Below are 113968 nucleotides of genomic sequence, written 5' to 3'. Positions count from 1 at the left end.
GAATTCGGCCTGATTCAGTGACTGAACCCATCGAAGCGTACTCGATTGACTGAGGATTGCGCCGCCTGCGCGGTGGCGTGATCCGGGAGCTTTCCATGGTTATACAACGCATTTTCGCCGTCGTGCTGCTGCTGGTCTGTATCGGCCTCGCCATGATGGCATGGCCTTATCAGGCGCCGTTTTCCTACGAACCCGTTGGCCCCCGCGCTTTCCCGCTGCTGATGCTGGCGCTGATGGGCATCTCGCTGCTGTACATGGCGATCCGTCCGACCCCGATCGTGCACTCCGAAGAAGAGCCGGCGCTGGACCGTCCGACGCTGATCAAAATCGGCATCTGCACCCTGCTGTTGCTGGTATTCGCCGGGTTGTTCGAGCCGCTGGGCTTCGTGCTGAGCAGCATTCTGATCGGCATCCCCATGGCGCGCCTGTACGGTGGCCGCTGGCTGCCAAGCGTCGTGATCATCACCTTCATGAGCATCGCGTTATACGTGCTGTTCGACAAAGTGATGGATGTGCCCCTGCCCCTCGGCCTGCTCGACGTTCTGGAGAACTGATATGGACACTCTCGGCTATCTCGGCCAGGGCTTCGGCGTCGCGCTGACCCCTTACAACCTGATTACCGCCCTTTCCGGCACGCTGATCGGCACCGTCGTCGGCCTGCTGCCTGGCCTGGGTCCGATCAATGGCGTGGCGCTGTTGATCCCGATCGCATTTGCGTTGGGCCTGCCGCCGGAATCGGCGTTAATCCTGCTGGCAGCGGTGTACCTGGGCTGCGAATACGGCGGCCGCATCAGCTCCATTCTGCTGAACATTCCGGGCGAAGCATCGACCGTGATGACCGCGCTGGACGGCTACCCGATGGCACGTCAGGGCATGGCCGGCGTGGCGTTGTCGCTGTCGGCGTGGAGTTCGTTCATCGGCGCGTTCATCGCCACCTGCGGCATGGTCATGTTCGCGCCGCTGCTGGCGAAATGGGCAATTGCCTTCGGGCCGGCGGAGTACTTCGTGCTGATGGTGTTCGCCATCGTCTGCCTGGGCGGCATGGCCGGCGATCGACCGCTGAAAACCTTTGTCGCGGCGTTGATCGGGCTGTTTCTGTCGAGCATCGGTATCGACGCCAACAGCGGCGTGTACCGCTTCACCGGTGACAACATCCATCTGGCGGACGGCATTCAATTCGTCGTGCTGGTGCTGGGCCTGTTCTCGATCAGCGAAATCCTGTTGTTGCTGGAGAAAACCCATCGCGGCCAGGAAGCGGTGAAAGCCACCGGGCGCATGATGTTCAACTTCAAGGAAGCCAGTTCGGTGTTCTGGGTGAACATCCGTTGCGGTCTGATGGGCTTCATCATGGGCGTGCTGCCGGGTGCCGGGGCAACGCTGGCCAGCGCCGTGACCTACATGTCCGAGAAACGTATCGCCGGCGCGAGCGGTAAATTCGGACAGGGCGACATGCGCGGTCTGGCCGCGCCGGAAACCGCCATTGGCGCAACGGCGTGCGGCGCGCTGGTACCGATGCTGACGCTGGGCGTGCCGGGTTCGGGCACCACGGCGGTGATGATCGGCGCCCTGTCGCTGTACAACATCACGCCGGGGCCACTGCTGTTTCAACAGCAACCGGACATCGTCTGGGGCCTGATCGCGTCGTTGTTCGTCGCCAACATCATGCTGGTGATCCTCAACATCCCGATGATCCGCATCTTCACCCGCATCCTGTCGGTGCCGAACTGGGCACTGGTGCCAGTGATCGCGATCATCACCGGGATCGGCGTCTACGCGGTGCATGCCACCACCTTCGACTTGTTCCTGATGGTCGGCATCGGCATCTTCGGCTACATCCTGCGCAAGCTGGATTTCCCGCTGTCGCCGATTCTGCTGGGGTTCATCCTCGGCGGGCTGATGGAGCAAAACCTGCGTCGCGCGCTGTCGATTTCCAACGGCGGCCTGGAGATTCTGTGGTCGAGCCCGATCACCCTGGGCATGTGGGTAGTGACGGCGTTCATGCTGGTGTTCCCGCTGATCCGCATCTGGCGCAAGCGCTCCAGGCAGCGTCGCGCGCTGGCCGATGTCTGACCGGCCATTCAGCACGTGGTGGGGCACACCGCTGGTCGGCCTGCTGGGGGGATTTCTCGCCAGTCAGGTCGGCTGGCCACTGCCCTGGATGGTCGGCTCGTTACTGGCGATCATTCTGGTCCGATGCCTCACGCCCTGGCAGCTGGCTGAAATTCCCGGCGGCCGCAAATGCGGCCAATGGGTGGTCGGGATCGGCATCGGCCTGCACTTCACCCCCGTGGTCATCGAACAAGTCCTTTCCCATTTCGGCCTGATTTTCATCGGCGCGCTGGTCACCAGCGTCTCCAGCGTGGTGGGCGTGTGGCTGATGCTGCGCACCGGCGAGGACCGCGCGACGGCGTTCTTTTCCAGCATGCCCGGCGGCTCGGGCGAAATGGTCAACCTTGGCGCACGCAACGGCGCGATTCTCAGCAACGTCGCCGCCGGGCAGAGTCTGCGGGTGCTGGCGGTGGTGCTGTGCGTGCCGGCGATCTTCAAATATCTGATGGGCGACGGCGGCGCGCCGTCCCACGCGACGGTGGTGGACTGGCGGTGGCTGATGCTGCTGTTTCCGCTGGGCGCGCTGGTGGCCTGGGGCTGGCAGCGGTTGAAACAGCCCAATCCGTGGCTGTTTGGGCCTTTACTGATCAGTGCGGTGATCAGCGTCAGTTTCGATTTGCACATTGGCCTGCCTCAGGGCGGCAGTCAGCTGGGGCAATGGCTGATCGGCAGCGGCCTGGGTTGCCACTTCAACCGCGCGTTCTTCCGCCGCGCGCCGTCATTCATCGGCCGCACGTTGCTGGGGACGGCGCTGACGATGAGCATCGCGGCGTTGTGCGCACTGGGGCTGAGCGCGTTGACTCATCTGGACTTGCGCTCGTTGACGCTGGGGATGATGCCCGGCGGGATTGCAGAAATGAGCCTGACGGCGGAGGTGCTGCAACTGTCGGTGCCGCTGGTGACGGCGATGCAGGTGATGCGGTTGTTGTTCGTGTTGTTTCTGGCCGAGCCGTTGTTTCGGTATTGGAATCGCAAGGCCTGCGCAGGCAAAAAATTGTAGGAGCGTGGCTTGTCCCGCGATCTGGCGCGCAGCGGCAGCACACCAGTCATCGATTTCTTCCCTGATCCACCCCATGCACCCATTCCACGACCGGTTCCCGGCCGATCGCGGGACAAGCCACGCTCCTACATCGGGATCTGCGGCCGGCGCAGATGTTGGGCGCGCTCCTAGAAAATTCGCGGCGCACGAAGCATTTGCGTCAGACGCTGGCTGGCAATCGCCACTCGATCGGCGCCAGGCCGTTCTGCTCCAGAAACTTGTTTGCCAGACCAAAATGCCCGCAGCCCAGAAACCCTTTGTACGCTGACAGTGGCGATGGGTGCACGGCGGTCAGAATCAGGTGTTTGGATGCATCGATCAGTTTTTTCTTGCTCTGCGCGTGTGCGCCCCACAGCAGGAACACCAGGTGCGGCTGATGGGCGCTGACGGTTTCGATGATCTTGTCGGTGAAGTGCTGCCAGCCCTTGCCGGCATGGGAGGCGGCGTTGGCGCGTTCGACGGTGAGCGTGGTGTTGAGCATCAGCACGCCCTGCTCGGCCCACGACTGCAAATAGCCGTGGTTGGGGATGTCGATGTTCAAGTCGCGCTTGAGCTCTTTGTAGATGTTGACCAGCGAAGGCGGCGCCGGCACGCCCGGCTGCACCGAGAAGCACAGGCCGTGGGCCTGATTGGGGCCGTGATACGGGTCCTGACCGAGGATGACCACCTTCACGTTATCCAGCGGCGTCGAGTTCAGCGCATTAAAGATCAACGGTCCCGGCGGGTAGATTTCCTTGCCCGCCGCATGCTCCTGACGCAGGAATTCGCGCAGCTCGCCCATGTAAGGCTTCTCGAATTCGTCGCGCAGGGCCTGCTTCCAGCTGGCCTCCAGTTTGATGCGGTCGTCGTTTGTCATGGTGTAATCCGGCAGAAACAATGCGCAACTTTAGGGACTGTGGCTGATTATTTCCAGCGCAGCGCACCGTGGGCTTTCCTACACTCGTTCACAGCCGCCGGTTTGCAACTTCCGGGCGTCGAGAGGACTCACAAGCCTCGAGAGATCCCCGTACCACTGATAAGAGGTCACGATGAATCTGCAATTTGAAGAGCTCACCGCCACGGACGGTGCCCGCCTGGGCATCGCCACGCTGGATGCGGAAAAATCCCTGAATGCCCTGTCGCTGCCGATGATTCTTGCGCTGCAGGACCGACTGAACGACTGGGCGAGCGACCCGCAAATTGTCTGCGTGTTGCTGCGCGGCAATGGCGAGAAAGCCTTCTGCGCCGGCGGTGACGTGCGCGCGCTGGTCGAGGCCGGGAGCGGTCAGCCCGGTACGGTTCCGCCGCTGGCTGCGCAGTTTTTCGCGGCGGAGTATCGACTGGATCACACGCTGCACACCTACCCCAAACCGCTGATCTGCTGGGGCCACGGTTATGTATTGGGCGGCGGGATGGGCTTGCTGCAAGGGGCGAACATTCGTGTCGTCACACCAAGCAGCCGGCTGGCGATGCCGGAAGTCAGCATCGGCCTGTTTCCTGACGTCGGCGCCAGTTGGTTCCTGTCGCGACTGCCGGGGAAACTGGGGCTGTTCCTTGGATTGACCGGGGCGCACATCAACGGCCGTGACGCGTTGGATCTAGGGCTCGCCGATCGCTTTCTGCTGGACGATCAGCAGGAGGAGATGATCGACCGGCTGTTGCAGCTCAATTGGCAGGAGCAGACGAAGGTGCAACTGACCAGCCTGTTCAGGGCCCTGCAGCTGGAGGCCGTGGATCAGATGCCTGCCGCGCAATGGCTGCCTCGTCGCGAGACCGTAGATGAGCTGCTGGATGTGGCCGACGCGCCGAGCGCCTGGCATGCGTTGAAGCATCATTTGAATGCCGATGACCTTTTACTGGCCAAGGCGGCGAAGACCCTGACGGATGGCTGCCCGATGACGGCGCACCTTGTGTGGGAGCAGATCGAACGGGCGCGGCATCTGTCGTTGGCCGAGGTGTTTCAGATGGAATACACCATGGCTCTGAATTGCTGCCGACATCCCGAGTTCGCCGAGGGGGTGCGCGCGCGGCTGATCGACAAGGATCAAACGCCCCACTGGCACTGGCAGGACATTTCTACCATTCCTCTGGCGGTGGTGGACGCGCACTTCGAAAAAGCCTGGGAAGGCCGACACCCGCTGGCGGATTTGTCGGAGTATTGAGGCGTTGGTTCATGCCTGCATGGAGGGTGTTCTAACGGGCCTCTTCCCGGCTGAAGCCGGTCCTACTCAGACCGTGTGAAAACCAGCTACTCAGCAGCTAACCAAAAAAAATGCCCCGATCAACTCGGGGCATTTTCCATTTATACAGAGAAGAAAAAGACCTTCCTCAGGCCAGTAACTCCATCATTCGGCGCACACCCAGCACGTTGATCGCTCTTTTCAGGTTGTAGGCGTTCACCGCCAGCGCCATTTCCGTTCGCGCACCTTTGAGCTGGCGAAGCAGGAACCGGCCATTGCCGTAAATCCATTGTTTGAGGTTGCCAAACGGGTGCTCAACGATGCTTCGTCGAGCCTCGACGATTTCCGGGTGGGCCTGCATTCGCAGCGCCATTCGCTCAAATGCATCTTCATAGGCATGACGTGTGATCGAGCGGTATTTGGTCTTGGTGCATTGGTTTTTAAGGGCGCAGGATCCACAAGCGCCAGCGCTGGCGCGGTAGAAACGCTTTCCCTTGTTCAACTGAACCAGCGTCAGCAAATGGCCGGTCGGGCATTGATAACGATCATTTTCACGATCATAGGTGAAGTCTTCCCGACGGAAAAACGAGGGCTCTTCGACCTTGCTGTTGATGGTTCGATTGATCGGTACATACGCTGTGATGCCCGCGTCGTCGCAGGCTTGGAAGTGCTTGCCGCTGGAGTATCCAGCATCAGCCGTGACGGTCAGATTCGGCTGTTCCAGCACTTCCTGAGTCGCTTTTGCCATCGGCTCCAGTTGCTTTCGATCGTCGCTATCCTGAGTGACTTCGTGGTGCACGATCAGGCTGTTTTCAGCGTCGACTGCGGTCTGCACGTTGTAGGCAACGGCCATGCCCTGCGGGGCTCGCATCATCCGCGCATCGCTTTCGGTGCTGATGAATTGCGTAATTTGCAGCTCGTCCATCAGTGCCTGGCAGGTCAGGTTGTCGTCCCGCTTGGCGGTCAGTTTTGCCAGTACCGTTTTAACAGCGCTTCGATCCACCACCTCTTCATTTTCGTCGCGATCCGCGCTGTCCAGATCCTCCAGATATTTCGCTATCCGGCGATCAAGTTTTTCCTGATCGCGCTTGAGGTGCTTGGTGCTGATGTGACGACGGGCCGAGGCTACGGCCTTGAATTTGCTGCCATCAATAGCAACCAGATCACCTTTTACCAGGCCTGCCGAACGGCAGAACTGAACAAACGCGCGGCACGTTGCGGAGAACGCAGTGGCGTTATCTTTGCGGAAGTCGGCGATGGTTTTGAAGTCCGGCGCGAGGCGGTTGAGCAGCCACATGACTTCGATGTTGCGTTGGCACTCAGCCTCAAGCCGGCGCGAAGACCGTATGCGCTGGAAGTAGCCGTAGATGTAGAGTTTGAGCAGGTCGGCGGGGTTGTAGGGCGGACGTCCGTTGCCCTTGGGAATAGCTTTATCGAACCCCAGAACCCTGAGATCCAGGCGCGAAACATAGGCATCAATGACTCGGACAAGATGGTCTTCGGGAATGACCTCATCTATTGAAACCGGAAACAGGCTGGTCTGGTTGCGCGATTCGCCCTGGATGTACGCCATAAGAAAATGCCCCGCATCTTTCGATGCGGGGCATTTTCTTAGATCTGAGGCAGGTTGGCTAGGTTTTCACACAGTCTGTACTACTGGAATGCGTACCCCCTGTATATTAAAAGGACTATTAAAAGGGGTCTGATTTATTTGATTTTCAGAAGACGGGGACAGATTAATTTACGGTGAAGCGTTGTAAATAAATCAGTCCCCTTTAACACCCTTTAACAGGACTGGCTTTAGCCGGGGAAGCGTCAGGTGGTACACCTCAACCGTGAGATTCATCCCATAAAAAACGGCGCTCCTCGGAGCGCCGTTTTGTTGTGACTCAGCGATTGCCGCCACCCGGTCCGCCGTGGCCGCCACGGCCGAAACCGCCGTCTCCTCGGTGGCCGCCTCCCCCGGGGCCAAAGCCGGGACGCGGGCCGCCGCCACCACCGCCGCCGCCAGGATTGCCATGCCAACCGCCGCCTGGGCCGGGGCCATTGCCGCCGCCGGGTCTCGGACCTGGGGGCGGTGGACGATAGCCGTTGCCGCCACCGTTATAGCCACCCCCGCCATGGTACCCACCCCCTCCACCGTTCCAATTGCCACCGCCATAACCGGGACGCCCCCCGTATCCGGGACGACCACCTCCGTATCCAGGCCCGTAATAACGGGGTGGAGGCGCGTAATAACGCGGTGGCGGCGCATAGTAGCGGGGCGCCGAGTAGTAACGCGGCGAGGAGTAATACACCGCTCCGCCTGAATACACCGGAGCGACCGGGCGATAACTGTCGTACACGTAACCGCTGCTGTAGCCACTGCTATAGATGGGCTGCGTGTAGCTCTCTGATTCGTAATAACCTCCGTAACAACCTGCAAGGGACAGCGTCATCAAAGCGGTAAGCAATCGTCGATACATGGCGGCCTCCCGGACCGCGGTAGAGCTCGAACCAGCGGCGCTGGTCGGCGTTCCCGAAACTGCCGAGAACGTTAACTGAGACTGCGAATTGCGGACCTAGTGCCCCAACGCGGCACCCAGGCGCCAGACGGCGCCCTGCTTCAGTGCACGTCTCGACCGTCCTGAAACGACCTGCGCCTGCCCGACTCAGGCGCCACAAGGGTTTGCGGGACTTGGCACAACTCTCGCTTTAATGATCGGGTGCAGGAGTCATCTCAGGTTCACGGCACCACAATTTGCAATAGCCGACTAGGGTTCCGGCTCGCCTTCCAGCGAGTGGCTGGTCCGAGAGTTGGCGACCTCCAGTAGAGGTTACACGGCGGGATAAAAGCCCGGGAGACAGGACACCAGTGGTGTCGCCGTGCTCCTGACCGTCCCTTTTCGCTACTGGAGACACCCATGCAAAAGTCCCGTCTGTTCAGTCTGCTCACCGCAGGCGTCTTCGCAGCATTGAGCCTCTCGGCCACCGCCGCCCCGAAAAAAGATTTCGACGTCTGCTGGACCATTTACGCCGGCTGGATGCCATGGGAATACGCAGGGACTCAAGGCATCGTCGACAAGTGGGCCAAGAAGTACGGCATCCACATCAAAGTCACCCAGCTCAACGACTACGTCGAATCCATCAACCAGTACACCGCCGGCCAGTTCGATGGCTGCACCATGACCAACATGGACGCCCTCACCATTCCCGCCGCCGGTGGCGTTGAAAGCACGGCGCTGGTGGTCAGCGACTTCTCCAACGGCAACGACGGCATCGTCATCAAGGGCGACGGCAAGAAAGTCACCGACCTCAAGGGCATGGACGTCAATCTGGTCGAGCTGTCGGTGTCCCACTATCTGCTTGCCCGCGCGCTGGATTCGGCGAACCTGACCGAGAAAGACCTGAAAGTCGTCAACACCTCTGACGCCGACATCGCCGCCGCTTTCAACACCAGCGAGGTCAAGGCCGTGACCACCTGGAACCCGATGCTCTCGGAGATCAAGGCCAAGCCCGGCGTCACCGAAGTGTTCGACTCCAGCAAGATCCCCGGCGAGATCATGGACATGATGGTGGTCAACACCCAGACCCTGAAAGACAACCCGGCACTGGGCAAAGCCCTGACCGGCGCGTGGTTTGAAGTGGTGGCGCTGATGAACGCCAAATCCGCTGAATCGAAAGCCGCGCTGGAGCACATGGCCCAGGCGTCGGGCACCGATCTGGCCGGGTTCCAGTCGCAACTGGACACCACCAAGCTGTTCGCCACGCCCAAGGAAGCGCTTGAATTCGCCACCAGCAAGCAACTGCCGGCGACCATGCGCAGGGTCGCTGACTTCTCCTTCGAACACGGTTTGCTTGGCGAAGGCGCCAGAGACGCCAGCGCGGTCGGCATGACCTTCGCAGGCGGCGTGACCGAAGGCGACAAGGCCAACCTCAAGCTGCACTTCGACCCGAGCTACGTGCAGATGGCTGCCGACGGCACGTTGTAAACACCAAAGGTCTTTGCCATGCGTTTGATAAACCGCCGCCCGGATCGCGCCAGTCGATTGATCCTGGTGCTCCTGCCGTTCGCCCTGTTGCTGTTCGCCTATTTCACGGGCTCGGCGACGCGGCTGACGGAAAACCCCAACGACAAGCTGCTGCCCAGCGCCGTGCAGATGACCGATGCGATCAAACGGGTGGCGTTCGTGCCCGACCAACGCACCGGCGAATACCTGCTCTGGCAGGACACCGGCGCCAGTCTGCAGCGCCTCGCGATCGGCCTGGCGATCAGCGCCATTGTCGGGTTGTGCCTGGGCATTGCGTCGGGCGTGCTGCCGTTATTCAGCGCGCCGCTGTCGCCGTTACTGACCTTGCTCTCGATGGTGCCGCCGCTGGCGATTCTGCCGATCCTGTTCATCGTCTTCGGTCTGGGCGAGCTGTCGAAGGTGATGCTCATCGTCATCGGCATCACGCCGGTGCTGGCCCGTGATCTGGAGCAGCGCGCCCGGGAGATTCCGGTCGAACTGCTGATCAAGGCGCAGACCCTGGGAGCCTCGACCTGGACGCTGATCCTGCGGGTGGTACTGCCGCAGTTGCTGCCGCGCCTGTTGATCTCGCTGCGGCTGGTGCTGGGGTCGGCGTGGCTGTTTCTGATCGCGGCCGAAGCCATCGCCTCCACGGACGGTCTGGGTTACCGGATCTTTCTGGTGCGGCGCTATCTGGCGATGGACATGATTCTGCCCTACGTGGTGTGGATCACCCTCCTCGCCTGGCTGATGGACTGGGGCCTGAAAGCGCTCACACGCAAGGCATTCCCGTGGTACGAGGGCGCGCGCCCATGAGCTTCATTTCGGTCAAAAACGTCTGGCAGCAATACGGCGATCAGGTGGTGCTCGAAGGCCTGAACCTGAGCATCGCCGAAGGCGAGTTCTGCACGCTGGTGGGCGCGTCGGGCTGCGGTAAATCGACGTTCCTGCGCCTGCTGCTGGGCCAGGAAGTCGCCAGCAAAGGCACGATCCTGCTGGATGGCCAACCGCTGGCGAAGGAACCGGATTCGACCCGTGGCGTGGTGTTTCAGCGCTATTCGGTGTTCCCGCACTTGTCGGTGCTGGACAACGTCGCGCTGGGCCTTGAATTGCCGCGCTCGGCGTTGCTCGGGCGGCTGTTCGGTACCGCCAAGCGCGACGCCCGCGACCAGGCGGCGGCGCTGTTGCACAAGGTCGGCCTCGATCACGCGCTGGACAAGTACCCGACGCAATTGTCGGGCGGCATGCAGCAGCGTCTGGCCATCGCCCAGGCGCTGATCATGAAGCCTCGGGTGCTGCTGCTCGACGAGCCTTTCGGCGCCCTTGATCCCGGCATCCGCAAGGACATGCACGCGCTGCTGCTGGAGCTGTGGCGCGAAACCAAGCTGACGGTGTTCATGGTCACCCACGACCTGTCCGAAGGCTTCAACCTCGGCACCCGACTGCTGGTGTTCGACAAGGTGCGCCTCGACCCCCACGCCCCCGGCGCCTATGGCGCGCGCATCACTTACGACATTCCCCTGAACAGCGATCGTCGCGCCGCCCGGGTGGCGCTCGATTCGCTGAAAACGGCTTGAAGGACATTGCCCATGACTGACTCAACCACACTGTTTCCCGTCTTCGCCGAAGAGCTGCTGCCCGGCGGCGGCCACCTGTCGTTCGTGCTCAAACGCGGCGAACTGCTGCGGCTGACTGACCTGAACGGCAACGCCAACGTCAGCCTGACGATGTTCAACGCCCATGAAAAAACCGAGCGCCTGAACCTGCCCGACAGCCTCAAGTGCCAACACACCGCCAAGCTCACCAGCGGCCACTGCCTGTATTCGGACATGGGCCGCGTGCTGGCGGCGATCACCGCCGACACCTGCGGCTGGAGCGACAGCATCGGCGGCGTGCTGTGCGCCGAAGAGGTCACCGAAAAATACGGCCAGGGCCGCTATCAGGAACTGCGCAACGGCTTCTTCCGCAACGGCGCGGACAACCTGCTGGTGGAAATGGGCAAGTGGGGCCTGGGGCTTTCCGACCTGTTGATGACGCTGAACCTGTTCAGCCGGGTCAACGTCGACGCTCACGGCGCCCTGACCTTCGTTCCTGGCAACTCCAGAGCGGGCGACAGCATCGAGCTGTACGCGCCGATGGACACGCTGGTGGTCATGACCGCCCTGCAACACCCGATGGACCCCAACCCCGAGTACGCACCGCAGCCGGTCCAGCTGAGCTGGATGAAGGCCGACCCCAGCGTCGCCGAACACTGCCGCACGTCCCGCGAAGAAAACGTGCGCGGTTTCATCAACACCGATCGCCTGTTCGCCTGAGGAGGCTTGCCATGAGCACTGCACACTCTCATCACCACACGAACGCCCCCGTTTCCATCACCCACATCCCGGCCGGCGAGCCATCACTGACCGAACTCAAGGCCGGGCAAACCCTGCGCCTGCTCGATCTCGAAGGCAATCAGGCGGTCGACACGCTGTTCTACAGCCTTGCCAACCCCCGCGAACGCTACGACGTGCAACGGACGCTGCGCCGGCAGAACAACGTTTACCTGAGCAAGGGCAGCGTCCTTTATTCGAACCTGGGCAAGCCGATGCTGACCATCGTCGAAGACACCTGCGGACGCCACGATACCCTCGGCGGCGCCTGCGCCCAGGAGAGCAATACCGTGCGTTACGCGCTGGAAAAAAAGCACATGCACAGCTGCCGCGACAGCTACCTGCGGGCCTGCATCCATGACGGTCGGCTGGGCAAGCGCGACATCGGCCCGAACATCAACTTCTTCATGAACGTGCCGGTCACGGCGGACGGCGGGCTGACCTTCGAAGACGGCATTTCCGGCGCCGGCAAGTACGTCGAACTGCGCGCCGAGATGGACGTGATCGTGCTGATATCCAATTGCCCGCAGCTCAACAACCCGTGCAACGGCTACAACCCTACCCCGGCGGAACTGCTCGTCTGGGACTGATCGCTGACCACAGTTTCAAGGCTTCAAGGCTTCGGCGCGAGGGACGGCCTTCGTGCAACGCGTACCACAGCGGGACGGCCCGCTACCCAGTGGGGGACTGATCGCTATCAGTCCCCGGGGTCTATGCCATGTTCGACAAACTGCTGATTGCCAACCGCGGCGCCATTGCCTGCCGCATCCTGCGCACCCTTCGCGACCTGCAGGTCGAGGGCGTCGCGGTGTACGCCGAAGCGGACGCTGCCAGCCTGCACATCCTGCAAGCCGACGAAGCCCACAGCTTGGGCGACGGTGGTGCTGCTGGCACGTACCTGGCCGTGGACAAGATTCTGGCCATCGCTCAATCCACCGGCGCCAAAGCGATTCACCCGGGTTACGGTTTCCTGTCAGAGAACGCGGCCTTCGCCCAGGCCTGTGAAGACGCTGGCATCGCCTTCGTCGGCCCGACGCCTGAGCAGCTGCGGGTTTTCGGCCTCAAGCATACCGCCCGCGCCCTCGCGAAACAGCACGGCGTGCCGATGCTCGAAGGCACCGAGCTGCTGGACAGCGTTGACGCTGCATTGAGCGCTGCTGAAACCATCGGCTACCCAGTGATGCTGAAAAGCACGGCGGGCGGCGGCGGCATCGGTATGCGGGTGTGCCGCAGCGCCAGTGAACTGAGCGAGTCGTTCGAGGCCGTCAAGCGCCTGGGCCAGAACAACTTCAGCGACGCCGGCGTGTTCATCGAGAAGTACATCCAGCGTGCCCGCCATCTGGAAGTGCAGGTGTTCGGCGACGGTTGTGGCGAGGTGATCGCCCTCGGCGTGCGCGATTGCTCGGTGCAGCGTCGCAATCAGAAAGTCCTCGAAGAAACCCCTGCGCCGAACCTCCCTGCCGGCATGGCCGATGAGCTGTGCGCCGCGGCGATCAAGCTGGCGAAAGCGGTGAACTATCGCAGCGCCGGCACCGTGGAGTTCGTCTTCGACAGCGACGATCAGCGCTTTTATTTTCTGGAAGTGAACACCCGATTGCAGGTCGAGCACGGCGTGACCGAGCAGGTCTGGGGCGTGGACCTGGTGAGCTGGATGATTCAGCTCGCGGCCGGTGATCTGCCGCCGCTCGTTGAATTGCGCGCGGGTCTACAGCCCGTCGGCCATGCAATTCAGGCGCGTTTGTACGCCGAAGACCCGGGCCGGGATTTCCAGCCGAGCCCGGGCTTGCTGACCTCGGTGCACTTCCCCGCCGCCGACGGCCAACACCTGCGCATCGACACGTGGGTCGAGGCCGGGTGTGAGATTCCGCCGTTTTTCGATCCGATGATCGCCAAGGTCATCAGCTGGGCGCCGGACAGAGCCTCCGCCAGCGACGGTCTGGCTCAGGCATTGAGCGAGACGCGGCTGTACGGGATCGAGACCAACCGCGACTACTTGCGTCAGATCATCGCGGACGTGCCATTCGCCAGCGGCCAGCCGTGGACGCGGTGCCTTGAAGGGCTGAGCTATCGCGCGGACACCTTCGAAGTGCTGAGCGGCGGCACCCAGACCAGCGTTCAGGATTATCCGGGGCGCCTGGGTTACTGGGCGGTGGGCGTACCGCCTTCCGGTCCGATGGACAGCCGTTCGTTGCGTCTGGGCAATGGTCTGGTGGGTAACGCTGAAGGCTGCGCCGCGCTGGAAATCACCATGAGCGGTCCGACGCTGCGCTTCAATACCGATGCGGTCATCGCCGTGACGGGCGCGGTCATTCCGCTCTCGCTGGACGGCGTCGCGAAGCCGATGAATCAGTCGTTGCTTGTGCCTGCCGGATCGACTTTAGCGTTCGGGACCATTTCGGGCGCCGGTGCCCGCAGTTATCTGTGCGTGCGGGGCGGTTTGGATGTGCCGGATTATCTGGGCAGCAAAAGCACATTCACCCTGGGCCAGTTTGGCGGGCATGGCGGGCGAGCGTTGCGTGCAGGGGACGTGCTGCATGTCGCGCCGTTGTCGGACCGCAGCGCAGGCGAACGGCTTGACCCGACGCAAGTCGCCGAGCTACCGGAGGTGCGAGATATCCGGGTGATCTATGGCCCCCACGCGGCTCCCGAATATTTCACCGAGCGCTACATCGAGACCTTCTTCGCCACCGACTGGGAAGTGCATTTCAACTCCAGCCGTACCGGCGTGCGCCTGATCGGGCCGAAACCGGAATGGGTGCGTGCCGACGGCGGCGAAGCGGGCCTGCACCCGTCGAACATCCATGACAATCCGTATGCCATCGGCGCAGTGGATTTCACCGGGGACATGCCGGTGATTCTTGGGCCAGATGGGCCGAGTCTGGGCGGGTTTGTCTGCCCGGTGACGATCATCGAGGCGGATCTGTGGCAGTTGGGGCAGCTCAAAGCCGGGGATAAGGTGCGGTTTTATCCGGTCAGCGTCGAAGCCGCCCGCTGGCTGAAACTGAACACTGATCTGTGTGGGAAGGAGCTTGCTCGCGAAGAGATCGGTACATCCCATGAGTCTATGGCGGCTGGGCCATCGCATTCGTGGGCAAGCGCGCTCCTACAGTCACCCATCGTTCTTGATATAGGTGAAAACGACACCCGCCTGGTTGCCCGGCTTTCCGGCGACACCCATCTGTTGCTGGAAATCGGCGCGCCGGAGCTGGATCTGGTGCTGCGCTTCCGGGGCCATGCGCTGATGCAGGCGCTGGAAAGCAAACAGCTGACCGGGGTGATTGACCTGACGCCAGGCATTCGTTCGCTACAGGTGCATTACCAGCCCGAGCAACTGCCGCTGAAGACGCTGCTCGATGTGGTCGCCGGCGAGTGGGACGGGGTCTGCGCCAGCAAGAATCTGGAAGTGCCGTCACGCATCGTTCATTTGCCGTTGTCGTGGGACGACCCGGCCTGTCAGTTGGCCATCGAGAAGTACATGACCACCGTGCGCAAGGACGCGCCGTGGTGCCCGAGCAACCTGGAATTCATCCGCCGCATCAACGACCTGCCAAACCTCGACGAAGTGCACCGCACCGTCTTCGAGGCCAGCTACCTGGTGATGGGGCTGGGCGACGTCTACCTCGGTGCGCCGGTCGCCACGCCACTGGATCCCCGACATCGGCTGGTCACCACCAAATACAACCCGGCGCGGACCTGGACCGCCGAGAACTCCGTCGGCATCGGCGGCGCGTACATGTGCGTCTACGGCATGGAAGGTCCCGGCGGTTATCAGTTCGTGGGCCGCACGTTGCAGATGTGGAACCGTTATCGCGCCGTGGCGGCGTTCGATGGCAAACCGTGGCTGCTGCGGTTTTTCGATCAGATCCGTTTTTATCCGGTCAGCGCCGACGAGCTGCTGACCATCCGCCGCGATTTCCCCCTCGGTCGATACCCGCTGCAGATCGAGCACAGCACGCTCAATCTGACCGAGTACCAAGCCTTTCTGGCCGATGAAGCGCAGAGCATTGCGGCATTCCGCACTCAGCAGCAAAGCGCGTTCAACGCCGAACGCGAGCGCTGGATCGCCAACGGCCAGGCCTCGTTCGAAAGCGACGAAGCGGTGGCCGAATCCACGGAAGAAGCCCCGTTGCAAAACGGGCAGACCAGTATCGACAGCCACATTGCCGGCAATCTCTGGCAAGTGCAGGTCAGCGTCGGTCAGCGCGTCGAAGCGGGCGAAACCCTGGTGATTCTGGAGTCGATGAAGATGGAGATCCCGTTGCTGGCACCCCATGCCGGTGTCGTCAGTGACGTCCGCGTGCAACCCGGCTCGGCGGTCCGCGCTGGGCAACGGGTGGTCGTGCTGGACGTTGGCTGACTGGCACTGTTGCGGCTTGCGGCTTGCGGCTTGCGGCTTTCATACAGGCATAAAACGCGGTGGCATACGCAATACATAGTTACCGCCATTGCAACCCGGCATCGCGCCATAGTGGGCACCTTTCCACGTGGCGCGATTTTTCATGAACGACCGCAGCAGCGCTCATTCCGCGAGCGGCCTTGATCTCATTTCCAACGACACCCTGCCCCATGGCGGGGATTTCAGCGTTTCGCCGTTCGTCGAGCCTTTGAGTCCGGTTGAATCCCTGGAGACCGCCGCCGTCGCGCCCGCTGAACCTCACTCGCTCAACCACAAACGTTTGATGCGCCAGGCCGTCAGCCCGGTCGCCGAATTGTTGTACGGATCATTCTGGGTCCTTAAAGCCTGGCAACTCGATCTGGCGTTTCCGCACTCAATCGTCCGCCATCTGGACCAGAGGCTGGAGGAAACGCTGCAGGTCCGATTCGCCACGGCAATCGACATCGATGAGCTGCACGTCAGTTTTGACACTGCGCTGGAGCCAGCCGTGGAGGTCGACGGCCGGGAGCGTTTCGAGCTGCGCCTGACGCTACGCGAGCTGGGCCGGGAGACGCTGAACCCGCTCGCACTCCTCGCCCTTCAACGCTGCGCCGAGGCTGATCGCCCGCTGTCGGCCTCGACGCCCTCGCTGACCGTCTCCGTGTTTTTCGAGCTGCTCATTGAAGCCCGATGGACACTGGAATATGAGCAGATGCAGCGTCAGTTCTGGGAGCAGCACGGCGACACATGGGAGATGCTCGCCAGGCTGGCGTTTCTCGATGGCCTGACCCGCTTGCATTCGCGCAAGCGCATCGATAACGAAGGCCATCTGCTAGCGCTCGATGCACTGGCGCTCAGCCGTTTCCCGCAACAGCTTCAGGACCTGCAGCCGATCAGGCCACCGGCACGCTCGACCGTGCGCGGGTTGGCGCTGAACGGCGAGATCATCCCCGGTATCTTCCATGTACGATCCAACACCACGGGGCATTGCTATGTCCATGTGCTGGGCAGCGCGCCCCACTGCCATGAGTACATCAGCGATGACGCGCCCTGGAAGGCGGACAAGGTGCTGGAGGCGATCAACGCATCGGCCTGGCATCGGCTGAATCTTTCCCTGGACGGCACGCGCACGGCCCTCACGCTGGGGGATCCTTCGGACGACGTGTTCGCTCAACTGCGTGTTGCCCAGCAACGCTTTTGGGCTGCGCGACTGACCGGCGGAGACACGGTTGAATCGCCCGACGCTCTCATCGACGACGACCACGCGGCGCTCATGCCCATCGAGCCAGCGCTGGCCCTGGTCAGCGCCCTCGATCACTGGCACCACCATGAGCCATTGCTGGCGCGAATCCCGACGCCCCTCGGGGTTGCAAACCGGCTCATGGGCCAGTGGCTCAGGCAGATGTCTCCCCGGCTCAAACCGGTCCCGTTGAATCAAACGCACACTTTGATCACAGACCCGCAGCAGGTGTTCATCCGCTACCTGCCCGGCACGTCGAGGACGCCTTGGGGCCACCCGCGAATCGCGGCGGCCAACGTCATCGTTGCGCCAGATGAAACGCCCGTCACGCTGAGTCAGGCACTGCTGAGCCGTTTCAGGGCGCTTCAACCTCAGGGGTACGATGACGAAGGCGGGCGCTGGGTCGTGTATGCCGACCCCAGCGGCAAAGGGACGTGGTCGGCGGAAGCGGAGCTTAATATCAGCGCAACCAGCGTCGAGGCCTACATTCAGGGCATCGATTTTCTCGGGCTCATGCAGCACCAACTCGGCCGGTTCTGGCAGCAGCAACGCGCCGACGTCGAGCGTTCACTCTGGTCGACGTTCATCGGCCAGGCGCTGCTGGCCCTGAAGAACGGCGATCTTCCAAGGGACAGCTTCCACAGGGTCACCGATGCTGTAGAGCAGGCTCAGCAGGTGCATCTGCCGGACACGCCACTTTTCGGGACAGCACTCATACGCTGGAGCGCTGCGGGCTTTTACGTGGGCAACGGCCTGCCACTCGGTGCCGACTGCCCTCCTTGCGTCGGCTTGCTGATGATCAGGGCTCCAGGCCAGGAAGGCGGCGTGCTTTATCAAGCCGGTCAGTCCAGGCCCTTCGTGCCTTTCAGCGGTCGTCAGGCGCTCATCGACCATCTGACTGCCGCCGCCGCCGACCCTGCCTGGCGCGAGACAGTGCTCAGCTACATGCCGCGCCGTCTTCACGTCAGGCTTGGTTATATCCTCGAGCTGTGGGGCGGGGTTCGTGCGCCGGCCGAACCGGTTTCGATCCTGCGTCCCTGGACCGAGCCGCTTTACAGCCCGGACACCCATGCCGCTCGGCAACATCAATGGGACGAGCAGAAACTGTCCGGCTCGCCCATGGGCTTCATCTGTGAGGGCCTGCGTCTTAACAGCCAGTACGACGCCGAGGACCGCATCGTCACCGACCGAGAGCAGGCACTCGGCAGCTGGCTTCAACACCTCAATCGCCTGCAACTGCTGCTGGCACCGATGGCGCTCTTGCTGCCGGCGGCCTCGGTTGCGGCGCTGACAGCCAGCGCGGCAAGTGTCGCGCTCGGCATTCAGGCCGCCAACCTCCCCGGCGACCGTCAGGAAGAGCGGCGCCAGGTGATGTTCGCCATTCTGTCTCTGGGACTGTTACACATGGCGCCGGCCACACCACGGCTGCTCCAGGCGTTCCGCAAACTGGCAGCGCCGACTAAAGCCCTGAGCCGAGGGCTTGGGCGGGGGCTTGGACAGGGGCTTACGCGAGGCCAGTCCGCTCCACCTGCCCATCGTTTCGGGGACTGGCTGCGGCGCTCGACCCATGCACGCAAAACGCTGATCAAGCCGTTTTTCAATGGCACTGCGCTGATGAAGACATGGCGCGTGGCGGGCAGCGCAGAATTCGGTACGTCAGCGGTTCAGGTGTGGAAACTGGGGCGCAAGTTTCTGTTGTGGACCTCGCACCGGAGCCAGGCCCGCACGCTGGTCGTCAGCAGCCATGGCTACTACCTGCCCTGGACACGCACGACAGCAATCCCCAACGGCACGGAGCTCAGAACCTTCGCGCCCCACGGCCATGAACTGGTGGACCCGATACTGCACCGGATTGCCAGCCAGTCCGTACGGCCCTACGCAATGCTGAACAGTACACAGACGCTGCCCGGCCCGGGCGTCGGGCCGTTTCATGACATGCTGGCGCGGGACACGCTGATGGCCGGCACCTTGCTGCCGGGGCGCATCAAGAACTACACCCTGGCGAAATTTCAGAGCGAGCACTATGAGAGTTATCGGGACATCAGCCAGATCGTGCGCAACAGTCATCAGCCGCCGCTGCCCAGTCCACTGCCGAAAACGCCCATGGATGTGCTGACCGTGCGCAACCGGTTCGGCATGACCAACCCGACCCTGCAGGACCTGTTCGGGGCGTTGCATCGGCAAGGAATTCATTACGACAACATCCTGCTGGTGCATTGCCGATGCCCTGCCGTGGGATCATTGCTGGGGCGCTCCCCCTCTTTTGTAGCCCCCCCGGGCCCATCGCCGATTACCCCGTAGGCGCATCGGCCGAGATCACATGCTCATGGCGCAAGACAGGGCGGCGCGCTAGCATTGGCGGCATTCAAAGGCGGCGCCCTACATGGACACTCACATCATCGACACGAGCATCTGTCCGGTTTGCGGCGCCGGTAACCGCTGCACCTTGGCTGATCCGCGCACAGTGGACCAGGCCTGCTGGTGTTTCACCGCCGAGATCGACCCGGCGGTATTGGCAGCCCTGCCCGAAGAGGTCCGTGGACTGGCATGCCTCTGCCCGCGATGTGCCGGCCTTGAAGCGGCGAGCCGCGATGCGTCTTGACCGTTTCCTCAGCAACCTGCCGCGCTTCAGCCGCAAGGACGTGCGCCTGGTGCTGATCGCAGGCCGTGTGCAGGTCGACGGGGTGCCGGTCAAAAACCCGCTGCATGAGGTGCGCGAATTCAGTCAGGTGCGGATCGATGACCAAGTCCTTCAGCTCGGCAAACCCGCCCGCTACTTCATGCTGAACAAGCCCCAGGGTTGCGTCAGCGCGACCGTCGATCCGCAGCACCCCACCGTGCTCGATCTGCTCGATGAACCGGACAAGGACGATCTGCACATCGCCGGCCGCCTGGATTTCAACACGTCCGGGCTGATGCTGATCACCAACGATGGCCAGTGGTCGCGACGCCTGACGCAGCCAACCACCAAATTGGCGAAGGTCTATTACGTCGAGACCGAAGACGAAATCGGCGCGCATTACATCGAGAAATTCGCTGAAGGGTTTTATTTCGCGTTCGAGGACCTGACGACACAGCCCGCCGCGCTGACGATTCTTGCCAGTCATCGCGCCCGGTTGAGCATCGTCGAAGGGCGTTACCATCAGGTCAAGCGCATGTTCGGCCACTTCGACAACAAGGTGACCCGGCTGCACCGCGAAAGCATGGGCCCCTTGATGCTCGACCCCACGCTGAAGCCCGGACAGTACAGAACGCTGAGTGCCGATGAAATCGCGTTGATCTGAAACCTGAGTCCTATTGCCTACCTGTCACGAAATCCGTGCAACGTGTCTGCGCGCACCCCGTTTTTTCGTCAGGAGACATGGAGATGAAAGCAGAAATCGCTGTGCTGGATATACAGGGCCAGTTCCGGGTGTATACGGAGCTGTACCGCGCGGGCGCCGCCGAGCAGACCATCATTCTGGTCAATGGCTCGCTTGCAACGACCACCTCCTTCGCTCAGACCGTGCGCAACCTTCACCCGCAATTCAACGTCGTGCTGTACGATCCGCCCTACGCCGGTAAATCAAAACCCCACAATGCCCATGAACGGCCGCTCACCAAAGAGATTGAAGGCCAGCTGCTTCTGGAGCTGATCGACCATTTCAACGCCGAACTCCTGATGTCGTTCTCATGGGGCGGCGCGGCGGCACTGGTCGCTCTGGCGCACCGGCCCAAACGAATCGAAAAGGCAGTCATCAGCTCGTTCTCTCCCGTCATCAGCGACCCGCTACGCGACTATCTTGAGCGCGGCCGGCAATACTTCGGCACTTACAATCGTCACGGGGTCGGGGAGTTGCTCAACAGCACCCTGGGCAAACACCTGCCCTCGCTGTTCAAACGCTACAACCACAAGCACGTCAGCTCTCTGGATTTGCATGAGTACGCGCAGATGCACCACCACATCGATCATGTGTTGGACCCGAGCAATCATCCTCAGATGAAAGCGGCGAAGCGCATCAATGTGCCGGTGCTGTTCATGAACGGCGCGTGGGACGAATACACCTCGGCTGCCGACGCCCGGCACTTCGCTCACTACATCCGCGACTGCCACTTCAGCACCCTTCAGGATGCCGGGCACTTTCTGGACATGGAGAACAAGGCGGCATGCCTGGCATCGAAAAATGCACTGCATGGGTTTCTGACGCCCGCGCCTGAACCCCGCCGCGTTCATTACAGAACGGGGCAGTTGCAACAGGCGTTTGCGGTGTGATTGGACTGGGAGATGCAAGAGCAGAAGACGGGGAAGGAATGGTCTGCTGCAGAACCTGATGAGCGCGATTGGACAGCGAATCAGGGGTCGACGAGGTGGCATTTGGTCGGTGCGGCATATAACGCTTCAATTAACACGCAGCATCTGGTACAAAGTCAGCCGCGCCAAAGGCGTCGATTTAAAAGCGGGTATAGTTTAGTGGTAAAACGAAAGCTTCCCAAGCTTTAGTTGAGGGTTCTTACTGGACAACCGCTTTTGTGAGCGAGCTTCACTAGCAAGACATGCGGGTATAGTTGAATGGTACAACTATTGCTTCCCAAGCAATCGGTGAGGGTTCGATTCCCTCTACCCGCTCCACATTCCGTGATCTAGGGCACGTTCAGGTTTTCTGCCTCGTACTCTGAATCCCCCGAAAGCCCCCCTTACCTCCAACCACAAATCCCGAAACGACCTCACTCACAAACGTGATGACTAGTTACCCATGCCCATTCGATACCGCACAACGCTACGAGCCGCCGCCTGAACTTCTGAGTTAGCTCAACCCGCACGCAGCGATAAGCCCAGCCTCTCCACGAGAAGTCGACTTTCCAGACAATTGGATGGTGTTGAATCGAAAAGGGCCCGCCATACATTGCTTAAGGCCAGTTGAACTCTGCGCTGATGACCCGAAAGCTAAGTGACATTCCGCTGCCCCTCCCCTGATACCCCTGCCCTGCGACACGCACTTGGCCAGACCGCTACGCCCGATGATCTGCAAGCCAAAATTCCTGCCTCTGCAAGAGAGGCGCTGGCACTACGAGCAAGACGTCACCCACAAAGTCGTCAATCCACGACAGAAGTTCGCCAGTGACGATGACATAGCCCTTGTTGCTGCTGCATAGAGAGGCTTGAGCGCTATCCGGGGGCCGAGCTGCTACGGTCAGTAGGCGCTGGAAAGCGGAGTAATGGTTACAATCCTTGAGGACTGCCCCACCGAAAGCTTCGAGTTCTTCGTGGTCTTCCCCTCAGCGAAGTACCTGCCAGAGCGTGTCATGGCCTTGGCCGACTACCTGAAACATCAGCTGAGCCAGCAGTCGGAGCTACAGCTAATCGACGCTTGAATGAAAGTCAGCCGGTCATCTGAGTGATCGTTGAGAACCTATGGAAAACGCTACCAAGCGCCGATTTTTGACGGTTTCATTGTGATAGTGCCGTAGCCAGAAGTATTTTCTGAGGATTCCCCTATTGACCCTCTTGAGGTCGTTATCTTCATAATGCTCACGGTAAGCAGCCCAATATTCCCGAATCGACTCGACAACGAAGATTTGCTGAGCCTTGAGGTATTGTGCGCACTGCATACGCGTCGCTAGGACAGATGGGCGGGTCGCAGGGTGGAACATCGCCCTGCTAACAGCGGGTGACCTTAGATCTTGACCCGCCAGCATCAAGTCGAGCGAATTCACCCAGGTGATACCGTTTTCCGCCACCAAGAACTCTGAATCACCATACATTCGGCTGAAGAGCTGCCGAACTCTACCCATTAGCGCCTCGTTTTGGACTACATCGTCTGCCAAGGCAATGCGAGCAAACTTAGCCTTGCCTTCAGTCTCACTCGCGGCGCTAAGGCCTGCGCCCACAGCAAAGCTGTCGCGAATGTCGCAAAATTGAGTAGAGATGCCGCCTCGGAAGGTGATTTTTTGTTCCAGCAGACATTTGTGCATCAGCATGCACAACCGAAAAATGAGTAGCATCAGGGCGTTGGCAGAGTGCGTTAGCACCTGATCAGCATCCGTCTCTTCCTCCATTTCTTTCGGCTTGAACGTCACGACCACCGAGTCAGAGATGCAGGTACTTTTGACGTCATACCAATCGTAGGGGTTGTGTCCGCCAGTCTTCCTGTACCCCTCAGCGAGCGCCTGCTCATGACCGGTCAAAACATCCCGATTGCTGATCATAAACTCCAATAGGTCTTGCGCCTGCTGGTCGGTGGTGACCACCGTGTTCAGCTTCTTGAAGCCCAGCATGTCGATAAACACTGTCCACTGCACTGCTTTCATTGCGTCGAAATCGCTTCTCAGAGAGGGTCGGTCAGGGTGGCTGGTCAGGATGGTACGTGAAACACGGGTACGGTGATGATTAGCTCGCGATTCGAGTCGTCCGGCTGGTGGAAGACTAGCGGAAGACTAGCGGAAGCCACTTTCGTGCCGGTACGCCGCTTTGCGCTTGAAGCTCGCACGCGCCTGGACAGTAGCATCGATGCCAGCCAGCACCTTGCTGGTATCAACGCCCTTGTTGAAGACCAAAATCGCCGTCTTGCTATCTCGCCAGGTCGTGAAGCCGAGCAACTGATCGATGGCCTCTCCGAAGGCCTTGGGCCCCTTCCAGAACTTGCACTTGGCGATGAAAACGTTGCTATCACCCCTCGCGCAGCAGGATGACGGTCTTACCGCTCATGTTGAAAGTCTCGCCTGAGGCTTTGCCCTCAAACTGGGCGTTGAGCTGTACCAGGAAATGTTGCCGTAACCCCTCCTCGTCCATGGACTTGAAAGCGGCAGGACTGCGCTCCACGACCAATGCCATGTCCTGCATGATTTTCAGCACGCGCTCGTACTGATCCATCGCCCAGGTAGGTTCCGACTCGAAAGGCTGGGATGTAGCCGGTGGCAGGGTGGGTACGGACTCGCGGCGAGCGGTGGGTACAGCGTAGGTTTTCGGTGAATCTGAACACTGTCGAACAGGGATACCCAGGTCTGCCGTGCGCTGAGACTTGGCCAGCAAGCGCTTCTTGCGATCGTTCACCACCTGCGCGGCCAGATGATGAGCGACGCATTGTGCGCGTTGATCTGGTATTCCTGCCATCCGGGGCATTGCTCAATATCCATCAGCAACCGGTCAATCTCCGGACGTGTCTCACGCGGAGAGTCTGAAGGAGACTGGAACTCAAGGATCAGCTCACCGCCAGCCACTTTGGCGCGCGGAAGGTGGGTCGACCACTGCTTCGATTGGCAAAAGAAGAAAAGCTCACGGCCATCGAACGGCACATGAACCGTCACACACTCCCCAGGCACGAGCGCAGGCCGCCTCATGTCACGTATAAACCTACGGGAATCGCCCCGGACGCTGAAGTTAAACGAAGAGGAAAACACATTCAGCCGAGTGCGGTCATTGAAAGCCCACAATGACGTCGCCAATGTAAATAAACTATTATAATAATAGTACCAATAGTTTATTTCAATTGATAAACTCGAAAAAGATTAAGATCATAAGCTATACCAATTGTATATCACATGAATTATAGCGAGTCAATATATGATTAAGCCGACTTTAAGCGAACGTGACCAAGCGGCGATTGGATCAGGTCGAAAGGTTGAATGGGTTGATCAGCAAAGCACTCGCAAAGGCAACTTGAAAAATGTCCTTCTGGTGCATACCGAGCCGCCGCGCCTCTACGAAACGGCAACCGGGCAACCGGTGCCCTCATTTAACGCCTACTCCCGAGGCATCCACAGACAGCTGGGAACGAAAAGCTCACGGGCGAGAAATGAGCAATACACCTACCGCAATGCGGGCTTCATTGACTACCTGTATGAGTCCAGAGCGCTCGGCGCCGGCCAGATCGATCCGGAAGCGCTCGGCGAAACGATCAATTCCTACTTCATCTTTTTGACCCAAGGAGTCAACAGCACCGACTTCGTGGTCAGGACGGTGGCTAAACGGCTGGGTCGGACGCCAATCAGCGTTGTCTCGGCCCTTGCCTATAAAGCTGCCGCCAACCATTTTCTGCGGCTTCACGCAGCTCTCCTGAGGGACTCATTGGCCATGGCCAACTTCCTCAACCCGGGAATCCTGATCGAGGCCCCAAACGAACTCGATGCTTTGGCAGATCGACGTCGGAGCAAAATCGAGATCGAACAGATGCGTTCGAAGCTCATGGAGTTCAAGGAAAAACCTGCTGAGGTCTATCAGACCGCGCAGGGAGGCCTAGAGGGCGGAAGGGCTCCCAAAAGCAAGCCCCCAAAGGAGTTTCCATCACGTCGAATTTTGAGCCTGATCGAGAATCTGCCGCCCTTAGAGAAGGTAGTTGCCTTGCTCCAAGCTGGCGGTGGTCTCCGACAGTCCGAAGCCTGGGCCATGAGAAACGATGAAATCAACTTGAAGGAACGCTCCCTTCGCATAGAAGACCCTAACCACTGGCGCGACCCTTCCGCTAAAGATTTGCCCTTCAAAGGAAGGACGACAGCAAGAATCTACATGTTCGAACCCTTTGAAACCCTCTTCTATGATGCTTTGGCTGAATACAAGGCAATACGCCCCACCTCAGATAGCGAGTTCCTTTTCATATCAGACAACCGCAATAACTATGGTGAGCCATTGGTCGATGCTGTCAAACCGAACTCGCTTAACCGCAGGATTAATCGCGCACTCGCAAAAGCTCAACAAAAAGCAGGGATAACTGAGAGCACACCTACGAAGTTATATACTTCCCATAGTCTTCGTCACTTCTACGGCTATTGGGCCAGGAATTTTGTCTACATCCCTGGGCGCCGTGGAGTTGGATTAACCCTAGGTGAGATTCAGGTGCTAATGGGGCACGCAAATATCGCATCCACTATTATTTACGCCAAGCTCGACCAAGAGGTGCTCATGGCCGAAATTCACGCTTCGCAGCAAATGGCGGCTATCTGGAATGAAACCAGCAGTATCGACAGCCTGCGTGCGGATGCGTATGAAGCCTTGGCACAAGATCTGCGCGGACGCTTGGCAGCATGATTAACGTATCGAAAGAAATTCGGTTAATCGCGCCCGAGAAGTTGCACGCTGCTTCAAAAGTGATTTTCAGTAAAATGACCGAGCCATTAACGTCCAAGCGGGTGAACCTAAACGAATACTCAAGCGACAGGCAGTACCACAAACGTCACGCCATCGTAAAGTTCTGCCGATTAAGATCCGCTCGACAGACGTCCGAGAGTGATCTGAACAATATTTTCAAAATTACCCTGCTGGAAGGTGATGGTGGCCCTCCGGCGTCAACGCTGTATCACCAACTGACAGGTATACGTCCCGACCGACCAGAGGACGTGACGGGCTTAGTAGTTCCATTTAAGGCGCTGCTCTGCCTGCTCTGGGCAGAGAAGATAGTAACCTTGCCATTCACATTCGAGTTGAGCTCTGCATGGAAAAAGAATCCAGAGTTGGAAAAACACACCTGTGGGTTTATTTTCGAGGTAGCAAAGGGCTCAAACAACATTGAAAGAGCCTCCAGAAGGTGGCAGTACCGCACGTCATGGCAATCTAAAGATGATGTGAATTTTGACGAAATCTGGGCCGCCATACCTGAGATAGTGAGTCTTAAACTTGATAAAGGAAATAAACACTTCTCTTTCATACCTTGGCTCAAGAAGTTCTCGGCCATGTTCAGCGAAATCGTGTCTCCTGAACAGTGCTTCTACCTTGAGCGATATCAAATGTACCTTATATCAAAACGCGCCCACAACGAAAGTATTGCTCAAAATATTAAGGATTATGATGAGTATGTAAAATATTATGTTATGACACCTGAGGAAGCGTCAAACATACCCACGCACGACCGAAAACTTCGTCGCTACAAGATCAGAAACATTAACAGAGAGTATGCTCGCTCTTCTCCGACAGCTAAGCTTAAAAGAAAAGAGCGAACGATCATAGAAAGACAGATGGCTCGAATAGAAAAGGCGCAGCGCGTCGCAGACGAAAGCGAAGCTTTGTATAACGAGCTTCACTCTTCGATATCCGCCGAGGACTACCTGCTTTTACTATCTCTACCTCCGCGAAAGCCTGACTTCAATTGGGTGACAAACGATTTCTATCCCGGTCGCTCACACATCGAAATCGAGAAGACCTACCGTCAGTGGGTAACGATGGCGGAGATATTTGTTGCCAAACTTATCAATCCTAACAACCCTAAAAACTCCAGAAGCTATATAGACAACCAGATCCAACATATCAAATTCTTATTTGACTACATCTTTTTTTACCTACCTATGTGGAAAGAGCTGCATCCTACTTCCACACTTCGGCTGCCAGAAACCATCATTGACTTCGAGCGAGTGGTATTTTGGTGCGACGATCTAATTGACCATGAAACCGTACAATCGATTTATCGAGATCATGACATTTCCGGCAAACTTGAGATGCCACTGACCGGATTGAAACTTCGCACGTTGATGTTCACGGAGAAATCTACTAAACCCTTTGTTAATTCAGTGCATCTCTTCTTTGAGCTAGTAAGAACCTATGGCGCACCTCATGGGTTTGTAGATGGTGGGTATGCCAATCCCGTCAACCGCTCCATGGATTCGACTGGAAGTGGCGGACGATCGAAGTCTGACAAGAAGCCATTCCCTCGGGACATTTCAATTATCGCAAAAGCCTACATGAGCGCGCTTGACGCCATTGGCATCAACATCAGAAACTCCATATTAGATGGTCGCATTGCTCCTGAAACAATTGCAGAAATCAAATCAAGCGATTGGATTGATCTCACGAAAATCCACCTCGGCACCACGGTAACTTTACGCAGTTCGAAGCGTCCACTGGAGACCTATCAGATACCCATTACAATCATACCCAACATCTACAACTGGTGGTATGGCGATTACCACTCAACCAACGCAGCCACCATTGTTACGGCATACTTGCCCTGGCTTTCAACACTCAGGATGCTGGCTATCGGACTATTTGGAGGCCAAAGAATACAAAATGGCCAATGGCTGGATCTCAGAACGTTCGACAATTTTTATCACGAAAAATACGTTGACGCTTTCAATCTCTGCACGCTGCATGTCAACACAGACAAATCTGGGAAATCGAGGGATGTTGTGATCGATGGCGATGTCATGAAGAGTCTCATCGATGAGCGATATTTTCAAACGGAGGTTTACACCAGAGCTCCTGGCCTTGTTTATTACGAGAATGACCCGAGGGATCCTAACAAATACGGCATGATTTGCCCATTGTTTAGAAGTCCTTGGGGAGACCACGACCTCCCTTTTTCGGACGGGACATACTCTGACGAATGGATACATTTTTGCAGGGGCTTGGAGCAGGTATATAACTCCATTGTAAGTCCCGACTCGCATCACAGCTTCATAACCATAAGCGCTTCTGGCAACGAACTGGCGGTGCATGTCCCACACTCTCTTCGGGTGGCGTGGATTTCTCACATGCGATTGTACGGGCACCTCGATGTCACCTATACCGCTCAGCAAGCTGGTCACAAAATAAATGATCAGATTGCTGTGACAACCGACTACTATACAGTGGTTACTCCCGAAGATATGTTAGAGAACATAGGCCGTGCTAATAGCATCGTCACAGACAGTGCCTATGAAGCGCTGATGGGCAAGATTAATCAGCCGAGCTCGCCGGGCAGCGCCATTGTTAAAGGGTGGCACGAAAACAAGGCGCAGCTCGTCAAAGATCAAAAATTCAGAAGCCAACAATTTTATCTCATCGATAGCCAAGAATCAGGCACAGATTTGATAGCCACAACCAAAGCCCCGCCGGGATTTTACACTCATTGTATCTGCATGCGTGATGGCGACTGCCCCAAGAAACTTGTGGAGTTCACAGGACGTTCGAGAGTTTGTAGCCTTTGCGATGCAGCAGTATGGGGCATCGATCATTTGCCAGGCATGAACGTAAAGATGCGACAGGCTCAAATCAACAGTCTTCAACTCGTGGATAAAATCAGTCAGCTGGCTGACGCAGCCATTTCACAAGCTGAGATGGAGCCATACCATCACGAACTGACAATCGCTCGCTACGAGATCGCATCATATAAACATTTGGCCGATCACCTTAATGAAGTATTGGATTCGGACAATAAAAATCCAGGGTATATTTCCCGCTACCGTGACCTCGTTGGTGCTAAGCGACATGCTGTAGACATGTCAAACCCTCTCCACCGGGTTATTGCGGGAATTATTGATTCTGAAGCCTATCCGCACTTAACTTCGGCCAATTACCCCTACATGGTTGAGCGGCTAGCCAAGAACCCAGACCTTCTAAAATTAGAACTAAGCGATCCTACGTCTAAGCAGCTTATCGCCTGCCAGATAGCCACCATCCTCAGAAGCTCAGACTTCACTTTTGAAGAGGTGATTACGCTTGTTTCAGATCCTTACCTGGCCCTGGAGCGTGAAAAAATTGAATAATCATCGTTCTGACCAGCTGACGCTTCAGGATAAAAATAAGCATGATTGGAAGCAGGAGCAACTCAATAGAACTTTGGCAAAGACCAAGGCTACTTTAGAGTCATTGATCAAAAAAAATGTGCCGCCCTACAAAAATTTTTCAAACTTGGCCAGGGATGTGGCTCTCATTGTTGGCGTGGATCCTTCACTTTATAGAAAATCAAATACACCTCAAAAGAGACTTTTTGATAGCTATGCTGTGAAACTCTGCACAAAGATCCCCCGAGTACTTGCAGAATCCTTGATTCCAGAAGAAACGCTTCAAATCAAACTTAGCGAAGCGAAACATAGAATTCTGGTTCTGGAAAATATATTGAGTGATCTATCAAAAAAATCGAAACCAAAAATAACCATGATTAAAACTGACAGTTTCCTGCACGCTTTCGAAACGACCTGCAAGCTAATCGAAATCATATTGAAAGAAGATCAGTTCCTATATTTTGAAAAAGGTCGCTTGATGACCCGCGCAACGATGACAGCAGTTCCCGCATCACTCTCTGATGCAAAAACTTGCAAACCCTTCTTGGACTGGCGCCATGCAAAAAACACTAATCTTGGATCGCTTAGCACAGCTGAACTTGAAGAATCGCTTCGCTCTTCGACTGAAAGAGGAAATGGCGAAACTGATTGAGGTAGACGCCTTTATGCCCATGAGGAAAGGCAGCATTGATCTTACATGGTTGGCAGCCAGGATTGGCGCCACTCGACAAATATTTTATGCCCGCCGAGGCAACCCCGAAGTGCATATACTCCTAGCGATGCTGAATGAATTCCTGGAAAGCTCGATCGCCACTCTTCCCGGAGGCGCGCCTCTAAATATTGAAAATTCCAGATTGCAAACCGAATTGACCCTGATCAAGCAGGAAAATTCGACGCTGAAGCAACAACTTCGATCGGCGCGTCATGTGCTAAACATGATCCACGCAGGCGGCATCGTACTGAGCGATCGCCCATGAAGAAGTACCTCATCAAGCGGCTAATCCATCGGCTAGATGGCATCAGCCAAATCACCTGCGTCCACTCAGGGAACGGTAGAATCGCCTCATTGCGCTTTCGCACTGATGCATTCGATTTTCCGCTGCTTGCCGGGCGCATGTACATGCTGCGAACCGCTGCACGTAGCCATGGAGTCAACCTGGTAGCTGCTCTGGAATGTGGCCTAGACATCTCGGCCTGGGTCACGCTCATTGAACACAACTTTTTCCTCGCCGATATTCAGCTCAAACCTGCTGCAAAACGACTGCTCACCTCCCTGGACGCAGCTCAACGCGAGAGGCTTCTAGCCAGTCTCGTCCAGAATGACCTGAAACCCTGGCAAGGAGTACTCCCAGCGCCGCAATGCACTCTGCTAGGGGTAGCGTTCCAAGAGTCTCAGCAACGGTTCCAGCACGTTAAAGGACTCATGGCCTGGGGGCTTCCTCAAACGCGCGCAGAAGCCTGCTATGACACGTTTGGTTCCGATGCATGCGCCGTTCCGCTTGCCAGGCTCAAGGCCCTCTTGTCGTTCGGCACATCGCAGTTGATTCAATCAGTCCTGTCCTCACAAACGAGTTTGGACGCCAGCCAACGTGCGGCGCTTGAGCTACTGACCTGGTTCAGAGATCAAGGCTCGAAGGGACGCACGATCTTTCACAAGACGGAGCTGCCCAAGTCCTCCGGAAAGGCCCTCGAACTCTGCACCGACCGGGGCTGGACAATTGTTGATGGGGAGTACTGCCAACTCAAATCCCACGCTATGCTTCAGGTCGCCGTGCGCAGACAGCTCGAACGCCTATCGAGCAGTTTTTTCCCCATCTATACGCCTCAGGAAGTCCAGTATAGTTATTCCAGATACAGCCAAGTCATCGCATCCTATGACCACCATAATTACCAAGACGAAATCATCGTAGCCATCAACTCAAGGCTGTCGGTGATCAGTGCCCGTGCTCTACTAAGCGTTTGTGAGTTCACGAGCCAGCTGTCCGGCACCCTGCAGATCTTGTACGCGCCGGCTCCTCAGCTCGTCGTGTATTCGAGCTCCATGCTGCCTATCTATGATGCCTGTACTGAGAACGTTGCAGTTCCTTTCCACGAACTCCCACCTGACCTCGCTGAGTACGGCACCGTCATCATCACCGACTGCCATCTACTGACGCTCAGTGACTTCTTGGTGGCCCTCCAGGGAGTCCCTGCCTCCACGCGGGTGGTGCTATTCGATGCCCGGCCAGCTATGGCTGAGCAACCAGCACATTTCCTGGACGTTCTCAAAGCCTACTACCCCACCATCGCCCTGCACGCTGCGAGTCACCCCGTATCAGCGATCCAAGCGCCGAACCTTGAGCTCAACGGCGAAGACCAGGTGTTCAATGTCCACTGGGCCGAGCAATGGCACCAAGCGTCAAAGGGTGAAATTTTTGTCAGTGACTCTCCCCCGCTGATCGCAACGATCAATCAGCGTCTGGGTCGAGTGCGAGCACCGGTAGTGCTTCAAACCCAGGAGACAAGTTTCAGAAAGCATGATCTGATCAGAGTGCGGCCAGCCCATGCCAACAAGTGGGATCCTTTCATCTGCCGGATTCATTCCGTCAGAGGGAAGGGGCTGTTTGTGGAAGCGGAAGGCAGGTACTCCACCTTATCACCTGAGTTCGTTGACGAGGCGAATGTGTCACTTGGCTTCGCCATGTCTCCAGAGGCAGCCGTACAGGCAGGTGCACGATCGGTCGTGCTGATCGCAGCGAAGGCATCGAGGCATGCTTGGATTGATTATCTCAAAGCCTATCGAATTGAGGTCAAGCAGGTGTATGTGCATGATCAACCTATGACGGCGAAGACAATACCGATCTCTCACCAACGGCTGACCCCACTGGTTGAGTAGGGCCTTGAGCCCCCTCGCGGGCTTGTCCTGTGGGTCATCCAAAAATCCAGTACTAGCCCTGCCGAAATCTTTACTACATTCAACGCCAGGACACAGCGTTGATATGATAGTCACCCTCGAATAGTCTTCCGCGAAGGTCTGAACTCTAACGGCTTTGCTCAAGGAAGCGCGTCATGCCCATTGATCTATTCACACATCAGGTCGATGCCGAGACCCAGCATGCGATTTTTAAAATGATGAACGAGGCGCCCTACGGGCCCGAGCGCGCAGTTTTGGCTAAATGGGCCGAGGGCTTCGAAGATCGTGACGGTAAGTTTGTCAGAGAGCTGCAAACGACTTTCGAGTCCTCATTCTGGGAGCTCTACCTGTTTGCTGCGCTCAAGGAATTGGGTCTACCAATCAACCTTCGTCATCATGCCCCTGACTTCGTGGTGGAGGGGGGCGTGCCATTCTGCCTGGAAGCGACGATTGCAAGACCGCCGGTTGGCGGAGAACCTGCATTTGGCTTTCCCATGGCCGCACCTCCTAAGGACTTCACCGATTTCAACATCGAATCGACCCTGCGGATTTGCAACAGTTTCGATGCCAAGATTAAGAAGTACCGCAAAAGCTACCTCAACCATGCGCACGTTGAAGGCAAACCCTTCGTAATTGGCATCGCATCGTTCGACAGGCCGCACTCACATTTCGCATCTGGGCGCCCAATCCTTGCAGCATTGTATGGGCTTTACCACGACGAGGCGGCGACCAAACCGGGGGACACCCACGTCGTATCGTACAACGTCACTGCAGCCCCTAAAAATGCCAATACCAACATTGAGGTCGGACTGTTTTGTGACGACTCACATGCGGAAGTATCAGCGGTTGTTTATAGCTGCCTCGCCACTTGGGGGAAGCTGAGGGCTCTGGCTGATAGTCCTGAGGCACCGTCCGTGTACACCACCTTGCACCCTAATCAAGGGAGCCTGATTCCAGTGGTGCGGAATACCTGGAAACGAGACTACACAGAGCACCTCATGGACGGACTCTATGTGCTTCACAATCCGTTTGCTCGGCATCCCCTGCCTCCTGGACTGCTCAGCCATCCCCGGCTATGCGAGGTAAGGGTCGCTGATGATGGGGAGCTCATCTTGGATGCCCCGGATGATTTTCTGCTCTTAAGGATGCTGCAAAGCATCAAGATCACTTGAAGGCCCGACCAGCCACATACGGCTGGTCGCTTCGAATGTGTGCCCTTCTGACCCACTGTATCCTGCCAAACCAGATGAAGCGGGCCTCAACCGCAGTTGTTAAACGCAATCCAGATGTCCGTCAGATTCATACTTTTCGACGCGTTCGGCACCTTACTTCGAATCCCGCAGGGCAGACACCCCTATCGCATGATTTTGAAAGATGGCATCCGACAAGGGCGTCTCCCGCAGCCGAACAATCTGCACCAGGTCATGACCCGCAGCCTGAGCCTGGCGGAAGCGGCTGAGCTTTTCGAAATCAGCGTACGACCCGATCTCATGGTCGAAATTCAAGGCGCACTGGACGCTGATCTAGATAGCATCGAACCGTTTGATGATGGAATGCGAGCAGTGGAAATGCTGCAGGCCGAAGGCATCAAGATTGCCATTGCCTCCAGTCTCGCTGCACCATATGGAGAACCCGTACGCCGACTGTACAGCGCAGTCGTGAGATTGCGAGCAACTCCCTTCCATGAACACTCCTGTGCCACATGAAAAACTGGATCTTGGACATCACGAAAATGCCATCAGCAATGGCAATACTCCCCTATACAACACGATGAGAGCTCTCCGGCGGCCTGAACACCCGCATGAATTCAGCGCCTTGAGATTGCCGGCCATCCCGTGAGAGGCCCGGAAACTCTGCTCACCTCACCTTTGGAAGCGAACAGCCAGTTTTTCCAATTGCCCCGATGGCCACTTTAGCGACGACGCAGTCACCGACAGCTAAATTAACTAAATATTGGTAATCCCACAATCTTAGTTACGAAAACTCAGTTATCAATTTAAGGCAAAATCAATGTTATACCCGCAACCAATACACCAGCTCTAAATAATAGCTTGACACTACCGCCGCCATCATCTTTAGTTAGCAAGTCGCTCAGAACTCAACGTGATCACCATGACCTATATCCACTGCAAATTGTATGCCCGTGAGGAAATAACAAGAAATGCCGGCAGTTTGCAATCCAACGTAAAAACGCCATTCGTGAACTTAAACATTGCACAAGCATGAGAATGCTTATCAAAATTTACCAAATGATTGAGTACCACTTACACGTTAAACCCGGTCACTTAATTTAATGCGAAGCACAATAGGAGAATATTAGCATGCCCGAATCACCGTATATTACTCACCGCGACATCTTTCTAACAGGAATGTATGGTACTGCTTACCTCCTGCAGGACTTTATCCTATACCAGTACAATCCAAGAAAGTTCTTCTCCGACATAGACCAACGTTGTGGCGGATTCGACCGCCGTCATCAACAAATCTATGAAGACCTTAAAGCTTGGTTCTCTGACCACGGTGCTGCTTCGCCAGGGTTTAGGCAGATCGCTGAACACCTTCAATCACAAAGAATAGCCCGGGCCCAGTCCGTTTTTGAAGAGCTTTGTCGGCTGCGAGAGATGTTTCCCGCTGACTATCCCAGCGAGCCCGGAGCGAACCCGTCGGAGGAGCATGGAAATGCGCTGCGGAACCATGAGTGGTACCACGAACAAAACGTGTCCAAAGGCTACATCTCAAGATGAACTCTGCAGCCAGGCCGACCCGGTTCTTACCTGCTGCCGAAGTCGATTCATGGCTGCCAAACCGAGAGAACTTCTTAAACAAGCCATTCTGAATTCGACCAGGGACTTTGATACGTATGCTGAAACAAGACCAGATCCTCGCCTGCGGTATGACAATGCTGAATCCAACCCAGTGCGAATTATCGCTGAGGGAGGCCTTCCCTGATCAAATCGAACGGCAGCAGCGTGTGATGCTTGCATTGAATTTTTACGACGCGTACCTCGCCATTATCGACGCGCCCATTGATAATGCACTCAATCCCATGACAATGGTGGGATTCAAAGGGTTCCTAGCAACTGAGCTCGAAATGTCTAAGGCGGAGTTAACTGCCACGGTTTGGGCCGTTAGTGACCTGCTGGCGCTGTATGGTCTGATCAGAGAGGGCGATGTTCAATTTGCCCTGAGCCAAGATGAGGCTTTCGATCGATGCACCTACCAAGGGCTGAACCGCTTACAGGATAGAATTTCCTACTACGCCAGTTGGTTTGCTATCCAGAGTGGACAAGGCGTCTACGTCGATTTCACGATTCTGGATCCCCATCTGAGCCGCTCATCGCAGCAGTTCCTTCGTAATCACCTTGGTATGTACATGATCGATAAGGATGCCGATCGGGCAGAGATGGATGCCAGGTTCATTACCAGCATTATTCAAGGGTACGTTACGAGATGGCCACATCGTGATCTGAGCCGGGCGCTCTCCGTGAAGGAGACCCGTTCATTCATTGCTGAGATCAATGCTGAGTCGGACAATCAGATGGCCCGCGCAGGCTTTACGGCCCGAGACGCCCGCATAAATCGTGGGTATCTGGCAAATGTCATTCAGGGTTTTTTCATACCTGCGGACATTTTTACTACAGCAGTGTTGTGACGACGCCCTAACCAAGCCGAAAGAACGCTTCTCGGGTAAAAGCCCACTATCGATGCTTACCAGCACCGTTGGAACTCGCCAGGTTGAAGAGATGCTGTTCCAGCTAGCTGAGGGGTTTTCTTTTTGAGGGGGCAAGCGCACTTGATCTGCTGGTCGTGGCTGATTCAGAAGAGACTGATCTCACTGAAAAGCACGGGCAGTTTTGGCGGATTCGTTGAATCCAGCGCGATACGCCAATATCCAACATCACGCCAAGCGCCATGCTTGAATCCTACTTCTGGATACGTACCAATGTGAGCGAAGCCAAGTGCTTCGTGTAGTCCCACGCTGCCATCATTGGGCAGAGCGATCCCGGCATAGGCTGCGTGAAAACCTTGCTTCTTCAATGTTGGCAGCAACACGTCATACAGTGCCCGACCGACGCCACTACGGTGCGCTTCTGGCGATATATAAACGGTGACGTCGACCGACCAGCGATAGGCCTCACGAGCCCGGTGCTGACTGGCATATGCATAGCCGATGACCTGGCCGTCTCGCACCGCAACCAGGTACGGGTAAGTTAGCAGAGTCGACTCAATCCGCATGGCCATCTCTTCGACTGAAGGCGGCTCAAGCTCGAACGAAATCGTAGTGCTCTCAACCATTGGTGCATAGATTGCCTGGATGGCTTGAGCGTCCGAAACCTGCGCAATCCTTACTGTCGTCTTGCTCATCCTCTATCCCCTTGGTGGCTCAAATCGATCTTTGATTGACTCGTTTCGAGAGCGACTCGGCGCTTTCCTTTCGCTCCGAGTAGCGATCTACCAGATACGTTTCCCGGCCCCGAACCATCAGCGTGAACTTCATTAGTTCCTCCATCACGTCGACCACACGGTCGTAGTAGGCAGATGGCTTCATACGGCCTGCGTCGTCGAACTCCAGGAAGGCCTTGGGTACTGACGACTGGTTTGGGATGGTGATCATCCGCATCCAGCGCCCGAGAATTCGCAGCTGATTTACCGTGTTGAACGACTGTGATCCACCGCAGACCTGCATGACGGCCAGGGTCTTGCCCTGGCTGGGCCGGACAGCGCCCATCGTGAGCGGAATCCAATCGATTTGGGCTTTGAATACAGCAGACATCGCGCCGTGACGCTCCGGCGAACACCAAACCTGTCCCTCTGACCACAGAACCAGATCCCGCAGCTCTTTAACCTTTGGATGGTCTTCCGGAGCGTCATCAGGGAGAGGCAAGCCCGAGGGATCAAAAATAACTGCCTCGGCTCCCATTAGGGTCAGGATGCGCGCGGCCTCTTGGGTCAGTAGCCTGCTGAAAGAGCGCTCACGGGTTGAGCCATACAGCAACAAGATGCGCGGCTTGTGAGTCGGTTGCTCGTTGCCTTGCAGACGATCCAGTGTGGCGACGTCAATCAGCGCCTGATCCAGATTGGGTAGATCCGGACTGCTCTCCGAGGAAAATTCGTCCATCACAGCTCACCTATACGATCTAGCTGGCGCTTCAGTTCCTGCGGTGTAAGCGTCGAATGATCCAAGCTGAAGAATGCCTCGAAACGCTTTTTAATCTGGACGACGGTTGCGTCAAATGCGGCCTGGATTTCGCTGTCTGTTCCTTCCACATCGGAAGGATCGGCAAGCCCCCAGTGGCTTTTGACAGCAGGCCCAAAATAGACCGGGCATGTTTCGCCTCCAGCCTTGTCACACACGGTTATCACAACATTCGGTGGTGAGTCCGAAAAGACCTCTGAGCCTTTGCTGTAAAGTCCCGAGGTATCGATACCCAGCGCTTGCAGCGTACTCACGGCGCGTGAATTCAGTTTCCCGCTAGGGAAGCTGCCAGAACTGACGGCAGTAAAGCCGCTCGGGGCCAGATGGTTGAACAACCCCTCCGAGAGAACGCTCCGGCAGCTGTTTGCCGTACACATAAATAACACTTTCATGGGTTTCTCCTAGACAGGGATGCTCAGCCGCAACGCCAGTGCCACTAGCGTTACCAGCAAGATAGGAAGAGTGAGGATGCTGCCGACTTTGAAGTAGTAGCCCCAGGTGATGCGGATGTTTTTCTGTGCCAGAACATGCAGCCACAGCAACGTGGCCAGGCTTCCGATGGGCGTGATCTTTGGGCCGAGATCGCAACCGATGACATTGGCGTAGATCATGGCCTCACGCACCAGTCCCGTAGCGTCGCTGCCCTGAATGGACAGAGCGCCGATAAGCACACTCGGCATGTTGTTCATCATCGAGGACAACAGCGCAGCGGTGATACCGGTGCCCAAGGTAGCGGCCCATAGGCCATGCTCAGCAAATATGTTCAACAGCGCCGAGAGCGAGTCGGTTAGCCCGGCATTACGCAGGCCATAGACCACCAGATACATGCCCAGCGAAAACACGACAATTTGCCAAGGCGCGTGCTTGATGACCTTTCGCGTGGAGATGATGTGGCCTTTTCCAGCAATGATCAGCAGGATCACCGCACACGCAGCAGCAACGGCGCTGATGGGGATGCCCAGCGGCTCCAGTGCGAACAGGCCAAGCAGCAGCAGGCCAAGTACCCACCAGCCAGCAATGAATGTCGCCCGGTCACGAATCACTGCATCTGGGGCTTCAAGCTGATTAGCGTCGTACTGGGTTGGAATGTCCTTGCGATAGAACATCCAGAGCATGAACAGCGTCGCGGCCACCGCTACCAGGTTCACTGGCCACATCACCGAGGCGTACTCACCAAAACCCACGCTGAAAAAGTCAGCCGAAACGATGTTGACCAGATTCGACACGACCATGGGCAGACTGGCGGTATCCGCGATGAAGCCTGCGGCCATCACGAATGCCAGAGTGGATGCCGGACTGAAACGAAGCGCCGTCAGCATCGCGATGACGATTGGGGTCAGAATCAGTGCGGCTCCATCATTGGCGAACAGTGCCGAGACGGCTGCACCGAGCAGGATCATCAGCGCAAACAGGCGTCCACCTTTGCCCTGACCCCAGCGAGCCACATGCAACGCCGCCCACTGAAAGAATCCCGCTTCATCAAGCAGCAAACTGATAATGATCACTGCAATGAAGGTCGCGGTAGCGTTCCAGACGATGCGCCACACAACCGGCACATCCCCCAGACTCACGACGCCAGTCAGCAATGCCAGGACGGCACCCACTGCCGCGCTCCAGCCGACACCTAACCCCCTGGGTTGCCAGATAACAAAGACAAGCGTAACTACGAAAATTGACGCAGCGATGAGCATGGGTATGTTCCGAATCAGAAGGTCAGCAGCAGGAGGCTTGGCGCACGGGTCTGTCTTCCATGGAAGCCAGCCTTCCTTGATTGTCGTTAACCCAGGACTGGTGCGCCTGCGTAGTGACGTTCAGAACATCCAGTGCCCACTGTTCAAGCTCGGGATGCAGCCGGTAGTAAACCCACTGACCCTGCCTCCGATCTGCGAGTAACCCGCAAGCCCGCAGTTGGGCAAGATGCCTGGAGACCTTCGACTGGCTATCGGCCAGTGCCCAGATCAACTCGCACACGCACAACTCACCCTCAGCCGAAAGCATGAGCATGATCCGAGCGCGAGTTTCGTCCCCCAGGCACTTGAAGAAGGTGTGTGGTGCAAGGCTCATAAGCGACCGCCCAATACATGTGGATAACCGAATATGCAGATGTAACCACATTCAAACCGCATGCACAAACACCTAGCGAATTTTAACGACCTCAGCTACCTCCAGCGCACTCTCCTTGGGAGGGGGCCGCTGCGTTCGTATAGCTCACACACTATGAGCATCGCTGTCCCACGCTGGCAGGCTGATCTTAAAGGCCGTATAACCTCCCCCGGAGACACATCTAACGGTGCCGCCATGAACGTCAACCAGTGATTTGACGATTGCCAAACCTAACCCCGCGTTTGTGGTGCTGCCCTCTCTGCGAGCAGGATCGACTCTGTAAAAACGATCAAACAGCCGGGGTAAATGTTGTGCTGCTATCTCCTCTCCAGGGTTTTGCACTGACAAGCTGATCATGTCGCCATCAGGTTCGATTCTGATGGAGATCACGGAGCCTGGTGGTGTGTACCGGAGCGCATTGGACAGCAGATTAGAGATCATCCGATCCAACATAGTGTCGTCGCCGTACACTGCGCCATGCCCGGAAAGCTGTAGCGTCACCCCAGTGTCGTCTGCCAGCAACTGGTAATACTCGAAGAGCTTTTCGACGACCGAACGCAACTCGATTTTTTCTTTGGTTGGTAGAATCAGACCGTTATCCGATTTGGCCAAAAAAAGCATGCCATCAATAATGCTTGAGAGGCGGTTCAGATCCTCAAGGTTGGAATAGAGATTCTCTTCATAGATTTCGGGCGCACGTTTCTTTGCGAGGATGACTTCGGTATGTGTCCGCAGATTGCTGATAGGAGTGCGCAGCTCGTGCGCGATATCAGCCGAAAAGTTGGACAGCCGAACAAAAGACTCATCAAGGCGAGCAAGCATGGCGTTGAACGAGGAGACTAGGCTTTCAAGCTCACGAGGCACCGAGTCCATCGGGATACGCTCTTTGAGCGATCCCGCTGACATCGAGGCTGCGACCCGCGTCACCTGTGCGACCGGCTTCAACCCACTACGCGCCACCAACCACCCTAAAGCTGCGCTGACCAAGACACTAATCGTCAGTCCGATCACCAGCCACCACCGCAAGGTTTCAACGAAATGCAGATGGCTAGTGATATCTAGACTCAACCACGCGTTCAGCGGCTCGGCTTCGTTTACTAATCGAACCTGGGCCTGCATGCCACGGTACATATGGCCGCCAACAGTCCACTCCCACATGTCTTCTCCAGGATCGCCCGAGAGTGAAGGAGGATGTTCAACTGCATTCGGTGTGGCGAAGATCGTCCTCCCTTCCTTGGTGGTAATCGAGGCGGAGAGTTCCTGATGTGCACCAAGCAAAGCCTGTAGTTGCAGCACGACTTCTGATGAGTCTGCGGAGCCAGCTTCGCCATCCATGATTTGGCGGATGGATTCGAGCTTTTCCGTCATGGCTTGACGGTCAAGAACCTTGAAGTGATGTTGGCTAAACGCATCGAAAGTAAAGCCCGCCACTACCAGCACGGCGACCACGGCACAGACAAACATCATGCTCAAACGGAGGGTAAGGGAAGCGCGCTTCATTCTGTTTCGGGAGCGTCTAGCATGTAGCCCATTCCCCTCATGGTCTGGATCAGCTTGGTGTCGAAATCATCATCGACTTTGGCTCGGAGGCGGCGAATAGCGACTTCGATTACGTTGGTATCGCTGTCGAAATTCATATCCCAGACCTGCGATGCGATCAGGGATTTTGGCAAGACTTCCCCCCGACGGCGCATCAGCAATTCAAGTAGCGAAAACTCCTTAGCCGTGAGGTCTATCCGGCGACCAGAGCGCATGGCGCGGCGCTTCAGAAGATCGACTTCCAGATCCCCGATCTTGATTGGTGTCTGGTTGGGCGCGGCGGAACCACGGCGAAGCAAGCTTCTTACGCGAGCAAGCAACTCGGAAAAGGCGAATGGCTTAACCAGATAATCGTCAGCTCCTAGCTCTAACCCTTTGACCCGATCATCAACTCCGTCTCTGGCCGTCAGAAACAGCACAGGAACTGCGCGCCCAGCTGCGCGAACGCTTCGGACGACATCCCAGCCGTCGATGCCCGGCATCATCACGTCCAGAATTAGGAGATCGTAGGTCTCACTCAGTGCTTGATGCAGTGCTTCCGTACCGGTCACAACCCGATCAACACTGAACCCGGCCTCTACTAGACCTTGCTGTAGATACATGCCTGTTTTAGGTTCGTCTTCTGCTACCAAGAGTTTCATGCTTGGGCTCCGGTTGTGCGGCGTTCAATTGTGCTACCAAATTGGCCGCTATGCGCAAGCTGACGCAAATGTAATCGGCAATCTGATTCTTTGCGCTTAACCTACGTTGTAACCGGTAAGTAAGCGCCACTCGCGGCCTAGGCCAAGGGCGCCTAAAGCAACCGCAGACTAACCTTGATGAGGTGCATGGAATGTTCAAACGAAAGCTATCGCTGGCTGTGGCGTTGATGATTTGTGGTGCCGCCCAGGCGGCAGCGCCGCTCACAATAGATGTACACCGCGACGCGAACTGCGGCTGCTGCAAGGAGTGGGTCAAACACCTTGAGTCGAGTGGATTCAAAGTGGTCGACCATGTAGAAAGCAATATGAGCGCTATCAAGCAGAAACTGGGTGTTCCACAGGAACTCGCCTCATGCCATACGGCTGTGATTGGCGGCAAATTCGTAGAAGGTCATGTACCAGCCGACGAAATCAAGAAGCTGAGCGGCCGCTCCGATCTCGTAGGGATTGCAGTGCCAGGCATGCCAGCAGGTTCTCCAGGCATGGAATACGGTCAAAATTATCAGCCGTATAAAGTCATGGGAGTCACCAAGGCAGGTGCGCAAGAAGTGGTGGCTACCTACCCACTCAGCCAATAGTGTTGGCTGGATCTGGGCCCCTCTTGGAGCCGCCCAGATCTGGCATCGAGCTTACCCTTGAGCCATGTCGATTGATGGGCTTAATGTCCCCAGCCAAGCCACCAGGACGACGATGACCACGGCACAGGTGGATTCGAGCACCACGCTTTTTCTCAAAGCAGTCACTGCCAGAGAGTAATCACCGGCCTGCGCAGACCGCTCAAGGGCAGGACTCAGGTAGAAACGATTCAGGGTAGCAAGTCCGATCATGCCGGCGAACAGCACGATTTTCACGAGTAGAAGAACGCCATAGGCGCCTGATATGACATTGGCCACTGTCGGCCCAACGATGAAGAGGTAATTGGCGACACCGGTCACTATGACCGTGCCAACGATCAGAGCACCGGCTGTTTCGAATCCGCTGAGTGCTCGTGAAAGTACTCGGACAAGTAGCTCAGGATCAGACCCTTTTATCCTCAACATCAAACCAAACGCCGCGAGGGCACCGATCCACCCGCCAGCGGCAAGTAAATGCAGGATATCAGCGGCAAAGTGCCAGAACCGCTTAGCACCTTCATCCATGGCTCCATGACCTGTCCACGCGAGCGTCGCGAGGGCGATGCTGCCCGCCAAGGTAGCAACCCATAGACTCTCTGTTGGCCATCGCTTGCTTTGGCTTGCGACAACAATGACCACCGCTAGCGAGATCATGCGCGTCACCCAGCTATAGCCGATCTCAGTCTCGTACAGCATCATTTCTATGTGAGGCCGCAGCTCGACCCAATCGGAGGCGCCGCTCATATTGCTTGTCATAACCACGAAAGCTGCTATGGACAACAGCATGCCTATAGCAGCGGTGCCGGGCAGTATCCACCCAAAATGAAGCACCGCTCCGGATACGCGCTCTTTACCTCGAAAGCTGTACAGCCCAAACACCGCTAGGCCGAACAAGAGCATCAAATCCAGATAAAGTGCTATGCGCAGCACCACATTCAGGGGGTCGCTCATGCTTACTTCACTTTGAACGTAACGTTGCCGATAATCGGGTGGGTATCAGAGGAGACCGCCCGCCACTCCACTTTGTAGGTGCCAGCAGTGAGAGGTGCTGCCGGAGTCAAGATCATGGTTTTAGGATCGCTACTTCCAGCCACGCTGGCCTTCATGGGCATAGGGGAATGTGCCATGCCAGGCATTTCCGTCATGACCAACTTGGCCCCGGAAAACTGGGTAACCAGGTTTTCGGAAAAATGCAGTTCTATCTTCGCAGGAGCTGGGCCGCTCTCGCCTTCAGCCGGAGTCGAAGACAGCAGCTTCGGGTGAGCCTGGGCAACTGCGCTGAGCAGAAGGCTGGAAGAAAGAGCAACGGCCACAACACAGGATTTAAATACAGACATGCAAGGCTCCTCACAGCGCAAAGCTGTTGTTATGAGGTTAGATAATTATTTGGTGCTTCTAACTTTGATTTAGAACCACACTCGGACGCCAAGCACGAGGCGTGCTTCGTTACTGTCTTCGCCTTCGTCGCGGGCGTAATCAGCGGTCTTTCCATAAGCCCGATTCCAGGTCACACCTACGTAAGGTGCGAATTCTGGCCTGATTTCGTACCGAAGACGCAAACCGACCTCACTCTCTGACAGCCCTGAACCAATGCCCCGCTGGGGATCGTTTTTACCGTAGAAATTGAATTCCGCCGTCGGTTGCAAAATGAGCTTGTTGGTCAGGAGGATGTCGTAATCCCCTTCCAGCCGAGCTGCGGTCTGGCCACCTTCAGCCAGATAAGCAGTGGCCTGGGCTTCGAAATTGTAGAGCGCCAAGCCCTGGATACCGAAAGCCGCCCACGTTTGAGGGTCGCCTGGTTTGAAGTCTTGACGAACCCCGCCGACCAGATCCCACCAAGGGCTGATGGAATGGCCCCAAAGAGCTTGAACCTCAGCTTCTTCGGTCTTTCCGTTGGTGCGCTCGCCTTCGGAGCGCAGCCATAGACGATCAACATCTCCCCCTATCCAACCTTGGGCTTCCCAGTTAAGCGCGCTCCCATCGTCAGCATCCTGCCATTCCAGCTTCTCAAATATAAAAAAAGAGTTGAGGGCAGTGTCGTGGACTTCGTGACCACCAGGAGCGTTATAGACTGCGGCTCTATCCGCATCGGTTAGAGCCGGTATCGGTGTCCGGCTTTGGGTCTGGGTCTGCTGCTTGGGAGGCTGCATACCCTGCATCTGGCTATGATCCATACCCTGCATTTTGCTGTGATCCATGCCCTGCATCTGGCTGTGATCCATACCCTGCATCTGCCCGTCTTTCGTGCCCTGGCCCGGTTCAGCGGCTACAGGCAAGATAAAAGCAGCGGTTAAAGCAACCGTGAATACAGCTGAGTGCATGCGAGTCTCGCAAAAGAAATTGCTCATAGTCGGCTCCTTATTCCTCTACACGCACTTCACGGAACATGCCCATTTCCATGTGGTACAGGAGATGGCAGTGGTAGGCCCAGCGTCCTAGCGCATCGGCGGTCACTCGGTAGCTGCGCTTTGATCCTGGCGGCATATCGATGGTGTGTTTGCGGACGAGGAATCGCCCGTTTTCATCTTCAAGGTCACTCCACATGCCATGCAAGTGGATGGGATGCGTCATCATCGTGTCGTTCACGAGAACGATGCGGACTCGCTCGCCATATTTCAGTTTTAAAGGCTCGGCGTCCGAAAACTTCACGCCGTTGAAAGACCAGGAAAACTTCTCCATATGACCGGTCAAGTGCAATTCGATGGTGCGACTTGGCTCACGGCCATCTGGATCTTCAAACGTGCTTTTTAGATCAGAGTACGTCAGTACCTTTCGGCCATTCTCGCGAAGGCCCATACCGGGATCATCAAGCTTTGGCGACGTCGACATGGCCTGCATATCGACGAGAGGGTTGTTGGACTCTGAGGCCGGGTGCTGCTGCATTTCTTCCATGCCACCCATAGACATCTTGCTGTGATCCATTGCAGCCATGCTGTCCATGCCAGAAATGTCTTGCGTAGCGCCATGATTCATACCCTTCATGTCGCCGCCGTCCATTCCCGACATACCCTGCATTGAGTTGTCTTGCGCACCGGCCATCTTGCTGTGATCCATTCCAGCCATATCGCCCATACCAGACATTGAGCCATGATCCATCCCGGCCATACCCATGTCGGCCATGGTGACGAGAGGACGAGGGTCAAGCTCAGGTACTGGGGCAGCGAGACCAGGCCGGACGGCCAAGGTGCCTCTGGCGTACCCCGTTCGATCCATCGACTGCGCAAACAGTGTGTAGGCGTCCTGAGTTGGTTCGACGATCACGTCGAAGGTCTCAGCTGTGGCGATCCTGAATTCATCCACGGTCACAGGCTTCACATACAGGCCATCGGCGGCTACAACGGTCATCTTCAAGCCCGGAATACGGACATCAAAGTAGGACATGGCCGAACCATTGATGAACCTCAACCTAAGCTTTTCGCCAGGTTTGAAAGTGCCTGTCCAGTTCGAGTCCGGGGCGTGGCCGTTCATTAAATAGGTGTATGTCGCGCCACTGACGTCTGCAATGTCAGTAGGATTCATCTTCATCTCGGCCCACATCTTGCGATCAGCGACAGTCGCTGACCAACCGCTATCCGCTACGTCCTTAATGAAGTCACCGACTGTTCGCTTGTGGTTGTTGTAGTAGTCCGCCTGCTTCTTGAGCGTCTTCATTAGCGCAGTCGGATCTTCATCCGTCCAGTCAGTGAGCATCACCACGTGGTCACGGTCATACTCAAAAGGCTCTGGCTCTTTTGCTTCAATTACCAGCGGGCCGTATACACCTACCTGCTCTTGGAAGCCGGAGTGACTGTGATACCAGTACGTTCCGTTCTGCTTGACCTTGAATTGGTAAACGTACGTTCCATCAGGCTCGATCCCACCGAAGCTAAGGCCCGGCACACCGTCCATATTCGCGGGAAGAATAATCCCGTGCCAATGGATGGAGGTCATGTCCTTGAGGCGGTTCTTGACCCGTAAGGTGACGGTGTCCCCTTCACGCCAGCGCAGCAGAGGCCCTGGGATACCACCATTTATGGTCAAGGCAGTCCGGGGGCTTCCGGTGATATTTACCGGCGTTTCTCCAATGAAAAGGTCGAACTCTGTGCCCGACAGGACATTGGTCTCGCCAAAGCTGGTGGCCGCCCAAAGAGGCGTACGCCAGAGCCCTAAGCCACCGAGAATCGCGCCAGCGGTCAGCCCTTTTACGAAGGTGCGCCGAGAAGTTTTGGATTGCATACCGATTCATGTCCTGTCAGTCAGGTGCACGCACAGCACTGTATTCCCGAGGGTTCGCCCTTTTGGATAGCGAGTGCGTTTGATACATCGAAGATGCCATAAGCCAACAAATGGCGTGATTACATTTCCGTAAGCTGGTCGACTTAGCAGTGATGCTTCTGCTTTTCAGCCGCAGGCTTTTCTTGCGCAACATCTTCTTGCGCTTCAGAGATTGGTTTGCGGTTCTCCAGTGCAGCCACACGAGCTTTTTCCATGCGCTCATAGGTGCGATCACCGCCGCCTTCGGCAAAGGCCAGTGACGACATAGCCAAACTGATTGCAATAACCACAACGTTGATAGCTTTCATGATACATCTCCTCAAAGGAACTGACTCTCGATGAATCTGGAGCGTTTGAGCGTCGGCTCGATGAGGATGATGAGGGGAGGCACCTGTCAGTATGCTTAGGCAGCGATTACACTTTTGACAGGAACCTCATAAGAAGCGGGGATATTTTTTTAGCGCTGCCAGCAAGTAACATCGGGGGAACAACTCGCACCAGCCGCTATGTGAGTGGATGTTTTGCCATGGGAATGATGCCCCCGAGTGAGGCTTTTCCGTCAGTACGCTAAGCGTAGCGACTAGATCGGGTCTCGAAACTGATGGCGTCACAATATAAAGACGGCAGGCTTCGCACTGATTCAACGCTAGGCTTTTGGTCTGATAACGCAGATAGCTGGTCAACTTGAATGCAACTGGGTGGTCAGTGGGAATGCAATCTACTGGTCAACAGGAATGGAAATGGGTGGTCAGATCCTAGGTAATTTTCCAATCGGCGCGCTGCCGGAGGCGAAAGCTGCCTTCACTTGGTTAATCCACCGCCTACGCGAGCATGGCCCACACGTGTGTTACACCCTGGACGGTCAACTCGCTAGCGGTGCTCACAAGCTAAACCTACCTGGCTACAAGCATTCGCCGCCTATGGCTGGAAACGATGCCGCAGCTCAGTTGCAGCATGGTATCTATGGCGACATCTTTGAGACGACTAAGAACTTCGTCAATGCAGGCAATGTTTTGGATTACCCAAGCGCAGAAATCCTGTCCTCACTGGCAGAGCAGTGCGCAGATGGCTGGATGCGAAGGGACTCTGGGATCTGGGAACTGCCAGAGCTAGAGCATTACACCATGTCCAAGATCAGTTGCTGGCAAGCCTTGAGTTGCCAAGCTGAAAGTCAGATACAGATCAGTTGGAAGCTAGATACCTGTCACCTTGCGCAGTCACTTCAGGGATCGGGCGGCCATCATGAAGTTAGTGCTGAGCCAGGCTGGCAATGACCCCAAAGCAGCACCGATCATATAGACGGTATTCACCGGCAAACTCTATGCACGTCGCCCAGCGCCCAGACTCGGCGCGTACAACCTAATCGTAGCCAGGCATACGTAACGAACAACGCTGCTGGCGCCCTCGATCTCAGTTGCCAGAAACCTGCAATGCTGCTCTCCATCAACTGACCGAGCTGAATTTGAGGTTATGGTCTATTACCAGTTCGGCGAACTGCAGGAGGTCATTGATCGACCCTCGACCCGTACGATCTAAGTGAAGGCCCATTATCCCGACCGACCTCGGGCCATCTTGATCACATCGTTTAGAGTCTCCAGTCATGACAACCCCACCTTTTCTCTCGTCCAGATAATGACCCGGCTCTATCCCCATGTGAGCGCAAACCGCTTGGTAGATAGCGGGATTAGGTTTCATCAGACCTAGCTCATAGCTGTATGCATAGCCATGCAGTTTTGGGAATAACCGCCTGACGACCGGCCCGTAAGGGCTGGCTAGATTTGAACAGACGCCCACTTTCAGCCCTGCATCCAGCAGGCGGGGGATGGCCTCCAAGGCGTCAGAAAAAGGTCTGATAGACGAGAGCTCCAACTCTAATGCTTGGCTCATTTTCTCCCTTTGCAATGGCGTTAGCGCTATGCCTAGAAATGAAGCCATCTCGTCGATCGCCAGGTTTTTCGTCATGACAAGGCCAAGGCTTTCTGAACCTGAAGCGATGCCCTGCCGACGCCCCTCCCTGATGAGCTCCCTATAGGGGTTTGTTGGGTGATCGATTCGAAGAATTGTTCCGAATGCATCGAGCACCACGGCATTAATCATTCAGCTAGCCTCATGTCGGTAACCGTGGACAGAGTCATTACCCATGACCTCCCATACCTTTCAAAACAACCGCACTGCAGCGGAAAGGGTCATGGATGTTCGACGTCCACGCCCAAGCAACACGTAGATTTTGTTCTCAGTCAGGAAAAACATTCCGTCAGTAAAATCAACCAAAGGCGTCGTACGAAACCATTGCGACTTAGCCGACGTCGAGCTGTCGTACAGCGTGTCGAAGACCAGCAACATCATCGGTTTTTTTCCTTCGGCGTTTAGCTCTTCAACAACGAGATCGGGGGCTTCTAGGTCGAGCCATACCCATTCGCCCGGTATACAAAAGCTACGGCCTGGGAATTTCTGGTGAGTAACTCGAATTGCCTCATCAAGCTCGATTTGACTTGCTGTCATGACTGAGCTCGGGCCGATCATTTGCCGGATATCAAAGTCCTGCATGGTTGCTCCTTCTTCATTAAATCCGTCCGAAGCGTGGTTTACCTGACCTGTCGGAAGCCGTCCCACGACAAAGATTGCTCATGTCTGGGGCCTTAGAGTCGATCACGTACCGACCGACCACGGACGCACAGCTGACTCAATGCAAATTGCTAACAGCGTCACCAGGGTTCGACCGAAAAAGCCTGGTCTGTCCCAGAAAGGGATTTTCCCCTTCATGAACCAGTAAGTAGTAACTGCCCGAAAACGTGATGGCTATCGTCCAGCCCCGCTCTTCCTGCAGTCGTATGATCTGTGACGTACGGATCATACGTCCGTCCTGAAATCTACTACTCAGATCCATAAACACCCGACCGACCAGACACGGGAATTCAACCTCCGGCATCCACAAGAATGCACCTACTGGCGTGGTGAATTTCAAGGCAGCTGCAGCCAGAACCTGTGGCGGCCAATCTACGACGGTCGCCATTAGTCACACCCCGGGGTAACGTGCTCCGAGGCTATGACGTAATGATCTTGAGCATCGATGGTTTGGAGCAGCGCGAAGCCCCCTTTCTTCGAAATTTCCCGTACCGGGGGAGTCGCCACAGTCGCCCCATCGGGCGAGCCCGACTGATCACAATAGACGGTAGCTGCGTAACGATTGCCGACGCGTGCAGCATCCACGAGATACGCATCTACAAAGACGCCCCATTCCTGAGATTTCGCCTGAGCAACCTCGCTCGGCGGCGAATGCCCCTGCGCTCCGCTACGATGGGACTCGCAGCCTGTGAGACGAATAACGTTTGATTTCAAAGCACATGCGCTCCTCAGATTTCAATCTCAAAAAAGGGATCAAAGCCCGTTGATTCATTGGGGTAGCCACGAGGATTTGAAACAACTCGGCAACCCGCCAACTCCACGTCGACAAATTCGTGGGTGTGCCCAAAGATCCAGAGATCAGCCTCCTGAATTAAATCGGGCCAGTCGTTTGTATAGGCGGCATTGAGATTCCCCTCGTGCTTGCCTCCGACTACTGCCGAGGACGGGGAATGGTGAGTGACCACGATAGTCTTCCCCTGAAACGGCTTCGCGAGCTCCTGCGCCAACCAGGCTCTGGCCATGTGATTTCGGACGATTAGATCAGCCGGCCTCAAACGTCGATACCCTGCATCGATGCGGATATAGTTGAAGTCGTTCATACGCTCCCAAGCCATCGCTGTCGCTGCAACTTGACTGCCAGTAGAGCTGAAATCAGTCCATCCGGTCGTGCCCAAGATCCGAATGTCATTGAGGATGACGAGGTCATTTTCGAGCACATGGACGTGAGGCTCGGCAGCGTCTCTCATCTTCTGCAGCGTGCGGTCGATATGCCCGTCATAGAACTCATGGTTACCGCAGACATACGCGACTTGGCAACTGAATGTCTCATTGGCCCATTTCACACCCCTTGCCTTTTTATCGATATCACCGCCAAGGATGACCAAGTCGACAGCGGGATCAAAGGCTGGCGGATGGAAGAGATGAAATTCGTTGTGAAGGTCTGAGACGACATACAGTCGCATGCGGCTAAACTCGATTTAGGTGATTATTGATATTTCATAGCGAAACCATGCACCCGCGAAGGGCTCAGCGCTTTCAGCGACCGGACGGCAGAAACCATCGACAAGGCAATACCCGTGCCCGGAATGGGCAATATAGACCGTAGTTCCGGGCAGTGCAACATGGCTACATCCTCACTTTTGAGGAAACCCAATGTCGAATCGCGCAGGCTTGGCTGCCGCTCTCAGAGCAGTCAGGGCCATACGAGGACTCGCGCAGAGCGATCTTGGGGAAGCTGCTGATCGGAAGTTTGTCTATCGCATCGAGCAAGGCAAGTCGGACGTTACGCTCGGCAAGCTTGATGAGATCGCTCAAGCCGTCGGAATACACCCCATCACTCTCATGGTGCTCGGAGCTGTTTCGAGTTCTGATCAAGCCGCCTCCAATATCTTGCAGGTTGTGCAATCTGAGCTGGACGCTTTTGAAGTGGCGGGTGGTTTTGATGCATTGGATCGCCAGGTCAAAAACGGAGCGATGGTCAGCCGAGTTCACGAGCGCCAGAAGCGGCTTGAGGCCGTCCAGGAGTGCAAAGCTGCAGGCATGACCCAGCGTGAAGCGGCTCAGAGGCTGAAGCTCGCAAAATCGACCGTCGCAGATCTTTGGAATTTATAAATTAGTCAGGCAAGCTCGCTTGATCGGCTGATGGGCGGACAGGCCATACCATGATGGATGAGTGCATTCATCTTTTGCGCTTGATCCCATTAGAACGTAGGACGATCTGTTTGCCGTTGAGGGCTCATGGGCGAAGGCTGAATGCTCTCCTGGGTAATTCGACCAAAGTCATGACCATCTTCCCCACCTATCGAGAACCGGTTAATCTAGGCGCCATCTTTTGGCCACTATTACCTAGCCAGGACGGCAGCTGTGACATCGCGAACCGTAATAGAACTGAGGCCGACACATTTCGAAGCCTCCCCTCGTTATCTGTATTCTGAATCAGCCTCACGCGCCGTGAAGGCCTCAGCACTCGTTCAGTGCGATTTGAAGATCGTGGCCATCACCAGCGCTCCGCTGGCCGTACGCTCAGCGACTACGCGCGATTGTTTTCAAGTTTTTTATGAAATAGTCAATTCTTGTTACCAACGCCAGATCAAGCCTATATCGGATGGCACCGCCCCCAACGATATTCATCGGTGTTTTAAATGAAATTACATGAAGTAGCCACCCGAGAGCAATCAGGTAGGGACACGATTAATCGTTTTCGCGCTCAGTTCAGGGCTGCTACAATTGAAAGCCTGGCCTTACTAGAGAACAAAGACATTGAGAGAATTTACTGCGACTACCATGAAGACTATGTCGTAAAATACGTCACAGACTCAAAGGCACAGTACCGATTCGTCCAAGTCAAAACAAAATCCCAACTTAATTATCGCTACACCATACTCGAAGTATTTGGCTTAAAAAAACGACCCAAGAAAAACCCGGAGCATGCATTGCCCGACAGCTTTGCAGGAAAACTTCTGCTGCATATCGAAAACTTTGGGGATAGCTGTCACTCTATCGAGATCAGGACAAATATAAACTTCGATGATGAAGTAGAAGCCATCATCGCCGAAATCGAACAAAAAGGCACCATCGGAGACCACACATCTGCTCTCATCGCAGAGACTAAGAAGCTAATATTAAGTTTAGACGGCAAGGATCAGCAAGACGTTATTGAGTTTTTATCACATTTGAAGATAGAGCCTAGACACAGCATCCTAGACGAAGATGACGAGCTCTTTGTGTCACTAGCTTCTAGTAAGATATTCCGATACAGCGAAATAAACCTCACGCCTGACGAAGTAAAAAAGATCATCATTCAACTTTTGTCCCGCATTGAAGAAAAATCATCTGGCGTACTCAACTCCAACATTCAAGAAAAGGATTTGGACAGCTTCGCGAGCATTTGCATAGATGACGTGCTTAATACGCTTTCTATCACAAAGTCTACCTACGAGATGCTGCGAGCTGGTGGGGATGAGAAAGCACTAAAATCCGCATCTATTCTTCAAAAAATGCTTTTGAGGTCAGGGTTTTCAGCAAACACCGTCGACACATTTGCTGGATACAAATGCCAATGGGAAAGCTGGCATCGTATACATCGCCACGAGCTTCCTGACTTTCTCATGACAGTAGCCACTGAAATGATAATTGAATCTGCTCGAAAACTGGCATGGGGCACAATAAAAATGCCAGACCTTACACTTGAAGTAAGAACCCTCAATGCCGCACTCAAAGTACAGCTTTGCCGTGAGGACATCACTCTCGAACTAACCTTTGGGGCAGTGTTATCCGAGTTGGTTAGAGGAGAGGTCTCATGAGCATATTAGAAGCTATTAATATCGCCAGCGAAGAGGCAGATGGATTCATTACACACAGTGCGCCACGTTCTCGGAAAGACGCTTTACAAAATGAAAGCTTGTTTCACATCCCTTTGATTGCGCTGACGATCATGCTACTCGGCAAAGGCAGTTCGAAGCCTAGGGCCGATGAGATAGGCATGTTTGTTGGCATGTGTTTCGAGCAGAGCCTGTCGACTTTCAAGGGTTCTAGTCAAGAGTTGGGGTGGTCAGCAAACCTAAGAATCCGGACGGTGCGCGCGCTCACCTTTCTGGAGACCGCCGAGTTTGTAAAGGTTAACAAAAACACCTACAGAGTTGAGACCACCACCTCTGGACGTAAAATCCTAGACAAGCTTACAGAAGAGAACACGAAACTATGTTTATTTCTGCTGACCGCTCAGCGGGCTTATCGGAACATTTGGAAGGAAAACGCAGAAGAGGCGAAGCTTCATGAGATTTGAAACTCTTGAAATTATACCTAATGGCCCATCAGGTTGGGGTTCGGGTGAGCTAAGGTTTGGCGAAGTTATCACTCAACTTTATGCAATCAACGAAAGCGGTAAAACTCCGCTTATAATGTCGATCCTCTTTTGCTTAGGCCTCGACATAAAGTTTAGGGCGGACATTACCCAAAACTGCCGACTCGCTAGACTAACCATCAATATAGGCACAAAGCTGTTTTCATTTGAGCGCGTCATCGCCGAAAAATTCGATGTCACCATCAGAGAAAATGAGAAAACGGTTGACCGCTTTTACAATGATGAAGATCTTTCTAGTTTTATTTTTAAAGAGCTAGGTATAAAAACAGACCGCTTGATTACATCTAGCGGAACTCCCACACCCCCCTATTTCACTGGACTGATACCCCTATTCTATTTAGACCAAGACAAGGGGTACTCTGACTTTTATTCGCCACGACAAAATTTTATCAAAGACCAATATACAGAAATGGTACGTTTGATCAACAAACTGCCAGCTTTGAATATTTACGACAAAAAACGAAAATCAATTGACGTCCGCAAAGAAATTGACCACCTGCACACCAGCGTTGTCGCGAGTCGTAAACTGCTTGAGAGACTCCAGCAAGACCTACCACTTCCCAAAAGAAACATAGAAAGTGTTGACAAGCTTATAACCGCCGCCAAAGAGCGCATGCAGAGTCTAAAAAACTCCAAAAATATAAAAAGTGAGGCCATCTCCAGCTTAGATGAAATTTTTCTCGAACGTCAAAATCAACTCAGACAGCTTCTACAGCAGCAAAATCTTTTGGAATCCAAGATTTCTGGATTCAACACCATTAAGCAAGAAATTGAAAGTGAGATCGAGACACTCAGTTTAAACGAAGATGCAAGACGGGCATTTGTCCTCTTCTCCGAGTTATGCAGCACCCCAAACTGCGGCATGTTCATGGCCAGTGCTGAGTCCTATGGCAAAAGCCTTCTCTATCTCAAAGACCAGATTAAAGATTTAGAAATATCTACGGCAGCGAATATGCAGCTAGCTGAAGCCGTCCATACCGCCAGGACTACTGTGGAAAAGCAGATTGAAGACTTGACTCACCAGAGAACGCTTGCTGAGCGAGAATCGGGGGTAGAGGCCTTCATCGAAGCAATCAGTCGTACCACGACTGATCTTTTCGAACTGCAACAGGAAAAAGAAAAGTACAAAAAAGTCGATGACCAGAATGCCCAGCATGCAAAACTCATCGAACGTCGTGATCGAGCCCTTACCCTCTATGAATCCCTGCAACGAACGCAAGAGCAGTCATCTGAGATTGTACGACTGCGGCTGCGCCTTTCCGAAGGCATGACGAAATGGCTCGGCATTCTGCATGCGAGAACCATACCTCAGTTGGTGACCGTTGATTCCTATCTGAAGCCAACCATGGGAGAGGAAAAGCTGGACATCTTCAAGGGCAGTTCAAAAACCAGGACTGTCCTGGCCTACCATGCTGCGCTGTTTGAAATTTGCCTCATCGACCCACTGTCACCGTTCAGAGTACTCATTCTAGACACGCCTAAACAGCAGGATATTCCAAATGAGCACCTTGACTCGTACGTCCAGGAATTGCGGACTGTCGCAGCGAAACACAATGGCCAGGTGATATTTTCGACCTCCAGTTATCGATACACGCCCAATGAGGAAACAGATGAAGAATGGTTGCCGGGCTTCGTCACTTCTGGTGAACCGATGTATTTGGGGCCACCAAAAGCACTAGAATAGGTGCCTCCGGAGTCAGTCTGATCGATCCTAAGAAATCGAATCCCGCGCACCAATCGGTGCGCGATCAAGCTCGGTTAATGGAACACTCGACCAGCTCTCACCCTCTCCGCAAAGCCATCCCCACATCCCGCGCCGTCGGTGACCTATTGCCCCCTTTTTTGGGCCGCAGTCGCCACCATCGAAACAGAATGGTAGGTAGGTGGCGCCTGAAGAGGCGGTGCATTCAGGGTGCAGGCGAATTGGCCTTTATCCGAGTCCCTTACTCACATGTGAGCCGACACCCGAGCCAGGCTGTAGCGATAGTCAATTTGAAGGAGGCCCTGGAAATAGCCTACCTCATATACACATATACACGCTAATGTTCCATTCCAAGATGTAGGTATGGCTACACACATACACAGTTTCCTAAAGTCTTGTCCTATAAGAGTTCGATTCCCTCTACCCGCTCCATCTCCCCCAGTGTTTCCGGGCCTTTCAGCCCTCCTTCTCTCAGAATCAACCTCGCCTCTTGCCCTCGCCTTCTAAAAGTCCGAGACAGGCCGCCCCCTCTCACGCATCGACTTCGCTACCGCTGATCCCCTGCTGAAAATCCGCAGCAAAGTTTTCACCGACGCTGCCGATACAGAGAAACCAGTCGCTCGAAATCCACAGATCGACCGACCAAATCTCAAGGCAGTGACGATCATGCAACACATTCCCCTGGCAACCTTCGAATCCATTGGCTGCGCTGAATGCCGAAACCTTGAAGGGCTGGGATTCGACTTCACCATGGCTTTTCAGCCTATTTTCAACGTCACCACGGGCGCGCCCTTCGCTTACGAGGCGCTGGTACGAGGTGTCAACGGCGAGTCCGCTGCGTTCATTCTGGGTCAGGTCAACGACGGTAACCGGTACCGGTTCGATCAGGCATGCCGGGTGCGGGCCATCGAGCTCGCTACCCAGTTGGGCCTTCCCGCGATTCCAGACTGCAAGCTGAGTATCAACTTCCTGCCCAAAGCGGTGTATCGGGCGGAAACCTGCATTCGCGCAACCCTTGAAGCGTCTCGGACGTTCGACTTCCCGGTGGATCGGCTCATGTTCGAGGTCACCGAAGGCGAGCGCGTCGAAGACCCGAACCATCTCAAGTCGATTTTTGAAGAGTACGCGCGGCAAGGTTTCACCACCGCTATCGATGACTTCGGATCAGGATATTCCGGCCTCAACATGCTGGCGATGTTTCAGCCACAGGTGCTGAAAATCGACATGGCGCTCACCCGTGATATCGACCGGGACGGTGTACGTCAGGCGATTGTTGAAGGGATTGTGCTGGTTTCGAAGCGTCTGGGTATCACCGTGGTCGCCGAAGGCATCGAGACCTGCGAAGAGCGCGACGCCTTGCTGGGCCTGGGCGTCGAACTGATGCAGGGCTACCTGTTTGCCAAGCCCATGGTGGGGCAATTGCAGCCGATGCCGTCGCATCTGATAAGCGGCTCGGACGTTGTCGAAGTCGCTTGATTCCCACAGCAATCGTTGACGATCCTGGGGTTAGGGGTCAGTTATGAAGGCGACACATCACTCCGCCGCGTGAGTGGCTGCCTGTTCGATCAACGCGGCCACTTCCTGCGGACGGGACTGGTACACCGAGTGACTGGCGCCTTTGATCTCGATGGTGTGGCTGTTGGCCCGCTTGGCGTACATGCGTTCAAGGTCCGGGTTGATGATCCGGTCCGCCCCGGCCACTGCGTACCAGCTAGGTTTGGTTTTCCACGCAGGCACCCCAGCGGGCGTGGTGAATACCGACGCAGCGGTCGGCTTCTGGGAAATGGCTTCGAACTCAGCCTGAGCCTTGGGCAGGTCAGCCGCGAAATCCGCCGGGTAGAACGCCGGGTCAAGGGACAGGAAACCGTCAGCGGTTTGCTTCACCGCCTTGGTGGCGTTAGGAAATAATTTGCCGTTCTGCGCTTCGGTTTCACCCTGATCCAGCGCGTGAGCGGCGATGTACACCAAGCCCACGACGTGCGCGTCATTGCCGACGTCCGTGATGATCGCGCCGCCATAACTGTGACCGACCAGAATCGTCGGGCCATCCTGCTGGTCAACGATGCGCTTGACCGCCGTCACGTCATCGGCGAACGACATCAATGGGTGTTCAGCGATCAAGACGTTGTACCCGTCCTTGCGCAGGATCTCGTAGACCGGCTTCCATCCCGAGCCGTTCACAAAGGCGCCGTGGACCAACACGATGTTCTTCACCGGGGCAGCCTGCGCCGCACTGGCAACGCCCAGCGCCAGGGCGCCCGCCGTAAAAACGCTTAGCAGCAATGACGCGTTGATTCTGTTCATGGGGTGTTTCCTCAGTGTGCATTCATGGTCGGCGATCTGCCCGGGATAGCCAAAGCCTGGCGCCGCCCTTCGTTGTGAATCATTGAATGCGCTGCACGTATCTGCAGTGTGTCGCTGAGGGGGGAGCTTTCAGTCAGCACGTATCGGCAAGGGGTCTGGATACACGGGTATACAAAGCTGGCGCTTTTTTTGTGGGACTGGCTTTAGCCGGGAAGAGGCAAGTGTGTTCGTCATCAGTTCTGCAGCGTGTCGGCTGACGCTTTCCCGGCTAAAGCCGGTCCTACAATGAGGTCCACCGCCAGTCCCACTGAATGCACGCAATTGAAATGTGGGACTGGCTTTAGCCGGGAATAGGCAAGTATGTTCGTCATCAGTTCTGCAGCGTGTCGGCTGACGCTTTCCCGGCTAAAGCCAGCCCTACAATGGGCTAGCCGCCAGTACCGCTGAACGCATGCAATTCAAATGTAGGACCGGCTTCAGCCGGGAACAGGTCGGTTGCCCATCCGCCCCATTGAAAGTGCTGCAGCAGGCTTGAGCGGAACCAGGATGCTGGGCAGATCCCGACCTGGCCTATAGGCACAACCAGTCACCCACAAAAAAGCCCGGAAATTCCGGGCTTGTTCGTGCCGTCAACGCTTACGCCGCAAGGCTCGGCGACGACAGTGACTTCTTGTATTCAGCCTTCATCGCTTCCATCTGCGCACCAAGCTCTTCCAGCTTCTTCTTGCCCAGCAACTTTTCAGCTTGCGGGAACATCTCTTCCTCTTCTTCCTCGATGTGGTGCTCCAGCAGCTCTTTGACCACTTTCACACGACCGGAGAACTCCGGGGTGGCAGGGTCAGTTTGCTTGAGGTCCGGCAGCACAAGGGCATCGACAGTGCGGTGCTCTTCCTTGGCTTCGTAGTACATGATGTCCTGCTCTTTACCGCCCGCCTCTTTGAAAGCCGGATAAAGAATTTCTTCTTCGATCTTGGTGTGGATGGTGATTTCCATTTCCAGCTTGGCCAGCAAGTCCGTGCGCTTTTTAACACCGCGCTCAGTGGACTCACTCAGTTGGGTCAAGATGGCCTTTACGCGTTCATGGTCGGCTTTCAACAGTTCGATGGCGTTCATATAGATTTCCTCTAGATCACGGTAGGCGGGTCGATCTAAGTGCCGACCCTGCTGGTTCGTGATGAGTATTGCATCGAGCGTGCCGAAAAAGCGGAGTATCAAAAAGCGCAACGAATCAGACAGTTAGCAAAAGACGTGAAATACGGAATCGTGCAGCCTGCATGAAACTTCGCGAACGGATAGTGCAGTTCACGAGTTGCCATCCGCCTGATTGAGCTCCGGCAAAGCCAGAGCTCAACTAGCGATAAATAGCGTTATTAGTGCGATTTAGTCGCAGGCGCCAACGCCGTCCGCTCTTGATAAGCCGGCAGGGAAGCCGCGAACGCCATGGCTTCTTCGCGAGTGGAGAACGAGCCTAGTCGGTCGTGATGGGTGCAGACCCGCCAAGGACCGTTGTTCACGTTGATCACATCGTAGCCGTTGAAATGCGTCTTGCTGAGCATTGCGGTATGCATGGCGATCTCCCCTCATTCAAGAGAGTGTTGTGGGTTGTCGGATAAAACCTTACACCCGCCATTCACTCTATAGACGTTACCGAGACCAGCGGTGCCCTGCCAAGAATGCTCGAAGCCGGGATGCTGCGTTGACAACGCCGACCTGGGTTTCTATAAGTCCCCTCCGTTCTGGCGTCCGGTCAGTACCTGCTCACCTGAAAGCGAAGCGAGATGATGGAATTCACGGATTTTGATGCCGAACTGGCCGACTGGAACACCCTGCAAGCCGCCACTCCCTGCTCGGGACTGCTGCTGGGCAACGGCGCCAGTCTTGCCGTATGGAAGAACTTCGCCTATGACTCGCTGTTCGAGCTCGCGCAGACCACGCGCAACAAACCCCTGAGCGCCACCGAGCTGGCGCTGTTCAAATCCATGGAAACGGAAAATTTCGAGCCGGTGCTCAGCGGCTTGAAAGTCGCCATGCGCGTCAATGCGGCGCTGACGATTGGTTCGTCATCGCCACGCAACCGCTATTTTGCGATCAAGGAAGCCCTGATTCACGGCATCCGCTCGGCGCATATCCCGTGGCGGCTGATGGAAGCGGCCACCATCGCCAGGATCAGCGACGCCCTGAGCCGCTACCAGACGGTGTATTCCACCAACTACGACCTGCTGGCGTACTGGGCGGCGATGCATGGCGCGCAGCCATTCGATGATCTGTTCGACGACGATGCGATGTTCAACCTGCACCGCACCGACAGCCACGCCACCCGCGTCTTGTATCTGCACGGCGGCATGCACCTGGTGAAGAATTTCGACGGTACGGCGCGCAAGCTGATGTCCTCGGAAAGCACGCTGCTGGGCAGTTTCGCGATCAACGCGCTGGAGGATGTGCCGCTGTTTGTCTGCGAGGGCCGCAGCGACGAAAAGATGAAGATCATTCGCGGCTCGGACTATCTGTCGTTTTGCCACGCCCAACTGGCGCAGCATCAGGGCGCGCTGTGCGTCTTCGGCCACTCGCTGGGCAAGCAGGATCGACACATCCTGAACGCCATTCTCCAGGCCCGCCCCAAATCCATCGCCATCTCGGTGCTGCCGCGCAGTGACGCCTTCATCCAGCACCAGAAACGCCGCTACAGCGAACTGTTTGAAGGGCAGAACATCGAGCTGACATTTTTCAACGCCACCACCCACCCGCTGGGCGATCCGACACTGGCCGTGCCGGTGGCGCGATTGAAGGAAGCGCTGGAGTTGAAGAAGAGCTGAGGGTTAGCGCGGTGAATGCTCATATTCCCAACCCCGACAGGCCAAAGCTACGTGCTTGGGGATAAGTGCAGCACCGCTGCTATAAGCAGTAATGGTTCGACGCGTAAAGCCCAGCTCGATGGCCGCTGCCGAGAGAGAAAGGTTGTTCTTCTCCATCCATTGTTTGAAGTCTCGCGTCGGCATGACTTCACCGGCCTGCTCCAACGCCAGCCGGTGAAGCGTCGACGCAGCCAGCTCGATGTCATTGCCCCACGAGACGTCAAACCCCCAGTCACCCAAAGTCACTTGGCCGAATAGCGTTTCATCCTTCAGCGGCGTCAGCGCTTCAAATTGGTCGATGTAGGGGGATAAATCTACGGTATGACGCTTGCCGTTGTTCCAGTCGAGTATCAATGAGCGGCTGTTCGCGACAGGTTGCGCAGCGGCGATGCGTAATTTGCTGGTCATGTCTCAAGTCCTCCGATTCTGCTCATACCAGATCCGCCATAAGTCGCGGGTATGACTCCTGGCCCACTGCAGCGCTTCTTTCAGCGCCGTCCCCTCAGCGCCCTTGCCTAAGACCCTTAAGCCATCAATTTGCACGAGCGACTCCCCGCCAGGGTCTGGACGTGGAAATGGGGTGGGGCGTGGTCGTCCGGATAGATTTTGATCTTCCAGTTGCGATTGTTATGTACGGTAGCCATGGCGGGATACTAGAGATTTTTTCCCCAGGACAAACTCTGCACGGAAAAACAAGAACCGGACCTTTCAGGTCCGGTCCTCCAGCCGCTTACCGCTTCCAATCTTCCCAGCCGCTGCCCTTTATTCGTTACCTTCCGACAACGACCCCACCACCACTGCCCCACCCTGGGTATGTTTATTGACACTGGTGGCGACCGATTCGGTGGTCAGGCGCATGCTGCTGAGGGCGGCGAGTCGGTCGCTGCTCGTCGTGTGCACGACGCTGCCCGACCATTGAGCGGCCACCGTCGCCAGCCATGCGAAAAGGAATACCACGACACCCTGCAACGCCCATTTTCCGATAACCAACACGATGGTTCTCCTGGCTGAATTCGACGGCATCAATTTGACCTTCTAACTGTTGCAGCAACATTGCATTCAACTTCTGCACCAACATTTGGAACGATTCAGTCCGCAGTCGCAAAATCCTCGAAAACGGCATTTCCGCCCTCGCCCCCTTCCCGGCTAAAGCCCGTCCCACTGGGTGCAGTCTCTTCCCGGCTGAAGCCGGTCCTACAAATACGGCCGTCGCCAATCCCGCTGAATGCGCGCAATTCAAATGTAGGACCGGCTTCAGCCGGGAAGAGGCCGGTTTGAGCGCCGCAGGATTAACGGGTGAAGTGTACGGACGATTCCGCACGCAGCTGTAAAGGGCCGCCACTCCGCTTCTGTGGCTGAATGAGCTCGCGTTTCGCCCCCACAAGAACAAGGCAAGACCTTCTATGTCCTCTCGTGAAAACACCGGCATGGTCCTCGGACTGATCGGCGTGGTGATCTTCAGTCTGACGCTGCCCATGACCCGCATCGTGGTGCAGGAAATCCATCCCTTGCTCAACGGTCTGGGCCGCGCCTTGTTTGCGGCGGTGCCGGCGGCGGCGTTGCTGCTCTGGCGCAGAGAAAAATGGCCGACCCGCGCGCAGTTCAAGGCGCTCATGGTCGTGGCGTTGGGAGTGATCGTCGGGTTCCCGGTGCTCTCGGCCTGGGCCATGAAAACCCTGCCGGCCTCCCACGGCGCACTGGTCAATGGCCTGCAACCGCTGCTGGTCGCCATCTACGCCGCATGGCTTTCCCATGAACGACCGTCGAAAGCCTTCTGGGCCTGCGCGGCCATGGGCAGCGTTCTGGTGCTGGGTTACGCGCTGATCAGCGGCGCCGGCAATCTTCAGGCCGGTGATGTGCTAATGGTCGCCGCAGTGGCGATCGGTGGGCTGGGTTATGCCGAAGGTGGCCGTCTGGCCAAGGAGATGGGTGGCTGGCAGGTGATCTGCTGGGCGCTGGTCATTTCGATCCCGGTATTGATCGTGCCCGTCAGCTATCTGGCGTGGCAGCACCAGGGCCCGATTTCTCCCGGCACCTGGTGGGCCTTCGGGTACGTGTCGCTGTTCTCGCAATTCATCGGATTCTTCGCCTGGTACGCCGGGCTGGCCATGGGCGGCATCGCGCGGGTCAGCCAGATTCAGCTGGTGCAGCTGTTCTTCACCATGGCCTTTTCAGCGCTGTTTTTCGGTGAGCACATTGATCCGACGACCTGGATCTTCGCCGCCGGTGTCGTGGTCACGCTGGCCATTGGGCGCAAAACGGCGGTGATTGCACCCAAGCCGGTTGCTGCCGCTCCCATTTAGCCGAGCAGGCCATCCGCCTGGAGCAAGCGCTCCAGGCACTGTTCCTGAATACCGTAGAACACTTTCAGCTCCTGGATCTTTGCCAGCAATTCAGCAGGGTCCGCCGGGGTGGCGCGCTTGACCGCCAGAATCATCTTGTTCTTGTTGGTGTGCTCCAGCGAGATGAACTCGAAGACCTTGGTTTCATAACCGCTGGCCTCCAGCAGCAACGCGCGCAAAGCATCGGTGACCATCTCGGCCTGCTGGCCCATGTGCAAACCGTATTGCAGCATTGGCTTGAGCAGCGTCGGGCTCTGGATCTGCAGGCGGATCTGTTTGTGGCAGCACGGCGAGCACATGATGATCGAGGCGCCCGAGCGGATGCCGGTGTGGATGGCGTAATCGGTGGCGATGTCGCAGGCGTGCAAGGCAATCATCACGTCCAGTTCGCTGGGCGCCACCGAACGCACGTCACCGCACTTGAACACCAGCCCCGGATGCTCCAGCTGCGCGGCGGCGTTGTTGCACAGCGTGACCATGTCTTCGCGCAACTCGACGCCGGTGACGTTGCCTTCGGCCTGCAAGGTGTTGCGCAGGTAATCGTGGATGGCGAAGGTCAGATAACCCTTCCCCGAGCCGAAATCTGCGACCGTCACCGGCTTGTCCAGCTTGATCGGCGACGTCGCCAGGGCGTGGGAGAACACCTCGATGAACTTGTTGATCTGCTTCCACTTGCGCGACATGGCCGGGATCAGCTCGTGCTGCTTGTTGGTCACGCCCAGGTCGGTCAGGAACGGCCGGCTGAGTTCCAGGTAGCGTTTCTTTTCGCGGTCATGCTCGGCCGTCGGGGCTTCGCGTTCCTGCTGGGCCTTGTTGCGGAACAGCGTGCTCTTGCCCTTCTTGCTGAACTCCAGCTGCACTTCATCGGTGAGCGACAGCAGATGAGCGTTCTTGAAGGACTCGGGCAGCAGGCTGGCGATCAGCGTCTGCGCTTCGGCGAGGGGGTGATTTTTGGTGATGTCGCGGGTCTTGTAGCGATAGACGAAGGACAGGCAAGGCTGATCCTTGACCGTGACGGGCTTGATGATGACCCGCTGCAACTCCGCTTCACTTCCGACGTACTTGGCCAGCACCAGTTTGATCAGCGAATTTTGCGTCAGGCAGGTGTCCAGCAGACTCAGGAACTGAGCGCGGTGGTCCTGCGCAGGAACGGTGGCGGGTGCGGTAACGGACATCGGAAAGCGCCTCGGGAGCAGAAATGCGAGGCGCTATTTTAGGCGGGTCGTAAGCAGTAGGTGCAATTAAATGACGCGGAGCATCGGAAGACGCATTCCCACGCGGGGCGCGGGAACGATCGTGTCGGCAGCCGTGAGGCCCTACTCCAACACCACCAACCGGTTTGGCAGCTCGTTGCGCGCCTGGGTCACGGGCACCTGCTCGCTCAGCACGTCGCCGCACGAACGAATGCACCCTACGAAACCTTCCAGAATCCGGCCGTCCTTCACCTGCCGGGTAAAGGTCTCGACCATCGCGCGCCAGACTTCGTTGTCCACGCGCCGAGCGATGCCGTCATCAACGATGATCTCGACATAGCGCTCGGCCTCGCTGACGAAAATCAGCACGCCGGTGCCATTGGCGGTGGCATGAAGATTCTGTTCGAGAAACTGCCGACGGGCGAGATTACCCGCCCGCCAATGCCGCACGCGAATAGGCACCAGCCGCGTGGTGATGCCCGGCAAGCGGCACACCAGCGCTACCACGATGAAGGTGACAACCTGCACCAGCAGCAGGTGATTGGCACTGAGCCAGCCGGTCAGCAGGTTGATCAACCCCGGCACCAATAACGCGACGACCCCGGCCCAGATGAGCGGCACGTAGGTGTAGTCATCAGCGCTGGTCGCCAGCACCGTCACCAGTTCTGCGTCGGTCTGACGCTCGACGGTTTCGATGGCGTGGGCAACCCGCTGCTGTTCGTCTTTATTGAGCAATGTCATGCAAGCAAACCCTTCCTGAGCGAACGACTACCAGCCACCGGAGGCACCGCCCCCGCCAAATCCACCACCGCCACCGCGCATACCGCCGGAGCCGGAGCCCGATCCTCCTGAACCGAAGCCGCCGGAACCGCCGGAACCGAAACCGCCAAATCCACCGCCGCCACCGGAGCCGATGGACCTGCCCCGCCCGGACCGTGCGCTGATGTAACTGATGACCACGAACAGCACCAGAAACAGCAGGGTCACTTTCCAGTCGACGCCTTGGTCCTCACTCGCCGCAGCACTGCCAGTGGCGCCGACTGCCGGCTCGGCGAGGGGATCGCCGCCGAGCACCTGAACCATCGCCTCGGCACCTTTGGTGATACCGCCGACAAAATCGCCCTGCCGGAACGCCGGCGTGATGATCTGATTGATGATCACCGATGACTGCGCATCCGTCAGACGATCTTCCAGGCCGTAACCCACTTCGATGCGCACCTTGCGCTCGTCGCGGGCGACCACCAACAAGGCGCCGTTGTCTTTGCCCTTCTGCCCGATGCCCCAGTGACGACCCAGCTGATAGCCGTAGTCCTCAATGCTTGAGCCCTGTAAGTCAGGCAACGTGACCACCACCACTTGCTCGGTGGTCAGTTCTTCGTGCGCGCGCAGCATCTGTTCGAGATGCTCTTTGCTCGGGCCGTCGATCATCCCGGCGGCGTCGACAACGCGCCCGGTCAGCGGCGGAAACGTGAGGTCGGCTTGAGCCCATTGGGCAAACATACCCACCGACATCGCCAGTAACGCGACCAGCACTCCCCGGCGCGCGCGTCCCATCAGAACTTCACTTGCGGCGCTTTGTCAGCGTCAGCGGCGGTGGCTTCGAAGTTCGGACGCACCGGCAGATCGCTGTACATCACCGTATGCCACAGACGGCCCGGGAAGGTGCGGATCTCGGTGTTGTAACGCTCGACCGCCGTGATGAAATCGCGACGGGCCACCGCAATGCGGTTTTCCGTGCCTTCAAGCTGGGATTGCAGCGCAAGGAAGTTCTGGTTGGATTTGAGGTCCGGATAGCGCTCCGAAACCACCATCAAGCGGCTCAATGCGCCGGTCAGCTGACCTTGGGCGTCCTGGAACTGCTTAAGTTTGGCCGGATCGTTCAGGGTGCTGGCGTCCACCTGAATCGACGTCGCCTTGGCCCGCGCTTCGATGACTGCGGTCAGGGTGTCCTGCTCTTGTTTGGCGTAGCCCTTCACCGTTTCCACCAGGTTGGGGATCAGGTCGGCGCGGCGTTGATACTGGTTCTGCACCTGTGCCCAGGCGGCCTTGACCTGCTCGTCGTAGGTCGGAATGTTGTTGATCCCGCAGCCGGACAACAGGGTCGTCAGCAGCATCATCAAGGCCAGTGACAATTTGTAACGACTGCCCCGGCTGTGGTCATAACGCTCTGTTTGCATGGCGTGCGTGCTCCCTGTACTCATCAATAATTAGTCCTGTCAGTCATGACTTTAGCCAAACCGGACGATCCCCGGCATAATCCCGCCCCATCGCGTTGTCAGGGCTCTGGATTGCCGGGCCACAATCAGATAAAACTCGTTGCGCTACTGATGCTCATATGAGGCAGGAGTTCAGCGACGTTGCCGTCCTGACGACAATAAAAACCAAAGGTTCGACACCTATAACAATGGCTGACCGGTATTACGCGCGAGTTGCCGGCGACGCCTTGAGAAAACCATTCATGAATAAGCTGTGTTTCCTGAGTCTCGTCATCGGCCTGGTCAGTCAGTCCGCCTGGGCCGAAAACGCCACCACCGGCGTCGGCACCGCTTCCACGCTGCAAGCCAAGAATGCATTCATCGCCAACCTGATGAAGCAAATGACCCTAGACGAGAAGATCGGTCAACTGCGCCTGATCAGCATCGGTCCGGAAATGCCCAAGCCGGAAATTCTCAAGGAAATCACCGCCGGCCGCATCGGCGGCACGTTCAACTCCGTCGTGCTGCCGGACAACCGCGCCATGCAGGACGCCGCCGGGCACAGCCGCAACAAGATTCCGATGTTTTTCGCCTACGACGTCGTCCACGGCCAGCGCACGGTATTCCCGATCAGCCTGGGCCTGGCGTCGACCTGGGACATGAACGCCATCACCCGCACCGGTCGCGTGTCGGCGATCGAAGCGGCGGCCGACGGCGTGGACATGACCTTCGCGCCCATGGTCGACATTACCCGCGACGCACGCTGGGGCCGCAGCTCCGAAGGGTTCGGCGAGGACACCTATCTGGTGTCGCGCATCTCCGCCACCATGACCCGTGCGTTTCAGGGCACCAGCATGCAGGCGCCCAACAGCATCATGGCGGTGGTCAAACACTTCGCCCTGTATGGCGCGGTCGAGGGCGGTCGCGACTACAATACCGTCGACATGAGCCCGGTGCGCATGCAGCAGGACTACCTGCCGCCCTATCGCGCGTCGATTGATGCTGGCGCAGGGGGCGTGATGATCGCGCTCAATTCCATCAACGGCGTGCCTTCCACCTCCAACGCCTGGCTGCTGCAGGACGTGCTGCGCAGGGACTGGGGCTTCAAAGGCGTGACCGTCAGCGACCACGGCGCGATCAAGGAATTGATCGACCACGGCGTGGCAAAAGACTTCCGCGAAGCCGCCAAGCTGGCGATCAAGGCCGGCGTCGACCTGAGCATGAACGACAAAGCCTACGGCGAAGAGCTGCCGGGGCTGGTGAAGAGCGGCGAAGTGTCGGAGAAAGAAGTCGACAATGCCGTGCGAGAAGTGCTCGGCGCCAAGTGGGAAATGGGCCTGTTCGCCAACCCGTACCTGCGCATCGGCGCGGCAGTGGATGACCCCGCCGACCGTAACGCCGAAAACCGTTTGCACCGTGCCGAAGCCCGCGACGTCGCGCGCAAGAGCATCGTGCTGCTGAAGAACCAGAACGACACCCTGCCGCTGAAGAAGCAAGGCACCATCGCCGTGATCGGCCCGCTGGCCAAGAGCTCGATGGACATGCTGGGCAGCTGGTCGGCGGCCGGTCTGGCGCGTCAGACCGTCAACGCCTACGACGGCATTGCGGCGGCGGTCGGCGACAAGGCCAAGCTGATTTATGCACTGGGCTCCAACGTCACCGACAATCAGCACGCCATTACCTACCTGAACAAAATGGACGACCAGATCGCCATCGATCCGCGTCCGGAACAGGAAATGATCGACGAAGCCGTCAAGGCCGCGCAGCAGGCTGACGTCGTGGTGGCAGTGGTTGGTGAGTCACGCAACATGTCCCACGAAGCCGCGAGCCGTGTCGACCTGGTGATCCCCGGCCGTCAACGGGAGCTGATCCGCGCGCTCAAAGCCACGGGCAAGCCGCTGGTGCTGGTGTTGATGAACGGCCGGCCGCTGGCGCTGGGCGAAGAAAACGAGCTGGCCGACGCCATGGTGGAGAGCTGGTTCCTCGGCACCGAGGGCGGCAATGCTCTGGCTGACGTGTTGTTCGGCGACTACAACCCGTCCGGCAAACTGCCGATGACCTTCCCCCGCTCCGTGGGTCAGGTGCCGGCCTACTACAATCACCTGAACACCGGTCGTCCCTACCGCCCGAATGATTCGAACTACACCTCGAACTATTTCGAAGAGCCGACCAGCCCGCTGTTCCCGTTCGGTTACGGCCTGAGCTACACCCAGTTCAGCGTCTCGGACATCACCCTGTCGATCAACAAGATGACCCGCAAGGACAAGTTGACCGCCAGCGTCATGGTCAAGAACACCGGCAAGGTCGCCGGCGAGACCGTGGTCCAGCTGTACCTGCGCGACGTCGCCGCGTCGATCAGCCGCCCGGTGAAAGAGCTGAAGAACTTTCAGAAGGTCATGCTGAACCCCGGCGAAGAGAAATCCGTGAGCTTCACCCTGACCGAAGAAGACTTGAAGTTCTTCAACCCGTCGCTGAAGTACGCGGCCGAGGCGGGCGAGTTCAAGCTGATGATCGGCCTGGATTCGGAGAACGTGAAAGAGACGACGTTTAACTTGCTGTAAGGCAGGAATCCGGGGCGAATGCGCCAGCCACTGAAAGGAGGTCATGCCCATGCCCCGTTCCGTCCGCCTTGTGCTCTACGTCTTGCTGATCCTCGCCGGTGCCGCCATCGCGGCGACGCTGGCGATGCATCAGGCTCAGCGGCATGCGCTGGAAGGTGACGCTGAACAATCCAGGGATCGTCTGGCGCTCTACGCCAATACGCTGCAAACCCTGATCGAGCGCTACCGGGCACTGCCGGCCGTTCTGGCCCTTGATCCGCAACTGCGGGCGGCGCTGAGCGGACCGGTCAGCGCCGACACCACCCAGGCGCTCAATCTCAAACTGGAGCAGATCAACGGCGCTGCCCAGTCCTCCACCCTCGAACTGCTCGACCGCAACGGCCTTGCCGTAGGCGCGAGCAACTGGCGTCTGCCGAGCAGCTATGTGGGTCACAACTACGGCTTCCGCCCCTACTTCACGCAAACCCGCGCCAACGGCGTCGGGCGCTTTTATGCCGTCGGCGTGACCAGCGGCATCCCGGGTTACTTCCTGTCGAACGCGGTGCGTGACGAGGCCGGGCAGTTCATCGGTGCCATGGTGGTCAAGCTGGAGTTTCCGGACCTGGAACACACCTGGGCGCAAAACGATGACCTGCTGCTGGTCAGTGACGCCAAGGGCATCGTCTTCATTGCCAATCAGCCGGGCTGGCGCTATCGGGCCCTGCGACCGCTGAACGAGCAAGAGCGCGCCGAACTGGCGAGCACGCGTCAGTACGACAAGCAACCGTTGACGCCCTTGCATCAGGAGCCGCTGCTTGCGTTCGGCGAGAACAGCCACCTCAGCCGCGTTGACGCCCCCAACGAGCAGGCGGATTTCTTGTGGCAGTCGATGCCGCTGCCGACCGAGGGCTGGACGCTGCACCTGCTGCGTAAACCGCAGCCCGCCAGCGAAGACGCGCGCAATGCAGGTCTGGCGGCGGCAGGCATCTGGCTGACCCTGGTGTTCCTCGGGCTGTTTTTGTATCAACGCTGGCGCCTTGCCCGGGTGCGCCAGCGCAGTCGCGAAGAGCTTGAGCGTCTGGTGGAAGAGCGCACGCGCGACCTGCACACCGCGCAGGACGGTCTGGTGCAGTCGACCAAGCTGGCGGCGCTCGGCCAGATGTCCGCCGCCCTCGCCCACGAAATCAACCAGCCGCTGACGGCGCAGCGCATGCAGCTCGCGACCCTGCGTTTGTTGCTGGAGCATGGCCGTGTCGACGATGCGTACAAGGCGTTGAGCCTGCTGGATCAGCAGCTGACGCGCATGGCCGCGCTCACCGGCCACCTGAAAACCTTCGCCCGTAAAAGCCCCAGCGGCCTGCGCGAGCGCCTTGATCTGGCCACCGTGGTCGATCAGGCGCTGCTGTTGCTGGATGCGCGTATTCGCGAAGAGCGCGTCAGCTGCGTGCTCGACCTCACGCGTCCGGCCTGGGTGCGCGGTGACGCGATTCGACTGGAACAGGTGCTGATCAATCTGATGCGCAACGCTTTGGACGCGATGGGCGATAAACCGCTCAGGCGTCTGGAAATCCGCATCGATGCACAAGGCGAGCACTGGTGCGTTTCCGTCATCGACAGTGGCGGCGGGATTGCCGAAGAACACTTGGCTAACGTATTCGATCCGTTTTTCACCACCAAACCGGTGGGCGATGGCCTGGGGCTGGGGCTCGCGGTTTCGTTCGCCATCGTGCATGAACTGGGCGGCCGGCTCAGCGCCGAAAACATTAACAACGGCGCGCGGTTTTTCTTCTGTCTGACTCAGGCCCCGGAGGCCGACGCCCCATGCTGAACTCGGTAATCGTGGTGGACGACGAAGCGCCCATCCGGGAAGCGGTGGAGCAATGGCTCTCGCTGTCCGGTTTCGAGGTCCGCCTGTTCAGCCGTGCCGAGGAATGCCTGGCGCAAGTGCCCGAGCACTTTCCCGGCGTGATCCTCAGCGATGTGCGCATGCCCGGCATGGATGGCTTGCAGTTGCTGGCCGAGTTGCAACGGCGGGACCGCGATTTGCCGGTGATCTTGCTGACTGGCCACGGTGACGTGCCCATGGCCGTAGACGCCATGCGCGACGGCGCCTATGACTTTCTCGAGAAGCCGTTCACCCCTGAAACCCTGCTCGGAAGCCTGCGGCGGGCACTGGAGAAACGCGCGCTGGTGCTGGAAAACCGCGCGCTGCATGAACGGGCGGATAACCGCTCGCGGCTCGATGCCACACTGCTGGGGATGTCGCCGACGATGCAGACATTGCGGCGGCAGGTCCTGGACCTCTCGCAACTGCCGGTCAATGTGCTGATTCGCGGCGAGACCGGCAGTGGCAAGGAAATGGTCGCGCGTTGCCTCCATGACTTCAGTCCGCGGGCAGACAAGCCGTTCGTTGCGGTCAACTGCGCGGCGATCCCTGAGCAGTTGTTCGAAGCCGAGCTGTTCGGCCATGAAAGCGGCGCGTTCACCGGCGCCCAGGGCAAGCGGATCGGAAAACTGGAGTACGCCCACGGCGGCACGGTCTTCCTCGACGAAATCGAAAGCATGCCGCTGGCGCAGCAGGTCAAGCTGCTGCGGGTGATCCAGGAGCGGCGGATCGAGCGACTGGGTTCGAACCAGAGCATCGACATTGATGTGCGCATCATTGCCGCGACCAAGCCCGATCTGCTGGACGAAGCCAGGGCCGGGCGTTTCCGCGAAGACCTGGCCTATCGGCTGAACATCGCGGAATTGCGCCTGCCGCCGTTGCGCGAGCGGCGAGAAGACATCCCGATGCTGTTCAGCCATTTCTCGCGGAATGCGGCGGAGCGCCTCGGCCGCGACGCGCCAGTATTGAGCGGGGAACAACTGAGCCATCTGCTCAGCCACGACTGGCCAGGGAACGTGCGCGAGCTGGCGAACGCGGCCGAGCGCCAGGTGCTGGGGCTGGACGGCCCTGCTGCGGAAGGCAGCACGGTAGGTCAGTCTCTCGTGGCGCAGCAAGAAGCGTTCGAAGCCCATTGCATTCGCTCGGCGTTGCGACGGCATAGGGGCGACATCAAAGCGGCCATGCACGAACTGCAACTGCCCCGCCGTACGCTGAATGAAAAAATGCAGCGACACGGACTGGTGCGCGAGGACTTTCTAGCGGGAGACAGTCCTACAGGATGACCGCGGGGGGTCCGTAGGACCGGCTTCAGCCGGGAAGAGGCCAGCAAGGTCACCCACGATTCCGCCGCGCGACACCCGACGCATTCCCGGCTAAAGCCAGTCCTACATGAGCACGCGGCGATTCCGTGGGACCGGCTTCAGCCGGGAAGAGGCCAGCAAGATCACCCACGATTCCGCCGCGCGACACCCGACGCATTCCCGGCTAAAACCAGTCCCACAAGCGCGTACGGCGATCCCGTGGGACCGGCTTCAGCCGGGAAGAGGCCAGCAAAATCACCCTCGATTCCGCGGGGCGACACCCGACGCATTCCCGGCTAAAGCCAGTCCCACAAAGCGCACGCGGTGATCCCGTGGGACCGGCTTCAGCCGGGAAGAGGCCAGCGAGATCACCCACGATTCCGCGGCGCGACACCCGACGTTTTCCCGGCTAAAGCCAGTCCCACAAAGCGCACGCGGCGATTCCGTGGGACCGGCTTTAGCCGGGAAGAGGCCAGCAAAATCACCCTCGATTCCGCGGCGTGACAGCCGACGCATTCCCGGCCAAAGCCAGTCCCACCAAGCGCACGCGGCGATTCCGTGGGACCGGCTTCAGCCGGGAAGAGGCCAGCAAAATCACCCACGATTCCGCCGCGCGACACCCGACGCATTCCCGGCTAAAGCCAGTCCCACAAAGCGCATGCGGCGATCCCGTGGGACCGGCTTCAGCCGGGAAGAGGCCAGCAAGATCACCCACGATTCCGCCGCGCGACACCCGACGCATTCCCGGCTAAAACCAGTCCCACAAGCGCGTACGGCGATCCCGTGGGACCGGCTTCAGCCGGGAAGAGGCCAGCACTAACACTCTCGATTTCTCGGCGTGACACCCGACGCATTCCCGGCTAAAGCCAGTCCCACAAAGCGCACGCGGCGATTCCGTGGGACCGGCTTCAGCCGGGAAGAGGCCAGCGGGATCACCCTCGATTCCGCGGCGCGACACACGACGCATTCCCGGCTAAAGCCAGTCCTACATGAGCACGCGGCGATTCCGTGGGACCGGCTTCAGCCGGGAAGAGGCCAGCAAGATCACCCACGATTCCGCCGCGCGACACCCGACGCATTCCCGGCTAAAACCAGTCCCCCAAGCGCGTACGGCGATCCCGTGGGACCGGCTTCAGCCGGGAAGAGGCCAGCAAAATCACCCTCGATTCCGCGGCGCGACACCCGACGCATTCCCGGCTAAAGCCAGTCCTACAAGAGCATGCGGTGATTCCGTGTGACCGGCTTCAGCCGGGAAGAAACTTCGATCCTGTCAGATCGGGGAATGAGCGGATTTTCGCTCATGGGTTTCAGACATCAAGCGGATTTCCGCTTACCCTGACCGCGACAACCCCTCTACTACGGGCCTTTCAGCCTTTGGCACAGCTCCTGCTATCACTGTCGTCAGACCGCCTCGATGCGTTCCTTCTAACAACAATGACTTGCAGGAAATCCCATGGCCATCCCCAATTCTGCCTCCCACGGAACGGCTGCCACGCCAGCCGCCGAAAAAACCACCGGAAGTCGCCTGAAATCCATTTTCAGCGGTTCGGTCGGCAACATGGTCGAGTGGTACGACTGGTACGTCTACGCCGCCTTCTCCCTCTACTTCGCCAAAGTCTTCTTCCCCAAGGGCGACACCACCGCCCAATTGCTCAACACCGCCGCGATCTTTGCCGTGGGCTTCCTGATGCGCCCCATCGGCGGCTGGCTCATGGGCCTCTACGCAGACCGCAAAGGCCGCAAGGCCGCGCTGATGGCGTCGGTGCTGCTGATGTGTTTCGGTTCGCTGATCATCGCCCTCACCCCTGGCTATGAAACCATCGGCGTTGGCGCCCCGATCATGCTGGTGTTCGCCCGCCTGCTACAAGGCCTGTCGGTAGGTGGCGAGTACGGCACCTCGGCGACGTACCTCAGCGAGATGGCGACCAAAGAACGCCGGGGCTTTTTCTCCAGCTTCCAGTACGTGACGCTGATCTCCGGCCAGCTCATCGCGCTGGCGGTGCTGATTGTGCTGCAACAGACGCTGACCACTGAACAGCTGCACGCATGGGGCTGGCGCATCCCGTTCGCCATTGGTGCATTGTGCGCGGTGGTGGCGCTGTTCCTGCGTCGCGGGATGGAAGAAACCGAGTCGTTCAACCGCAAGAAGGACAAACCCAAAGAAAGCCTCATGCGCACCCTGATGCGCCATCCCAAGGAGCTGATGACCGTCGTCGGCCTGACCATGGGCGGCACACTGGCGTTCTACACCTACACCACCTACATGCAGAAATACCTGGTGAACACGGTGGGCATGAGCATCACCGATTCGACGACGATTTCCGCCGCTACGCTGTTCCTGTTCATGCTGTTGCAACCGGTGATCGGCGCGCTGTCTGACAAGATTGGCCGTCGCCCGATCCTGATCGCCTTCGGCGTGCTGGGCACCTTGTGTACCGTGCCGATCCTCACCACCCTGCATACCATCCAAAGCTGGTGGGGCGCATTCTTCCTGATCATGGCAGCGCTGATCATCGTCAGCGGCTACACCTCGATCAACGCCGTTGTGAAAGCCGAACTGTTCCCGACCGAAATCCGCGCGCTGGGTGTCGGCCTGCCGTACGCACTGACGGTATCGATCTTCGGCGGCACAGCCGAATACATCGCGCTGTGGTTCAAGAGCATTGGCATGGAAACCGGCTACTACTGGTACGTCACCGCCTGCATCGCAGTGTCGCTGCTGGTGTATGTGTTCATGAAAGACACCCGCAAGCATTCGCGGATCGAGACTGACTGACCTGAAACGGCGCTGGCTAGCCGCTTCGACCAGCGCTTAAAGGCAGCAAAACGAGGGCAGCTCACGCACATGAGCTGCCCTTTTGCATTCGCATAAGCTGCTAAGTGCATGAATAACGCTCGCTTTTCGCAGTATCAATTTCAGCGATGATCGCTACCAATGCGATTGACTTCTTAATAATTCAGAGGCGAGTAAAGTTCACTCCATACCGAGTTACCCACTAACTAAATCGATCTGGAGCAACTACCATGAAAACTAACAAACTGATCTTCGGCCTCGCTTTCTCCCTTCTTGCCAGCAGCGCATTTGCACTTCCCGTTGTTGATGCCCAGCACGCAGTTAATACTGCGGTCGTTGCAGAAAACGGCTCGTCCCACACTAATATTGGTCGTGTCGCTGCTGACGGTTCGGACCATGTAGGTGCCAACCGCCTCGCTTCTGACGGCGCTGACCGTGTCGGTAACAACCGCCAGGCCGCTGATGGTTCGGATCACTTTGGTGCCAACCGCCTCGCTGCTGACGGCGCTGACCGTGTCGGTAACAACCGCCAGGCCGCTGATGGTTCGGATCACTTTGGTGCCAACCGCCTCGCTGCTGACGGCGCTGATCGTGTCGGTGCCAATCGCCAGGCAGCTGACGGCTCGGACCATGTTGGTGCAAATCGCCTGAGCTGATTCGCCCTGTCGTTCTCCCAGCCCGGCTTTATGCCGGGCTTAATTTTTCCCGCACGTGGAAACCTGAAACCCTCGGTTTGACTGGTCTCCTGACAGATGTGGGTCAGCAGCGAATCGCGTATCCATCTCGTTTTCTTTAGCTGGCATGCCCGATCCCCTCCCCGCTGCGCACCGACCTACCAAATAACAGCCACCCGAGTCAACAGGCAAATTCGCCTTCGCCGGTGAAAATTGCTCCATTCCAGCGCAAATGTCTCGCCGACGCTTTAAAACCGGGCGCTCCAGCCCACTATCATTTTTAGCGATGGTCGATAGCAACAGCGTTAACTTCAACTTAATCGGCACGCGCGTAACATTGGCTCCATTCCCAAGTTGAAAACATTATTGAACTTACTGGAGCAACACTCATGAAAACGTCGAATATTATTTTTGGTATTAGTCTGTCCATTCTGGCATCGAGCGCATTCGCTCTGCCTGTTTCCGAACAGCACTCTGCATTTAACGGCACTGTTGTCGCAGAAGGCGGTTCTTCCCACACCAATGCGTCGCACACCGGTTCGTATCGTCAGGCTTCCGATGGTTCCGATCACGTTGGTGCCAATCGCCTCGCCGCCGACGGCGCTGACCGCGTAGGTAACAACCGCCAGGCTGCCGATGGCGCTGACCATATCGGTGCAAACCGTCTGGCCGCTGACGGCGCCGATCGCGTCGGTGCCAATCGCGCCAGCTAAGCGTTATCCGCACCATGCCCACCGCTTCATGTTGACCGCTTCATGTTCCACCTCCTGAACTCCCTTTGTAGCCCGACACTTGTCGGGCTTTTTTTTTGCGCGGGGTTCGGAGGTCGCTGGAATCCTCATCCAATGCCTTGCACTATGTCGGCCTGCATTCCGTGAACGCACTCACCGTGGCCGGCACGCCCGCACCCCCACATTCAGGAACACACCATGTCAGACGATATTCATTTCTACGAACCGTCCAAAGGTCATGGACTGCCCCACGACCCGTTCAACGCTATCGTGGGCCCACGTCCGATCGGCTGGATCTCGTCCCAGGACGCAGAGGGAAAGCTGAACCTGGCGCCCTACAGCTTCTTCAACGCCTTCAACTATGTACCGCCCATCATCGGGTTCTGCAGCATCGGTCGCAAAGACAGCCTGAACAACATCGAACAGACCGGCGAGTTCGTCTGGAACCTCGCCACGCGCAGCTTGGCCGAGCAGATGAACATGAGTTGCGCGGCAGTGCCGGCAGACGTGAGTGAGTTCGAGCTGGCGGGCCTTACCGCAGAACCGTCGCGCATCGTTTCCGTGCCGAGGGTCAAAGAGACGCCGGTTTCCTTCGAATGCAAAGTCACGCAGATCATCCAGCTGCAACGCGCCGACAAGGAAGTGGTGCCGAGCTGGCTGATTCTGGGGGAAGTGGTGGCGGTGCATATCGCCAAGCGGCTGCTGAAGGAAGGTGTGTATGACACCGCAGCCGGCGAGCCCATCCTGCGCGGCGGCGGCCCGGCTGACTATTTCCAGCTGAGCGCAGAGTCGCTGTTCAAGATGTACCGGCCGAACGTCTGATCAATCTTGGGCGAACACCAGTTCGCCCTCTTGGGTGACGTCGGCGAGCCGCTCCAGCTCCTTTACGGCGGCGTCGTCAGCGGCGAGCGCGGTGGGGAATTTCTGTTCGGCGAGGACGCGATGAAAGGTTGGCGCCCCGCCCATGACCCGAGCCTTGACGGCGATCGCGGCACTGTAGCCGTCGTCACCGGGGACCGCTGCCGAAACGGCCTCGTGATGCTGGAATTCTTTGCGTGCCATGGTCCGACGTCCTGCCTGGAAAATGAAGGCAGGATTTTAAACGCAGGCGTTCGAACACCTGAAAGGTTTTCTTCGCAGGCCTTATCGGCTACCGAAACCTGTTAGCCCACCAGGCGAGCACCTATAGGGACATCAACCGTCTGTGCCTGAGCCGTCGATACCGTGGCGAAGGTTTGAAAGTCGAGGCTCGCCACCAGCAACTCGGTCACCAGTTCGGAAAACAGGTTGAGCTCAGGCGCGCCGAACCAGTCGTTCATTGCGGAGGGGTCGGCCCAGGAGCCGGTAATGACCCAGAGGTCGTCGTCGGTCATGGATTTCTGCAGCGCGAAGTGCAGGCAACCCGACGCGGCAGCGGACGGGTTGATCAGGCTGCTCAAGCGGGCGCCCAGCTGCGCACTGTGTCCGGGCCGGGCGCGGACGGAGACCCAATGGCTCACGACTGACGTATTTAGCATGCTCTGCGCTCCTTCTCTTTACGTGCTTGGCTTAAGCAGGCGTGCCGCGATTCGGGATCTGGCATCCGTGGAACAGGCGGCGGCGGGAAGTGAAGGTTAGGGGCAGACGCGCACCCTGCGGTAGCCAATTACTGCGCGGTTATTGCCTGATTCTGCGCTGGCAGGTTCATAGTGACGGCCGCTCTCGTCGCTGGGTCGCGTGATGCCTGTGGACTTTCGAGCAACGATCCCGGGCGAACAGGGCCCGTTCACGGCAACGCAACACATCGGCAACAGAATCAGGCAAGCATTCGGCAGGATTCGCCTAACGCTTGCGCTTGCCCAAAAATAAGCTGTGCTGCATCAACGCCCTGTCAGAGGAACTCCCCATGTCGTCATCCGCTTTTGCGCCGTCCGCTCCGGATGCTCGACCTGTTGCCGAGCTGAGCGCGCAGATGACGCAACAGCGCGCCGAGCTGGCAGAACTGATCCGCCGGCATGCCCCCGTCGACGGCAGTTTCCAGACGGTGATCAAACCGTTGTTCATGGTGCGGCACGATCGCCCGTCGCAATCGGTGCCGGGGCTGGTGCAGCCGGCGCTGTGCATCATGGCTCAGGGCCGCAAGGACGTGACGCTGGGCGGCGAGCTGTACACCTACGACCCGCTCAACTACCTGGTGCTGTCAGTGGCGCTGCCCATCAGCGGCAAGGTGATTTACGCGACCCCGGAAGAGCCGCATCTGGCCTTGCGCCTGGAAATCGATCCGGTGGAAATCAACGCGCTGATCGCCGAAGCAGGGCCGATGAGCGTACCGACGCGTCAAAGCGGGCGCGGCATGTACGTCGAGCGGATCGACGCTCAGCTGCTCGACGCTGTCATCCGCCTGATCCGTCTGCTGGACACGCCAAAAGACATTCCCATGCTCGCCCCGCTGATCAATCGGGAGATCCTTTATCGACTCCTGCGCGGGAGCGAAGGGCATCGGCTGTATGAAATCGCCATCTCCAACTGCCAGACCCATCGCGTCACCCAGGCGATCAAGTGGCTCAACGACCATTTCCAGGAGCCGCTGCGCATTGAAGATCTGGCGAGAGAGGTGAACCTGAGCGTCTCGACGCTGCACCACCGTTTCAAGTCCGTCACCGCCATGAGCCCGCTGCAATACCAGAAGCAACTGCGTCTGCAGGAGGCCCGACGGTTGATGCTGGCGGACGGCCTGGAAGCGTCCGCCGCCGGTTACCGGGTCGGCTATGAAAGCGCCTCGCAGTTCAGCCGCGAATACAGCCGCCTGTTCGGCGCGCCACCACTGCGGGACCTGGCGCGCCTGCGCAGCACGGTTTGAACGCGCCGCTCAGTCGAAGTAAGACGTCAGCCGATGCTGCTCATCCAGCGCTTCTGGTCGATCTCGATCAACGTCGGGCCTTCACGCTGGCTGGCTGAGTTGAGGGCCGTGGTCAGTTGCTCAACGCTGCCAACCGCCTCCGCGGCGCATCCCAGTGCTGTGGCGACGCCGATGAAATCGGGCGTGTAGATGTCGACACCGATGGGCTCGATGGCGCGGTTGACCATGTACTTCTTGATCTCTTCATAGCCCTGGTTATTCCACAGCAGCACCACGATGGGCGTTCGCGCTTCCACCGCACTCGCCAGTTCGGACAAGGTGAACTGCAGGCCGCCGTCGCCAATCAGGCACACGACAGGATTGGACTCTCCGGCGTCGCGACTGCCCAGCCACGCCCCCACGGCGGCGGGCAAGGCGTAGCCCAGAGTTCCGTAACCGGTGGAGGAATTGAACCAGCGGCGAGGCTTGTCGAGGTCCAGGGTCAGGTTGCCGGTGTAGACGGGCTGGGTGGAGTCGCCCACGATCACGGCCTCTGGCAATACTTCAAGCACCGTTTGCAAGAACAGCGTCTGCCCACGGGTGGCATCGTCCCAGCCCGCCTCAAGGCTCGTCCTCAGCGCCGCAACCCGCGCAGCGCCCCAGTCTTGGCTGCGTGGCGCCAGCACTTCGCCGACCAGCGCGTCCACCAAGGCTTCAGCGGCGTGTTGAGCGTCGGAGACCAGCGCAACCGTTGGCGGAAAGTTGCGCACAGTCTGATCGGGGTCGATGTCGATGCGCAGCAACGCGCCCGGAATCTTGAAGTGGCCCTGAAAGGTAATGTCGTAATCCGTCTCGGCCAGTTCAGTACCGATGGCCAGCACCACGTCGGCGTTTTCAATGACCTCACGGGTGGCATCGAGGGACTGCGTCGAACCGATCAGCAGCGGGTGAGCGCCCGGCAGCATGCCTTTGGCGTTGATGGTCAGCGCGACCGGCGCGCCGAGTCGTTCGGCCAGACGCGTCAATGCCGGGGCGGCGTCAATGGCGCCGCCTCCCGCGAGAATCAACGGCCGTTGCGCGGTGGCGAGCAGACTCGCCATGTGCCGGATCGCAGCGGGTGCCGGCCCCGCGCGGGTCACCGATACCGCCTGGCTGTGCAGCAGGGCGTCGGCATTTTCCACCAGCACATCCAGCGGAATCTCAATATGCACCGGACGCGGCCGCGCTGCTTGAAACACCGCAAACGCCCGGGCCAGCACCGACGGCAACTCGGCCGCTGACATCAGCGTATGAGAAAACGCCGCGACGCCCGCGACCAGCGCACTCTGGGACGGCAGTTCATGCAGCTTGCCGCGACCGCCGCCCAACTGACTGCGCGACTGCACGCTGGAAATCACCAGCATCGGGATCGAGTCCCCATAGGCCTGGCCCATCGCGGTGGTGATATTGGTCATGCCGGGGCCGGTAATGATGAAGCACACGCCCGGCTTGCCTCGCGTGCGCGCATATCCATCGGCCATGAAGCCTGCGCCCTGTTCATGGCGCGGGGTGATGTGGGTGATCGACGAACCGGCCAGCCCTCGGTACAGCTCAACCGTGTGCACGCCCGGAATCCCGAACACCCGCTCGACCCCGTAGCCTTCCAGCAACCTGACCAGCACTTCCCCGCACGTCGCCATGTCTCTGTCCCTCTGTATGCCTTTCGCAACGCCGCCCGCAATGTGCCAGGCTCGATAGGCGACCATTGAAGCTGCGGGGCCGTATCGACCACAACGCAAAAAATGTCATGCTTAGCCATGTCCTCAGCTCATGGCTAACCTGCCGATGAAACGCCTTCCTCCCCTTCCCGCGCTGCATACGTTCCTGATCACGGCGAAGTGCTGCAACTTCACCCGGGCAGCGGAGGCAATGCACATCACCCAGGGCGCTGTCAGCCGACAGATCTCCGGGCTGGAAGCTCATCTGGGCTATCGCCTGTTCAATCGTCAGGCCCGGGGCTTGAGCCTGACAGCCCAGGGCCGCGAACTGCTGCCGCGCATCGAGCAGGTGTTCAGCCTGATCGAAGAAGCGGTGGATCAGGTCAATGCCAGACCAAGGGCGCTGCAGATCAAGGCACCCACATGCATCAGCCGCTGGTTATTGCCGCGCCTGATGCAGTGGCAGAAAGAGCGGCCTGACGTGCCGGTGCAACTGACCACGACGAGCGCGCACACGGTAGATTTTAGGCGTGAGGATTTCGATGCCGCCGTGGTGTTCGGCGCGAAACCGGTTGATTCCAGTCACGTGCAGCACCTGTTCGACGAACAACTGACGCCGGTGTGCTCGCCGTTGCTGGCGTCCAGCAATCCCCTCGCCCGCGCCGCCGATCTGGAACGGCACATGCTCCTGCACCCCACTCTCGACGAGCGTGACTGGACGCTGTGGCTGAAGGCCGCCGGAGCGGAGCTGAGCCATGTCGAGCACGGTCAGCACTTCGACACAATGGACCTGGCGATGACGGTCGCCTCACAAGGGACGGGGGTTGCCATTGGCGACTGGTCGCTGATCGGCGAAGACCTGAGCGCGGGGCGCCTGGTCATGCCGTTCGAACTAAAAGTCCGGACCGGCGCGGCGTATTACTTCGTGCACCCCAAAGGCGCCAGCGTTCCTTCCCCACTGCAGGATCTGCTGGACTGGCTGTCGCTGCAGGCGGCTGAGCGGCGCATCGGCTGAGCGGCGCAATGCTGGCTCTTCACCAACGGCCCGGCTGATACAAACATTCAATCCCCATCGCCCGGTCCACTCGCCGATAGCGACCTACACTGACAGTGTCCGCTTTGAAACAGTTGTCCTACCGGATCGAGGCAAATGTCATGAGAACCACAATAAAAAGACAGTGCGTTTATGTCGTCGCCGTTACTGCCGTGTTGAGCCTGTACGCCGCAGGTGCTTACCGAATCGAACAAATGCGGCAGACGCCCCGCGTGGCGGTGGTCTGCACGATGGGGCATTGCATGCCCACTGATGCGACGTTCAGCGCCCTTCGTTGACGGCAACTGCCGGTCGACGTAACGCAGGTCAACGTACTGCGAAAATCCCCACAGCCTGCTATCGATTAGCAAGCTAACGGACTAGACTTGGCGCAAATTCCTGCGGATGTTCAGCGGGTCAATCTGCCAGTCGAGTCCCTTCTGTGACGAGCCTTAATCAACCCCGTCCGGACATCCGCAGCATTCTGTTTGCGCTGATGATGGCCGTGTTTCTCAGCGCGCTGGATCAGACCATCGTCGCGGTCTCGATGCCAGCCATCTCCGCCCAATTCCAGGATTTCGACCTGCTCGCCTGGGTGATCTCGGCCTACATGGTCGCGCTCACCGTAGCCGTGCCGATTTACGGCAAGCTGGGGGATTTGTATGGCCGGCGCCGCTTGATGCTGTTCGGGCTGGCGACCTTTACCCTCGCCTCGCTGTTCTGCGCCATGGCCCAGAGCATGGAACAACTGGTGCTGGCGCGGGTGCTGCAAGGCATCGGCGCCGGCGGCATGGTGTCCGTGAGCCAGGCGATCATCGGCGACATCGTTCCGCCCCGGGAGCGCGGTCGCTATCAGGGTTACTTCAGCGGCATGTACGCCGCCGCCAGCGTGGCCGGGCCGGTGCTCGGCGGCTTCATGACCGAGTACCTGTCGTGGCGATGGGTGTTCATCATCAACTTGCCACTGGGGCTGGCGGCATGGTGGGTCGCGCGCAAAACGCTGGTGGGCCTGCCGATCCCTCAACGCAAACCGGTGATCGACTACCTGGGTACGGTGTTGATGATCATCGGCCTGACCGCCTTGCTGCTGGGCATTACCGAAATCGGTCAGGGCCACGGCTGGCGCGATGACTCGGTGGTCCTGCAACTGTCGGTGGCGCTGCTCGCACTGCTGATTTTTGTGCTGTATGAGCGGCGCACTCGCGAGCCTCTGCTGCCCATGCATCTGTTCGCCAATCGCAGCGCGGTGCTCTGCTGGTGCACGATTTTCTTCACCAGCTTTCAGGCCATTTCGCTCATCGTGCTGCTGCCGTTGCGCTTTCAGACCGTCACCGGTGCGGGGGCCGACAGCGCGGCGTTGCACCTGATGCCACTGGCGATCGGCATGCCTATCGGCGCGTACTTTGGTGGCCGCCGCACTTCGCTGACGGGCCGCTACAAACCGATCATCCTCACCGGCGCGGCGTTGATGCCGCTGGCAATCCTCGGTATCGCCTTCACGCCGCCGCAGTCGGCCATTCTGACGAGCCTGTTCATGGTCCTCACCGGCATCGCCAGCGGCATGCAGTTTCCGACCTCGCTGGTGGGCACGCAGAACTCGGTGGAGGTTAAAGACATGGGCGTGGCGACCAGCACGACCAACCTGTTTCGGTCATTGGGCGGCGCGGTCGGCGTGGCGACAATGTCGGCACTGCTGCTGGCGATGCTCGCCGGTTCAGGGATTGCCCAGGTCGGCGGCAGTTCGATCCCGGGCGAAGGTTCGGGCAATGTGCTGATGGACAGTCTGCACGCCGCCAGCGGTCCCGCGCTTGAATTGCTGCGCGGGCAGCTGTCGATGACCTTTCAGCACCTGTTGATCACCAGCGCAGCCGTGTCGCTGCTGGGTTTGTCTGCTGCACTGGCGATGCCCAACAACCTGCTGCGCGGGCGGGACGACAAGGACCGCTAAACGAACCTGTCAGGGCGATCAGCCGCTGTAATAACCCACCGCCACCAGGAATGCACCGACCTTGCGCACGTAGGCGTGCTTGTGTTCGATTTTGCTGGTGACCGGGTTGCGCCAGCGGTATTCGTATTCGCCTTCAGACTGTTTCTTGACGAGCTCGAGCATCGGAATGCCGACCGGCTTGCCCTCAGGGTCCTTGACCTTGCTGAAGTCGGTATTCACCAGCCGCAGGTTGGTGCCGTGGGCGACATAGCGTTTGGTGTCGACGTTCACCACGAAGACGTACAGATCGTCTTGCAGAAATCCGCCCTTGAGGTCGTTGATGGCGCGAAGGGTGCCGTCCTTATCCTGCTCCATGGCCCTGGACGCCTTGTCGAGCAACGCCCTCGCCTGCTCCGGCGAAGCGCGCGGCAGGTAGTAACCGACGGCCAGAACCCGATCGCCGATGCGCTGAAAATACACGCGCTTGCGCTCGACCTTACCGTCGCGCCAGTTCTGCCAGCGATACTCGGCCTGCTGAATGCCGGCGCTTTCCGGGGTTTGCAGCACCTGCTTGAAGTTTTTCTGCAGCTCAGGATCGAGCACCGACGATACGTCACGGCCGATCAGTGCCACCGATGGCCCACCACTTGCAAGCATGATCCCCTTGGTATCGGTGACGAAGACATAACGCTCGCCATCGACGAACTCGCCCTGACGGCTGAATTCGGCGAGCGCCTTGTCACCCTGGACGCGGTAACGGGCCACGGCTTTTTCCAGCAGCCCCTTGGCGGCTTCCGCTTCTTGAACTTCGTCGCCCGCTGCCCACCCGTGTCCGATGCTCAGGGCGGCAAGCGCACCAACCAGAAATGTTCTGCATGCGTTTTTTGATAAGACTGCCATCGCCTCGCCCCCCACTCTTATTGGTTATGGGGGGAGCGTAGACGCCAGATTGCAATAGGGCAGCATTCGGCACTTCAATGGGCACCCTGCCTGAATGAGGGCTGAATCACCGTAATCGCAGGGTAAAGCGAGGGTAAACCGCCTGTTCAGCGAAGGTCAGGCGCGGTATAGATACAGGCCAACCGCCACACAGCGCCGTTTTCCCAGGGACCGGCCCGGTGCTGGCAGGTCAGCTGACTGAGAATGCGGGAGACACCGGGTCGCGCAACGCCGGGCTGAAGCGGAGCATGTCGAGAATGCCATCGACCAATCGCTCCGCATCATCCTGCAGCGAGAAGCTTTCCGGCACCAGCAGCCACTGGCCGAGAATGCCGTGTATATAGGCGTGCAGGCAGATCGCCGCGCGTTGCGGATTGATGTCAGCGGGGAGCTGGCCTTGCCGGGAGGCGTTACTGAGTGCCAGTGCGATCCGCTCGTTGGCGTCAAGCCAGACAAACTGCCGTTGTTGCCGCATGTCACACATTTGGTCGGTAAATTCGAATTTATGAAACAGAATTTCATTGATGCGGCGGGTTTTAGGATCGCTGGCAACTTGTTGAAACAAATGAATGAGAAGCTTGCGCGTCCATCCCAGTGGATCAACCTCATCTTCGCTCTCACTCGCTCTTGCCATTTCCTCGAGGGGCTCGTGCAGGCTGTCGAGCATCGCCTGGACCAGATCGGCCTTGTTGCTGAAATGCCAATAGATCGCGCCACGGGTCACGCCAGCCAGGGCCGCAATGTCGGCGAGCGTCGTGCGGGAAACCCCTCGATCATAGAAAGCCTGCTCGGCAGCTTCCAGAATCTGCCTGCGGGTTTCCTGAGCCTCTTCTTTCGTGCGTCGGACCATGGCAGTAAAAACCTCTATGAAAATGCGTCAGGCGCTCTGGTCGAGTGGCCTGAACAGCATGTCGGGCGGCCTTTGTAATGCCTTGTCCCGGATCTACAATCGATGCCCTCGGTGCGCTGGAGTGTCACACTTTTGGGTGTTTACAAACAACCGTGAATGTAAGTATATTCATTAGCATCCTACTTATCCAGCAGGAACCCTTTCCCGCCCCTTTCCACTTTTCATGAGTTCAGGCTCCTGACCCGAGGATCTTCATGCAATTCAAGCCAGCTGTTACCGTTCTGGTCACTGCCGTCGCCCTGGCATCGCTGCTCTCCGGATGCAGCAAGAAGGAAGAAGCGGCCGCAGCACCACCGCCCCCTCAGGTCGGCGTCGTTACTCTGAAAACCCAGGCCTACACCCTGACGTCTGAACTGCCGGGCCGGACCACCGCGTTCCGGATCGCCGAAGTGCGTCCGCAAGTGAACGGCATCATCCTCAAGCGTCTGTTCACCGAAGGTGGAGACGTCAAAGCCGGTCAGCAGCTCTACCAGATCGATCCGGCGATTTACCAGGCCACCCTGGACAGCGCCAAAGCCACCTACGAATCCTCCAACTCCCTCGCTGGCCGCTACAAGCAGCTGATCAACGAGCAAGCGGTCAGCCGTCAGGAATACGACACGGCGGTGGGTTCGGCCCGCGAAGCGAAGGCGGCGGTGCAGACAGCCGAGATCAACCTGCGTTACACCAAGGTCTACGCGCCGATTTCCGGCCGCATTGGTCGTTCGCTGGTGACGGAAGGTGCGCTGGTCAGCAATGGTCAGGCGGATGCGATGGCCACCATTCAGCAGCTCGACCCGATCTACGTCGACGTGATTCAGTCTTCGGCCGACATGCTCAAGCTGCGTCGCGAGCTGGAAAGCGGCAAGCTGCAGAAAGCCGGCGACAACGCCGCCAAGGTCAAGCTGGTGCTGGAAGACGGCAGCCTCTATTCAACTGAAGGCAAGCTCGAGTTCTCCGAAGTGTCGGTCGACCAGACCACCGGTTCCGTGACGCTGCGCGCCGTGTTCCCGAACCCGGACCACACGCTGCTGCCAGGCATGTTCGTGCACGCACGACTGCAATCGGGCGTGGCTGAAAATGCGATTCTGGTTCCACAGCAAGGCGTCACCCGCGACCTGAAAGGCACCCCGACCGCACTGGTGGTGAATGCCGATAACAAGGTCGAGTCCCGGACCCTGGTCGCCAACCGCACTATCGGCAGCGACTGGCTGGTAGAAAAAGGCTTGAGCGCAGGTGATCGCGTGATCACCGAAGGGCTGCAATACGTCAAGCCAGGTGCTGAAGTGAAAGTGGCCGAAGCCACCAACGTCAATGCAGCTAACCCGGCAACTGCCCCGGCAACTGATAAAGCCGCAGGCAGCAAAGGGGAGTAATTCATGTCGAAATTTTTTATCGACCGGCCAATTTTCGCGTGGGTAATTGCCCTCGTGATCATGCTGGTGGGGACGCTTTCGATCCTCAAGCTACCGATCAACCAATACCCGGCCATTGCCCCACCGGCCATCGCAATCCAGGTGACCTACCCGGGCGCGAATGCGCAAACCGTGCAGGACACCGTGGTTCAGGTGATCGAGCAGCAGCTCAACGGTATCGACAACCTGCGTTATGTGTCCTCGGAAAGTAACTCCGACGGCAGCATGACCATCACCGCGACGTTCAACCAGGGGACCAACCCCGACATCGCTCAGGTTCAGGTGCAGAACAAGCTCAACCTGGCCACCCCGCTACTGCCCCAAGAGGTGCAGCAACAGGGTATCCGCGTGACCAAGGCGGTGAAGAACTTCCTGATGGTCGTCGGTCTGGTGTCCGAAGACGGCAGCATGGGCAAGGAAGACTTGTCCAACTACATCGTGTCGAACATGCAGGACCCGATTTCCCGTACCTCCGGTGTGGGTGACTTCCAGGTTTTCGGTGCCCAGTACGCCATGCGTATCTGGCTCGATCCGGCCAAGCTGAACAACTTTCAGCTGACGCCGGTCGACGTCAAGACGGCCATCACTGCCCAAAACGTTCAGGTGTCTTCCGGCCAGATCGGCGGTTTGCCTGCGCTCAAGGGCCAGCAGCTGAACGCCACGATCATCGGTAAAACCCGTCTGCAGACGGCCGAGCAGTTCGGCAACATTCTGTTGAAGGTCAATCAGGACGGTTCGCAGGTTCGTCTCAAAGACGTCGCCAAAGTCGGTCTGGGCGGCGAAAACTACAGCATTGACGCACAGTTCAACGGCAAGGCGGCCTCAGGTCTGGCGATCAAGCTGGCGACCGGTGCCAACGCGCTGGACACCGCCAAGGCGATCCGCGCCACGATTGCCCAGCTGGAGCCGTTCTTTCCGCCTGGCATGAAAGTGGTTTACCCGTACGACACCACGCCAGTGGTTCAGGAATCCATCACCGGTGTGGTTCACACCCTGGGTGAAGCGATCATCCTGGTGTTCCTGGTGATGTACCTGTTCCTGCAGAACTTCCGCGCCACCATCATCACCACGATGACCGTGCCGGTGGTATTGCTGGGTACGTTCGGGATCCTCGCGGCGGCTGGGTTCACCATCAACACGCTGACCATGTTCGGGGTGATTCTCGCCATCGGCTTGCTGGTGGACGATGCCATCGTTGTGGTGGAAAACGTCGAGCGGGTGATGGCGGAGGACAAACTTTCGCCGCGGGACGCCACGATCAAATCCATGGAGCAGATCCAGGGCGCACTGGTCGGTATCGCACTGGTGTTGTGTGCGGTTCTGTTGCCAATGGCGTTCTTCGGCGGCTCCACGGGTGTGATCTACCGGCAGTTCTCGATCACCATCGTTTCGGCGATGGCGCTTTCGGTACTGGTCGCGCTGATCTTCACCCCGGCGTTGTGCTCCACCCTGCTCAAGCCGATCGACCACGAGAAGCACGGGCAGCCGAAACGTGGATTCTTTGGCTGGTTCAACCGTACCTTCGACCGCAGCGTAGTGAGCTACGAGCGTGGCGTCGGCAACATGCTCAAGCACAAGGTTCCGGCCTTTATCGTGTATGCGCTGATTGTCTGCGGCACCATCTGGATGTTCACCCGCATTCCGAGCGCGTTCCTGCCGGAAGAAGACCAGGGCGTTATTTTCGCCCAGGTGCAGACGCCACCGGGCTCCTCGGCTGAACGTACGCAGACCGTCATCGACAACATGCGTAAGTACCTGCTGGAAGAAGAATCGGGCGCGGTCAATTCGGTGTTCACCGTTAACGGCTTCAACTTTGCCGGTCGCGGTCAGAGCTCCGGTCTGGCGTTCATCATGCTGAAACCGTGGGGCGATCGTGATGCCTCCAACAGCGTGTTCGAGCTGGCCAAACGGGCGCAGCAGCACTTCTTCGGTTTCCGCGATGCAATGACCTTCGCGGTCGTACCGCCTGCGGTACTGGAACTGGGTAACGCCACCGGTTTCGACGTGTATTTGCAGGATCAGGGCGGCGTGGGTCACGCCAAGCTGATGGAAGCGCGTAACCAACTGCTGGGCATGGCGGCACAGAGCAAGATTCTGGCGGGCGTGCGTCCGAACGGTCTGAACGATGAGCCGCAGTATCAACTGGTCATCGATGACGAGCGCGCGCAGGCACTGGGTCTGAGTCTGTCGGACATCAACACCACGCTGTCCATCGCGATGGGTGGCAGCTACATCAACGACTTCATCGACCGCGGTCGGGTCAAGAAGGTGTACGTGCAGGGCGATGCCAGTGCGCGGATGAAGCCGGAGGACTTGAAGAAGTGGTACGTGCGCAATACCGCCGGCGAGATGGTGCCTTTTGCCTCGTTCGCCAGCGGAGAGTGGGTATTCGGTTCGCCGAAGCTGTCCCGTTACAACGGTGTGCCGGCCGAGGAAGTGCTGGGTACTCCGGCGCCGGGTTACAGCACCGGTGAAGCGATGGCCGAGATCGAGCAACTGGCGAAGAAATTGCCGGCCGGCGTTGGTCTCTCGTGGACGGGTCTGTCCTATGAAGAGCGTCTGTCCGGTTCCCAGGCTCCGGCGCTGTACGCACTGTCCATTCTGATCGTGTTCCTGTGTCTGGCGGCGCTGTATGAAAGCTGGTCGATTCCGATCGCCGTGCTGCTGGTGATCCCGCTTGGGGTGATCGGTGCGCTGGTTGCAACGAGCCTGCGCGGCCTGTCCAACGACGTGTTCTTCCAGGTAGGGCTCTTGGTGACGGTAGGTCTGGCAGCGAAAAACGCCATTCTGATCGTCGAGTTCGCCAAGGAACTGCATGAGCAGGGCAAGGGCATCGTGGACGCAACCATCGAAGCCTGCCGGATGCGTCTGCGGCCGATCGTGATGACGTCCATGGCGTTCATCCTCGGTGTAGTCCCGCTGGCGATTTCCTCGGGTGCCGGTGCCGGTAGCCAGCATTCGATCGGTACGGGCGTAATCGGCGGTATGATCACCGCGGTTATTCTGGCGATCTTCTGGGTACCGTTGTTCTTCGTTTCGATATCCTCGCTGTTCAAAGGCAAACAGAAACACACTCCACACGATGAGGCTGGCCAATGAGCAAGTCCCTGATCTCGCTGGCGGTCACCGCGTTCATTCTCGGCGGCTGCTCGTTGATCCCCGATTACAAGCAGCCCGCCGCACCGGTGCCGGCTCAGTTCCCGCAAGGTCCGGCGTATTCGCCGGCCCAGGCGGCGAATCAAGCCGCAGCCGAACAGGGCTGGCGTCAGTTTTTCCATGACCCGGCGCTGCAGCAGCTGATTCAGACGTCGCTGCAGAACAACCGTGACCTGCGCGTCGCCGCGCTGAACATCGACGCCTACCGCGCGCAGTACCGCATTCAACGTGCGGACCTGTTCCCGGCCGTCGCAGCCTCGGGCAGCGGCACGCGTCAGCGCGTTCCGGGTGACCTGTCGCAAACGGGCGAATCCAATATCACCAGTCAGTATTCGGTGGGTCTGGGTATCAGTTCCTATGAGCTGGATCTGTTCGGCCGGGTGCGCAGCCTGAGTGAGCAGGCGCTGCAGACCTACTTCGCCGGTGAAGAAGGCCGTCGCAGCACGCAGATCAGCCTGGTCGCCAACGTTGCCAATGCCTACCTGACGTGGGAAGCGGACAAAGAGCTGTTGAAGCTGACCCAGGACACCTTGGGCGCCTTCGAGGAAAGCCTGCGTCTCACTTCCCGCAGCAGCGAAGTGGGCGTGGCCTCGGCGCTGGATCTGGCGCAGTCGCGCACCTCCGTCGAAAGCGCCCGCGTCAAGCTGGCTCAGTATCAGCGGCTGGTCGCCCAGGACGAAAACAACCTGGTGCTGTTGTTGGGCACCAGTCTGCCAGCCAACCTGCCCGCCTCGAAACCGTTGAGCGCTGACATGCTCAACGAGATGCCAGCAGGTCTGCCGTCGGAATTGCTGCAGCGTCGTCCGGACATTCTGCAGGCCGAATACAGCCTGAAAGCCGCCAACGCCAACATCGGCGCGGCACGTGCCGCGTTCTTCCCGAGCATCAGCCTCACGGCCAGTGCCGGTACGGCGAGCGGCGATTTGAGCGGCCTGTTCAAGGGCGGTTCGGGGACGTGGTTGTTCGAGCCGACGATCAATCTGCCGATCTTCAACGCAGGCAGTCTGCGCGCAAGCCTCGACTACTCGAAGATCCAGAAAGACATCGGCGTCGCCAACTACGAGAAGGCGATTCAGACGGCGTTCCAGGAAGTCTCCGACGGTCTGGCCGCGCGCAAGACCTACACCGATCAGCTCAAGGCGCAGACGGACTTCGTCAACGCCAACCAGGACTACTACCGTCTGGCCGAGCGTCGCTACCGCATCGGGATCGACAGCAACCTGACCTTCCTCGACGCTCAGCGTCAGTTGTTCAACGCGCAACAGTCGTTGATCACCGATCGCCTGTCCCAACTCAGCAGCGAGGTCAATTTGTACCGCGCCCTGGGCGGCGGCTGGTACGAACAGACCCCGACCGGCGAGCGTCAGCCGACCGCGGGCGATGTGCCGTCCACCCGCTTGTTCTGATCCAGCGCGTATAAAAAAACCCACCGATTGGTGGGTTTTTTTGGCTGTCACCACGGCTTTTTCAAGCCGTAGGCGAGCAGCGAGCAGACGTCACGCCAGCAAAAATTCCGTCACGCGCAGGGCGAAGACTTCACCCAACTCGACGCTGGAGAGGTGCGCGGCGTAATAGTCGGAGAGCTCGCTGCCGTGGATGTGGTTCTGCAGAAAATGCCCGTCCGCCACCGTCGTGACGCCGTCATGGCTGCCGCAGATGATCAGCGTGGGTACGGTGATCGAACCGACTTCCTTGCGCAGATCGGCATCCCGGACGGCCGCGCAGCAGGCGGCGTAACCCAACGGGGAAGTTGTCGCCAGTACGTCGGTGATGGGCGTGACTTTGTCGGGGTGCTGACTGGCAAAGCCGGGGGTAAACCAACGCCCTATGGCGCCAGCGCCCATTTCAGTCATTGCCCGCGCACCGTCCTTCTCCACCTGCGCGATGCGCGGTGCCCAGGTTTCCGTGTCGCCGATCTTCGCGGCGGTGTTGCACAGAACCAGCTTGTGCAGCCGGTCGTTGGCATGGATGCCCAGCCACTGACCGATCAGGCCGCCCATGGACAATCCGCAAAAATGCGCGCGGTCGATGTTCAATGCATCGAGCAGCGCCAGCACGTCGCGTCCCAGTTGCGAGAGGGTGTAAGGCCCCTGGGTGACCAGGGACTGGCCGTGGCCGCGTGTGTCGTAACGCACGACGCGGAATGACTTGCTCAGCGCCGGGATCTGCGCGTCCCACATATGCAGGTCGGTGCCCAGTGAGTTGGACAGCATCAGCACCGGCGCATCCACCGGGCCGTCAATTTCATAATGCAGCTCACCGTCTTCGAGTTGTACGAACGCCATGGCAGTCGCTCCGTGAAACACGTGGAATGAGTGTGATCAATAGGGACAGCACGCGCCCGGCAAGGACGCGCGCCTCAAGATCCGGGGATCAGTGATCTTCGTGCAAGTAAGCCGGCTTCTTCGGCAGTCGCAGGCTGAACAGAAAAGCAATCGCCATCATCGCGGTGACGTACCAGTAGAAGGTGTTTTCCATGCCCATGTTCTTCAGGCCCAGGGCCACGTATTCAGCCGAGCCACCGAAGATCGCGTTAGCCACGGCGTAGGCCAGACCAACGCCCAGCGCACGAACCTGAACGGGGAACATCTCGGCTTTCACCAGGCCGCTGATGGAGGTGTAGAAACTGACGATGGCCAGCGCCAGGGTGATCAGCACGAACGCGATGATCGGGCTGGTGGTGGTTTTCAGGGTCAGCAGCAGCGGCACCGTGCACAGCGTGCCCAGCCCGCCGAACCACAGCATCGAAGCGCGACGGCCGATCTTGTCAGCGAGCATGCCGAACACCGGCTGCATGCACATGTACAGGAACAGTGCGCCGGTCATGATGTAGCTCGCGACCTTGGCGTCCATGTGCACGGTGTTGACCAGGTATTTCTGCATATACGTGGTGAAGGTGTAGAAAATCAGCGAGCCGCCGGCGGTGTAGCCGAGCACGGTGATGAACGCCGCTTTGTGATCGCGAAACAACGCAGACACGCTGCCCGCGTCTTTGTTCTGGCGGACTTCGGCGGTGGTGGTCTCTTTCAGCGACCGGCGCAGCACCAGCGAAATCACCGCCGCCACCGCACCGACCACGAACGGAATCCGCCAGCCGTAGGCTTTCAGCTCATCGGCACTGAGAAACTGCTGCAGAATGACCACGGTCAGCACGGCCAACAGCTGGCCGCCAATCAGCGTCACGTACTGAAACGAAGCGAAAAACCCGCGCTGCCCCCGCAACGCGACTTCGCTCATGTACGTGGCGGTGGTGCCGTACTCACCACCCACCGACAGGCCTTGAAACAGGCGCGCCATCAACAGCAGAAACGGCGCCCAGGCACCGATCGATGCATAGGTGGGAAGACAGGCAATGACCAGCGAGCCCGCACACATCATCAGCACGGAAATCATCATCGAGTTCTTGCGTCCGTGCTTGTCGGCCACGCGACCGAACAGCCAGCCGCCGATAGGCCGCATCAGGAAGCCAGCAGCAAAAACACCCGCTGTATTGAGCAATTGAACGGTCGGGTCATCGGAAGGAAAGAACGCAGGCGCGAAATAGATGGCGCAGAAGGCGTAGACGTAGAAGTCGAACCATTCGACGAGGTTGCCCGATGAAGCCCCGACGATGGCGAAGATCCGCTTGCGCCGTTCTTCGCCGGTGTAGTGAGTCGTTGTCATTATTATCTCCCCAGGTGTTAGTAAGGTCAGCCAGTCTAAGACATAACCTGCAACATTTAGACTTAAGCAGTAACGTTTCGACATCACAAGGACAACCACCCGAGTCAGCAAGTTGCTCCTTTCGTGGAAGCAACCGATGACTCGGGTGGCTGAGTTGCGGGACTGCCGTTTAGCGCGCTATCGCGAGGGCCAGCCCCTGCCCCACACCGACGCACATTGTTGCCAGCGCTTTGCTGCCGCCGGTTTTCTCCAATTGATGCAAGGCCGTCAGCACCAGACGCGCGCCGCTCATGCCCAGCGGATGCCCCAGCGAGATCGAGCCGCCGTTGGGATTGACCTTCGGCGAGTCGTCGGCGATACCCAGCTCACGCATGACCGCCAAGCCTTGGCTGGCGAAGGCCTCGTTGAGTTCGATGACGTCGAAATCACTGACCGCCATCCCCAGCCGTCCAAGCAGTTTGCGCACCGCCGGCACCGGGCCGATGCCCATGACGCGTGGCTCCACGCCGGCACTGGCCATGCCCAACACGCGGGCGCGGGGCGTCAGGCCGTGTTTCTTCACGGCTTCGGCGGACGCCAGAATCATCGCCGCCGCGCCGTCGTTCAGCCCCGCTGCGTTGCCGGCCGTGACCGTTTTGCCAGGGCCGTTGACCGGCTTGAGCTTGCCGAGTGCCTCAAGGCTGGTGTCGGCACGGGGGTGCTCGTCGGTGTCGACGACGGTCTCGCCTTTCTTGTGGGCGACCCACACGGGCACGATTTCTTCGGCGAAGAAGCCCGCAGCCTGAGCCGCGGCCGTGCGTTGCTGGCTGCGCAGGGCGAACGCGTCCTGATCCTCCCGAGAGATGCCGAAATCCTCAGCGACGTTGTCGCCGGTCTGCGGCATGCTTTCAACGCCGTACCGGTCCTTCATCTGCGGATTGACGAAACGCCAGCCCAAGGTGGTGTCTTCCAGCTTTTGGGTGCGGCCGAATGCTGTGTCGGCCTTGCCCATCACGAACGGCGCGCGTGACATGGACTCGACGCCGCCGGCGATGGCCAGCTCCATTTCACCGCAGGCGATGGCGCGGAACGCAGAACCCACCGCGTCCAGGCCCGAAGCGCACAGGCGATTGAGGGTCACGCCCGGCACGCTCGCCGGCAACCCCCCCAACACCGCCGCCATACGGGCGACGTTACGGTTGTCCTCACCGGCCTGATTGGCGCAGCCAAGGAACACTTCGTCCAGCTCATCCCAGTTGACCGACGGGTTGCGCGCCATCAGGGCCTTGATCGGCAACGCTGCCAGATCATCCGCCCGAACGCTCGCCAGGGCGCCACCAAAACGGCCAATGGGGGTACGAATCGCGTCACAGATAAAGACGTCACGCATCATGCTTCTCCCGGCGTTTGACCATGGGCGGCAGCGGTCCGCGCTTCCAGATCACGCAGCGCGTTCAGTTCGTACTCGCTAGGCGCATCGGAATTCGCGACGGTGTCGGCAAAACGCACGTCCCAACCGGTGGCGGCGATCACCTGCTCGCGGGTCACGCCCGGGTGCAGCGTGGTCACGACGAATTCGTGGGTGCCCGCCTCCGGCTCCATGATGCACAGGTCAGTGATAATGCCAACCGGCCCGGCCCCCGGCAGGCCGAGGCGCTTGCGGGCGTCGCCGCCTTCGCCGTGGCCGACTGAGGTCAGGAAGTCCAGCTTGTTAACGAACGTCCGCGGCGACTGCTTGAGGATGATCAGCACTTCTTTGGCCGACCCGGCGATTTCCGGCGCGCCCCCCGCCCCCGGCAGGCGCACTTTCGGGTGGTGGTAGTCGCCGACCACCGTTGTGTTGATATTGCCGAACCGGTCGACCTGAGCCGCGCCGAGGAACCCGACATCGACACGGCCGCCCTGCAACCAGTAACGGAAGATTTCGCTGGTGGACACCACGGTGTCAGCGGTTTCCGCCAGTTCGCCGTCACCGATGGACAGCGGCAGCACATCAGGCTTGGCACCGATGGGCCCTGATTCATAAATCAGCACCACGTCAGGCGATGACGTCAGGCGCGCCAGATTGGCCGCTTTGGAGGGCAGACCAATGCCGACAAAGCACACGGCGCCATTTTTCAACCGACGTGCGGCGGCGACGGTCATCATTTCGCTGGTGGAATAGGTCATTGGGTAGCCTCCGCCACGTGGGCCAGCTTGTGCTTGAACTCACCGAAGTCGCGAGTGCCATGGATGTACTCGTCAATCCAGGCGGTAAACGCCTCACGGTCGCGGGCGATGGCGTCCCACGCCTGATAGAAACGGTTGTCGCGTTCGTAGTAGCCGTGGGCGTAGGAAGGATGAGCGCCCCCCGGCACAAGGCAGACAGCACTGAGCGCCCAGGTTGGCAGCACGCAAGCGTTCATCGGTGCCTTGAGGTCATCGACGATTTCCTCGACCGTAACGATGCAGCGCCTGGCCGCCAGCGCTGCCTCTTTCTGCACGCCAAGGATGCCCCACAGCAGCACGTTACCTTTGCGATCGGCTTTTTGAGCATGGATAACAGTGACGTCAGGACGTACCGCCGGCACCGCCGCCAGCACTTCGCCGGTGAATGGGCACGTCACGGATTTGATCAGCGGGTTGACCTTCGGCAAGTCGGAGCCGGCATACGCACGCAGCACCGCGAAAGGCAGGCCCGACGCCCCCGCCACGTAGGCGTTGGCAAGGTCGGCATGGCTGTGTTCTTCAATCTCCAGGGGTTGCGGCCATTGCCGTTCGACCGCATCGCGAAGCCGATGCAACGAGCCGACGCCCGGATTGCCGCCCCACGAGAAAATCAGCCGTTTCGCACAGCCTGCGCCGATCAATTGGTCATAGATTAAGTCGGGAGTCATGCGCACCAGCGTCAGGTCTTTCTTCTTCTGACGAATGAGCTCGTGGCCCGCCGCGGTAGGAATCAGGTGGGTGAAGCCTTCCAGCGCAACGGTGTCGCCATCGTTGACGAATTGCGTCACCGCTTCGTGAAGGGAAAGAATTGCAGCCATGAGGTGCTCCAGGTTCACACTTGGTTACCGTGTCTCGACAGAGGCGGCGTTGCAAATGAGGTTATGCCTGGGGCCGAAGCGGAACAATCCGATAATCGACTAAGTGTTTGATCACCGAACGGAGAGTGGTGATTGCGAGCCGGCTGCGTGTGTCCGGCCCTTTAAGCATCAGGTAAAGAGCTGCGTGCTGAGGTCACGGCTGGCATCCAGCATGATGGGCAAGAACTTCTGCTCCAGCTCGTTACGCGTTACCCGACCGGCGCTGGTGCTGACATTGAGCGCCGCGAGCACCTGACCCGATGCGTCGTAGACCGGCACCGCGATGGAACGCAAACCCTGCTCGAGTTCCTGGTCGACAATACACCAGCCCTGTTGTCGCACTTGCTGCAGGCATTCGAGCAAGGCTTCGGGAGTGCGCAAGGTGCGGCTGGTTTTGGGTTGCAGGTCGACATGGTCGAGGTATTCCTGCAACGACACATCGTCCAGCGCCGCCAGCAGGATCCTTCCCATGGACGTGCAGTACGCCGGCAAACGCCCACCCACTGCCAGGTCCACGGAGATCAATCGCTGAGTCGTGGCGGAGCGGGCTATATAAAGAATGTCGTCGCCTTCCAGTGTGGCCATGTTGCAGGCCTCGTGCAGCTGATCACTCATGCGATCCAGATATGGCTGCGACGAGACCGCCAGGGGTGTCGAGGACAAATAGGCATGGCCGAGGGTCAGCACTTTCGGCAGCAGCGAGTACGTGCGGCCGTCAGTGGTGGCGTAACCCAGCTTGATCAGTGTGTGCAGGCAGCGACGAACTGCTGCTCTGGGGATTTCCGTGCGGTGGCTGATCTGCGCGATGGTCAGGTGCCGCTTGCGCTCTTGAAATGCATGGATGACGGCCAACCCTCGCGCCAGAGAGGTCATGAAGTCAGGATCACCGGTGAGCGCCTGAATCCTTTTAGCGGGGGACGCAACAATCGGCGGCGCAAGTGACGTGAAAGAATTACGCAATTGATCGTTCATGCTGGCACCGTTCGTCGTGGCCGCGAAAGCCTTGTAGAACGCCACTCTCGCCTGTTTTGGAACCCACGGCAAGCCAGCTTTGTGCGATTATCGAACGAGTGGGCGATAATCGCAATTGACCGGCCGTACGGTTGCTTATACCTTTCACCTGCCATATGAGGCTTCTTTGGATTACTGGTCAGGTACCCACTGAGAAGTCCCAGGCACGGCCTTGCTAACCCAAGGCCGTTTTTGTCTCTGCCTTTCGCATTTATGTGTAAGCGCATAAATACACATCGGCTGTTCGCGGTTTCATAACCCGTGAATTTACGTCGCCAGAAAACTGCCTGTAGCGTTAAACATTTGACTCACCAAGTTACGTCATAAATCGGACTGGGCAACTTAGGAACCTTCGTACATCAAAAAGGTATAAATCCTCAGTTGTCCGACTGCGACAGTCTCGACAGTTGACTCGCCTGCGCATCTTCGCGATAGTGGCCGTCATTGAGGCCCAATACCGCTACCGCGCTGTTTAATCCACCGCCTTATCCGGCATGGATCCAAACTCACGCAGGCATTGCTCGACTCGATCGCAATGTTCAGCGACGGCAGGCCAATACCTTGGTCATTTGCCATCCTGCAGGCAATCAATAAAGAATGTTGCTACGACAGTTTTTTCATTCTGGTGCACGTAGCCGCCCTTGCTTGAAGTGTTAATCATCCTGCGCAGCGCCCCTGCCCGATGAGTATTCCTGATCCGATACATTGCGATCGTCAGGTGCGACACTTCCAGACTCGGCGTCATCACCGGGATTACATTCGACTCGATCAGGTATTAACGTGACCAAAGATGAACTGCGCGCAGAACTAGAGCGCCAGGAACAACGTTACAAAGAAGTGTACGGCGGCGAAGTGACAACATACGCCGCCCAGCCCGAGCCAGAGCGCAAGCCCTGGCGCAAACGGGCCAGCCTGCTTGACCAGGCGTTCAAGCAAGAGCTGCAGAAGATGGAAGAAGAACTCAAGGAAGAGCCTTGAGTCGCCCGCTTGCCGGTCGCTGACTCAAACAGCCGACGGCAAGCGTTTCAAGTGCCTTAACGCCAGGTTTTACAGACTCGTCTATGGTTCAGGGATGCTTCGCACGCTCCTTCACGACAGGAAGTCAACGGGCTGGCAGGACAGAAATTTCGTCGCAGGCTGCTACCAATGAGCAGCGCGCCTATCGCGCAGTTTTTTTTCTGTCATAATCCCGCCCCCTTAAGACCGGGTCAGAAAACCTTCCATGATCGATTTATTCAGCGGACTGGATGCTTGGGTGATTGTGAGCTTGTTGCTCGCCCTGGCGTTTGTCCTCACCTTCGAGTTCATCAACGGCTTTCATGACACCGCCAACGCGGTGGCGACAGTCATTTACACCAAGGCCATGCCGCCTCATCTGGCGGTATTTTTCTCGGGTGTGTTCAATTTTCTCGGGGTGCTCCTGGGTGGCGTCGGCGTGGCGTATGCCATCGTCCATCTGCTGCCGGTCGAGTTGTTGATCAACGTCAACACCGGTCACGGTCTGGCCATGGTGTTTTCGCTGCTGGCGGCGGCCATTACCTGGAACCTCGGCACCTGGTATTTTGGTATCCCGGCATCCAGCTCCCACACGCTGATCGGGTCGATTCTGGGTGTAGGCCTGGCCAATGCGCTGATCAATAACATTCCGCTGGGCGAAGGCGTTAACTGGCAAAAAGCGATCGATATCGGCGCTTCGCTGGTGTTCTCGCCATTGGCCGGCTTCATCGTGGCAGGTCTGGTACTGCTGGGGCTCAAGGCCTGGCGTCCCCTGTCCAAAATGCACAAGACCCCGGAACAGCGCCGCAAGCTCGACGACAAAAAGCATCCTCCTTTCTGGAATCGCCTGGTTCTGGTGATTTCGGCGATGGCGGTGAGCTTTGTTCACGGCTCCAACGATGGTCAGAAAGGCATCGGCCTGATCATGCTGGTGCTGATCGGTATCGTCCCGGCGCAGTTCGTGCTCGACCTCAGCACCACGACCTACCAGATCGAACGCACCCGCGACGCGACCCAGCACCTGAGCCAGTTTTACCAGCGCAATAACGCGACGCTGGGCGAGTACCTGGCATTGGGCAAATCGGCGGCCGGCGACCTGCCCGAGCGTTTCAGCTGCAACCCTGAGCAAACCGAGCCGACCATTGATGCGCTGTTGAGCAACCTCAAGGGCGTCAACGACTACCACAGCCTCGCACCGGAGCGTCGCATCGAAGTGCGTCGCTACTTACTGTGCCTGGACGACACGGCACGCAAAGTCGGCAAGCTGCCGGCCCTGGATGCCCGTGAAAAATCGGATCTGGAGAAACTGCGCAAGGACCTGACCGCGACCACTGAATACGCGCCGTTCTGGGTCATCTTCGCCGTTGCATTGGCGCTGGGCATCGGCACCATGGTCGGCTGGAAACGCGTCGTGCTGACCATCGGCGAGAAGATCGGCAAGCAAGGCATGACCTACGCTCAGGGCATGTCTGCACAGATCACCACCGCGAGCGCCATCGCGCTGGCCAACGTGTTCAGCCTGCCGGTTTCAACGACTCACATCCTGTCGTCCGGCGTTGCCGGGACCATGGTGGCGAACAAGAGCGGCCTGCAGGGCGGGACAGTTCGCAACATACTGCTGGCATGGGTGTTGACGCTGCCCGCCACTGTCGCGCTGTCGGCAGGCTTGTTCTGGCTGGCGTCCAAAGCGCTGGCCTGACCTGACTGCACCGGCCGTTCTGAAAAAGCCCATTCATTGAATGGGCTTTTTTGTGGGCGCTGGATCATAGGCGCATTCATCGGAATGAGCCGGCGCGCGAAGGCCTAGCGGCGTTTTTTGCTACCGCCGAGCAAAGAACCCATCAATCCCCGCACCAGTTCGCGACCGATCTGGGTGGCGGCCTGGCGCATCGCACTTTTGACCGCCTGCCCCGCCAGCCCGCCCAGAAATCCACCGGCCATGTCGGCAAAGCCGCCTTCTGACTTTTCTTCAGCGGCAGGTTTGTGTGCGGGATCTACCGATGCACCTTTGCGCGCCAGCAGCATTTCATACGCCGATTCGCGATCCACGGGTTTGTCGTAGCGACCGGCCAGTGGCGACCGGGCGATCAGCGCGGCGCGTTCGGCCTGGGTCAACGGCCCAATCCGAGATTGCGGCGGCGCGACCAGCACACGCTGGACGATCTCGGGCGTGCCCTTTTCCTGCAGCGTGCCCACCAGCGCCTCGCCGATGCCCAACTCCGTCAGCACCGAGAGCGCATCAAACCCGGGATTGGGGCGAAAACCGTCCGCAACGGCTTTCAGCGATCGTTGCTCCTTGCTGGTGAACGCGCGCAGGCCGTGCTGAATGCGCAAACCGAGCTGCGCCAGAATGGAGTCCGGCAGATCCCCCGGCGACTGAGTGACGAAATACACGCCAACGCCTTTCGAGCGAATCAGCCGCACCACTTGTTCCAGCCGCTCCTGCAGCGCTTTCGGCGTATCCGCAAACAGCAAATGCGCCTCGTCGAAGAACAGCGCCAGCAATGGCTTATCGGCATCGCCGCGCTCGGGCAACTGCTCGAACAGCTCCGCCAGCAGCCACAGCAGGAAGGTGGCATAGACCTTCGGCGACTCGTGCACCAGCCGGCTGGCATCAAGCAGATGAATTTGCCCGCGGCCGTCGCTTGCGGGCTGCAGAAGGTCTTCCAGCTGCAGCGCCGGCTCGCCAAACAGCGCCTCCGCGCCCTGCTGCTCAAGGACCGCCAGCCGACGTAACAGCGCCTGGCTCGAGCCTGTGGTCATCAAGGCGCTGTCATCCCCGAGCACGTCGGGGTTGTCACGCAGATGGTTGAGCAGCGCTTTGAGGTCCTTGATGTCCAGCAACAACAGACCTTCCCGATCCGCCACCTTGAATGCGGCGTAGAGCGCCGACTGCTGGCTGTCCGTCAATTCCAGCAAACTTCCCAGCAGCAGCGGCCCCATTTCCGACAGGGTCGTGCGCAACGGATGGCCCGTTTCACCGTGCACATCCCACAGCGTCACCGGATAACCCTGAGGTTTATGGTGCAACCAGGGCATGCCGGCGATGCGCTCGGCGATCTTGCCTTGGGGCTCACCCGCAGCACCGAGCCCGCAGAGATCACCCTTGATGTCCGCCGCGAACACCGCCACGCCAGCATCGCTGAACACCTCCGCCAGACGCTGCAAGGTGACGGTTTTCCCGGTACCGGTCGCGCCGGCCACCAATCCGTGACGATTGGCCAGACGCATCGCCTGCCCGACCGGCTGGCCCGTCAGGTCAGCGCCAATAAAAATCTGTTGTGAGTCAGGCATTCGTTCACCCAAGCGTCGCATTTGATATTCCCGAGGGGACTGCGGCGACAGCCCGACTGGACCGGCGCCTCTGATCAGCCCTCAGGCCACCTCCCTACTCTAGCGCAAGCGGCGTAACGCTCGTCCATTGGCCTAGGCTCAGGCATGGGTGCGACGTTCTGCAACCGAACATCTGTATGTGTGGACGGTCAACCAGAAGGACCGATCAATGGACGGAGACATCCTGTGCATATCGCTGACATGACCATGTTCTACGCCCCTGCCAGCGGTGGCGTGCGCACGTATCTGGACGCTAAACACCGTCGCCTCGCGCTTTACCCGGGCGTGCGCCACAGCCTGCTGATTCCCGGGCCGCAAAGCAGTCATGAGGACGGCGTGTACCGGGTGCCGGCGCCGCCCGTGCCTTTTGGCAACGGCTATCGGTTCCCGCTGCGCGTCGGTCCCTGGCGAGATGCCCTGCGAAGCCTGCGGCCAGACCTCATTGAAGTCGGCGATCCTTACCTGACGGCCTGGGCGGCACTGGATGCCCGGCGCCAACTGGACGTGCCGGTAATTGGCTTCTACCACTCCGATTTGCCGCTGCTGGTGAGCAACCGCATCGGCACCTGGCTGGGCGCCAACGTCGAGAATTACGTGAGCAAGCTCTACGGCAACTTTGACCGGGTGCTGGCGCCGAGCGCCGCGATGGCGGAGAAGCTGACCCGCTTGGGCGTGAAGAACGTTCATGTGCAGCCGTTGGGGGTTGATCTGCAGACCTTTCATCCCTCTCGCCGAGATTCGGGCCTCAAGGCCGAACTGGGCCTGACAGAAGACACACACCTGCTTATCTTCGCCGGCCGTGGGTCGAAAGAGAAAAACCTGACCGTTCTCCTCGATTGCATGAAGGCGCTGGGCGCGAGTTATCACCTGTTGCTGGTGGGCTCCCATATGCCAACCAGCGTGCCGACAAACGTGACGGTTGTGGATAAATTCCGCCCTGCCGCCGAGGTCTCGCGTCTGCTGGCAAGCGCTGATGCGCTGGTGCATGCCGGGGATCAAGAGACCTTCGGCCTGGTGGTGATCGAAGCCATGGCCAGCGGGATCCCGGTGGTCGCCGTGGATGCCGGCGCGTTCGGCGAAATCATCCCAGAGCACTGCGGCCTGCTGTGCGAACCCAATCACCCGCTGGCCATGGCGGCCGCCGTGCGTCAGTTGTTTGCCGAAAATGCAGCACGCCGAGGCGCGAATGCGCGGCGTCATGTCGAGGGGCACTACGCGTGGGACACTGTCGTCGCCGGCTTGCTCGGCCATTACCACGCAGTGCTCGGCGCCCACCAGCCGGGGTATGCCCATGGCTGATCACATGGCGAACACGCCACGCAGCGTCATGCTGGTCCTTCACGACGTGGCACCCCAGACCTGGCCGGATTATCGCCCGTTTGTGGAAGCCGTCGATGCGCTGGGAAACGTGCCCATTACCTGGCTGGTGGTGCCGGACTTCCACAAGCACGGCCCGATCGATGCCAACCCGGATTTCCAGCGGTTGATGCACGACCGTCTTGGACGGGGCGATGAACTGGCGCTGCACGGTTATTACCATTGCGACGACAGCCCTGCCCCGCGCACGCCGCAGGACTTTTTCATGCGCCGCATTTACACCTGGGAAGGCGAGTTTTACACCCTCAACGAGCAGCAGGCGATGGAGCGACTCGAAGCCGGCATGGAAGTGTTCCGGCGCAACGACTGGCCGCTTCACGGGTTCGTTGCACCGGCCTGGCTGATGAGCGAAGGCACGCGCGATGCCCTGCGAAAATTGCCGTTGGACTACACAAGTGATGCCCAACACTTGTATCGTCTGCCGGACTTTTCCGAGATCGATGCACCCGGCATCGTCTGGAGCGCTCGCAGCGCCTGGCGCCGGGGCGTATCAAAAATCGTCAGCAACCACCGTGAGGCTCAATTGCACAACGCCGCAACTATTCGTCTGGGTCTGCACCCTGTGGACATGCGCCACGACTTCTCCCGTCTTTATTGGCTGCAAGCCCTGGAGCGCCTGCTGAACGACGGCCGCACGCCGACGAGCAAATTTGCCTGGCTACAGGGCCTGAATGCCGCCAGGTCTGCGGCGTGAGGCGACTTGGCTGGCTTGCAGCAGCACTGATACTCGCCCTGCTGATTCCGTTTTTCATGGGCGGGGCGGACATGTTTCATCGCCTGCGCAATTTCCCGGTAATGCTCCTGATCGGCATGTTCGGCATGGTATTGGTGGGCTGGTGCATGAACACCATGCGCCTGCGCCTGTTACTCGGCGACGCCGCCACTGGGCTCGGCATGCGCAAGAGCCTTGCCGTGGTCATGGCGACCGAGTTTGCCTACTGCGCGACACCCGGTGGCAGCGGCGCGCCTCTGACGCTGGTGGCACTGCTCTCGCGCAGCGGCATCGGCCCGGCGAAGAGCACAGCGGCTTTCGCCACTGACCAGTTGATGGATCTGGTGTTTTTCCTGCTCGCACTTATCGGCATCCTGATTTACGCGGTATTCCACCAACTCAGCGAAAACCTTGAATGGATGCTCATTGCCAGCGCCCTGCTGATCGGCGCCGGGCTTTGCGCCTGCGCCGGTTTCGCGCGGTATCACCGACGCATCATTCTGTTCAACGGTCGGGTGCTCAAACGTCTGAAACGCAAGAACACCACGCGTATTCGCTGGGCGCGCAAGCTGTTGCATTTTCGCGACGCGCTGGCGGAAACCTGGAAGATGCCCCATCGCATACTGCTGCAAGTGTTTGCGCTGACCTGCGTGCACTGGAGTCTGCGTTACAGCGTGCTGTATCTGGCGTTGCAAGGGTTGGGCGTGAATATCGACTGGGCGTGGACGTTTCTGGTGCAGATGCTCTCGCTGAGCGCCGGGCAGTTCAGCCTCTCGCCGGGCGGTGCGGGAGCTGCGGAGTTGACGTCGGCGGCCTTGTTGGCGCCGATGATGGGCAAGTCGACGGCAGCGGCGGCGATCCTTATCTGGCGGATCGTCACCTATTACTTCTATCTGGTCGCAGGCGGTCCGGTGTTTCTGTTGATGGTCGGGCGCCCACTTTTAAACAAGCTACTGCGGATCAAGACTGTCTGATTCGTTTTGCTGTTTGGCAGACGTCAGTTCTTTCCATAACGCTTGCGCCCCCTCGAAGTCCGTGCCGTCTTCCGGCGACATTGCGTCGACGTCGTAACGGCTCAGGCACCCCTCGCCAAGGGTCGGCGGGGCTTTGGATGTGGCTTTGTCGAGGGGGTCGCTCATGTGGTTCCGCCTGTCTCGCCGCAGAAGCCTGAGTGTTCGCACACCATCATGGTGAAGTGAGCCGCTGAAACTTCAGCGGGCTCCCCAAACCGCTTAGACACTGCTTAATCAAAGACCACTGTCTTGTTGTCATGCACCAGCACGCGGTCTTCCAGGTGCGCGCGCAGCCCGCGAGCGAGCACCATTTTCTCCACGTCGCGACCGAAACGCACCATGTTCTCGATGCTGTCGCGATGGCTTACGCGCACCACGTCCTGCTCGATGATCGGACCGGCGTCCAGCTCTTCAGTCACATAGTGGCAAGTAGCACCGATCAGTTTCACGCCGCGCAGCGACGCTTGGTGATACGGCTTGGCGCCGACAAACGAAGGCAGGAAGCTGTGGTGAATATTGATGACCTGATGCGCGTATTCCCGGCACAGTTGCGGCGGCAGAATCTGCATGTAACGCGCCAGCACAACAACGTCGGCTTCGTGGTGTTTGACCAGACGCGAGACTTCGGCGAACGCCGGCTCTTTGTCTTTCGGATCAACCGGCACATGGTAATAAGGAATGTTGTGCCACTCGACCATGCTCCGCAGGTCCTGGTGGTTGGAAATCACGCAGGCGATTTCGCAGTGCAATTCATCGCTGTGCCAGCGGTGCAACAGGTCGGCCAGGCAGTGGGATTCCCGGCTTGCCATGAGCACGACGCGTTTTTTCTGCGCGGAATCGGTAATCCGCCAGTCCATCGAAAACTCTTCGGCGATAGGCGCAAAGGCTTGGCGGAAACCTTCGAGTTCGAAAGGCAGGGAATCGGCGCGGATTTCATGACGCATGAAAAACCAGCCGCTGAGACTGTCAGAGTGATGACTCGCTTCGGTAATCCAGCCGTTGTGCGAGGCCAGAAAGTTACTGACCTTGGCAACGATACCGACACGGTCCGGGCAAGCAATCACCAGACGAAAAGTGCGCATGTGAAAAACTCCAGAACTTCGCAAAGGCCGCCATTCTAGCGATTACCTGAGGACTGTGCAGTACCCGTATGCCGCTCATTTCAGGCGGCAAAAAAGCGCACCCTGCGGGGGTTAATGCATAAGTGCCAGACCGGTTCATCGGCGACGGAAATTCGACGCCAGATACTTCGCTGGAACTGCACCACGAGGGGCGTTCTATAACGCAACATGTGTATCTAAATCGAGCGTATGTCTGCGGCTATTTCAAAATGCTACGGATAAAACTTTTCTTAAATGTTTACTTGCGCAAACACTCTGATTATTATGCGCCCATCGCATCTTGCCCATCACAACATAGGTAACCCCCATGTCATTGATCAACGAATACCGCGCAACAGAAGAAGCCATCAAAGAATTGCAAGCCCGCCTGCAAAATCTGCAACAAGACGACAAACTGCAGAAAGAACTTGAGTTCGAAGGCAAACTGCGCACGTTGATGGGCGAATATCAGAAATCCCTGCGCGACATCATCGCGCTGTTGGATCCAGAGTCCAAAATGAAGGCGCCACGTGGCGCTGCTGTAAAGCCGGTTGGCACCAAGCGCGCTCGCAAGGTCAAGCAATACAAGAACCCGCACAACGGTGAAATCATCGAAACCAAAGGCGGCAACCACAAGACGTTGAAAGAGTGGAAAGCCAAGTGGGGCGGCGACGAGGTTGAAGGCTGGGCAACTCTGCTGGGTTAATTCCCGGGTGTAGAGTCAGTCGTCGCACTGAAACGTCCGACCCCAAAAAAACGCCAACTGATGCTGGCGTTTTTTATTGCCTGCCATTAATCCAGCCTGGCTTAAAGCGCCAGACGCTGTTTCAACATCAGAGAGTATTCCTGCCATTGAGCGAGCACCTTGAGTTGCTCGGGCGTGGCCTTCAGTGAGAGCTCGATCAGCGCACGGCTGAATGCCTTGAGCGTATTCGGCGCGCCGGCCTGAGGATCGCTCAGGCGCAACTGACAAAACGCCAGCCAGCGCTGTTGCTCTGCAACGCTCAGGGTTTCAGCAAAGTTGCGGGCGCGATAGCGGAATAACAACTCGGGCAGTCGATGATCATCGAACGGCCAGACATCGGTAGCCAGTTGCTGCGGCTCGGCAGTTCGCACCTGCTCGCAGAGACGACGGTCCCGGTCATTGATGAAGCCGTCGTATAACTGCTGTTCCGGATCTTCACTGGCAGCGAAGTTGTCGTTGGCGTACACGCTTTTCAACTTGTCCTGCCAGATCGTCTGCCCTTCATTCAATGCGGCGACGCGCGTTTTATAGACACTCATGTCCAATTGCAGACGCTGACGGTCCTCCTCACGAAGCACGCTCAGCGGGGCAATGACCGGGCATTTATTTACATGCAGCAATTTGAGCGGGACCGGTAACTGGCCTTCGAGCAGATCTTCGCGACGGGTATATAGACGCTGACGCAAGGTCTCGCCATCTTCGTCCAGCAGCGGGCTGTGGTCATGGAACAGGTCACAGACAATCAATGCATTTCGATTGACCGGATGCCAGGCCAGCGGGAGTACAACGCTCACATAACTTCGCGCCGCGGAAAACCGACCCGATATATGCACAAGCGGCTGCATCAACCGAATCTGATCCTGCACCTTGTGCTTGAAGCGCAACTCAAAAAGATAATCGTAAAGTTTGGGTTGTTTTTCGCGAACCAGGCGCGCCAGTGCGATGGTCGCGCGGACGTCGGAGAGCGCGTCGTGGGCCTGACCATGGTCGATCCCGTTGGCCGCCGTGAGCCGCTCGAGTTTCAGCGTGACCCGGCCCTCTTCTTCCGGCCAGACAATGCCTTCGGGGCGCAATGCGTAAGCCGTGCGGACCACGTCGATCAGATCCCAGCGGCTGTTACCGCTCTGCCACTCGCGGGCGTAAGGATCGAAGAAGTTTCGGTAAAGGCTGTAGCGGGTCATCTCATCGTCAAATCGCAACGTGTTGTAACCCGCGCTGCAGGTGCCAGGGAGTGACATCTCTGCGTGCAATCGCGTCATGAAATCCGCCTCACACAGGCCCTTTTCCGCAAGCCGGTCAGGCGTAATGCCCGTCACCAGACACGCGGCCGGATGGGGCAGGATGTCATCGCCAGGCTGGCAATAGAGGTTGATCGGTTCGCCGATCTCGTTGAGCTGATCGTCCGTACGAATGCCCGCCACTTGCAGCGGCCGGTCGTTGCGTGGATTGATCCCGGTGGTTTCGTAGTCGTACCAGAAGATGCTGGAAGTCACGGGCTGATCCTGAGCAAAAGACCGGGCGAGTTTATCAGATGCCTTTGGGCGTCTGACGCCAGCGGATGCACACCACCGCTTGGGATACTGCGACACAGTTTGTGCGAAAGTGGCGGCTGTCTGTGGGGAGCAAGTTGTAACAGGACCCTTCCCACACTGTGTCCAGAATCATCCGGTTGCTTAGCCGCTCCGGCGTGGCTAGCATCAAACCTCTTTCACCGGCGTACCTTTCTTTATGTCCCTTTCCCATGCAGAGCCAGGAATTGCTGCGCCGCTTGTCCTGCTGGACACCCGTGTTCGCATGGAAACGCCCGAGGGCATAGACCTCATCCTGCGCCCCGCCGGTTTACTGCCCCGCTCCGTTGCGTTCGGCATCGACCTGATGATTCGCGGCGTATTGCTGGCTGCCCTGTTTTTTGTGCTGGGAACGCTGGGCGACTTCGGCACCGGACTGTTCATGCTCGCGCTGTTTCTCGGAACCTGGGGCTATATGGTGCTCTTCGAGGTGCTGCACCAGGGGCGCACGCCGGGGAAACAGATCATGGGACTGCGGGTCATTCATGATGACGGCACGCCGATTGGCTGGTCGGCCTCAGTGCTGCGCAACCTGCTGCGTTTCGTCGACATGCTGCCCTTCGGCTACTGCGTTGGCGGGTTCACCTGTTTGCAGCACCCGCTGTTCAAACGCCTGGGGGATCTGGCGGCCGGCACGCTGGTCATCTATCGGGATTTACCCCCGCAGCGGTCGCCACTGGCCGAAGCCACTGCGGTGAGCCCACCGCTGCTCCTCTTGCTGGAGGAGCAGCGCGCCATTCAAGCCTTCGCCGAGCGCCACGACACTCTTTCCCCGGCGAGGGCTCAGGAGCTCGCCGCCATCGTCACGCAGCCGTTGCAGCTGGCTACCTCGCCAGATCCGTACTATCCGGTCCAGCAACTACACGGCATCGCCCGCAGCCTGGCCGGTTCGTCATGAAGCAGAGCCTGTTCGAACAACGCCATGCAGACGACTGGCAGCGTTTTGCAACGCGTCTTGAGGCGCTGGAAGGGAGTCGACGTAAAAGCGAATCCGGTGCTGGCTTCAGCCGCGAATACCGTCAGATCTGCCAACACCTTGCGCTGGCGATTGACCGTGGGTACGCCAGTTATCTGGTCGAGCAACTGCAACAGCTTGCAATGCGCGGCCACCAACAGTTGTATCGCCACCGAAGCCAGTTCACTGCGCAGTTGCTGAGCTTCGTGCTGGCGGACTTTCCGCGGCTGGTGCGTGCTGAATGGCGATGGGTTGCCCTCGCCGGCCTGCTGTTTTTTGGCAGTCTGACGCTCATGGCGCTGCTGGTCTACGGCTATCCGGATCTGGTCTACAGCGTCGTCAGCCCGGCCGATGTCGCCGAGATGCACGCGATGTACGAGCCTGCCGCGCGGCGCATCGGGCAGACGGCCGAGCGCGCATCGAGCACTGACTGGCTAATGTTCGGTTACTACGTCATGCACAACGTCGGCATTGCTTTCCAGACCTTCGCCAGCGGCCTGCTCTTCGGCGTCGGCAGTCTGTTTTTTCTGTTTTTCAACGGGCTGATGATTGGCGCGGTTGCAGGCCATCTCACCGACGCTGGCATGGGGGCAACTTTCTGGCCGTTCGTGGTCGGACACAGCGCCTTCGAGCTGACCGGCATCATGCTGGCGGGTGCGGCGGGGCTCAAACTCGGATGGGCGCTGGTGGCGCCTGGTCAACTGCGCCGGAGCGAGGCGCTCCAAGGCGCTGCGCGGACCAGCGTACGACTGATCGGCGGGGTCATGATGTTCCTGCTCATCGCCGCATTCATTGAGGCGTACTGGTCGTCGATGAGCTGGCCACCAGCGACGGCCAAATATGGGGTGGGCGCTTCTTTGTGGCTGCTCGTCGGCGCCTACCTGACGCTTGCCGGACGCACGCCCCATGCGCCTGACTGACGCCAGCGTTGTCATACGCCCACGTACGCCCTGGGAGGCCATCGACCTGGGCGTTCTTCTGGCCCAACGGCACCGCGGCTTGCTGATGACCAGCTGGGCCATCGTCACCTTGCCGGTCTTCGCAATGATTACCCTGCTGCTGTGGGATTACCCGTCGGTGGCAGTGCTCGTGTTCTGGTGGCTGAAGCCGGCCTACGAACGGCTCCCGCTGCTGATTCTGTCCCAGGCGCTCTTCAGCCCGGGACCTTCGCTCAGGCAGGCGCTGAAAAGCTTCCCGTCCGCACTCAAACCGCAGTTGATAGCGAGCCTGACGTGGCGCCGTCTGAGCCTCAGCCGCAGCTTTTATCAGCCGGTGCAGCAACTCGAAGGACTCGACGGGTTGCCGCGTGCGCAGCGGATTGCCGTGCTTGGACAGAAGGATTCCCGGGCGGCGCGTCTTCTGACCGCGCTGGGCAGCACCCTTGAACTGACTTTCTGGATCGGCCTGATGGTGCTGTTCTATGCCATGATTCCGCCGCAGATCGAAGCCGACTGGTCGTGGCGCAGCTTGCTGGACATCGAGGGTGAGTGGAACTGGCTGGAGCATCTGACCAACGGGTTTTATGCCTTGGTCCTTATCGTCTGGGGGCCGGTGTATGTGTCGTGCGGGTTCGCGCTGTACCTCAATCGCCGAACCGCGTTGGAGGCGTGGGACATCGAACTGGGTTTCCGCAAGCTGCGTCAGCGGGTTATGGGCAGCGCACTGGCGTTGCTACTGGCCGGGTGCCTTGCACTGACGTTGCTGCCGTCTTCCGCCCTGGCAGAGTCGGCGCTAAACCCGTCGATGACAGACCCGTCAATGGCGGACGAAATCCCCAGCGAATCGGGCAATAGCTGCCCGTTGCCGCCGCTGGACAACCCGCAGACGGACGAGAACGTGGCCTCGCCCGATTCACCTCGCCTGCTTAATCAACCGCTGACCAGCCAGGCGTCACAGAACGCCATCCATTCAGTGCTTGAGCAACCGCCGTTTAAAAATCCCAAACCAGTGTCCGGCTGGCGCATCGCCCAGCCAAAACAGGATGCCAGCCATGATGCCAGGTCAGCCAAGACACTGACCTGGCTGGCGCGGCTGGTCGTCGGCCTGCTCAACGTGGGCAAAACCTTATCAACGCTATTCGGGGCACTGTTATGGACGCTCGTCGGCCTGACGGTCGCGTGGGTGATCTGGCGCTATCGGGCCTGGGTCGCCACCTTCGTTGGTAAACGCACGCCCAAGGCAATTGCACCACAAGACCTCCCTCAGCAACTCTTTGGCCTGCAGGTTCGGGCTGAAAGCCTGCCGACGGATGTCGCCGGTGCAGCGGAGAGGCTGTGGCAGCAGTCACCACGCGAGGCGTTGAGCCTGCTTTACCGCGCACTGCTGAGCCGCCTGTTGACGGATTACCAGCTGCCGCTGAGAAGCGCAGACACCGAGGGCCAGATACTGGCGCGGATCGCCGAGCTCAAGCAGCCCTCCCTCGATGACTTCAGCCATGAGCTGACTCGGCACTGGCAGAATCTCGCGTACGGGCACCAGATGCCGCCGGATCAGGCACGGCAGACGTTGTGTGCAGACTGGCGGAAGTTGTTCGCGCAAGGGGCAGGGGCATGAGCCGGCGCTGGATCATCGGGCTGGTCGCCACACTGATGCTGGCAAGCATCGTCATCGCCAGTGTGCCCGTACTGAAGCGGCTCGAGCGTTACCAGGAAACCGTCGATCAGGGCCCTTCTCCCGAGGCGCTGGCCAACCCTTACCTCGCCGCTCAGACGTTCCTGCGTCAGCGGAACATTGTGGTGAAGACGGTCGAAACCCTCGCCACTCTCCCGGATATCCAGGACCAGCCGCAGACGCTCATGCTGCTGGATTTTCGCGACAAGATGACGCCGTCCGAGGTCCAGCGCTTGCTGGCCTGGACCCGTTCGGGAGGCCGGCTTCTGTTTGTTGCGGAACAACTGTGGGACCCGACCAAGGGGAGCAGCGGCGACCTGTTGCTGGATCAATTGCAGATTCATCAATTTCTCACCCTGGATCTGCAAGAGCAGGACCGCGAACGTCAGCGCGAACAGCTCAAGCCGGTCATCCCGCTGAGCACTCCGGACATTCAAGGCTCCGAAACGCCGTGGCCCGAGTTGACCCGGCTATTCCTGCAAAATGAAAACGATCCGGCCTACATGAGCTTCGACCCGGCCTTCCACCTGGATGACCCCGAGGATCATGCGCAGTCATGGGCCAACAGCGCTGACGCCACGCACCTGCTGCAAATGGTGTACGGCTCCGGATTGATCACCGTCGTCACCGACGCCGACCTCTGGAAAACCCACGCCATCGGCGAATACGATAATGCCTGGCTGCTCTGGTACCTGAGCCAGGACAGCACTGTCACGATGGTGCTGCGCACTGAACACGACAACCTGTTCGGCCTGCTCTGGAAATACTTCCCACAAGCCCTCCTCGCGTTGACGCTGTGCCTCATCGCAACGCTTTGGCATGCAGCCATGCGCCATGGCCCGATGCTGCCAGTCCTGTCCCGTGGTCGCCGTCAGCTCAGCGAGCACCTGCGGGCGAGCGCCGACTTCATGCTCCGCCGCGAAGGCCAGCACGCCGCGTTGCGCGCCTTGCAGCAAGACATCCTGCGCCGCGCCCGGCAACGGCATCCCGGTTTTGAAACCCTGGCCGTCACCGAACAATGGCAAACGCTGGCGCGCATGACACGTCAGTCCACCAGCAGCATCGGCCAGGCATTGCGTCCGCGGCCAGAGCAGCGCCTGTCCAGCAGCGAATTCACCCGTCAGGTTGCGTACCTGCAAACCATCAGGAATGCCTTGAGCGGGTAGAAGGCAAAACCGCAGTCTCATGACGCTGCACTGGCTACTGGGATGCCGAATCAGTCTTCGACTGCATCAACAACTTTGTTGACGTAATTCTCGACGAACCAATCAGGCAAATCCTCGAACCGAAATTCGAAATCAATGCCGTTGGTGACCTCGGCAAGCAAAACGGCCTCAGCTTCCGAGTTATCGAAAATGTAAGCACGATCGGTCGCCTCGACTGCAGCAGGAAGCAAATCAAGCGAGCCCTTGTAGCGCTTGCGACTTTTGTCTTCAGG

105 protein-coding genes, 1 tRNA gene, 1 pseudogene and 1 riboswitch (2 of these 108 running past the window's edge) are annotated in these 113968 nt (G+C 58.3%); of the genes and pseudogenes, 61 read left to right on the top strand and 46 right to left on the bottom strand.

Going from position 1 to position 113968, the window contains the following annotated elements:
• The 4 genes from M1E04_RS05685 to M1E04_RS05670 all read left to right on the top strand — a co-directional run.
• A protein-coding gene (locus M1E04_RS05685) for a Bug family tripartite tricarboxylate transporter substrate binding protein (protein ID WP_065992422.1) crosses the window boundary here: on the top strand, nucleotides 1-21 show its final stretch. Its footprint begins 960 nt before the window's first position; 21 of the gene's 981 nt are visible here — the last part of the coding sequence; the start codon falls outside the window, past its left edge; its stop codon occupies nucleotides 19-21.
• 74 nt (nucleotides 22-95) lie between these two features.
• Nucleotides 96-554 (top strand): tripartite tricarboxylate transporter TctB family protein, encoded by a 459-nt coding sequence (locus M1E04_RS05680; protein WP_108122261.1) that lies wholly within the window; start codon nucleotides 96-98, stop codon nucleotides 552-554.
• A gap of 1 nt (nucleotide 555) precedes the next feature.
• On the top strand, nucleotides 556-2070 hold the full coding sequence (locus M1E04_RS05675; protein ID WP_065992418.1) for a tripartite tricarboxylate transporter permease: 1515 nt from the start codon (nucleotides 556-558) through the stop codon (nucleotides 2068-2070).
• Nucleotides 2063-3109, top strand: coding sequence for an AbrB family transcriptional regulator (locus M1E04_RS05670; protein ID WP_410934786.1), 1047 nt, complete (start codon nucleotides 2063-2065; stop codon nucleotides 3107-3109). The genes M1E04_RS05675 and M1E04_RS05670 overlap by 8 nt, the downstream gene beginning before the upstream one ends.
• A 199-nt stretch (nucleotides 3110-3308) precedes the next feature.
• Here M1E04_RS05670 and ung read toward each other — a convergent pair whose 3' ends face one another.
• Nucleotides 3309-4004 (bottom strand): uracil-DNA glycosylase, encoded by a 696-nt coding sequence (ung, locus tag M1E04_RS05665; protein WP_410934787.1) that lies wholly within the window; start codon nucleotides 4002-4004, stop codon nucleotides 3309-3311.
• A 172-nt stretch (nucleotides 4005-4176) separates the two neighbouring features.
• Between ung and M1E04_RS05660 the strand changes: the two genes are divergently transcribed.
• Nucleotides 4177-5289 carry an enoyl-CoA hydratase/isomerase family protein gene (locus tag M1E04_RS05660; RefSeq protein WP_456292531.1) on the top strand — a complete coding sequence of 371 codons (1113 nt, stop codon included), beginning with the start codon at nucleotides 4177-4179 and terminating at the stop codon, nucleotides 5287-5289.
• Nucleotides 5290-5455: 166 nt separating this feature from the next.
• Here the strand turns inward: M1E04_RS05660 and M1E04_RS05655 are convergent, their stop codons facing one another.
• A complete protein-coding gene (locus M1E04_RS05655; protein WP_456291445.1) occupies nucleotides 5456-6880 on the bottom strand; it encodes an IS1182 family transposase in 1425 nt (474 codons plus the stop codon).
• A 192-nt stretch (nucleotides 6881-7072) separates the two neighbouring features.
• On the bottom strand, nucleotides 7073-7327 hold the full coding sequence (locus tag M1E04_RS05650; protein ID WP_369318398.1) for a hypothetical protein: 255 nt from the start codon (nucleotides 7325-7327) through the stop codon (nucleotides 7073-7075).
• 722 nt (nucleotides 7328-8049) lie between these two features.
• Nucleotides 8050-8152, top strand: a riboswitch (guanidine-I (ykkC/yxkD leader).
• Nucleotides 8153-8210: 58 nt separating this feature from the next.
• Between M1E04_RS05650 and M1E04_RS05645 the strand changes: the two genes are divergently transcribed.
• The 12 genes from M1E04_RS05645 to M1E04_RS05590 all read left to right on the top strand — a co-directional run bounded on the left by M1E04_RS05645 (nucleotide 8211) and on the right by M1E04_RS05590 (nucleotide 22635).
• Nucleotides 8211-9278 carry a putative urea ABC transporter substrate-binding protein gene (locus M1E04_RS05645; protein ID WP_296313874.1) on the top strand — a complete coding sequence of 356 codons (1068 nt, stop codon included), beginning with the start codon at nucleotides 8211-8213 and terminating at the stop codon, nucleotides 9276-9278.
• 18 nt (nucleotides 9279-9296) lie between these two features.
• Nucleotides 9297-10112, top strand: coding sequence for an ABC transporter permease (locus M1E04_RS05640; protein WP_456292530.1), 816 nt, complete (start codon nucleotides 9297-9299; stop codon nucleotides 10110-10112).
• Nucleotides 10109-10873, top strand: coding sequence for an ABC transporter ATP-binding protein (locus tag M1E04_RS05635; RefSeq protein ID WP_456292529.1), 765 nt, complete (start codon nucleotides 10109-10111; stop codon nucleotides 10871-10873). The genes M1E04_RS05640 and M1E04_RS05635 overlap by 4 nt, the downstream gene beginning before the upstream one ends.
• Before the next feature lie 12 nt (nucleotides 10874-10885).
• The gene (locus M1E04_RS05630; RefSeq protein WP_455913246.1) at nucleotides 10886-11611 is read left to right on the top strand and encodes an urea amidolyase associated protein UAAP1; all 726 of its coding nucleotides are present in this window, start codon (nucleotides 10886-10888) and stop codon (nucleotides 11609-11611) included.
• Between the two features lie 11 nt (nucleotides 11612-11622).
• A complete protein-coding gene (locus M1E04_RS05625) occupies nucleotides 11623-12258 on the top strand; it encodes an urea amidolyase associated protein UAAP2 (protein ID WP_192135243.1) in 636 nt (211 codons plus the stop codon).
• A 128-nt stretch (nucleotides 12259-12386) separates the two neighbouring features.
• The gene (gene uca, locus M1E04_RS05620) at nucleotides 12387-16025 is read left to right on the top strand and encodes an urea carboxylase (RefSeq protein ID WP_192135245.1); all 3639 of its coding nucleotides are present in this window, start codon (nucleotides 12387-12389) and stop codon (nucleotides 16023-16025) included.
• 142 nt (nucleotides 16026-16167) lie between these two features.
• Nucleotides 16168-19584 (top strand): dermonecrotic toxin domain-containing protein, encoded by a 3417-nt coding sequence (locus M1E04_RS05615; protein ID WP_456292528.1) that lies wholly within the window; start codon nucleotides 16168-16170, stop codon nucleotides 19582-19584.
• Between the two features lie 82 nt (nucleotides 19585-19666).
• Complete coding sequence (locus tag M1E04_RS05610; protein ID WP_108122281.1) at nucleotides 19667-19885, top strand: cysteine-rich CWC family protein; 219 nt, start codon at nucleotides 19667-19669, stop codon at nucleotides 19883-19885.
• Nucleotides 19875-20567, top strand: coding sequence for a pseudouridine synthase (locus tag M1E04_RS05605; protein WP_192135249.1), 693 nt, complete (start codon nucleotides 19875-19877; stop codon nucleotides 20565-20567). The genes M1E04_RS05610 and M1E04_RS05605 overlap by 11 nt, the downstream gene beginning before the upstream one ends.
• An 83-nt stretch (nucleotides 20568-20650) precedes the next feature.
• A complete protein-coding gene (locus M1E04_RS05600) occupies nucleotides 20651-21535 on the top strand; it encodes an alpha/beta fold hydrolase (protein ID WP_456292527.1) in 885 nt (294 codons plus the stop codon).
• A 283-nt stretch (nucleotides 21536-21818) separates the two neighbouring features.
• Nucleotides 21819-21892, top strand: a tRNA-Gly gene (locus tag M1E04_RS05595).
• 587 nt (nucleotides 21893-22479) lie between these two features.
• Nucleotides 22480-22635 carry a hypothetical protein gene (locus M1E04_RS05590; protein ID WP_456292526.1) on the top strand — a complete coding sequence of 52 codons (156 nt, stop codon included), beginning with the start codon at nucleotides 22480-22482 and terminating at the stop codon, nucleotides 22633-22635.
• Between the two features lie 15 nt (nucleotides 22636-22650).
• Here M1E04_RS05590 and M1E04_RS05585 read toward each other — a convergent pair whose 3' ends face one another.
• On the bottom strand, nucleotides 22651-23571 hold the full coding sequence (locus M1E04_RS05585) for a hypothetical protein (protein ID WP_456292525.1): 921 nt from the start codon (nucleotides 23569-23571) through the stop codon (nucleotides 22651-22653).
• 144 nt (nucleotides 23572-23715) lie between these two features.
• Between M1E04_RS05585 and M1E04_RS05580 the strand changes: the two genes are divergently transcribed.
• Complete coding sequence (locus M1E04_RS05580; RefSeq protein WP_236422990.1) at nucleotides 23716-23952, top strand: hypothetical protein; 237 nt, start codon at nucleotides 23716-23718, stop codon at nucleotides 23950-23952.
• On the opposite strand, the gene M1E04_RS05575 is transcribed toward M1E04_RS05580, so the two are convergent.
• On the bottom strand, nucleotides 23930-24382 hold the full coding sequence (locus tag M1E04_RS05575) for a hypothetical protein (protein ID WP_236478489.1): 453 nt from the start codon (nucleotides 24380-24382) through the stop codon (nucleotides 23930-23932). The genes M1E04_RS05580 and M1E04_RS05575 overlap by 23 nt on opposite strands.
• 441 nt (nucleotides 24383-24823) lie before the next feature.
• Between M1E04_RS05575 and M1E04_RS05570 the strand changes: the two genes are divergently transcribed.
• From M1E04_RS05570 to M1E04_RS05525, 10 genes and pseudogenes are all read left to right on the top strand, one after another.
• Nucleotides 24824-26284, top strand: a complete 1461-nt coding sequence (locus M1E04_RS05570; protein ID WP_236422950.1) for a tyrosine-type recombinase/integrase — start codon at nucleotides 24824-24826, stop codon at nucleotides 26282-26284.
• On the top strand, nucleotides 26281-29709 hold the full coding sequence (locus tag M1E04_RS05565) for a site-specific integrase (RefSeq protein WP_236422951.1): 3429 nt from the start codon (nucleotides 26281-26283) through the stop codon (nucleotides 29707-29709). Before M1E04_RS05570 ends, M1E04_RS05565 begins: the two co-directional genes overlap by 4 nt.
• Nucleotides 29693-30379, top strand: a complete 687-nt coding sequence (locus M1E04_RS05560) for a hypothetical protein (protein WP_236422952.1) — start codon at nucleotides 29693-29695, stop codon at nucleotides 30377-30379. Before M1E04_RS05565 ends, M1E04_RS05560 begins: the two co-directional genes overlap by 17 nt.
• Nucleotides 30363-30704, top strand: a complete 342-nt coding sequence (locus M1E04_RS05555) for a hypothetical protein (RefSeq protein WP_226504912.1) — start codon at nucleotides 30363-30365, stop codon at nucleotides 30702-30704. The genes M1E04_RS05560 and M1E04_RS05555 overlap by 17 nt, the downstream gene beginning before the upstream one ends.
• Nucleotides 30701-32602 carry a hypothetical protein gene (locus tag M1E04_RS05550; protein WP_456292524.1) on the top strand — a complete coding sequence of 634 codons (1902 nt, stop codon included), beginning with the start codon at nucleotides 30701-30703 and terminating at the stop codon, nucleotides 32600-32602. The genes M1E04_RS05555 and M1E04_RS05550 overlap by 4 nt, the downstream gene beginning before the upstream one ends.
• A 173-nt stretch (nucleotides 32603-32775) precedes the next feature.
• Nucleotides 32776-33792: a glycosaminoglycan attachment site gene (locus M1E04_RS05545; RefSeq protein WP_236422954.1), complete on the top strand. Its 1017-nt coding sequence runs from the start codon at nucleotides 32776-32778 to the stop codon at nucleotides 33790-33792.
• A gap of 114 nt (nucleotides 33793-33906) precedes the next feature.
• Entirely contained in the window at nucleotides 33907-34326 is a 420-nt protein-coding gene (locus M1E04_RS05540; protein WP_456292523.1) for an HAD family hydrolase, read from the top strand.
• A 615-nt stretch (nucleotides 34327-34941) separates the two neighbouring features.
• Nucleotides 34942-35364 carry a hypothetical protein gene (locus M1E04_RS05535; RefSeq protein ID WP_456292522.1) on the top strand — a complete coding sequence of 141 codons (423 nt, stop codon included), beginning with the start codon at nucleotides 34942-34944 and terminating at the stop codon, nucleotides 35362-35364.
• 116 nt (nucleotides 35365-35480) lie between these two features.
• Nucleotides 35481-36272 carry a hypothetical protein gene (locus tag M1E04_RS05530; RefSeq protein ID WP_065992377.1) on the top strand — a complete coding sequence of 264 codons (792 nt, stop codon included), beginning with the start codon at nucleotides 35481-35483 and terminating at the stop codon, nucleotides 36270-36272.
• A 7-nt stretch (nucleotides 36273-36279) separates the two neighbouring features.
• Nucleotides 36280-36399: pseudogene (locus M1E04_RS05525) on the top strand (MbcA/ParS/Xre antitoxin family protein); the annotation flags it as partial.
• Nucleotides 36400-36436: 37 nt separating this feature from the next.
• Here the strand turns inward: M1E04_RS05525 and M1E04_RS05520 are convergent.
• From M1E04_RS05520 to M1E04_RS05490, 7 genes are all read right to left on the bottom strand, one after another.
• Nucleotides 36437-36985 carry an arsinothricin resistance N-acetyltransferase ArsN1 family B gene (locus M1E04_RS05520; RefSeq protein WP_032656505.1) on the bottom strand — a complete coding sequence of 183 codons (549 nt, stop codon included), beginning with the start codon at nucleotides 36983-36985 and terminating at the stop codon, nucleotides 36437-36439.
• Between the two features lie 19 nt (nucleotides 36986-37004).
• Nucleotides 37005-37739, bottom strand: coding sequence for an arsenical resistance protein ArsH (arsH, locus tag M1E04_RS05515; protein ID WP_065993189.1), 735 nt, complete (start codon nucleotides 37737-37739; stop codon nucleotides 37005-37007).
• Nucleotides 37739-38209 (bottom strand): arsenate reductase ArsC, encoded by a 471-nt coding sequence (locus M1E04_RS05510; RefSeq protein WP_236422958.1) that lies wholly within the window; start codon nucleotides 38207-38209, stop codon nucleotides 37739-37741. The genes arsH and M1E04_RS05510 overlap by 1 nt, the downstream gene beginning before the upstream one ends.
• Nucleotides 38210-38218: 9 nt before the next feature.
• Complete coding sequence (locus M1E04_RS05505) at nucleotides 38219-39508, bottom strand: arsenic transporter (RefSeq protein WP_236422959.1); 1290 nt, start codon at nucleotides 39506-39508, stop codon at nucleotides 38219-38221.
• 22 nt (nucleotides 39509-39530) lie between these two features.
• The gene (locus tag M1E04_RS05500) at nucleotides 39531-39881 is read right to left on the bottom strand and encodes a metalloregulator ArsR/SmtB family transcription factor (RefSeq protein ID WP_236422960.1); all 351 of its coding nucleotides are present in this window, start codon (nucleotides 39879-39881) and stop codon (nucleotides 39531-39533) included.
• 144 nt (nucleotides 39882-40025) lie between these two features.
• The gene (locus M1E04_RS05495) at nucleotides 40026-41420 is read right to left on the bottom strand and encodes a heavy metal sensor histidine kinase (protein WP_236422961.1); all 1395 of its coding nucleotides are present in this window, start codon (nucleotides 41418-41420) and stop codon (nucleotides 40026-40028) included.
• Nucleotides 41417-42100, bottom strand: coding sequence for a heavy metal response regulator transcription factor (locus M1E04_RS05490; RefSeq protein ID WP_456292521.1), 684 nt, complete (start codon nucleotides 42098-42100; stop codon nucleotides 41417-41419). The genes M1E04_RS05495 and M1E04_RS05490 overlap by 4 nt, the downstream gene beginning before the upstream one ends.
• Nucleotides 42101-42291: 191 nt before the next feature.
• Here M1E04_RS05490 and M1E04_RS05485 point away from each other — a divergent pair, with 191 nt between their 5' ends.
• Nucleotides 42292-42738, top strand: coding sequence for a DUF411 domain-containing protein (locus M1E04_RS05485; protein WP_065992367.1), 447 nt, complete (start codon nucleotides 42292-42294; stop codon nucleotides 42736-42738).
• Nucleotides 42739-42789: 51 nt separating this feature from the next.
• On the opposite strand, the gene copD is transcribed toward M1E04_RS05485, so the two are convergent.
• The 5 genes from copD to M1E04_RS05460 all read right to left on the bottom strand — a co-directional run bounded on the left by copD (nucleotide 42790) and on the right by M1E04_RS05460 (nucleotide 47336).
• The gene (gene copD / locus M1E04_RS05480; RefSeq protein WP_065992366.1) at nucleotides 42790-43725 is read right to left on the bottom strand and encodes a copper homeostasis membrane protein CopD; all 936 of its coding nucleotides are present in this window, start codon (nucleotides 43723-43725) and stop codon (nucleotides 42790-42792) included.
• A 2-nt stretch (nucleotides 43726-43727) separates the two neighbouring features.
• The gene (copC, locus tag M1E04_RS05475) at nucleotides 43728-44111 is read right to left on the bottom strand and encodes a copper homeostasis periplasmic binding protein CopC (RefSeq protein ID WP_065992364.1); all 384 of its coding nucleotides are present in this window, start codon (nucleotides 44109-44111) and stop codon (nucleotides 43728-43730) included.
• A 69-nt stretch (nucleotides 44112-44180) separates the two neighbouring features.
• Complete coding sequence (locus M1E04_RS05470; protein WP_236422963.1) at nucleotides 44181-45122, bottom strand: copper resistance protein B; 942 nt, start codon at nucleotides 45120-45122, stop codon at nucleotides 44181-44183.
• Nucleotides 45123-45132: 10 nt separating this feature from the next.
• The gene (locus tag M1E04_RS05465; RefSeq protein ID WP_236422964.1) at nucleotides 45133-46989 is read right to left on the bottom strand and encodes a copper resistance system multicopper oxidase; all 1857 of its coding nucleotides are present in this window, start codon (nucleotides 46987-46989) and stop codon (nucleotides 45133-45135) included.
• A 143-nt stretch (nucleotides 46990-47132) separates the two neighbouring features.
• On the bottom strand, nucleotides 47133-47336 hold the full coding sequence (locus tag M1E04_RS05460; protein WP_236422965.1) for a co-regulatory protein PtrA N-terminal domain-containing protein: 204 nt from the start codon (nucleotides 47334-47336) through the stop codon (nucleotides 47133-47135).
• A 432-nt stretch (nucleotides 47337-47768) separates the two neighbouring features.
• Between M1E04_RS05460 and M1E04_RS05455 the strand changes: the two genes are divergently transcribed.
• Nucleotides 47769-48302 (top strand): glycoside hydrolase family 15 protein, encoded by a 534-nt coding sequence (locus M1E04_RS05455; protein WP_236422966.1) that lies wholly within the window; start codon nucleotides 47769-47771, stop codon nucleotides 48300-48302.
• 169 nt (nucleotides 48303-48471) lie between these two features.
• Here M1E04_RS05455 and M1E04_RS05450 read toward each other — a convergent pair whose 3' ends face one another.
• The 3 genes from M1E04_RS05450 to M1E04_RS05440 all read right to left on the bottom strand — a co-directional run bounded on the left by M1E04_RS05450 (nucleotide 48472) and on the right by M1E04_RS05440 (nucleotide 51116).
• Nucleotides 48472-49125 carry an HAD family hydrolase gene (locus M1E04_RS05450; protein ID WP_065992346.1) on the bottom strand — a complete coding sequence of 218 codons (654 nt, stop codon included), beginning with the start codon at nucleotides 49123-49125 and terminating at the stop codon, nucleotides 48472-48474.
• 60 nt (nucleotides 49126-49185) lie between these two features.
• Nucleotides 49186-49575: a DUF6957 family protein gene (locus tag M1E04_RS05445; RefSeq protein WP_236422967.1), complete on the bottom strand. Its 390-nt coding sequence runs from the start codon at nucleotides 49573-49575 to the stop codon at nucleotides 49186-49188.
• Between the two features lie 806 nt (nucleotides 49576-50381).
• Nucleotides 50382-51116 (bottom strand): metallophosphoesterase, encoded by a 735-nt coding sequence (locus M1E04_RS05440; RefSeq protein WP_236422968.1) that lies wholly within the window; start codon nucleotides 51114-51116, stop codon nucleotides 50382-50384.
• 190 nt (nucleotides 51117-51306) lie between these two features.
• Here M1E04_RS05440 and M1E04_RS05435 point away from each other — a divergent pair, with 190 nt between their 5' ends.
• From M1E04_RS05435 to M1E04_RS05420, 4 genes are all read left to right on the top strand, one after another.
• A complete protein-coding gene (locus tag M1E04_RS05435) occupies nucleotides 51307-51765 on the top strand; it encodes a helix-turn-helix domain-containing protein (protein WP_065992342.1) in 459 nt (152 codons plus the stop codon).
• A 530-nt stretch (nucleotides 51766-52295) separates the two neighbouring features.
• Complete coding sequence (locus M1E04_RS05430; protein ID WP_236422969.1) at nucleotides 52296-53456, top strand: dsDNA nuclease domain-containing protein; 1161 nt, start codon at nucleotides 52296-52298, stop codon at nucleotides 53454-53456.
• On the top strand, nucleotides 53453-53938 hold the full coding sequence (locus tag M1E04_RS05425) for a hypothetical protein (RefSeq protein WP_456292520.1): 486 nt from the start codon (nucleotides 53453-53455) through the stop codon (nucleotides 53936-53938). The genes M1E04_RS05430 and M1E04_RS05425 overlap by 4 nt, the downstream gene beginning before the upstream one ends.
• Nucleotides 53928-55700 (top strand): synaptonemal complex protein 1, encoded by a 1773-nt coding sequence (locus M1E04_RS05420; protein ID WP_236422970.1) that lies wholly within the window; start codon nucleotides 53928-53930, stop codon nucleotides 55698-55700. Before M1E04_RS05425 ends, M1E04_RS05420 begins: the two co-directional genes overlap by 11 nt.
• A gap of 549 nt (nucleotides 55701-56249) precedes the next feature.
• Here M1E04_RS05420 and M1E04_RS05415 read toward each other — a convergent pair.
• Nucleotides 56250-56390, bottom strand: a complete 141-nt coding sequence (locus tag M1E04_RS05415; RefSeq protein WP_167355829.1) for a hypothetical protein — start codon at nucleotides 56388-56390, stop codon at nucleotides 56250-56252.
• Here M1E04_RS05415 and M1E04_RS05410 point away from each other — a divergent pair.
• On the top strand, nucleotides 56385-57194 hold the full coding sequence (locus M1E04_RS05410) for an EAL domain-containing protein (protein WP_192135253.1): 810 nt from the start codon (nucleotides 56385-56387) through the stop codon (nucleotides 57192-57194). The genes M1E04_RS05415 and M1E04_RS05410 overlap by 6 nt on opposite strands.
• A gap of 57 nt (nucleotides 57195-57251) precedes the next feature.
• Here M1E04_RS05410 and M1E04_RS05405 read toward each other — a convergent pair whose 3' ends face one another.
• Entirely contained in the window at nucleotides 57252-58022 is a 771-nt protein-coding gene (locus tag M1E04_RS05405; RefSeq protein WP_192135254.1) for an alpha/beta hydrolase, read from the bottom strand.
• Nucleotides 58023-58658: 636 nt separating this feature from the next.
• A complete protein-coding gene (locus M1E04_RS05400) occupies nucleotides 58659-59135 on the bottom strand; it encodes a hemerythrin domain-containing protein (protein WP_133772400.1) in 477 nt (158 codons plus the stop codon).
• A gap of 39 nt (nucleotides 59136-59174) precedes the next feature.
• Here M1E04_RS05400 and M1E04_RS05395 point away from each other — a divergent pair, with 39 nt between their 5' ends.
• Entirely contained in the window at nucleotides 59175-59300 is a 126-nt protein-coding gene (locus M1E04_RS05395) for a hypothetical protein (protein WP_274605157.1), read from the top strand.
• 92 nt (nucleotides 59301-59392) lie between these two features.
• On the opposite strand, the gene M1E04_RS05390 is transcribed toward M1E04_RS05395, so the two are convergent.
• Entirely contained in the window at nucleotides 59393-59590 is a 198-nt protein-coding gene (locus tag M1E04_RS05390; protein ID WP_192135256.1) for an SPOR domain-containing protein, read from the bottom strand.
• Between the two features lie 210 nt (nucleotides 59591-59800).
• Between M1E04_RS05390 and M1E04_RS05385 the strand changes: the two genes are divergently transcribed.
• Nucleotides 59801-60835 carry a DUF4917 family protein gene (locus M1E04_RS05385; RefSeq protein ID WP_065992328.1) on the top strand — a complete coding sequence of 345 codons (1035 nt, stop codon included), beginning with the start codon at nucleotides 59801-59803 and terminating at the stop codon, nucleotides 60833-60835.
• A 3-nt stretch (nucleotides 60836-60838) separates the two neighbouring features.
• Here M1E04_RS05385 and M1E04_RS05380 read toward each other — a convergent pair whose 3' ends face one another.
• Both M1E04_RS05380 and M1E04_RS05375 read right to left on the bottom strand, forming a co-directional pair.
• Nucleotides 60839-61282, bottom strand: a complete 444-nt coding sequence (locus M1E04_RS05380; protein WP_192135258.1) for a DUF2442 domain-containing protein — start codon at nucleotides 61280-61282, stop codon at nucleotides 60839-60841.
• Nucleotides 61283-61636: 354 nt separating this feature from the next.
• On the bottom strand, nucleotides 61637-61867 hold the full coding sequence (locus tag M1E04_RS05375) for a hypothetical protein (RefSeq protein WP_192135260.1): 231 nt from the start codon (nucleotides 61865-61867) through the stop codon (nucleotides 61637-61639).
• Between the two features lie 410 nt (nucleotides 61868-62277).
• On the opposite strand from M1E04_RS05375, the gene M1E04_RS05370 reads away from it, so the two are divergent.
• Nucleotides 62278-63177, top strand: coding sequence for a DMT family transporter (locus tag M1E04_RS05370; RefSeq protein WP_192135262.1), 900 nt, complete (start codon nucleotides 62278-62280; stop codon nucleotides 63175-63177).
• On the opposite strand, the gene M1E04_RS05365 is transcribed toward M1E04_RS05370, so the two are convergent.
• From M1E04_RS05365 to M1E04_RS05350, 4 genes are all read right to left on the bottom strand, one after another.
• On the bottom strand, nucleotides 63174-64391 hold the full coding sequence (locus M1E04_RS05365) for a class I SAM-dependent methyltransferase (protein WP_192135264.1): 1218 nt from the start codon (nucleotides 64389-64391) through the stop codon (nucleotides 63174-63176). The genes M1E04_RS05370 and M1E04_RS05365 overlap by 4 nt on opposite strands.
• 141 nt (nucleotides 64392-64532) lie before the next feature.
• On the bottom strand, nucleotides 64533-65150 hold the full coding sequence (locus M1E04_RS05360; protein WP_192135266.1) for a TPM domain-containing protein: 618 nt from the start codon (nucleotides 65148-65150) through the stop codon (nucleotides 64533-64535).
• Nucleotides 65151-65177: 27 nt separating this feature from the next.
• Nucleotides 65178-65963 carry a TPM domain-containing protein gene (locus M1E04_RS05355; protein ID WP_192135268.1) on the bottom strand — a complete coding sequence of 262 codons (786 nt, stop codon included), beginning with the start codon at nucleotides 65961-65963 and terminating at the stop codon, nucleotides 65178-65180.
• A complete protein-coding gene (locus M1E04_RS05350; protein ID WP_420793016.1) occupies nucleotides 65963-66526 on the bottom strand; it encodes a LemA family protein in 564 nt (187 codons plus the stop codon). Before M1E04_RS05350 ends, M1E04_RS05355 begins: the two co-directional genes overlap by 1 nt.
• 341 nt (nucleotides 66527-66867) lie before the next feature.
• Between M1E04_RS05350 and bglX the strand changes: the two genes are divergently transcribed.
• The 7 genes from bglX to M1E04_RS05315 all read left to right on the top strand — a co-directional run bounded on the left by bglX (nucleotide 66868) and on the right by M1E04_RS05315 (nucleotide 77351).
• Entirely contained in the window at nucleotides 66868-69165 is a 2298-nt protein-coding gene (bglX, locus tag M1E04_RS05345) for a beta-glucosidase BglX (protein WP_065992316.1), read from the top strand.
• A 43-nt stretch (nucleotides 69166-69208) separates the two neighbouring features.
• Nucleotides 69209-70972, top strand: coding sequence for a sensor histidine kinase (locus tag M1E04_RS05340; protein WP_456292519.1), 1764 nt, complete (start codon nucleotides 69209-69211; stop codon nucleotides 70970-70972).
• Nucleotides 70966-72312 carry a sigma-54-dependent transcriptional regulator gene (locus M1E04_RS05335; RefSeq protein WP_456292518.1) on the top strand — a complete coding sequence of 449 codons (1347 nt, stop codon included), beginning with the start codon at nucleotides 70966-70968 and terminating at the stop codon, nucleotides 72310-72312. Before M1E04_RS05340 ends, M1E04_RS05335 begins: the two co-directional genes overlap by 7 nt.
• A gap of 1471 nt (nucleotides 72313-73783) precedes the next feature.
• Complete coding sequence (locus M1E04_RS05330; RefSeq protein WP_065992311.1) at nucleotides 73784-75106, top strand: MFS transporter; 1323 nt, start codon at nucleotides 73784-73786, stop codon at nucleotides 75104-75106.
• Nucleotides 75107-75354: 248 nt separating this feature from the next.
• The gene (locus tag M1E04_RS05325) at nucleotides 75355-75780 is read left to right on the top strand and encodes a hypothetical protein (RefSeq protein ID WP_456292517.1); all 426 of its coding nucleotides are present in this window, start codon (nucleotides 75355-75357) and stop codon (nucleotides 75778-75780) included.
• A gap of 407 nt (nucleotides 75781-76187) precedes the next feature.
• Nucleotides 76188-76511 (top strand): hypothetical protein, encoded by a 324-nt coding sequence (locus M1E04_RS05320; RefSeq protein WP_065992303.1) that lies wholly within the window; start codon nucleotides 76188-76190, stop codon nucleotides 76509-76511.
• Nucleotides 76512-76727: 216 nt separating this feature from the next.
• The gene (locus tag M1E04_RS05315; protein ID WP_133772374.1) at nucleotides 76728-77351 is read left to right on the top strand and encodes a flavin reductase family protein; all 624 of its coding nucleotides are present in this window, start codon (nucleotides 76728-76730) and stop codon (nucleotides 77349-77351) included.
• Here M1E04_RS05315 and M1E04_RS05310 read toward each other — a convergent pair whose 3' ends face one another.
• Entirely contained in the window at nucleotides 77352-77591 is a 240-nt protein-coding gene (locus tag M1E04_RS05310) for a hypothetical protein (RefSeq protein ID WP_065992300.1), read from the bottom strand.
• Nucleotides 77592-77692: 101 nt separating this feature from the next.
• Nucleotides 77693-78046, bottom strand: coding sequence for an antibiotic biosynthesis monooxygenase family protein (locus M1E04_RS05305; RefSeq protein WP_192135276.1), 354 nt, complete (start codon nucleotides 78044-78046; stop codon nucleotides 77693-77695).
• A 368-nt stretch (nucleotides 78047-78414) separates the two neighbouring features.
• Here M1E04_RS05305 and M1E04_RS05300 point away from each other — a divergent pair, with 368 nt between their 5' ends.
• Nucleotides 78415-79368, top strand: a complete 954-nt coding sequence (locus tag M1E04_RS05300; protein WP_456292516.1) for an AraC family transcriptional regulator — start codon at nucleotides 78415-78417, stop codon at nucleotides 79366-79368.
• A 26-nt stretch (nucleotides 79369-79394) separates the two neighbouring features.
• On the opposite strand, the gene M1E04_RS05295 is transcribed toward M1E04_RS05300, so the two are convergent.
• On the bottom strand, nucleotides 79395-81026 hold the full coding sequence (locus tag M1E04_RS05295; protein ID WP_456292515.1) for a 5-guanidino-2-oxopentanoate decarboxylase: 1632 nt from the start codon (nucleotides 81024-81026) through the stop codon (nucleotides 79395-79397).
• Between the two features lie 145 nt (nucleotides 81027-81171).
• Between M1E04_RS05295 and M1E04_RS05290 the strand changes: the two genes are divergently transcribed.
• Together M1E04_RS05290 and M1E04_RS05285 are read left to right on the top strand one after the other, a co-directional pair.
• The gene (locus M1E04_RS05290; protein WP_456292514.1) at nucleotides 81172-82059 is read left to right on the top strand and encodes a LysR substrate-binding domain-containing protein; all 888 of its coding nucleotides are present in this window, start codon (nucleotides 81172-81174) and stop codon (nucleotides 82057-82059) included.
• A gap of 460 nt (nucleotides 82060-82519) precedes the next feature.
• Nucleotides 82520-84025, top strand: coding sequence for an MDR family MFS transporter (locus M1E04_RS05285; protein ID WP_456292513.1), 1506 nt, complete (start codon nucleotides 82520-82522; stop codon nucleotides 84023-84025).
• An 18-nt stretch (nucleotides 84026-84043) separates the two neighbouring features.
• Here the strand turns inward: M1E04_RS05285 and M1E04_RS05280 are convergent, their stop codons facing one another.
• Both M1E04_RS05280 and M1E04_RS05275 read right to left on the bottom strand, forming a co-directional pair.
• Complete coding sequence (locus M1E04_RS05280) at nucleotides 84044-84904, bottom strand: cache domain-containing protein (RefSeq protein WP_456292512.1); 861 nt, start codon at nucleotides 84902-84904, stop codon at nucleotides 84044-84046.
• Between the two features lie 229 nt (nucleotides 84905-85133).
• Nucleotides 85134-85793: a TetR family transcriptional regulator gene (locus tag M1E04_RS05275; RefSeq protein ID WP_456292511.1), complete on the bottom strand. Its 660-nt coding sequence runs from the start codon at nucleotides 85791-85793 to the stop codon at nucleotides 85134-85136.
• A 254-nt stretch (nucleotides 85794-86047) separates the two neighbouring features.
• Between M1E04_RS05275 and M1E04_RS05270 the strand changes: the two genes are divergently transcribed.
• From M1E04_RS05270 to M1E04_RS05260, 3 genes are read left to right on the top strand one after another with little or no spacing between them, the layout of a single operon-like run.
• Nucleotides 86048-87208, top strand: coding sequence for an efflux RND transporter periplasmic adaptor subunit (locus M1E04_RS05270; protein WP_192135287.1), 1161 nt, complete (start codon nucleotides 86048-86050; stop codon nucleotides 87206-87208).
• 3 nt (nucleotides 87209-87211) lie between these two features.
• The gene (locus tag M1E04_RS05265) at nucleotides 87212-90346 is read left to right on the top strand and encodes an efflux RND transporter permease subunit (protein ID WP_065992286.1); all 3135 of its coding nucleotides are present in this window, start codon (nucleotides 87212-87214) and stop codon (nucleotides 90344-90346) included.
• Nucleotides 90343-91809, top strand: coding sequence for an AdeC/AdeK/OprM family multidrug efflux complex outer membrane factor (locus M1E04_RS05260; RefSeq protein ID WP_065992285.1), 1467 nt, complete (start codon nucleotides 90343-90345; stop codon nucleotides 91807-91809). Before M1E04_RS05265 ends, M1E04_RS05260 begins: the two co-directional genes overlap by 4 nt.
• A gap of 90 nt (nucleotides 91810-91899) precedes the next feature.
• Here M1E04_RS05260 and pcaD read toward each other — a convergent pair whose 3' ends face one another.
• The 6 genes from pcaD to pcaR form a co-directional block, all read right to left on the bottom strand.
• Entirely contained in the window at nucleotides 91900-92688 is a 789-nt protein-coding gene (gene pcaD / locus M1E04_RS05255; protein WP_456292510.1) for a 3-oxoadipate enol-lactonase, read from the bottom strand.
• An 88-nt stretch (nucleotides 92689-92776) separates the two neighbouring features.
• Entirely contained in the window at nucleotides 92777-94066 is a 1290-nt protein-coding gene (locus M1E04_RS05250) for an MFS family transporter (RefSeq protein WP_065992283.1), read from the bottom strand.
• Nucleotides 94067-94235: 169 nt separating this feature from the next.
• Nucleotides 94236-95438 carry a 3-oxoadipyl-CoA thiolase gene (gene pcaF / locus M1E04_RS05245; protein WP_456292509.1) on the bottom strand — a complete coding sequence of 401 codons (1203 nt, stop codon included), beginning with the start codon at nucleotides 95436-95438 and terminating at the stop codon, nucleotides 94236-94238.
• Complete coding sequence (locus tag M1E04_RS05240) at nucleotides 95435-96214, bottom strand: CoA-transferase subunit beta (RefSeq protein ID WP_296309877.1); 780 nt, start codon at nucleotides 96212-96214, stop codon at nucleotides 95435-95437. The genes pcaF and M1E04_RS05240 overlap by 4 nt, the downstream gene beginning before the upstream one ends.
• Nucleotides 96211-97071 (bottom strand): CoA transferase subunit A, encoded by an 861-nt coding sequence (locus M1E04_RS05235; protein WP_192132826.1) that lies wholly within the window; start codon nucleotides 97069-97071, stop codon nucleotides 96211-96213. Before M1E04_RS05235 ends, M1E04_RS05240 begins: the two co-directional genes overlap by 4 nt.
• A gap of 168 nt (nucleotides 97072-97239) precedes the next feature.
• Nucleotides 97240-98082, bottom strand: coding sequence for a pca regulon transcriptional regulator PcaR (gene pcaR, locus M1E04_RS05230; protein WP_065993181.1), 843 nt, complete (start codon nucleotides 98080-98082; stop codon nucleotides 97240-97242).
• Nucleotides 98083-98901: 819 nt separating this feature from the next.
• Here pcaR and M1E04_RS05225 point away from each other — a divergent pair.
• On the top strand, nucleotides 98902-99099 hold the full coding sequence (locus M1E04_RS05225) for a hypothetical protein (protein WP_037014498.1): 198 nt from the start codon (nucleotides 98902-98904) through the stop codon (nucleotides 99097-99099).
• 244 nt (nucleotides 99100-99343) lie between these two features.
• A complete protein-coding gene (locus tag M1E04_RS05220) occupies nucleotides 99344-100816 on the top strand; it encodes an inorganic phosphate transporter (RefSeq protein ID WP_065992277.1) in 1473 nt (490 codons plus the stop codon).
• Between the two features lie 104 nt (nucleotides 100817-100920).
• On the opposite strand, the gene M1E04_RS05215 is transcribed toward M1E04_RS05220, so the two are convergent.
• A complete protein-coding gene (locus tag M1E04_RS05215; RefSeq protein WP_192132825.1) occupies nucleotides 100921-102411 on the bottom strand; it encodes a helicase HerA-like domain-containing protein in 1491 nt (496 codons plus the stop codon).
• Nucleotides 102412-102636: 225 nt separating this feature from the next.
• Here M1E04_RS05215 and M1E04_RS05210 point away from each other — a divergent pair, with 225 nt between their 5' ends.
• The 3 genes from M1E04_RS05210 to M1E04_RS05200 are packed head-to-tail and all read left to right on the top strand — an operon-like array spanning nucleotide 102637 to nucleotide 105513.
• Nucleotides 102637-103749, top strand: coding sequence for a glycosyltransferase family 4 protein (locus M1E04_RS05210; RefSeq protein WP_456292508.1), 1113 nt, complete (start codon nucleotides 102637-102639; stop codon nucleotides 103747-103749).
• Nucleotides 103742-104521, top strand: a complete 780-nt coding sequence (locus M1E04_RS05205) for a DUF2334 domain-containing protein (RefSeq protein WP_456292507.1) — start codon at nucleotides 103742-103744, stop codon at nucleotides 104519-104521. Before M1E04_RS05210 ends, M1E04_RS05205 begins: the two co-directional genes overlap by 8 nt.
• Before the next feature lie 56 nt (nucleotides 104522-104577).
• On the top strand, nucleotides 104578-105513 hold the full coding sequence (locus M1E04_RS05200) for a lysylphosphatidylglycerol synthase transmembrane domain-containing protein (protein WP_065993177.1): 936 nt from the start codon (nucleotides 104578-104580) through the stop codon (nucleotides 105511-105513).
• Here the strand turns inward: M1E04_RS05200 and M1E04_RS05195 are convergent.
• On the bottom strand, nucleotides 105490-105678 hold the full coding sequence (locus tag M1E04_RS05195) for a hypothetical protein (RefSeq protein ID WP_192132823.1): 189 nt from the start codon (nucleotides 105676-105678) through the stop codon (nucleotides 105490-105492). The two genes, M1E04_RS05200 and M1E04_RS05195, sit on opposite strands and share 24 nt — an antisense overlap.
• 104 nt (nucleotides 105679-105782) lie before the next feature.
• Entirely contained in the window at nucleotides 105783-106634 is an 852-nt protein-coding gene (gene purU / locus M1E04_RS05190) for a formyltetrahydrofolate deformylase (protein WP_192132822.1), read from the bottom strand.
• A gap of 346 nt (nucleotides 106635-106980) precedes the next feature.
• Between purU and mvaT the strand changes: the two genes are divergently transcribed.
• A complete protein-coding gene (gene mvaT / locus M1E04_RS05185) occupies nucleotides 106981-107358 on the top strand; it encodes a histone-like nucleoid-structuring protein MvaT (protein ID WP_065992265.1) in 378 nt (125 codons plus the stop codon).
• Nucleotides 107359-107459: 101 nt separating this feature from the next.
• Here the strand turns inward: mvaT and sbcB are convergent, their stop codons facing one another.
• Nucleotides 107460-108890, bottom strand: a complete 1431-nt coding sequence (sbcB, locus tag M1E04_RS05180) for an exodeoxyribonuclease I (RefSeq protein ID WP_456292506.1) — start codon at nucleotides 108888-108890, stop codon at nucleotides 107460-107462.
• A 235-nt stretch (nucleotides 108891-109125) separates the two neighbouring features.
• Between sbcB and M1E04_RS05175 the strand changes: the two genes are divergently transcribed.
• Genes M1E04_RS05175 through M1E04_RS05160 form a run of 4 tightly spaced genes read left to right on the top strand, consistent with a single transcriptional unit; the run spans nucleotide 109126 to nucleotide 113696 of the window.
• A complete protein-coding gene (locus M1E04_RS05175) occupies nucleotides 109126-109863 on the top strand; it encodes an RDD family protein (RefSeq protein ID WP_456292505.1) in 738 nt (245 codons plus the stop codon).
• The gene (locus tag M1E04_RS05170) at nucleotides 109860-110840 is read left to right on the top strand and encodes a stage II sporulation protein M (RefSeq protein WP_296307912.1); all 981 of its coding nucleotides are present in this window, start codon (nucleotides 109860-109862) and stop codon (nucleotides 110838-110840) included. Before M1E04_RS05175 ends, M1E04_RS05170 begins: the two co-directional genes overlap by 4 nt.
• Nucleotides 110827-112473 (top strand): DUF4129 domain-containing protein, encoded by a 1647-nt coding sequence (locus M1E04_RS05165; protein ID WP_456292504.1) that lies wholly within the window; start codon nucleotides 110827-110829, stop codon nucleotides 112471-112473. The genes M1E04_RS05170 and M1E04_RS05165 overlap by 14 nt, the downstream gene beginning before the upstream one ends.
• Nucleotides 112470-113696 carry a DUF4350 domain-containing protein gene (locus M1E04_RS05160; RefSeq protein WP_192132813.1) on the top strand — a complete coding sequence of 409 codons (1227 nt, stop codon included), beginning with the start codon at nucleotides 112470-112472 and terminating at the stop codon, nucleotides 113694-113696. Before M1E04_RS05165 ends, M1E04_RS05160 begins: the two co-directional genes overlap by 4 nt.
• A 50-nt stretch (nucleotides 113697-113746) precedes the next feature.
• On the opposite strand, the gene M1E04_RS05155 is transcribed toward M1E04_RS05160, so the two are convergent.
• A protein-coding gene (locus M1E04_RS05155; protein ID WP_342214620.1) for a zeta toxin family protein crosses the window boundary here: on the bottom strand, nucleotides 113747-113968 show its end. 453 nt of this gene lie beyond the right edge of the window; the window shows 222 of its 675 coding nt (coding positions 454-675); its start codon lies beyond the right edge, outside the window — the gene reads right to left on this strand; it ends in the stop codon at nucleotides 113747-113749.

Source organism: Pseudomonas sp. AK106 (assembly GCF_053903055.1).
This window is presented reverse-complemented; position numbering and strand designations above follow the sequence as displayed.

What these genes read in the sequence shown, in the direction of transcription:
- M1E04_RS05205 (WP_456292507.1), top strand. Translation starts at nt 103,742, where the DNA reads ATGGCTGATCACATGGCGAACACGCCACGCAGCGTCATGCTGGTCCTT.
- M1E04_RS05555 (WP_226504912.1), top strand. Translation starts at nt 30,363, where the DNA reads ATGGCGAAACTGATTGAGGTAGACGCCTTTATGCCCATGAGGAAAGGC.
- M1E04_RS05545 (WP_236422954.1), top strand. Translation starts at nt 32,776, where the DNA reads ATGCCCATTGATCTATTCACACATCAGGTCGATGCCGAGACCCAGCAT.
- M1E04_RS05295 (WP_456292515.1), bottom strand. Translation starts at nt 81,026, where the DNA reads ATGGCGACGTGCGGGGAAGTGCTGGTCAGGTTGCTGGAAGGCTACGGG.
- M1E04_RS05350 (WP_420793016.1), bottom strand. Translation starts at nt 66,526, where the DNA reads ATGATGCTGCTGACGACCCTGTTGTCCGGCTGCGGGATCAACAACATT.
- M1E04_RS05510 (WP_236422958.1), bottom strand. Translation starts at nt 38,209, where the DNA reads ATGAAAGTGTTATTTATGTGTACGGCAAACAGCTGCCGGAGCGTTCTC.
- M1E04_RS05330 (WP_065992311.1), top strand. Translation starts at nt 73,784, where the DNA reads ATGGCCATCCCCAATTCTGCCTCCCACGGAACGGCTGCCACGCCAGCC.
- M1E04_RS05340 (WP_456292519.1), top strand. Translation starts at nt 69,209, where the DNA reads ATGCCCATGCCCCGTTCCGTCCGCCTTGTGCTCTACGTCTTGCTGATC.
- M1E04_RS05605 (WP_192135249.1), top strand. Translation starts at nt 19,875, where the DNA reads ATGCGTCTTGACCGTTTCCTCAGCAACCTGCCGCGCTTCAGCCGCAAG.
- M1E04_RS05280 (WP_456292512.1), bottom strand. Translation starts at nt 84,904, where the DNA reads ATGGCAGTCTTATCAAAAAACGCATGCAGAACATTTCTGGTTGGTGCG.
- M1E04_RS05465 (WP_236422964.1), bottom strand. Translation starts at nt 46,989, where the DNA reads ATGCAATCCAAAACTTCTCGGCGCACCTTCGTAAAAGGGCTGACCGCT.
- uca (WP_192135245.1), top strand. Translation starts at nt 12,387, where the DNA reads ATGTTCGACAAACTGCTGATTGCCAACCGCGGCGCCATTGCCTGCCGC.
- M1E04_RS05335 (WP_456292518.1), top strand. Translation starts at nt 70,966, where the DNA reads ATGCTGAACTCGGTAATCGTGGTGGACGACGAAGCGCCCATCCGGGAA.
- M1E04_RS05195 (WP_192132823.1), bottom strand. Translation starts at nt 105,678, where the DNA reads ATGAGCGACCCCCTCGACAAAGCCACATCCAAAGCCCCGCCGACCCTT.
- M1E04_RS05290 (WP_456292514.1), top strand. Translation starts at nt 81,172, where the DNA reads ATGAAACGCCTTCCTCCCCTTCCCGCGCTGCATACGTTCCTGATCACG.
- M1E04_RS05380 (WP_192135258.1), bottom strand. Translation starts at nt 61,282, where the DNA reads ATGACCAGCAAATTACGCATCGCCGCTGCGCAACCTGTCGCGAACAGC.
- M1E04_RS05410 (WP_192135253.1), top strand. Translation starts at nt 56,385, where the DNA reads ATGCAACACATTCCCCTGGCAACCTTCGAATCCATTGGCTGCGCTGAA.
- M1E04_RS05645 (WP_296313874.1), top strand. Translation starts at nt 8,211, where the DNA reads ATGCAAAAGTCCCGTCTGTTCAGTCTGCTCACCGCAGGCGTCTTCGCA.
- M1E04_RS05250 (WP_065992283.1), bottom strand. Translation starts at nt 94,066, where the DNA reads ATGACAACGACTCACTACACCGGCGAAGAACGGCGCAAGCGGATCTTC.
- M1E04_RS05445 (WP_236422967.1), bottom strand. Translation starts at nt 49,575, where the DNA reads ATGCAGGACTTTGATATCCGGCAAATGATCGGCCCGAGCTCAGTCATG.
- M1E04_RS05655 (WP_456291445.1), bottom strand. Translation starts at nt 6,880, where the DNA reads ATGGCGTACATCCAGGGCGAATCGCGCAACCAGACCAGCCTGTTTCCG.
- M1E04_RS05625 (WP_192135243.1), top strand. Translation starts at nt 11,623, where the DNA reads ATGAGCACTGCACACTCTCATCACCACACGAACGCCCCCGTTTCCATC.
- M1E04_RS05470 (WP_236422963.1), bottom strand. Translation starts at nt 45,122, where the DNA reads ATGAGCAATTTCTTTTGCGAGACTCGCATGCACTCAGCTGTATTCACG.
- pcaD (WP_456292510.1), bottom strand. Translation starts at nt 92,688, where the DNA reads ATGGCGTTCGTACAACTCGAAGACGGTGAGCTGCATTATGAAATTGAC.
- M1E04_RS05530 (WP_065992377.1), top strand. Translation starts at nt 35,481, where the DNA reads ATGCTGAAACAAGACCAGATCCTCGCCTGCGGTATGACAATGCTGAAT.
- purU (WP_192132822.1), bottom strand. Translation starts at nt 106,634, where the DNA reads ATGCGCACTTTTCGTCTGGTGATTGCTTGCCCGGACCGTGTCGGTATC.
- M1E04_RS05640 (WP_456292530.1), top strand. Translation starts at nt 9,297, where the DNA reads ATGCGTTTGATAAACCGCCGCCCGGATCGCGCCAGTCGATTGATCCTG.
- pcaR (WP_065993181.1), bottom strand. Translation starts at nt 98,082, where the DNA reads ATGAACGATCAATTGCGTAATTCTTTCACGTCACTTGCGCCGCCGATT.
- M1E04_RS05615 (WP_456292528.1), top strand. Translation starts at nt 16,168, where the DNA reads ATGAACGACCGCAGCAGCGCTCATTCCGCGAGCGGCCTTGATCTCATT.
- M1E04_RS05400 (WP_133772400.1), bottom strand. Translation starts at nt 59,135, where the DNA reads ATGAACGCCATCGAACTGTTGAAAGCCGACCATGAACGCGTAAAGGCC.
- M1E04_RS05235 (WP_192132826.1), bottom strand. Translation starts at nt 97,071, where the DNA reads ATGGCTGCAATTCTTTCCCTTCACGAAGCGGTGACGCAATTCGTCAAC.
- M1E04_RS05310 (WP_065992300.1), bottom strand. Translation starts at nt 77,591, where the DNA reads ATGGCACGCAAAGAATTCCAGCATCACGAGGCCGTTTCGGCAGCGGTC.
- M1E04_RS05460 (WP_236422965.1), bottom strand. Translation starts at nt 47,336, where the DNA reads ATGAAAGCTATCAACGTTGTGGTTATTGCAATCAGTTTGGCTATGTCG.
- M1E04_RS05315 (WP_133772374.1), top strand. Translation starts at nt 76,728, where the DNA reads ATGTCAGACGATATTCATTTCTACGAACCGTCCAAAGGTCATGGACTG.
- M1E04_RS05440 (WP_236422968.1), bottom strand. Translation starts at nt 51,116, where the DNA reads ATGCGACTGTATGTCGTCTCAGACCTTCACAACGAATTTCATCTCTTC.
- M1E04_RS05355 (WP_192135268.1), bottom strand. Translation starts at nt 65,963, where the DNA reads ATGGGACGCGCGCGCCGGGGAGTGCTGGTCGCGTTACTGGCGATGTCG.
- M1E04_RS05425 (WP_456292520.1), top strand. Translation starts at nt 53,453, where the DNA reads ATGAGCATATTAGAAGCTATTAATATCGCCAGCGAAGAGGCAGATGGA.
- M1E04_RS05305 (WP_192135276.1), bottom strand. Translation starts at nt 78,046, where the DNA reads ATGCTAAATACGTCAGTCGTGAGCCATTGGGTCTCCGTCCGCGCCCGG.
- M1E04_RS05500 (WP_236422960.1), bottom strand. Translation starts at nt 39,881, where the DNA reads ATGAGCCTTGCACCACACACCTTCTTCAAGTGCCTGGGGGACGAAACT.
- M1E04_RS05570 (WP_236422950.1), top strand. Translation starts at nt 24,824, where the DNA reads ATGATTAAGCCGACTTTAAGCGAACGTGACCAAGCGGCGATTGGATCA.
- M1E04_RS05670 (WP_410934786.1), top strand. Translation starts at nt 2,063, where the DNA reads ATGTCTGACCGGCCATTCAGCACGTGGTGGGGCACACCGCTGGTCGGC.
- M1E04_RS05160 (WP_192132813.1), top strand. Translation starts at nt 112,470, where the DNA reads ATGAGCCGGCGCTGGATCATCGGGCTGGTCGCCACACTGATGCTGGCA.
- M1E04_RS05630 (WP_455913246.1), top strand. Translation starts at nt 10,886, where the DNA reads ATGACTGACTCAACCACACTGTTTCCCGTCTTCGCCGAAGAGCTGCTG.
- M1E04_RS05535 (WP_456292522.1), top strand. Translation starts at nt 34,942, where the DNA reads ATGCCCGAATCACCGTATATTACTCACCGCGACATCTTTCTAACAGGA.
- M1E04_RS05600 (WP_456292527.1), top strand. Translation starts at nt 20,651, where the DNA reads ATGAAAGCAGAAATCGCTGTGCTGGATATACAGGGCCAGTTCCGGGTG.
- M1E04_RS05325 (WP_456292517.1), top strand. Translation starts at nt 75,355, where the DNA reads ATGAAAACTAACAAACTGATCTTCGGCCTCGCTTTCTCCCTTCTTGCC.
- M1E04_RS05495 (WP_236422961.1), bottom strand. Translation starts at nt 41,420, where the DNA reads ATGAAGCGCGCTTCCCTTACCCTCCGTTTGAGCATGATGTTTGTCTGT.
- M1E04_RS05490 (WP_456292521.1), bottom strand. Translation starts at nt 42,100, where the DNA reads ATGAAACTCTTGGTAGCAGAAGACGAACCTAAAACAGGCATGTATCTA.
- M1E04_RS05405 (WP_192135254.1), bottom strand. Translation starts at nt 58,022, where the DNA reads ATGAACAGAATCAACGCGTCATTGCTGCTAAGCGTTTTTACGGCGGGC.
- M1E04_RS05220 (WP_065992277.1), top strand. Translation starts at nt 99,344, where the DNA reads ATGATCGATTTATTCAGCGGACTGGATGCTTGGGTGATTGTGAGCTTG.
- M1E04_RS05175 (WP_456292505.1), top strand. Translation starts at nt 109,126, where the DNA reads ATGTCCCTTTCCCATGCAGAGCCAGGAATTGCTGCGCCGCTTGTCCTG.
- M1E04_RS05200 (WP_065993177.1), top strand. Translation starts at nt 104,578, where the DNA reads ATGGGCGGGGCGGACATGTTTCATCGCCTGCGCAATTTCCCGGTAATG.
- M1E04_RS05360 (WP_192135266.1), bottom strand. Translation starts at nt 65,150, where the DNA reads ATGACATTGCTCAATAAAGACGAACAGCAGCGGGTTGCCCACGCCATC.
- M1E04_RS05520 (WP_032656505.1), bottom strand. Translation starts at nt 36,985, where the DNA reads ATGAGCAAGACGACAGTAAGGATTGCGCAGGTTTCGGACGCTCAAGCC.
- M1E04_RS05540 (WP_456292523.1), top strand. Translation starts at nt 33,907, where the DNA reads ATGTCCGTCAGATTCATACTTTTCGACGCGTTCGGCACCTTACTTCGA.
- M1E04_RS05585 (WP_456292525.1), bottom strand. Translation starts at nt 23,571, where the DNA reads ATGAAAGCAGTGCAGTGGACAGTGTTTATCGACATGCTGGGCTTCAAG.
- ung (WP_410934787.1), bottom strand. Translation starts at nt 4,004, where the DNA reads ATGACAAACGACGACCGCATCAAACTGGAGGCCAGCTGGAAGCAGGCC.
- M1E04_RS05265 (WP_065992286.1), top strand. Translation starts at nt 87,212, where the DNA reads ATGTCGAAATTTTTTATCGACCGGCCAATTTTCGCGTGGGTAATTGCC.
- M1E04_RS05680 (WP_108122261.1), top strand. Translation starts at nt 96, where the DNA reads ATGGTTATACAACGCATTTTCGCCGTCGTGCTGCTGCTGGTCTGTATC.
- M1E04_RS05505 (WP_236422959.1), bottom strand. Translation starts at nt 39,508, where the DNA reads ATGCTCATCGCTGCGTCAATTTTCGTAGTTACGCTTGTCTTTGTTATC.
- copD (WP_065992366.1), bottom strand. Translation starts at nt 43,725, where the DNA reads ATGAGCGACCCCCTGAATGTGGTGCTGCGCATAGCACTTTATCTGGAT.
- M1E04_RS05455 (WP_236422966.1), top strand. Translation starts at nt 47,769, where the DNA reads ATGGGTGGTCAGATCCTAGGTAATTTTCCAATCGGCGCGCTGCCGGAG.
- M1E04_RS05270 (WP_192135287.1), top strand. Translation starts at nt 86,048, where the DNA reads ATGCAATTCAAGCCAGCTGTTACCGTTCTGGTCACTGCCGTCGCCCTG.
- M1E04_RS05320 (WP_065992303.1), top strand. Translation starts at nt 76,188, where the DNA reads ATGAAAACGTCGAATATTATTTTTGGTATTAGTCTGTCCATTCTGGCA.
- M1E04_RS05275 (WP_456292511.1), bottom strand. Translation starts at nt 85,793, where the DNA reads ATGGTCCGACGCACGAAAGAAGAGGCTCAGGAAACCCGCAGGCAGATT.
- M1E04_RS05385 (WP_065992328.1), top strand. Translation starts at nt 59,801, where the DNA reads ATGATGGAATTCACGGATTTTGATGCCGAACTGGCCGACTGGAACACC.
- M1E04_RS05590 (WP_456292526.1), top strand. Translation starts at nt 22,480, where the DNA reads ATGGTTACAATCCTTGAGGACTGCCCCACCGAAAGCTTCGAGTTCTTC.
- M1E04_RS05565 (WP_236422951.1), top strand. Translation starts at nt 26,281, where the DNA reads ATGATTAACGTATCGAAAGAAATTCGGTTAATCGCGCCCGAGAAGTTG.
- M1E04_RS05610 (WP_108122281.1), top strand. Translation starts at nt 19,667, where the DNA reads ATGGACACTCACATCATCGACACGAGCATCTGTCCGGTTTGCGGCGCC.
- M1E04_RS05240 (WP_296309877.1), bottom strand. Translation starts at nt 96,214, where the DNA reads ATGACCTATTCCACCAGCGAAATGATGACCGTCGCCGCCGCACGTCGG.
- M1E04_RS05300 (WP_456292516.1), top strand. Translation starts at nt 78,415, where the DNA reads ATGTCGTCATCCGCTTTTGCGCCGTCCGCTCCGGATGCTCGACCTGTT.
- M1E04_RS05650 (WP_369318398.1), bottom strand. Translation starts at nt 7,327, where the DNA reads ATGGCAATCCTGGCGGCGGCGGTGGTGGCGGCGGCCCGCGTCCCGGCT.
- pcaF (WP_456292509.1), bottom strand. Translation starts at nt 95,438, where the DNA reads ATGATGCGTGACGTCTTTATCTGTGACGCGATTCGTACCCCCATTGGC.
- mvaT (WP_065992265.1), top strand. Translation starts at nt 106,981, where the DNA reads ATGTCATTGATCAACGAATACCGCGCAACAGAAGAAGCCATCAAAGAA.
- copC (WP_065992364.1), bottom strand. Translation starts at nt 44,111, where the DNA reads ATGTCTGTATTTAAATCCTGTGTTGTGGCCGTTGCTCTTTCTTCCAGC.
- M1E04_RS05660 (WP_456292531.1), top strand. Translation starts at nt 4,177, where the DNA reads ATGAATCTGCAATTTGAAGAGCTCACCGCCACGGACGGTGCCCGCCTG.
- M1E04_RS05370 (WP_192135262.1), top strand. Translation starts at nt 62,278, where the DNA reads ATGTCCTCTCGTGAAAACACCGGCATGGTCCTCGGACTGATCGGCGTG.
- M1E04_RS05575 (WP_236478489.1), bottom strand. Translation starts at nt 24,382, where the DNA reads ATGCCCCGGATGGCAGGAATACCAGATCAACGCGCACAATGCGTCGCT.
- M1E04_RS05260 (WP_065992285.1), top strand. Translation starts at nt 90,343, where the DNA reads ATGAGCAAGTCCCTGATCTCGCTGGCGGTCACCGCGTTCATTCTCGGC.
- M1E04_RS05430 (WP_236422969.1), top strand. Translation starts at nt 52,296, where the DNA reads ATGAAATTACATGAAGTAGCCACCCGAGAGCAATCAGGTAGGGACACG.
- bglX (WP_065992316.1), top strand. Translation starts at nt 66,868, where the DNA reads ATGAATAAGCTGTGTTTCCTGAGTCTCGTCATCGGCCTGGTCAGTCAG.
- M1E04_RS05165 (WP_456292504.1), top strand. Translation starts at nt 110,827, where the DNA reads ATGCGCCTGACTGACGCCAGCGTTGTCATACGCCCACGTACGCCCTGG.
- arsH (WP_065993189.1), bottom strand. Translation starts at nt 37,739, where the DNA reads ATGGACGAATTTTCCTCGGAGAGCAGTCCGGATCTACCCAATCTGGAT.
- M1E04_RS05435 (WP_065992342.1), top strand. Translation starts at nt 51,307, where the DNA reads ATGTCGAATCGCGCAGGCTTGGCTGCCGCTCTCAGAGCAGTCAGGGCC.
- M1E04_RS05550 (WP_456292524.1), top strand. Translation starts at nt 30,701, where the DNA reads ATGAAGAAGTACCTCATCAAGCGGCTAATCCATCGGCTAGATGGCATC.
- M1E04_RS05420 (WP_236422970.1), top strand. Translation starts at nt 53,928, where the DNA reads ATGAGATTTGAAACTCTTGAAATTATACCTAATGGCCCATCAGGTTGG.
- M1E04_RS05215 (WP_192132825.1), bottom strand. Translation starts at nt 102,411, where the DNA reads ATGCCTGACTCACAACAGATTTTTATTGGCGCTGACCTGACGGGCCAG.
- M1E04_RS05485 (WP_065992367.1), top strand. Translation starts at nt 42,292, where the DNA reads ATGTTCAAACGAAAGCTATCGCTGGCTGTGGCGTTGATGATTTGTGGT.
- M1E04_RS05390 (WP_192135256.1), bottom strand. Translation starts at nt 59,590, where the DNA reads ATGCATACCGCAATGCTCAGCAAGACGCATTTCAACGGCTACGATGTG.
- M1E04_RS05170 (WP_296307912.1), top strand. Translation starts at nt 109,860, where the DNA reads ATGAAGCAGAGCCTGTTCGAACAACGCCATGCAGACGACTGGCAGCGT.
- M1E04_RS05635 (WP_456292529.1), top strand. Translation starts at nt 10,109, where the DNA reads ATGAGCTTCATTTCGGTCAAAAACGTCTGGCAGCAATACGGCGATCAG.
- M1E04_RS05450 (WP_065992346.1), bottom strand. Translation starts at nt 49,125, where the DNA reads ATGATTAATGCCGTGGTGCTCGATGCATTCGGAACAATTCTTCGAATC.
- M1E04_RS05365 (WP_192135264.1), bottom strand. Translation starts at nt 64,391, where the DNA reads ATGTCCGTTACCGCACCCGCCACCGTTCCTGCGCAGGACCACCGCGCT.
- M1E04_RS05675 (WP_065992418.1), top strand. Translation starts at nt 556, where the DNA reads ATGGACACTCTCGGCTATCTCGGCCAGGGCTTCGGCGTCGCGCTGACC.